General features: G+C 38.5%; 83 protein-coding genes (1 of these 83 running past the window's edge). 69 read left to right on the top strand and 14 right to left on the bottom strand.

The window, feature by feature from the left end; translation table 11 throughout:
• The 22 genes from ACFX5U_RS16205 to ACFX5U_RS16100 all read left to right on the top strand — a co-directional run.
• Positions 1-386 carry the 3' portion of a DUF4198 domain-containing protein gene (locus ACFX5U_RS16205; protein ID WP_400261447.1) on the top strand. Its footprint begins 322 nt before the window's first position, so the window shows 386 of its 708 coding nt (coding positions 323-708); its start codon lies beyond the left edge, outside the window; its stop codon occupies positions 384-386.
• A gap of 129 nt (positions 387-515) precedes the next feature.
• Complete coding sequence (locus ACFX5U_RS16200; protein WP_400261446.1) at positions 516-1,022, top strand: carboxypeptidase-like regulatory domain-containing protein; 507 nt, start codon at positions 516-518, stop codon at positions 1,020-1,022.
• A 31-nt stretch (positions 1,023-1,053) separates the two neighbouring features.
• On the top strand, positions 1,054-2,853 hold the full coding sequence (locus tag ACFX5U_RS16195; protein ID WP_400261445.1) for a TonB-dependent receptor domain-containing protein: 1,800 nt from the start codon (positions 1,054-1,056) through the stop codon (positions 2,851-2,853).
• A gap of 61 nt (positions 2,854-2,914) precedes the next feature.
• Positions 2,915-4,135, top strand: a complete 1,221-nt coding sequence (locus tag ACFX5U_RS16190) for a DUF4374 domain-containing protein (protein WP_400261444.1) — start codon at positions 2,915-2,917, stop codon at positions 4,133-4,135.
• A gap of 157 nt (positions 4,136-4,292) precedes the next feature.
• Positions 4,293-4,577, top strand: a complete 285-nt coding sequence (locus ACFX5U_RS16185; protein ID WP_400261443.1) for a hypothetical protein — start codon at positions 4,293-4,295, stop codon at positions 4,575-4,577.
• A gap of 3 nt (positions 4,578-4,580) precedes the next feature.
• Positions 4,581-4,862 carry a hypothetical protein gene (locus tag ACFX5U_RS16180; protein WP_280566002.1) on the top strand — a complete coding sequence of 94 codons (282 nt, stop codon included), beginning with the start codon at positions 4,581-4,583 and terminating at the stop codon, positions 4,860-4,862.
• Positions 4,863-4,871: 9 nt separating this feature from the next.
• Positions 4,872-6,503 carry a PepSY-associated TM helix domain-containing protein gene (locus tag ACFX5U_RS16175; RefSeq protein ID WP_400261442.1) on the top strand — a complete coding sequence of 544 codons (1,632 nt, stop codon included), beginning with the start codon at positions 4,872-4,874 and terminating at the stop codon, positions 6,501-6,503.
• A gap of 193 nt (positions 6,504-6,696) precedes the next feature.
• Complete coding sequence (locus tag ACFX5U_RS16170) at positions 6,697-7,884, top strand: metallophosphoesterase (RefSeq protein ID WP_400261441.1); 1,188 nt, start codon at positions 6,697-6,699, stop codon at positions 7,882-7,884.
• 242 nt (positions 7,885-8,126) lie between these two features.
• Entirely contained in the window at positions 8,127-10,802 is a 2,676-nt protein-coding gene (locus ACFX5U_RS16165; RefSeq protein WP_400261440.1) for a hypothetical protein, read from the top strand.
• A 193-nt stretch (positions 10,803-10,995) separates the two neighbouring features.
• Positions 10,996-11,313, top strand: coding sequence for a hypothetical protein (locus tag ACFX5U_RS16160; protein ID WP_400261439.1), 318 nt, complete (start codon positions 10,996-10,998; stop codon positions 11,311-11,313).
• Positions 11,301-11,984: an ATP-binding cassette domain-containing protein gene (locus ACFX5U_RS16155; protein ID WP_400261438.1), complete on the top strand. Its 684-nt coding sequence runs from the start codon at positions 11,301-11,303 to the stop codon at positions 11,982-11,984. The genes ACFX5U_RS16160 and ACFX5U_RS16155 overlap by 13 nt, the downstream gene beginning before the upstream one ends.
• Positions 11,985-12,262: 278 nt before the next feature.
• Positions 12,263-13,120 carry a hypothetical protein gene (locus ACFX5U_RS16150; protein WP_400261437.1) on the top strand — a complete coding sequence of 286 codons (858 nt, stop codon included), beginning with the start codon at positions 12,263-12,265 and terminating at the stop codon, positions 13,118-13,120.
• The gene (locus ACFX5U_RS16145; protein WP_400261436.1) at positions 13,026-14,822 is read left to right on the top strand and encodes a hypothetical protein; all 1,797 of its coding nucleotides are present in this window, start codon (positions 13,026-13,028) and stop codon (positions 14,820-14,822) included. The genes ACFX5U_RS16150 and ACFX5U_RS16145 overlap by 95 nt, the downstream gene beginning before the upstream one ends.
• A 64-nt stretch (positions 14,823-14,886) precedes the next feature.
• Positions 14,887-15,735: a metallophosphoesterase family protein gene (locus ACFX5U_RS16140; protein ID WP_400261435.1), complete on the top strand. Its 849-nt coding sequence runs from the start codon at positions 14,887-14,889 to the stop codon at positions 15,733-15,735.
• Positions 15,736-16,223: 488 nt separating this feature from the next.
• Positions 16,224-16,799 carry an RNA polymerase sigma factor gene (locus tag ACFX5U_RS16135; RefSeq protein WP_400261434.1) on the top strand — a complete coding sequence of 192 codons (576 nt, stop codon included), beginning with the start codon at positions 16,224-16,226 and terminating at the stop codon, positions 16,797-16,799.
• Between the two features lie 59 nt (positions 16,800-16,858).
• Entirely contained in the window at positions 16,859-18,070 is a 1,212-nt protein-coding gene (locus ACFX5U_RS16130; RefSeq protein WP_400261433.1) for a FecR family protein, read from the top strand.
• 185 nt (positions 18,071-18,255) lie between these two features.
• Positions 18,256-18,780 carry a carboxypeptidase-like regulatory domain-containing protein gene (locus ACFX5U_RS16125; RefSeq protein ID WP_400261432.1) on the top strand — a complete coding sequence of 175 codons (525 nt, stop codon included), beginning with the start codon at positions 18,256-18,258 and terminating at the stop codon, positions 18,778-18,780.
• Positions 18,770-21,529, top strand: coding sequence for a SusC/RagA family TonB-linked outer membrane protein (locus tag ACFX5U_RS16120; RefSeq protein ID WP_400261431.1), 2,760 nt, complete (start codon positions 18,770-18,772; stop codon positions 21,527-21,529). Before ACFX5U_RS16125 ends, ACFX5U_RS16120 begins: the two co-directional genes overlap by 11 nt.
• A gap of 10 nt (positions 21,530-21,539) precedes the next feature.
• Entirely contained in the window at positions 21,540-23,201 is a 1,662-nt protein-coding gene (locus ACFX5U_RS16115; protein ID WP_400261430.1) for a RagB/SusD family nutrient uptake outer membrane protein, read from the top strand.
• Positions 23,191-24,378: a metallophosphoesterase gene (locus tag ACFX5U_RS16110; RefSeq protein ID WP_400261429.1), complete on the top strand. Its 1,188-nt coding sequence runs from the start codon at positions 23,191-23,193 to the stop codon at positions 24,376-24,378. The genes ACFX5U_RS16115 and ACFX5U_RS16110 overlap by 11 nt, the downstream gene beginning before the upstream one ends.
• A 133-nt stretch (positions 24,379-24,511) precedes the next feature.
• Positions 24,512-25,681: a metallophosphoesterase gene (locus ACFX5U_RS16105; protein ID WP_400261428.1), complete on the top strand. Its 1,170-nt coding sequence runs from the start codon at positions 24,512-24,514 to the stop codon at positions 25,679-25,681.
• Positions 25,682-26,270: 589 nt separating this feature from the next.
• Positions 26,271-27,233, top strand: a complete 963-nt coding sequence (locus tag ACFX5U_RS16100) for an Rpn family recombination-promoting nuclease/putative transposase (RefSeq protein WP_400261427.1) — start codon at positions 26,271-26,273, stop codon at positions 27,231-27,233.
• Positions 27,234-27,666: 433 nt separating this feature from the next.
• On the opposite strand, the gene ACFX5U_RS16095 is transcribed toward ACFX5U_RS16100, so the two are convergent.
• A complete protein-coding gene (locus ACFX5U_RS16095) occupies positions 27,667-28,032 on the bottom strand; it encodes a hypothetical protein (protein ID WP_400261426.1) in 366 nt (121 codons plus the stop codon).
• A gap of 924 nt (positions 28,033-28,956) precedes the next feature.
• Here ACFX5U_RS16095 and ACFX5U_RS16090 point away from each other — a divergent pair.
• The 4 genes from ACFX5U_RS16090 to ACFX5U_RS16075 all read left to right on the top strand — a co-directional run bounded on the left by ACFX5U_RS16090 (position 28,957) and on the right by ACFX5U_RS16075 (position 35,598).
• Positions 28,957-29,559, top strand: a complete 603-nt coding sequence (locus tag ACFX5U_RS16090; RefSeq protein WP_400261425.1) for a hypothetical protein — start codon at positions 28,957-28,959, stop codon at positions 29,557-29,559.
• A 95-nt stretch (positions 29,560-29,654) separates the two neighbouring features.
• Positions 29,655-33,008: a SusC/RagA family TonB-linked outer membrane protein gene (locus ACFX5U_RS16085; protein ID WP_400261424.1), complete on the top strand. Its 3,354-nt coding sequence runs from the start codon at positions 29,655-29,657 to the stop codon at positions 33,006-33,008.
• Positions 33,009-33,035: 27 nt separating this feature from the next.
• Entirely contained in the window at positions 33,036-34,394 is a 1,359-nt protein-coding gene (locus tag ACFX5U_RS16080; RefSeq protein WP_400261423.1) for a RagB/SusD family nutrient uptake outer membrane protein, read from the top strand.
• Positions 34,395-34,404: 10 nt separating this feature from the next.
• Complete coding sequence (locus tag ACFX5U_RS16075) at positions 34,405-35,598, top strand: TlpA family protein disulfide reductase (protein ID WP_400261422.1); 1,194 nt, start codon at positions 34,405-34,407, stop codon at positions 35,596-35,598.
• Between the two features lie 52 nt (positions 35,599-35,650).
• Here the strand turns inward: ACFX5U_RS16075 and ACFX5U_RS16070 are convergent, their stop codons facing one another.
• From ACFX5U_RS16070 to ACFX5U_RS16060, 3 genes are all read right to left on the bottom strand, one after another.
• On the bottom strand, positions 35,651-35,872 hold the full coding sequence (locus tag ACFX5U_RS16070; RefSeq protein WP_400261421.1) for a hypothetical protein: 222 nt from the start codon (positions 35,870-35,872) through the stop codon (positions 35,651-35,653).
• A gap of 727 nt (positions 35,873-36,599) precedes the next feature.
• Entirely contained in the window at positions 36,600-37,142 is a 543-nt protein-coding gene (locus tag ACFX5U_RS16065) for a hypothetical protein (protein WP_400261420.1), read from the bottom strand.
• Between the two features lie 94 nt (positions 37,143-37,236).
• Complete coding sequence (locus ACFX5U_RS16060) at positions 37,237-37,620, bottom strand: hypothetical protein (RefSeq protein ID WP_400261419.1); 384 nt, start codon at positions 37,618-37,620, stop codon at positions 37,237-37,239.
• A gap of 294 nt (positions 37,621-37,914) precedes the next feature.
• On the opposite strand from ACFX5U_RS16060, the gene ACFX5U_RS16055 reads away from it, so the two are divergent.
• Entirely contained in the window at positions 37,915-39,021 is a 1,107-nt protein-coding gene (locus ACFX5U_RS16055; RefSeq protein WP_400261418.1) for a hypothetical protein, read from the top strand.
• A gap of 57 nt (positions 39,022-39,078) precedes the next feature.
• Here ACFX5U_RS16055 and ACFX5U_RS16050 read toward each other — a convergent pair whose 3' ends face one another.
• Positions 39,079-39,276 carry a hypothetical protein gene (locus ACFX5U_RS16050; RefSeq protein WP_400261417.1) on the bottom strand — a complete coding sequence of 66 codons (198 nt, stop codon included), beginning with the start codon at positions 39,274-39,276 and terminating at the stop codon, positions 39,079-39,081.
• Between the two features lie 545 nt (positions 39,277-39,821).
• Between ACFX5U_RS16050 and ACFX5U_RS16045 the strand changes: the two genes are divergently transcribed.
• The 5 genes from ACFX5U_RS16045 (at position 39,822) to ACFX5U_RS16025 (ending at position 44,623) form a co-directional block, all read left to right on the top strand.
• The gene (locus ACFX5U_RS16045) at positions 39,822-40,580 is read left to right on the top strand and encodes a hypothetical protein (RefSeq protein ID WP_400261416.1); all 759 of its coding nucleotides are present in this window, start codon (positions 39,822-39,824) and stop codon (positions 40,578-40,580) included.
• A 117-nt stretch (positions 40,581-40,697) separates the two neighbouring features.
• Positions 40,698-41,102, top strand: coding sequence for a DUF5675 family protein (locus ACFX5U_RS16040; RefSeq protein ID WP_400261415.1), 405 nt, complete (start codon positions 40,698-40,700; stop codon positions 41,100-41,102).
• Between the two features lie 341 nt (positions 41,103-41,443).
• On the top strand, positions 41,444-41,731 hold the full coding sequence (locus ACFX5U_RS16035) for a hypothetical protein (protein WP_400261414.1): 288 nt from the start codon (positions 41,444-41,446) through the stop codon (positions 41,729-41,731).
• On the top strand, positions 41,718-41,882 hold the full coding sequence (locus ACFX5U_RS16030) for a hypothetical protein (RefSeq protein WP_400261413.1): 165 nt from the start codon (positions 41,718-41,720) through the stop codon (positions 41,880-41,882). The genes ACFX5U_RS16035 and ACFX5U_RS16030 overlap by 14 nt, the downstream gene beginning before the upstream one ends.
• Positions 41,883-42,241: 359 nt before the next feature.
• Complete coding sequence (locus ACFX5U_RS16025) at positions 42,242-44,623, top strand: family 20 glycosylhydrolase (protein ID WP_400261412.1); 2,382 nt, start codon at positions 42,242-42,244, stop codon at positions 44,621-44,623.
• A gap of 114 nt (positions 44,624-44,737) precedes the next feature.
• On the opposite strand, the gene ACFX5U_RS16020 is transcribed toward ACFX5U_RS16025, so the two are convergent.
• Positions 44,738-45,019 carry a hypothetical protein gene (locus ACFX5U_RS16020; protein ID WP_280566010.1) on the bottom strand — a complete coding sequence of 94 codons (282 nt, stop codon included), beginning with the start codon at positions 45,017-45,019 and terminating at the stop codon, positions 44,738-44,740.
• Between the two features lie 394 nt (positions 45,020-45,413).
• Here ACFX5U_RS16020 and ACFX5U_RS16015 point away from each other — a divergent pair, with 394 nt between their 5' ends.
• A complete protein-coding gene (locus ACFX5U_RS16015) occupies positions 45,414-46,256 on the top strand; it encodes a sugar phosphate isomerase/epimerase family protein (RefSeq protein WP_400261411.1) in 843 nt (280 codons plus the stop codon).
• A 114-nt stretch (positions 46,257-46,370) separates the two neighbouring features.
• On the opposite strand, the gene ACFX5U_RS16010 is transcribed toward ACFX5U_RS16015, so the two are convergent.
• From ACFX5U_RS16010 to ACFX5U_RS15995, 4 genes are read right to left on the bottom strand one after another with little or no spacing between them, the layout of a single operon-like run.
• Positions 46,371-46,559 carry a hypothetical protein gene (locus ACFX5U_RS16010; protein ID WP_400261410.1) on the bottom strand — a complete coding sequence of 63 codons (189 nt, stop codon included), beginning with the start codon at positions 46,557-46,559 and terminating at the stop codon, positions 46,371-46,373.
• 28 nt (positions 46,560-46,587) lie between these two features.
• The gene (locus ACFX5U_RS16005) at positions 46,588-48,378 is read right to left on the bottom strand and encodes a RagB/SusD family nutrient uptake outer membrane protein (RefSeq protein WP_400261409.1); all 1,791 of its coding nucleotides are present in this window, start codon (positions 48,376-48,378) and stop codon (positions 46,588-46,590) included.
• Positions 48,379-48,394: 16 nt separating this feature from the next.
• Complete coding sequence (locus ACFX5U_RS16000) at positions 48,395-51,046, bottom strand: SusC/RagA family TonB-linked outer membrane protein (protein ID WP_400261408.1); 2,652 nt, start codon at positions 51,044-51,046, stop codon at positions 48,395-48,397.
• A complete protein-coding gene (locus tag ACFX5U_RS15995; RefSeq protein WP_400261407.1) occupies positions 51,012-51,659 on the bottom strand; it encodes a carboxypeptidase-like regulatory domain-containing protein in 648 nt (215 codons plus the stop codon). The genes ACFX5U_RS16000 and ACFX5U_RS15995 overlap by 35 nt, the downstream gene beginning before the upstream one ends.
• A gap of 1,101 nt (positions 51,660-52,760) precedes the next feature.
• Between ACFX5U_RS15995 and ACFX5U_RS15990 the strand changes: the two genes are divergently transcribed.
• The 5 genes from ACFX5U_RS15990 (at position 52,761) to ACFX5U_RS15970 (ending at position 57,821) form a co-directional block, all read left to right on the top strand.
• Positions 52,761-53,297: an RNA polymerase sigma-70 factor gene (locus ACFX5U_RS15990; protein WP_400261406.1), complete on the top strand. Its 537-nt coding sequence runs from the start codon at positions 52,761-52,763 to the stop codon at positions 53,295-53,297.
• Between the two features lie 436 nt (positions 53,298-53,733).
• On the top strand, positions 53,734-54,621 hold the full coding sequence (locus tag ACFX5U_RS15985; protein WP_400261405.1) for an aldo/keto reductase: 888 nt from the start codon (positions 53,734-53,736) through the stop codon (positions 54,619-54,621).
• A gap of 6 nt (positions 54,622-54,627) precedes the next feature.
• Positions 54,628-55,800, top strand: coding sequence for an enolase C-terminal domain-like protein (locus tag ACFX5U_RS15980; protein ID WP_400261404.1), 1,173 nt, complete (start codon positions 54,628-54,630; stop codon positions 55,798-55,800).
• 21 nt (positions 55,801-55,821) lie between these two features.
• Positions 55,822-57,381, top strand: a complete 1,560-nt coding sequence (locus tag ACFX5U_RS15975) for an SLC5 family protein (protein ID WP_400261403.1) — start codon at positions 55,822-55,824, stop codon at positions 57,379-57,381.
• Between the two features lie 8 nt (positions 57,382-57,389).
• On the top strand, positions 57,390-57,821 hold the full coding sequence (locus tag ACFX5U_RS15970; protein WP_400261402.1) for an L-rhamnose mutarotase: 432 nt from the start codon (positions 57,390-57,392) through the stop codon (positions 57,819-57,821).
• Here ACFX5U_RS15970 and ACFX5U_RS15965 read toward each other — a convergent pair.
• Complete coding sequence (locus tag ACFX5U_RS15965; RefSeq protein ID WP_400261401.1) at positions 57,818-58,693, bottom strand: AraC family transcriptional regulator; 876 nt, start codon at positions 58,691-58,693, stop codon at positions 57,818-57,820. The two genes, ACFX5U_RS15970 and ACFX5U_RS15965, sit on opposite strands and share 4 nt — an antisense overlap.
• A gap of 485 nt (positions 58,694-59,178) precedes the next feature.
• Between ACFX5U_RS15965 and ACFX5U_RS15960 the strand changes: the two genes are divergently transcribed.
• The 26 genes from ACFX5U_RS15960 (at position 59,179) to ACFX5U_RS15835 (ending at position 103,708) form a co-directional block, all read left to right on the top strand.
• On the top strand, positions 59,179-60,069 hold the full coding sequence (locus ACFX5U_RS15960) for a carboxypeptidase-like regulatory domain-containing protein (protein ID WP_400261400.1): 891 nt from the start codon (positions 59,179-59,181) through the stop codon (positions 60,067-60,069).
• Entirely contained in the window at positions 59,999-62,308 is a 2,310-nt protein-coding gene (locus tag ACFX5U_RS15955) for a SusC/RagA family TonB-linked outer membrane protein (protein ID WP_400261399.1), read from the top strand. The genes ACFX5U_RS15960 and ACFX5U_RS15955 overlap by 71 nt, the downstream gene beginning before the upstream one ends.
• A gap of 6 nt (positions 62,309-62,314) precedes the next feature.
• Positions 62,315-64,105 carry a RagB/SusD family nutrient uptake outer membrane protein gene (locus tag ACFX5U_RS15950; protein WP_400261398.1) on the top strand — a complete coding sequence of 597 codons (1,791 nt, stop codon included), beginning with the start codon at positions 62,315-62,317 and terminating at the stop codon, positions 64,103-64,105.
• Between the two features lie 291 nt (positions 64,106-64,396).
• Entirely contained in the window at positions 64,397-67,366 is a 2,970-nt protein-coding gene (locus tag ACFX5U_RS15945; protein ID WP_400261397.1) for a LamG-like jellyroll fold domain-containing protein, read from the top strand.
• A 134-nt stretch (positions 67,367-67,500) separates the two neighbouring features.
• Positions 67,501-69,390, top strand: coding sequence for a hypothetical protein (locus ACFX5U_RS15940; RefSeq protein WP_400261396.1), 1,890 nt, complete (start codon positions 67,501-67,503; stop codon positions 69,388-69,390).
• Positions 69,362-69,694, top strand: a complete 333-nt coding sequence (locus ACFX5U_RS15935) for a hypothetical protein (protein WP_400261395.1) — start codon at positions 69,362-69,364, stop codon at positions 69,692-69,694. Before ACFX5U_RS15940 ends, ACFX5U_RS15935 begins: the two co-directional genes overlap by 29 nt.
• Positions 69,694-72,009 (top strand): hypothetical protein, encoded by a 2,316-nt coding sequence (locus ACFX5U_RS15930; RefSeq protein WP_400261394.1) that lies wholly within the window; start codon positions 69,694-69,696, stop codon positions 72,007-72,009. Before ACFX5U_RS15935 ends, ACFX5U_RS15930 begins: the two co-directional genes overlap by 1 nt.
• A gap of 77 nt (positions 72,010-72,086) precedes the next feature.
• A complete protein-coding gene (locus ACFX5U_RS15925) occupies positions 72,087-73,958 on the top strand; it encodes a right-handed parallel beta-helix repeat-containing protein (protein ID WP_400261393.1) in 1,872 nt (623 codons plus the stop codon).
• A 265-nt stretch (positions 73,959-74,223) separates the two neighbouring features.
• Positions 74,224-75,513 (top strand): alpha-L-fucosidase, encoded by a 1,290-nt coding sequence (locus tag ACFX5U_RS15920; protein WP_400261392.1) that lies wholly within the window; start codon positions 74,224-74,226, stop codon positions 75,511-75,513.
• Between the two features lie 571 nt (positions 75,514-76,084).
• Positions 76,085-78,916 carry a hypothetical protein gene (locus ACFX5U_RS15915; RefSeq protein ID WP_400261391.1) on the top strand — a complete coding sequence of 944 codons (2,832 nt, stop codon included), beginning with the start codon at positions 76,085-76,087 and terminating at the stop codon, positions 78,914-78,916.
• Between the two features lie 7 nt (positions 78,917-78,923).
• On the top strand, positions 78,924-80,399 hold the full coding sequence (locus tag ACFX5U_RS15910; protein ID WP_400261390.1) for a xylulokinase: 1,476 nt from the start codon (positions 78,924-78,926) through the stop codon (positions 80,397-80,399).
• Between the two features lie 23 nt (positions 80,400-80,422).
• Positions 80,423-81,751 carry a xylose isomerase gene (gene xylA / locus ACFX5U_RS15905; RefSeq protein ID WP_280566016.1) on the top strand — a complete coding sequence of 443 codons (1,329 nt, stop codon included), beginning with the start codon at positions 80,423-80,425 and terminating at the stop codon, positions 81,749-81,751.
• Positions 81,752-81,787: 36 nt separating this feature from the next.
• The gene (locus ACFX5U_RS15900) at positions 81,788-83,470 is read left to right on the top strand and encodes a sodium/sugar symporter (RefSeq protein WP_400261389.1); all 1,683 of its coding nucleotides are present in this window, start codon (positions 81,788-81,790) and stop codon (positions 83,468-83,470) included.
• 24 nt (positions 83,471-83,494) lie between these two features.
• Positions 83,495-84,250 (top strand): polysaccharide lyase family protein, encoded by a 756-nt coding sequence (locus ACFX5U_RS15895; RefSeq protein ID WP_400261388.1) that lies wholly within the window; start codon positions 83,495-83,497, stop codon positions 84,248-84,250.
• Positions 84,251-84,272: 22 nt separating this feature from the next.
• Entirely contained in the window at positions 84,273-86,645 is a 2,373-nt protein-coding gene (locus tag ACFX5U_RS15890) for a GH92 family glycosyl hydrolase (RefSeq protein WP_400261387.1), read from the top strand.
• A gap of 230 nt (positions 86,646-86,875) precedes the next feature.
• Positions 86,876-88,060 (top strand): hypothetical protein, encoded by a 1,185-nt coding sequence (locus ACFX5U_RS15885; RefSeq protein ID WP_400261386.1) that lies wholly within the window; start codon positions 86,876-86,878, stop codon positions 88,058-88,060.
• Positions 87,978-89,285, top strand: a complete 1,308-nt coding sequence (locus tag ACFX5U_RS15880; protein WP_400261385.1) for a hypothetical protein — start codon at positions 87,978-87,980, stop codon at positions 89,283-89,285. Before ACFX5U_RS15885 ends, ACFX5U_RS15880 begins: the two co-directional genes overlap by 83 nt.
• A gap of 123 nt (positions 89,286-89,408) precedes the next feature.
• Entirely contained in the window at positions 89,409-90,014 is a 606-nt protein-coding gene (locus tag ACFX5U_RS15875; protein ID WP_400261384.1) for an RNA polymerase sigma-70 factor, read from the top strand.
• 121 nt (positions 90,015-90,135) lie between these two features.
• Complete coding sequence (locus ACFX5U_RS15870) at positions 90,136-91,122, top strand: FecR family protein (protein ID WP_400261383.1); 987 nt, start codon at positions 90,136-90,138, stop codon at positions 91,120-91,122.
• 112 nt (positions 91,123-91,234) lie between these two features.
• Complete coding sequence (locus ACFX5U_RS15865) at positions 91,235-94,612, top strand: TonB-dependent receptor (RefSeq protein ID WP_400261382.1); 3,378 nt, start codon at positions 91,235-91,237, stop codon at positions 94,610-94,612.
• Between the two features lie 17 nt (positions 94,613-94,629).
• A complete protein-coding gene (locus ACFX5U_RS15860) occupies positions 94,630-96,252 on the top strand; it encodes a RagB/SusD family nutrient uptake outer membrane protein (protein ID WP_400261381.1) in 1,623 nt (540 codons plus the stop codon).
• Positions 96,253-96,314: 62 nt separating this feature from the next.
• The gene (locus tag ACFX5U_RS15855) at positions 96,315-97,697 is read left to right on the top strand and encodes a DUF1080 domain-containing protein (RefSeq protein ID WP_400261380.1); all 1,383 of its coding nucleotides are present in this window, start codon (positions 96,315-96,317) and stop codon (positions 97,695-97,697) included.
• On the top strand, positions 97,697-99,109 hold the full coding sequence (locus tag ACFX5U_RS15850) for a Gfo/Idh/MocA family oxidoreductase (protein ID WP_038697623.1): 1,413 nt from the start codon (positions 97,697-97,699) through the stop codon (positions 99,107-99,109). Before ACFX5U_RS15855 ends, ACFX5U_RS15850 begins: the two co-directional genes overlap by 1 nt.
• Before the next feature lie 147 nt (positions 99,110-99,256).
• Positions 99,257-102,079 carry a glycoside hydrolase family 2 TIM barrel-domain containing protein gene (locus ACFX5U_RS15845; RefSeq protein ID WP_400261379.1) on the top strand — a complete coding sequence of 941 codons (2,823 nt, stop codon included), beginning with the start codon at positions 99,257-99,259 and terminating at the stop codon, positions 102,077-102,079.
• Between the two features lie 29 nt (positions 102,080-102,108).
• Positions 102,109-102,525: a family 43 glycosylhydrolase gene (locus ACFX5U_RS15840; protein ID WP_400261378.1), complete on the top strand. Its 417-nt coding sequence runs from the start codon at positions 102,109-102,111 to the stop codon at positions 102,523-102,525.
• Positions 102,488-103,708 (top strand): family 43 glycosylhydrolase, encoded by a 1,221-nt coding sequence (locus ACFX5U_RS15835; RefSeq protein ID WP_400261377.1) that lies wholly within the window; start codon positions 102,488-102,490, stop codon positions 103,706-103,708. Before ACFX5U_RS15840 ends, ACFX5U_RS15835 begins: the two co-directional genes overlap by 38 nt.
• Before the next feature lie 136 nt (positions 103,709-103,844).
• On the opposite strand, the gene ACFX5U_RS15830 is transcribed toward ACFX5U_RS15835, so the two are convergent.
• Positions 103,845-104,843, bottom strand: a complete 999-nt coding sequence (locus ACFX5U_RS15830) for a beta-ketoacyl-ACP synthase III (RefSeq protein WP_400261376.1) — start codon at positions 104,841-104,843, stop codon at positions 103,845-103,847.
• Positions 104,844-105,353: 510 nt separating this feature from the next.
• Between ACFX5U_RS15830 and ACFX5U_RS15825 the strand changes: the two genes are divergently transcribed.
• The 5 genes from ACFX5U_RS15825 (at position 105,354) to ACFX5U_RS15805 (ending at position 113,164) form a co-directional block, all read left to right on the top strand.
• A complete protein-coding gene (locus ACFX5U_RS15825) occupies positions 105,354-105,890 on the top strand; it encodes a GNAT family N-acetyltransferase (RefSeq protein WP_400261375.1) in 537 nt (178 codons plus the stop codon).
• 301 nt (positions 105,891-106,191) lie between these two features.
• Positions 106,192-107,958, top strand: a complete 1,767-nt coding sequence (locus tag ACFX5U_RS15820) for an aromatic amino acid hydroxylase (protein ID WP_400261374.1) — start codon at positions 106,192-106,194, stop codon at positions 107,956-107,958.
• A 204-nt stretch (positions 107,959-108,162) separates the two neighbouring features.
• The gene (locus ACFX5U_RS15815) at positions 108,163-110,973 is read left to right on the top strand and encodes a TonB-dependent receptor (protein WP_400261373.1); all 2,811 of its coding nucleotides are present in this window, start codon (positions 108,163-108,165) and stop codon (positions 110,971-110,973) included.
• An 88-nt stretch (positions 110,974-111,061) separates the two neighbouring features.
• A complete protein-coding gene (locus tag ACFX5U_RS15810) occupies positions 111,062-112,066 on the top strand; it encodes a metallophosphoesterase (RefSeq protein WP_400261372.1) in 1,005 nt (334 codons plus the stop codon).
• A 24-nt stretch (positions 112,067-112,090) separates the two neighbouring features.
• A complete protein-coding gene (locus ACFX5U_RS15805; protein ID WP_400261371.1) occupies positions 112,091-113,164 on the top strand; it encodes a phytase in 1,074 nt (357 codons plus the stop codon).
• 16 nt (positions 113,165-113,180) lie between these two features.
• Here ACFX5U_RS15805 and ACFX5U_RS15800 read toward each other — a convergent pair whose 3' ends face one another.
• Together ACFX5U_RS15800 and ACFX5U_RS15795 are read right to left on the bottom strand one after the other, a co-directional pair.
• Positions 113,181-114,086, bottom strand: a complete 906-nt coding sequence (locus ACFX5U_RS15800) for a flavin reductase family protein (protein WP_280566027.1) — start codon at positions 114,084-114,086, stop codon at positions 113,181-113,183.
• A 30-nt stretch (positions 114,087-114,116) separates the two neighbouring features.
• Positions 114,117-115,172 carry a fumarylacetoacetate hydrolase family protein gene (locus ACFX5U_RS15795; RefSeq protein WP_400261370.1) on the bottom strand — a complete coding sequence of 352 codons (1,056 nt, stop codon included), beginning with the start codon at positions 115,170-115,172 and terminating at the stop codon, positions 114,117-114,119.
• Between the last annotated feature and the right edge of the window lie 171 nt (positions 115,173-115,343).

The raw sequence follows: 115,343 nt of genomic DNA, 5'->3' as shown, positions 1-115,343 counted from the left end.
CTGCGAAAGAACTTGGTGGAACTACACGGTATGAATTTTTAGCGCAAAGCCACATTCAAGTAGGTAAGGGCACTGCATATTCTGCAGTTCCTTTGTCAGCTCATTTCATATTCCAAAACAAAGTATTTAAAACAAATGATCAAGTAGAAATTCAATTATTGCGTGGCAACAGTCCAGTAGCTAATGAAGAAATTTTAGTGATGTCTCCAAAGGGATGGAGCAAAAGCTATAAAACAGATCATCAAGGTAAAATTAAAGCAGAGGCAATTTGGCCAGGTACCTATGTCATCGAAAATAGTCATATGGCCGATCAATCAGGAAATTGGAATGATAAAAGCTATAGTAAGAATTGGCAGGGACTTACAGCAAGTTTTCAGGTAAAATAAAAAAGAAAAAACGCCATATAGAACGGTAATTCTAATATGGCGCCAAAGGTAGTCTAACGGTAATTAGGCTGCCTTTACTACTACGTTAAGCATGTAGTATATCTCCTAAAGTGTTACAATTAAAAGACAATGCAAAATAGCAAAATAATATTGACTATTGGTATGTCGTTATGTGTTTTTAATAGCATAGCGCAAAATAATACCAAAAGTTATAGCGGGCAGGTACTATCCGCAACGGAAGGAGTGCCCTTCGCAACTGTAAAAATCGACGGACAGATCATCCGAGCGGATAAGAGTGGAAATTTTTCATTCACAAATAGCAAATCGACGGTTGACATCCAAATTACTGCAGTTGGTAAAACTACGGTAAACAGACCACAAGTGATTTTGTCTAATCATTTGACCATTCCTATTATTATCGAAATGCAAGATGATAGTCGTAATATCAATGAGGTTGAAGTAATGGGCTTGACAAAAGTCAAAGAGATCAATCGTCAGGCGTACAATGTCACCGCTATCGATGCAACCAAATTATATAATTCAACATTAAATATTGCAGATGCACTGGATAAAGTAGCTGGTGTACGTGTACGGGAGTCAGGTGGAGTAGGTTTCCAATACCAGTCTGACACTTAATGGCTTTTCTGGTAGCCATATTCGCTTTTTTTTGGATGGCATTCCGATGGATAATTTTGGAACTTCTTTTCAAATCAATAATATTCCGATCAATTTAGCCGAGCGAGTAGAAGTATATAAGGGGGTTGTTCCAATTTGGTTAGGTTCAGATGCATTAGGAGGAGCAGTTAATATTGTGACTTCAACTAAGCCACGTACTTTTTTGGATGCATCTTACTCTTATGGTTCCTTTAATACCCACCGTACAGCCATAAATGCTGGAATCACCAATAAAAATGGTTTTATGGTATTGTTGAATGCCTATCAAAATTATTCTAACAACGATTATACGGTTACTACAATGTTCTCAGATCCCAATACCTGGGGTATTGAAGAAAATGTCAAAGTAAAGCGTTTTCATGATAAATACCATAATGAAGCACTAGTTGCTCAGGTAGGCGTATCCAATAAAAGCTATGCAGATAAACTTCTCCTAGGTATTACATTGGGTGAAAACTATAAAGAAATACAAACTGGTGCACGTATGGTTTCTGTATTTGGAGGGTGGCACCGTCGCGGTAGCACCATTATGCCAACTTTAAAATATCAGAAAAATAATCTAATAAAAGGGTTAGATGTTACGTTAAATGCGAATTTTAATTTAGGTACAGAAAAGAATATTGACACCCTCAACCGACGCTACGATTGGTATGGCAACTACAAGGAAACTGGAGTTAACGGTGAGCGCAGTCGTCAAGTTTATGTCTATAAAAACAATGAAGGTCTCGCATCTTTAGCCGTCAATTACAAACTTTCCGATCGTCAATCTCTTGCCTTAAGCAACGTCGCTACGACCTTTAATAGGAAAGGAGAGGATGAACTGAATCCTCAAAATAATAACTATGAACATGGCCAGCGCTCCATTAAAAATGTCATGGGTTTAGGATATAGTTATGATGTTAAAGATCATTGGAGTACAACCGTATTTGGAAAGATGATCACACAAAATAATAAACTTGACGTAGCTGAGGCTACATCATTAACGCGATTTGGTTATGGAATGGCATCAACTTATTTTCTGCAGTCGGATCTACAAGTAAAGGCATCTTATGAAATGACCAACAGGATGCCAACGTCTTATGAAATCTTTGGTGATTTAGAAAACCAAGAAGCTAATGGAAATCTAAAACCTGAACGTAGCCATAATATAAATCTAGGTGCTATGTATGGCTGGAAGCAAGGTGATGATCATCGTTTTTCTGTCGCTGGAAATCTCATCTATCGTTACTCTTTTGACTTTATATACAACAGGTTGAATAACAATCAATCGAAGCTAGTCGCTGATAATCGTGACGGTGTCAGTACACGTGGTTGGGATCTCGACGCCCATTATTCTTATAGAAGCTTTTTGAATTTCGGAGGTTCATTAACATATCAATATCTGCAGAATAAACAGAAATATGAGGAAGGGTATACAGGGGTGAGTCCAGTTTATAATGACCAGATGCCCAATATTCCCTATCTATTTGGCAATGCTAATGTTGCAGTCTCCTTCTTTGATTTTTCAGGCAAGAGTAACAAACTAACAGTTGGATACAATTTATTATACGTGCACGATTTCTGGTTATACTGGCCTAGTCGAGGGAGTGCCTCGGATGATAAAAAACAAGTTCCAAAACAATTCAGTCATGATGTTAATATCGTATACAGCTTAGGTTCCGGTAAATATAATATTGGTTTTGAAGGTCGTAATCTAGGCAATGCTAATCTGTATGACAATTTTAGTCTTCAAAAACCAGGACGCTCTTTTGCAGTCAACTTACGCTATTATTTTCAGCGCAACCATCAATAAAACAAACATTTCATCTCTATAATAAACCGTAAAACAAATTTTTAATATTAATAATTTTAAAATGAAAAATACAATTAAATCCGCTATTGCCATAGCCTTATTAGCCACTATGACTATATCTTGTAGCGATAAGGATACACAGGGGATAGAGTCCCCTAAAGGAAATTATGTGCTGACTGTCTCACCTGTAGCCTCGAATGGGGTGGCAGATTATTTATTGACAGCACCAGATTTGGAATCGGGTATGGTAACCACAGCTGGACAGGGGATTGAGCAAGACGGAACCTATCGCTATTATGTGACACACAATAATAAGTTTTTCTCCATGCTTTATGGTCAAGGAAATCCTGGGGCAGTGACTGCTTATAATATCGTGGACGGTAAATTAACACGACTATCCAATTTTGTAACCGAGACAGTACAGGCTTTTGCACCTGTGAATGAGGATATCCTGATGTTAAAAATTCCTCGCGATATGACCAATCCATTGGCCAATTACTATCGTTTGAATACCAATAACCTCTTGTTGGCTGGTGAAGGAACTTTAGATGTACAAAAAGTAGCTGGAAATGGTGAATCTGCATTTTTTACCTGGATTAAACAAGTTGGAAATAAAGTATATGCTCCTTACATGTCTGTTCAGGCATGTTGCAATGCTGCATTTGATACTGCTTATCCAGATAGTGCATACGTAGCTGTATATTCTTACCCAGAAATGAAATTGGATAAAGTGATAAAAGATGACCGTATGAGCTACATTGGTCGTTATTTTAGAGATGGATTAGCTTTGGATGAGCAAGGAGATGTCTATGCCTTTTCATCTGCGGTAGCCACTAAAGGAGGAACTATTACGTCGAAAAAACCTTCTGCTATCTTACGAATAAAATCAGGAGCTAGCGAGTTCGATAAAGGATATTATTTTGATATTGAAGCAGTCAGTGCAGGTAAAAATATTACAAATTGGACCTATGTAGGTCAAGGAAAATTTGTCGTTCAGATGACCACAAAAGCAGAAAAAGGCGGTTATATTGATGGTAAACATATCGGTATTGTAGACGTGTACAATAAAAGCTTTAAAGATGTGACAGGCATGCCGGATTTGGATAAGATAAAAGCCGTTACTTACAATAATTACTCAGCAAAAGATGGCAACGCTTATATAGGTGTAGCCTTAACAGATGCGGTGAGTTATATATATAAAGTCAATGCTAATTCCGCAGCAGCAACACAAGGCCTTAGGGTTGAAGGGGGTTCCATAACTGCTGTAACACGCGTTCAATAGGTACATTAAGTTTTCAAGTATTGTTTCATATCAATAGTAGATAGAACGTAAGGAAACCTCATTGAGGTTTCCTGCTTCTATCCTTTTGTTTCCTTTATTTTTTCTAATTATGATGAGTACTGTTTGCTTTATTTTATTCATAGCATTCCTATTATGGATGAATACTTCTAAACGTATTGCGTGGAGGGATAAATCCAAACTTTGGCACTATCTAGCCAATCGTAAAAAACAATCACGCGTGATCGCTATAGCGCTGTTCCTCTTGGCGATTGTCTGCTCAATCTATACCATTGGCGTAGCGAGTGGGATATTTGCTTTTGTTGTGATTTTGATGTGTATGGCTTGTCTCATAGTCTTTTTCTTTCCTTTTGCTTACTTCGGTTATCGTGCGGTATTGGGAGTCTATTTATGTTCATTTCTCATAGAAGTATTTATCCATTAATGTATGCCTGCTAATAAAAAATATTTAACAAAATCTCCTTGGGTAAGGCTTTGCCGCATTTTATTGGGAACTATAGGTGGTTACACAGTTATGATAAGTTTTCACGTATTGTTAACAGAACTGTTTCCTCCTGAAAATGTCATTGCTACGGCTTTTTTTACCGGATACTTACTTTGGGCATTTTTATTATTCTGGGCATTTTTAGACCCTAAATTAGAACGTCTGGCACTTACTTATATTGGCCTTACCTTACTATTTTCTCTTCCTTATATTATCAATCATTAGCCTTATTCCATGGATAAAAGAAAATACAATATTTACTTTCATACCCACACGATCAGTGGTATTGTGATTGCAGCATTGCTTTACGTAATCTTTTTTGCTGGTTCATTCTCCTTTTTTAAAGATGATATTGCCGCATGGCAAAAAGGTAAATCATTAAGCAATGTAGATGCTCCTGCAGATTTCAATTATATCCTCGACTCTATGCGTACAAAGTATAACCTACAGGGTCGAAATTTTGACTTCTACTTATTGAGACAGGGACATGGGACTTATGTCAATATGAGTATCTCTCAAGATACAACGATTAGTAAACCAGAAGTAAAAACTGAAAAATCAAAAGGTCGTAAGAGACGTGGTGCGAAAAATGAGGATTCAGCCTATTTCTTACACTCTTTTGTCGATAAAACCCAGAGTTCGTATGATGAAGGCTATGATATAGGTGAGTTTTTATATCGATTACATTTTTTAGCCCCACTCAATCAAATTCCGATTCAATTGGGAACGCCCTTTGGTTACCTTCTAGCTGGAATTGTATCATTCTTATTTCTTTTTGCTTTGATAACAGGGTTGTTTCTTCATTGGGATAAGATTAAAAATAATTTCTTTCTATTTAGACCTTGGAGTAAATGGAAAACAGTATGGACTGATATGCATACTATTTTGGGCGTAATCGGATTTCCATTTCAATTGATATTCGCCATTACGGGTGTTGTTCTCATCGTCAACTATGTCCTTATTTCACCTTTTAGTAAATTAATTTTTAATGGTGATCAGGATAAGCTGTATCAAGAGCTTCAGTATACCAGACCCATGGAAGCAATTTATAGCTATCAGGCATTACCTAAAAAAATGGACGTTAACGCATTTGTCAATCACTGGATGGATGAATGGCCAGAATCGGACATTTCGAGACTGTATATCCGCAATTATGGAGATAAAAGTATGGAAATCGCGCTAGAAACCAAACCAAAGCCGAGTGCAAATTTTGCAGGATCTGGTTATGTTCGCATGAAAGCTATTGACGGAACACCGTCCATACTAAAATCTCCTGAAACTGACGCAACCTATGTCGATTGGGTCAAAAGTTTAGTTTATCACTTACATTTTGGAGACTTTGGCGGCCGCACGTTACGCATTTTGTATTTTGTTCTCGGTTTATTGGGCTGTGTAGTGATCACTTCCGGTATTATGATTTGGCTGGTAGCAAGGGAGAAACCTAATATTCCACCATACAAGAGAAAGTTTAATTTCTGGGCTGCAAATCTGTTTATCTCCATGTCCTTAAGTATGCTGCCTATTACTGCATTTACCTTTATTGTGATTAAATTTTCTGATACTGTTAATCAGAGTTTTATCTATAGTCTTTATTTCTATAGTTGGGTAGTGATGATCATTTATTTATTAGTGTTACGCGATCTAACTAAAGTAAACAAGCATACGTTAATCTTCTCAACCATTTTGTGTCTAGCTGTGCCAGTTGTCAATGGGATAACAACAAACCTTTGGGTCTGGAATACCTTCCAAACAAAATCATATGATATTTTGTTCATCGATATGCTTTTTATTACGATGTCCATGGTATGTGGTTTTGCTTTTTTTAAAGTATTGAAACAAGCAAAATCTTTTAAAATATTGAAATAACGTAATTTTAGTTATTATTTCTGATCAAGCGTCATCTCCCGAAAGAGGTGACGCTTAATGTTTGATTACTTGTCTCGACGGGATAGATTTTGAAGTGATAAAACATTTCACAGCCACTCTGTATCAATTGTTTTTCTAATACTTTTTCCGTTTTGGCACGGCATTCGCCTTATTCTTCCAGAGCTTGTTGAATATGGCACAGAGACTTATTTTAATTTTATTACTATTCTTGGTAGGAGATATTTACTTCTATCAAGCAATTGTTACACTTTTTTCTAATTCCTTGATTCATGTTATTTATTGGGTTATAGATATTTTAGTCCTTATTGCAATTATAGCCACTGTAATTCTTCGGCAACGTATCAGCGATATTCAGCGTTACGCAGCTACCTTGATTACAGCCATGTTGCTTATTTTTATACCAAAATTATTTTCCATTCCGATTCTATTACTAGAAGACATCGGTCGGATATTCCGTAATTTTCCACCTCGAATTTTTTACGTCAGTGAACTTGTCGTTATACTAGCGGGTGCAGTTTTTTTGGCTATTATTTTTGGATTGACTCGGGGTCGGCATTTTTATAGAGTTAGAAAAGAGATTCTTTATTTTCCAGATTTACCCGAAGCATTTGATAATTTTACGATCACACAATTATCTGATATCCATTCTGGTAGTTTAAGTAATATCAAAGGGGTACAGAAGGGTATTGACCTGGCGAATGCTCAAAATAGTGATTTGCTGTTGTTCACAGGAGATTTAGTTAATAATTTGGCTTCAGAGATGGATTCCTGGATCGATCTTTTTACGACATTGAAAGCCCCTTATGGAAAGTATTCTGTTCTAGGAAACCATGATTATGGCGATTATGTCAAATGGTCGAGCACTTCACTCAAAGAGGCTAATCTATTGCGTGTTAAAGAAATTCATCGTGAAATGGGATTTAAATTGTTACTCAACGAAGCAGTCTTGTTGCATAGACATGGCCAAAGTATTGCCTTAGTTGGAGTGGAGAATTGGGGCAAAGGCGGTTTTCATCAATTCGGTAACCTCAATCAAGCTACAGGTGCTATACCAGCAGACTCTTTTAAGATCCTGATGTCTCATGACCCATCTCATTGGGATGCGGTTACTGTAGATCATGAGAAGCATGTGCACCTGACTCTGGCTGGGCATACACATGGCATGCAATTTGGAATTGAGCTCTTTGGTTTTAAATGGAGTCCCATCCAATATTTCTATAAGCAGTGGGCAGGACTATATCAACGCGACGGGAAATTCCTTTATGTCAATAGAGGTTTCGGTTATCATGGTCTTAAAGGTAGGGTAGGCGTATGGCCTGAGATTACGGTTCTTACCTTAAAAAGAACTAAAGATAAATGAAGTAGGTCAAGTTATTGAAGAATCAAGAGATTGTATTAAAAAATACAATCTCTTTTTTGTGATGGTGAAGATGGCTTTTATTTTTTTAACCATAAGAACGTTTTATGAAAGCAAAAAATTGAAAATTTTCAAACTGAAATATTAAATACTGCTCAATCTTTCGTAATAATCTTGCTATTATACTAACAATCTGATCCAATAATTGTAATTTGCTCAATAATCAATCAATCTAATACCTTAAAATGAAAAGGACATTAAATCTATTGTTTCTCTTTCCTATATTATTGGGTTTTACCAATAATGTCGAAAAGCCTGAACAACAAAAAGTAACAACAAAAAGCACAAATTATTCGACTGCACAACAGGTGCAGGATAGTGTCAAAACTTTATCAGGAGCGCCAGCAGATCTCATCATGACTCCCTTTACAGGTGCAGATGTTACCCCAAGCCCAGCTTGTTTAGCAGTGGCGCCTACGGGTGAAGTGTATGTTGGTGTTGATATGATCGGGTCGTTAGGAAAAGATATGGGCAAAGGTTTCATCCGCCGATTTGTCGATACAGACAATGATGGGAAAATGGATAAGCATACCGATTTTGCTCGTGTTGATAATCCTAGAGGTATATTTATCTTAGGAGACCAAGTCTTTGTTCTACATACCACATTCGATGCTTCGTCAGGAATAGCTACAGGAATGGATTTGGTGGTTTTTGAAGATAAGGATCAAGATGGTATAGCCGATGGCGCAGCCAAACCGCTTATTGTCGGATTGAGCAATACCAAATATATTCAAGAGCGCGGTACTGACCACGCGACCAATGGTATTAGAATGGGTATTGACGGCTGGATGTACATTGCCGTTGGTGACTTTGGATTTCACAATGCAACAGGTACTGATGGTAAAAAATTGACGATGTTAGGAGGAGGTATTTTACGCGTACGTCCTGATGGTAAAGAAATGGAAATCTATACGCATGGTTTACGTAATATTTACGACGTAGCTATCGATCCTTATATGAACATTTTTACGCGGGATAATACCAATGATGGCGGAGGATGGGATATTCGTTTCTCGCATCAGATTCAATCTGGAGAGTACGGTTATCCATTATTGTTTCAAAACTTTACAGAAGAAATTATTCCTGCATTAGCCATGTTAGGTGGTGGTTCGGGTACAGGTTCTTTATTTATGGACGAAGATACTTGGCCTGCAAAGTACAATAAAGTACCTATGATGGCAGATTGGGGAAGAAGTTTCCTTTATATGCATCATGTGACTCCAGATGGATCAAGTTTTACTCAAAAAGAAGAAGAGTTTATCAAATTGCCACAAATCACGGATTTGGATGTAGATGGTTCAGGTAGATTATACTTAGCAGCTTGGGATGGTGCCGGATACTCAGGGAACCCAGATAAAGGTTATGTTGCTCGTGCAGTTCCAAAAGGATGGACGTACAAAGCATTTCCTAATGTGAAGAAATCTACTGTTGCAGAGTTGACTGATCTATTGAAATCAGGAAGCGCAACAGCGCGATTTTATGCTTCACAAGAACTTCTTTCAAGACCTGCTGATGAGGTTGCATCAGCAACACTAGGTATTGCAAAAGATAAGAGTTTAGCATTAAGTGCACGTGTAGCAGCTATCTATACCTATACGCAAGTTGCAAAAGAAAAAGGAATTCCGGCTTTAGTTTCATTAGCAAAAGAAGATCAGCTCCGTGAATTTGCTTTACGTGCATTGACGGACCGCCTAGGAACATTGGATCAAGTTCCAATCGATCCATTTATCGATGGTTTAAAGGATCCATCGGTACGTGTGCAAACGGCTTCTATAGTAGCTTTAGGACGTCTTGGACGTGTCGAGGCAGCAAATGCACTATTACAAACACCAGTGCCGGCATCATTTGTAGCACCAGCAAAAGGAGTAGAAGGACCACATCATGTTCCTAATGCCGCGATTATACCTTCTCATCTTGCAGTACAAGCTTTAGTTCGTTTGAATGCAGTGAATCCAAGTGTTGGGTTCTTGGGAACAGAGAGTCCTGATTTAGCGTTGTGGGCTATGCGTTATATGCATGATGCTAGAGCAGTTGACGGATTGATTGCCGCTTATGGAAAATCTAAAGACCAAAAGTTGAAAGATAAAATTTTGGTAACGCTAGCTCGTTTGTATAAAAAAGAAGCGGCTTATGATGCATCATGGTGGTGGGGTACTCGTCCAGATTCACACGGACCATACTACAAAGGTATCGTTTGGGAATCTTCTCCAGCAATAGAGAAATTTTTAAAAGCGGAAAGCGTAAAGGCTGGAGCTTCAAAAAAACAGTTTTTTGCAGATCTGAATGATAAGTTCCGCATGGAAATCGCTGCTTTCAATATCGTAAAGAAAGAAGTTGCTGTAAAAGAAGTGGCAGAGAAAAAAGTTGATTTAAATAAAATCAAAAACCAAAAAGGACAAGTTGGTAAAACTTCTATCGAAGATATCTTGATAGCGATCTCTAAAATCAAAGGTGATCCTGTAAAAGGAAAAGCATTATTTACAAAACAAGGATGTTATGCTTGTCATAGTGTTAGCAAAAGTGAAACGATGAAAGGACCATTTATGGGACAGATTGGGGCAATCATGAATCGTGAGCAAATTGCAGAATCTATTTTGAAACCTAATGCTTCTATATCTCAAGGTTTTTCAACGGTGTTGATCAGTACCAAGGATAAAAAGAGTTTTATGGGTTTTGTAACAAAAGAAACAGCAGATCAAGTTGTATTGAGAGATATCGCTGGTTCGGTTACGACTGTTAAAAAGAATAATATCGCAACTAGAAAAGAAATGAGCAATTCTATGATGCCAGCAGGTTTGGCAAATTCATTAACAGTTGAAGAGTTCGCTTCTTTGGTCGCTTTTCTTGAAAAACAAAAGTAAGTTTAGTAATTATATGTTTATGGAAAGCTACGTCTTGCGAGACGTAGCTTTTTTTTATTTAGAGTTTTTTAACATCTTGATTGTTAATTTTTTAATATGTTTGATGTAACATTATAAACCATTGGGTATGCATTAGCTTTAGTACAATCCAATGTATACTATTCGTATTACAAAGACTACTCAAAATAAACTGATGAATCCTAGAATTTACTGGTACTATTATAAAAAACTATTTTGGAGAAATCTTATCCTTTCTGGTTTTATTGCAGCTTTTATTACTTTTCCAAACCCTTCAGACAGTATTGCATTTTTCAACACATTTTCATTTGTTTTCATCAGTGGAGGCTATGCTTTGACGGTATTAGCATTACATTTTACAGAAAAACGAACTAAGTATATGTATTATAATATGGGTTTTTCTTTTTCTCGTTTTTATCTATTTGGTTTTTTGTTCAATCTACTATTAGTGGGTATTGTTTTTTATAGTGTACAGAAGCTATGGATGAGGTAAAAGAATTGTATGTAGACTCCGTACAGTTTAGCTATTTTGGTAGTCATCCAGTATTGACCGGAGCTTATTTGAAGTGTCGGGTAGGGGATGTTATCGCTCTTTTAGGACGTAATGGTTGTGGTAAATCTACCTTTTTGAAAATTATATTCGGAAGTATAAAGGCACAGCATAGTTATATTCTGGTTAATGGTAAGAGAATCAATAGAGCCTATTGGTCAGGTCAAGTTGGTTATTTATCTCAAGATTCTTTTCTACCTACTAATGAAAAAGTTTCCGATTTGATCAGACTTCTAGTTGATGATAGAAGCATGAGAAATATGGTCTTAAATGATGTTCGGATCCAAACGCTACAGGATAAGAAAGTGTATCAGTTGTCAGGGGGAGAGCGACGATACCTAGAGGTCTATTTACTGATCTGTCAGCCAAGTGATTTTCTTCTTTTAGATGAGCCCTTCTCTGGTCTTGAACCGATCTATAAACAGCATATTACAGCATTGATTCTGAAGTTTAAAGATAAAAAAGGCTTTGTGATTTCAGACCACAATTATAGAGATGTGTTGGACATAGCAACTCAAGTCGTTTTATTACAGAATGGAACTTGTCGTCAAATCCATCATAAGAAAGAGCTCGAATTTTTCTATGTACCCATTGGCACATTTGATAAGGATTGATGTTGCGGTAATGGAGGGAGTTGGAAATAATACCTTTTGACAGTATAATGGTGAAATCCAGAGAAACCGCTGGTTGGTGTCTCGAATGACTAGGGTAAAGCACTGGTCAATCGTCCTTTACTTGTATTAATCTCTTATCACTGAAATCAAATTTCTTCATGAATCATATAGATGAGGACTTTTCATGTGATAAGTGGAAAGAAAAAGTGTCTGCTGTTATTTTAGTGAGGTGTGATACCAGCAGAATAGCCTAAATACCAAACCAGTTAAATATTAGTATGAAATTATTGAAAAGAAATATCATTTTGAGAGTTCCCCTGTTTTGTGGCGTAATGCTCTTCTGTAGCAACGGTATGGCACAACAGATCATGTTGAAAAATAATCTGATACAGCGTACGCTGACCTTTGATGGAGAGGTTTGGCGGACAACTATGTTTACGGATGTGGACCATAAAAGGAAGCTTAAAGTAACAAGTGATGAATTTCATATTCTCCCGATGACGCAAAATAATGGGTACACCATCAATGCTTTTAAAGCCGTAGATGCACCTCAGGAGTTTACCAAAGGCGACACCTCTTTCTTGGAAATCAGTTATCGTCCCAAGGATGAGTTTAAGCAAATTGCTGAAATTCCTCAAGAGTTGAAGATTAGCTACTATCTTGTAGCGGGCGAGCGCTTTACAAGGAAAAGGTTAAAGTTATCATACGCCAAAAAAGTTACCGTAGACCGTCTGGAAGTAGAACGCATGTACATCCATAAAAATGCGACGGGTGGTGGCCGAGGTGAACCTGTATTTATTGACGATGCTTGGTTTTTCGGTTTAGAGTATCCAGCTGCACATAGTAGACATACCAATGGCAATTTACCTGTTGCGGACGCGCGTCATTTTGAAAAAGTTGGAAATTATAGTTTCATCGATTTGGAAGGACGCGATATCGAACCAGATGCAAAAGATGGTGCAATGCGCTTGATGCATTTTCCAGGTTTTGCCAAACAAGATACTGATGGAAGATTTACTATTGCTAGTAAAATAGCTGCGGTTGGTTTCTATCCAAGATGGCCTTTCCATTCAACAGTCTTTTATGGAGTATCTATCGACGATGTGGAAAGCTCCACGTTCGTTTTTACACTATAATAATTGGTTTGATGCAACCGCTAAAGATTTGAGCGGTGATGGGTTGCTCAATGTGTACCGTAGTTTCAAAAAAGCAATTGAACCTTATGGTGTGAAAATGGATGCTATGGTGGCAGACGACGGTTGGCAGGATAGAAAATCCATATGGGAGCCCTCGCCTCGCTATTTTCCGAATGGCATGGCAGATGTCAAACTGTTGAAAGATAAGTTGAAAAAAGAGGGAGTAGACTTCGGATTATGGTTGTCGATTTCGGGTTACACGAATAATATTGATTGGGGGAAATCGGAAGGATATGCCGAAGCGGTACGTAATGAATATTTTTCGCAATATGGTCGTTATTATAGTTTAAGTGCTACTAAGTACAAGGATGAGGTCATGAAAAAGATTCCCGCTATTGCTAAAGAGTTGAATCTGGTCTATTATAAGCATGATTTTAATGATCTATCGGATAAGAGTATCGGTAATAATCATCCGGGTACGGATAGACATGGACATGAAGCCAATTTGGATGCACAGATTGATGTGTTGCTGGCTACGCGTGAAGCGAAGCCAGATATTATTCAAAATTTGACGAACTGGGTTTGGTTTTCACCTTATTGGCTGGTTTATTCTGACTATTTATGGTTGCTGGCTGGTGATGATGGGATGAATGCCAACTGGCCCGAATTGTCCAAATGGGCTATGAAATCGACTGACCGCGATGCGTATTTCGCACGTATGTGGGGAAGCTCTTCCGATCGTCCTTTGGTACCAATATCGCGAATCATGACACATGGTGTGGTGAAAACCGGAGATGCCTCCGAAAATGAAACACTGCAGGACTGGATGGACTATGCCTTGATGCATTATGGTCGTGGTACTTTGTTAAAAGAATGGTATATCTCGGCTCCTTCTATGACGGATGATGAATGGAAGGTATTATGTCTGGTAGATAATTGGGCTAAGAAGCATCGTCATGCCCTTAATAAGACATTTTATGTTGGTGGACGTCCAGATGAAGGAGCAGTATATGGTTATATCGGGTGGGAAGGTAATCAAGGAGTGTTGACAGTCAGAAATCCCACTGCTGAAACGCAGACCATCCGAATTCCCTTTGATGAAACAGTAGGGTTCTCGGCAGGTAAAAACAAGACCTTTCATGCACAAGTAGTTTATCCATATCGTAGTGTATATCCCAAAATGTTTAAATCTGGGAAAATAGTGGAGGTTGAGGTGCCAGGGTATTCAACAATGGCCTTGGAGTTTAAGGAAGGAACAGGACCATCAGCTAAATATGCAGCTTCAGATCTGGAGTTCAAAACCGAAAAAGGAACACAACAAGTCAGTACGAAGTTGCAGGTACCTGTAGATGTGAAAGACAGGGCAGAGCTATTGGTTATTGGCTGGCCACACGACGTTCAGGTACGTATCAATGGAGAAGTTCAGATACCTACGAAATCGGAAAAAGCAAAATTGAATGCCTTTGCAGGTTATGCAAAAGCGGGTATGGTACTTTCGGATGCAAAAGATTGGTTCATGAATAGTTTTGATCTGATGCGGTACAAAGGTCAGGATATCGAAATAACATTTGATCGTGCCGATCAGTTTGAAGGTCATATTCTTCTGGAGCGTAAGGTCGATGCAAATGATTATCATGCCGCTAATGATGTTTTATGGCCACTGTCCAATGATACACGTAGACAGACCCTAAGATTATATTAAGGAAAAAAGAGATAATCTTGAATCCGAATTTGAAACAAGTATTTGGTTGGAAATAATAAGAGATATGAAATCAATTTTTTTAATGATCGGTATGATCGTTGCTAGTTTTTTAGCACAGGCTCAGGAAAAATTTTCCTTTGCATTTTTTACAGATTTACATCTCAACACGAGTGAAGAGACCAAAAGTTTTGAAGCGCTAGGCGTAGCGCTTACAAATGCAAAATCTAAAAAGGTAGATTTTATTTTGTCGGGTGGTGATAATGTGGATGTCGACGCTTACAAAGCAGATCAACTTCCAAAGGCGAAGAGTATGTTTCAGAAATATAAGGATCAAATAGATGCTTCGAAAATGAAATATTACTATGCCATTGGCAATCATGATCGCTATTGGCATTATGAAGGTAAAAGTGGGGCTGGATTATTTGAATCATTCTTTGGTAAAAGTTATTATAGTTTTGAGCATAAAGGATGGCGTTTTATTGTTCTTAATTCAGCTCAGATCTGCAATGGTAAATATTGTGTCGATGACGAGCAAAAAGTTTGGTTAGAGCAAGTGTTAGCGAGTACACCAAAAAACCAACCTATCGTAGTTGTTGCACACGTACCTTTCTTATCGCTTTACTACCCCGTATTGGAAGGACGCTATACAGATGCTGATACCTTTGCCAATCAGAAGGCAATATTTGATCTTTTTGGAAACCATAATCTGAAATTGGTTCTGCAGGGACATCAACACCTATACGAAGAGATTAAGGTAAAGGGAGTACAGTTTATCACAGCTGGTGCACTATGTGCAAGCTGGTGGGGCGGCCCTTTCCATGGTACACAAGAAGGTTATCTTAAAGTGGATGTCAATGGCGACAAGTTCAAATGGGAATACGTTGACTACGGATGGACTGTTAATGGTAAATAAAAATTATCTCATATATTATCAAAGCCTCTTCTTTAATGGAAGAGGCTTTTTTTATGATTATTTATTGCCGATTAATTAGCAACCTTTATCGCAATTTCTGTATAACTACTAAAATCAATTATCGAATGAGCAATATTATGGACACTAAGAATATTTATTTGTTAAAGCTGAAAAGCAAAGATATTGAGTAGGACGAACCTGGAAAAGCGATGGCTATTGTTTTAGAATTTAAGAATATTGGACTATAGCTTACCCAGCTAAGGGAGCAAGCCTTTCCATAGAAGAACTTCGAACCAGATTATTTGGTGAATAGTCATCGCACTTTTCCAGCACACTACATACATGTTGAAATAAGGTTAGTTTATTCTTTGAATAATCGTGTTATTTTCAAGGTTTTGTTTATTTCGTGTATTTGAATTAACATTAAAATTATGTAGGTTTAATAACTGTATTGTTCCTTTGTAATACATTAGACCTAATTATAATAAATGATGAATTTTTTAGAACTCACAATAGGCGAGTTTTTATCTTTTAAAGAGGGAAGAGAGGTGGCTTTTCGAACAATCTTCAACCAATGTCAACCCATTATATTTCGTAAAGCATCCCAATTTTGTTCTAGCATAGAAGAAGCCGAAGAGATTACGCAAGAGGCCTTTATTCAATTGTTTTTGAAAAGAAATGATATACTAGAGATAGCTGCTATTTATCCTTTTTTACATACCGTTGCAAAACGTTTGGCCATTACTAATTTTAGAAGACGTTTGGTGAATTTGCGATTTGAACAAGAATTGGTTCATCATTGGTCCGAATCTTCTGAAAACACACAACAGGAATTGTGTATAAGGGAATTAAATAATTTATGGACCGCAGTTATAGAAGAATTACCACCACAACAGCAGTTAATTTATCGCATGAATAAGTTGGAAGATCAATCTTATGATGAAATTGCTGCTCATTCGGGGTTATCTAAAACCACTGTACGCAATCATCTTTATTTAGCTAATAAATACGTGCGTCTTCGAATGGAAAAAATCATCCTCATACTTTTTTTTATTATTTTTTAATTTCCGTTGGTACTTTTGATTGAGTTGTGCGAGTATATAGATGAAAGCACTTATACAGCATGTCAAAAAAAGAAGAATTTAAAAGGTTAATCAAGAAATATCAAAACGGTCAAGCAAGTCAGCAAGAGATTATTGCATTGACTTTATTAAAAGATGACCCTGATTTTCAGATGATAATGGAGGAACTCTGGGAAGAGGGGCTCGATTATAGACATGAACTAAATGGCGAAGATTTAGCATCTAAGATATATACACAAATTGTTTCCGATGAAAGGGTTCACTTTAACCAATCACCAGAAGAAATAAAACAGAGACCACTCATTAATCTGAAAAAGATCAGCATCGCTGCTGCTATACTTTGTTTTGGTTTTATTGGACTATGGATATATCGTACCCAAAATCAAAATAGGGAAAAACCACTTCCAGTTGTAACGTTGGCTGCTACTATTGTCCCGGGTACAGAACGAGCCAGTATTATTCTGGGAGATGGTAAAGTGATTGATTTGGACAAACTGAGAGGAGATACAGTCATTACTACCGATGAATTTTCCATCATCAAGACTAAAGATGGCCAAATTTCATATCAAATAAATCCGACCATAGCACATACCAATAAGTTAGTTTATAACACCATCGTTACCCCAAAAGGGGGGGAGTATAAAGTAATATTATCAGATGGGTCTAAAGTCTGGTTAAATGCCTCTACCACATTTAAGTATCCAATAGTATTTGCAGGTCATCAGAGAGATGTAGTGTTAACCGGTGAAGCTTATTTTGATGTCGCTGAACAATACTATAATGGTCGCAAAGTACCTTTTGTCGTACAAACAGGTCAACAGCGATTAGAAGTCTTAGGAACCCAATTTAATATCAATAGTTACGGAAAACAAGTCGTCACAACTTTGGTCAGTGGTAAGGTTCAATTGCATTTCAACAATAGTAATTTGGACTCGAAAGTTTTAATGCCTAATGAACAAGCCGTATATGATGGAGAAGCTCAACACTACACGCAATCAAAAGTAGACCCCTACAACGCAGTTGCTTGGAAGAATGGGAATTTTGCATTCAAAAATGCTTCATTGCACGAGGTGATGTCAGCGATCGGACGTTGGTATGATGTTGAAATTATATTTCAAGGTAATTTCAAAGATGTTTATTTTTCAGGTGCTATTTCCAAGTATTCTGATATCAATAAATTGTTGAAGACCATCTCTTTGACAGGAGGGTTCACTTTTGAAGTGAAAGAAAGGAAGGTGTATGTCATGAAATAATATTTACCATGTTTAAGTTCTCAGAAGCGTTCCAGCGCTCCTGAGAATTAAAAGTCCTCATTAGGACAAGTGATCGAAAAATTAATCTGTTATAAAAAATAATCAACCGTATGCAAAATTACGAAAAAAATCGGGACGTTCCGTTTACCGGAAGTAGGTTCCTATTTCCTAAAATTCCAATCGCTATGAAATTATCATTAGCTATCCCATTATTACTGGCGACAAGTCTTCAGGTCAACGCATTGACTTACGGACAACATGTAACGTTAGATAAAAGGAATGTCAAGTTATCTGTTGTTCTGAATGATATCCAAAAACAAAGTGGATATAATATCTTCTATAATGAGGGGCTATTCAGTAGCCAGAAGAGAATTGATGTCAAATACAAAAACATGCCCTTTAAGCAAGTTCTGGAAGAAATTTTGATCGAAGAACAATTGGACTTTAGCATTGTAGATAAAAATATCATACTCCGTAAAATTCCATTTAGCTCCACTATTAATGTTGTAAATGTAATACTTCAAAAAGGGAGAGTTGTTGATCAACTAGGCAAGCCTTTAGTAGGGGTTTCCGTTACTATAAAGGGGAAAAGTCAGGGTACGTTGACTAACGAACTTGGAGAGTTTTCAATTGAAGTTGCAAAAGACGATATCCTACAATTCAAATATATTGGATTCAGTAATGCGGAGCAGAAAGTGAGTGGAAACTAGCGTCCTTTCTATTGTGTTAGAGGAACAGATACAGACTTTGGAGGCGGCAGTGGTTGTAGGTTACGGAACGAGCAAGAAAATAAATTTGACTGGTTCAGTGGCAACGGTTTCGAGTAGTGACCTTGCCGAACGTCCAATTACTACAGCTTCTTCCGCTTTGCAGGGTTTAGTACCAGGGTTAACAGTAACGTCTGGTCAAGGGCGTCCAGGTGCTGGAGGCAGCATCCGTATACGTGGTGTCGGAACTTTAAATAATGCCGACCCTTATATTTTAATTGATGGTTTCGAATCGGGAACTATGGATCAGCTAGATCCTAATGATATCGCATCTATCTCCGTATTGAAAGACGCTGCTTCAGCCGCTATTTACGGTTCTAAGGCAGCAAATGGTGTGATTTTGATTACCACTAAGCGTGGAGTAGCGGGTAAGTCAAGTGTTTCTTATAATGGTTATATGGGTTGGCAAGATGCTACTGGCTTTGTCGAGCGGATGAATTCGGCAGATGCTGCGACGTATTATAACCGTGCTTTGGAAGTGAGTGGTAAAGCTCCGCGCTTTTCTAAGGAAGAAATTGCTAAGTTCAAAGATGGCAGTGATCCGTACAACTATCCTAATACCAACTGGAACGACCTCGGGTATAATGGAAGTGGCTTTATGCACCAACACAATGTCAACCTATCTGGTGGTGTTGAAAAAGTAAAGTATATGGTTTCCACAGGCTTGTTGGATCAGACAGGTGTCTTGAGACATAGTGGAAGAGATCAGTTCAATCTACGCACTAATTTGGATGCTCAGGTGAATGAACAGGTACAAGTACGTGCTAATATGGCTTATATCAACAATCGGACTACAGATCCAACGAGTTCTTATTCGAGTGGTGGATCTGGAGACATTATTCGCCAATTGAATCGAATTGCACCTTGGATACCTTATCGTTATGAAGATGGTAGCTATGGTACCATTGGTGATGGAAATCCGATTGCTTGGTTAGATCTGGATCAATCTGTGATTAGTAAAAATCAAAATTTTTCTGGAATATTGGCCTTAGATTATAAGCCTATTCAAGATTTAACCTTAACCGCACAAGGAGCTTATATTTCCAACATACAAGACCGCTCGGAGTTTGTAAAAGATATTCAGTACAATTCTTCAAAATACCATGGTCCCAATTCTTTGGATGAGAGCACAACCCTTTGGAATCGTTCTTCTTTAGACCTTCTTGCTAATTATGATAAACAGATAGGGCAACACCATATCAAAGGATTGTTAGGTTATCATATGGAAAAATACAACAGTAAGTACAACCGTGCTTATCGAGAGGGATTTCCAAATAATGATATGAATAATATTGATGCAGGAACATTAGTTACCCAAAAGGCAAATGGCTATACGCGTGAATTGGCCATGATGTCCTATTTTGGTCGTATCAATTACGATTATGCAGGTAAGTATTTATTCGAAGCGAACTTTAGAGCAGATGCTTCATCTCGTTTTAGTCCAGACAATCGTTGGGGCTATTTCCCATCTTTATCTGCAGGGTGGGTAGTGTCTGAAGAAGATTTTATGGCAGGGACTACATCGTGGCTATCTTCTTTAAAAATTAGAGGATCATGGGGACAATTGGGTAATCAAGAAGCATTAGACGATTTTTACCCGTGGTTGGTCACTTATGGTATCGGCACCAATTATCCGTTTGATGGGAATGTCTTGACTGGAATTGGGCAGCGTTCACATAAATTATCGACCATTTCATGGGAGCGCTCTGAAAACACGGGCATAGGCCTTGATTTTAGATTGTTCTCGCAGTTAGATTTTACGGTCGATTTTTATCAACGTAAAACGAAAGGTATCATTATGGATGTTCCGGTACCGGGAAGCTTTGGTTTGGGTGCTTATAAAGACAATGTAGGTTCTATGCGTAACTCTGGAATAGAATTTTCTTCTACATACCGTAAGAAATGGAATGACTGGAGTCTCACAGCATCAGGTAATATCGCATTTAATAAGAATGAGATATTAGATTTAGGTGGTGTGAATGAGATGATCAATGGCTACTCAATCAATCGCGTTGGAAATGCGATCAATTCTTTTTATGGCTACTTCGCAGATGGGCTTTTTCAAAGTCAGGGAGAAGCAGATGATTTTACAACCAAATTTGGAAATCCGTTCGGTAATAAGTTTGAACCAGGTGATATTCGTTATAAAGATATGAATAATGATGGAAAACTGAATGCAGCAGATCGCATTATCGTGGGAGCAGAACAGCCTAAGGTTACTTATGGATTAAATCTCTCGACAAGCTGGAAGCAGTTTGACCTATCCGTATTTGCGCAGGGTGTGTCGGGCGTACATCGTTATTTCAGCAATGAGGTATATGGTGATTTCTCAGGTGATACAGGACACCCTGCTACGGCTTGGTTTGACGCTTGGTCGCCAGAACATACCTCAGGGAAGTTTCCTCGAGTAGCAGAGGCTGGCCGCTCTAATAGTCTGCCAAATACAATTTCTTCATTTTGGATTTCCAAAGCAAACTATCTACGCATTAAAAATATTCAGTTGGGTTACAGTTTACCCGAAGAGTGGTTGAAAAAGGCAAACATTACCAGAGCTAAAATATTTTATTCTGGAGAAAACTTGTTAAATTTTAATAGTTTACCTGTCAATGTTGATCCCGAATCACCCTCAGGAGGAGGCTCGCATTATCCACAGGTATCAACACATTCTATAGGATTAAATCTTACTTTTTAACGGTCTTACTATGAAATCTCTATATTTAGCATTATATACATTTGTTGGAGTATCCTTGTCGTCTTGTTCTAGTTTTTTAGATACAGAACCTTATGACCAATTGTCTCCAGGTACATTTTGGAAAACAGAAGCTGACGTACATAGCGCTGTCACAGCTTGTTACAATAACTGGACTACCCCTACTGGAGGCACAGCGCTATTTTTTGACGATTGTCTCTCGGACATTGGATTTAATTTCAGTAATTCGGCTTCATATCGTTCTACAGGAAATGGTTCGATGAGTCAGAGTGCGACCGTAAGTTACTATGATTACACCACTATACGTCGTTGTAATACATTTTTAGTTCATTCTCAAAAAGTCGATTTTGTAAATTCGAAAGAAAAGGAAGATCTGTTAGCACAGGTTCGAACAATACGTGCTTGGCGTTATTTTCACATGAATATCTGGTATGGTGGTGTGCCCTTGATTACCGGTCTTCCAGAGACTGCAGAAGAAGCTAAGCAACCACGTGCTTCTGTAGATGAAATTAAGAAATTTGTCTATGATGAGTTGGATGCAGCTATTGCCGCATTAAGCCCTGTACCAGCGCAAAGAGGACGAATTGCCAAAGGTACAGCTCTTGCAATAAAAATGCGAGCAGCCTTATATTGGGGTGATTTGGATTTAGCAATGACTGCAGCACGTTCTATACAAGATCTAAACATATATTCCATTGATCCAGACTTCTTACATATGTTTACCATTAATGGACAGGGGTCACCGGAGATCATCTATGCGTTGCAACATGTTAAAAACACATATCCATTTGGCACAATGATTCGTCTTTACAATAACCAGGATGGTGGCTGGGCGTCAATGGTGCCTACGCAAGACTTTGTTGATATGTTTGAGATGAAGACAGGTTCAATGCCTTTGGAGGTAGGTTCTGGCTATGATGCAGTGCATCCATTTGCTAACCGTGACCCACGTTTAGCACTTACTGTTTTATATCCAGGGATGGATTGGATTGGTATGAATGGAAAACCGCGCATTATCAATACATTAGATAAGACTATTAATGGTACATCAAATGCTGATTATATGGATGCGGCCGATAATTCGTCACATACAGGGTTGCTTTGGGCCAAATACATTGTTCCAACCAATCAATATTCACCTTCACTGAACAATGAGTCGACGAGTCCCATTTTATTTCGTTATGCAGAGGTGCTTTTAACCATTGCGGAGATAAATATTGAGAAAAACGAAAAAATTTCCGAAGCGTTAGATATTATTGATCAGTTGAGAATTCGTGGTGGCCATATCGCGGTAAATCGTAGTCAATATACTTCCCAAAATGAGCTTCGTACACTGTTACGTAGAGAACGCGCTATTGAATTGGCAGGTGAAGGGTTACGACGTCAAGATATCATCCGTTGGAAAGATGCCGGTGGAAAAATGTTGGCTGAAAGTTTAATGAATCGTACTGTATATCGGATGTTAGGAACAGTTGATATGAAAGAAAATGATCGAGACTTACGTACCATTATTACTATTCCTACAACAGAGAATGCATCATTGCGTAAGTTGGAAGATCGTGTTTTTAAACCATATCATAAGTATTTACCATTCCCACAATCAGAATTGGATAAGAATAAAAATTTAGAACAAAATGAAGGATATGTCAATTAATAGAAAAGTTGCTTTAAGCATTCTTTTTAGTATGTTTTTGCTAGTAGGATCTGCACTTCAAGCCCAAGAGCACAGTAGAGTTAGTATCACCCATCAACCCTACCTACAAGGGCTGACCGATAGTACAGTTCATATCATTTGGACGACCAATCATCCAGCTATCTCTTGGGTGGAGATCGCACCAGATGATTCGACACATTTTTTTCACAGCGAAAGGCCTAAGACTTTTGCAAGTACATATGGTTTTAAGAATGTGGGTACTGTACATCAGGTTCAACTGACGGGGTTAAAGCCAGGGACTTCGTACCGGTATCGGGTATACAGTCAAGAAGTGCTGAAGCATGAAGGAACAAATGTGCTATACGGTCAGACGACTGCATCTGATGTGTATTCGAAAGGGGCTTATAAGTTTAAAACTTCTAATCCGACTACACGTACACGATTTGCTGTCATTAATGATATTCATGGTCGCAATGAAGTCATGAACAATCTTTTAGATCAGGCGAGCTTGTCAAAAATGGATTTTGTCGTATTCAATGGTGATATGGCCAGTAGTCTGTTGAGCGAGGAGCAGATGTACAAAGATTTTATGGATACGGCCATCAAACGTTTTGCTAGCGAAAAGCCGATGTATTACTCAAGAGGTAATCACGAGACGCGTGGACCGTTTGCAACACAGTATCCTCAATATTTCCCTACTCCTACTGGGAAGCTATATTATCAATTTAATAGAGGCGATGCTGCGTTTATTGTATTAGATTGTGGTGAAGATAAGCCAGACACTGATATCGAATACAGTGGTATCGTAGATATGGATACATATCGTGCTGAACAGGCGAAATGGTTGGAACAGGCTATAGCAGTACCTAGTTATAAAAATGCCAAATATAAAGTGATTATCTGTCATATGCCTCCACTAGGTGGTTGGTATGGTATGGAAGAGATGATGAAGAAGTTTGTTCCAATACTGAATAAATCTGGTGCTCAAGTCATGTTGACAGGGCACTTACATAAACATATCATTGAGAAAGCCAATTCAAAGGTTCTTTTCCCAGTTATTGTTAATTCAAACAATAACCTAGTCGATGTCGATTTAAATGAAGACAAAGGTACTTTCAAAATAATCGATCAACAAGGAAAGGTAGTCGAGCAAATTTCGATTAACCCTTTGAGATAGGTGCTCATTTTTTATAGTGTTGTAAAATATTGATTTATGAGTATTTGAATCAATATTTCGAATGAAAAGAAGCCAGTTTGCAAAATGTCGTGCTGGCTTTTCATTTTAAAAAATCAAATTATTAATTCAACTTATGAAAGCTCGATTATTTACCACCCTATTAACGACTGTTGCGCTGTTAACAGCTGTAACAACAATTGCACAGGATCGCTTAAAAATAGATCATGGGCCATATTTGCAAGAAGTGACTCAAAAAGGGTCTACTTTTGTATTCCAGACTTCATTACCGACCTATTCCTATATTGAGCTGAAAAAAGAAAATGGTGATAAATCCGTATTGTACTATCAAACGAAGCACGGACTTAAACAGGCGAATACCGATTTTTTTTCAATCAGAGCAAATGATTTAGCACCAGCGACAACCTATCAATACCGTATCATATCTAAAGAAATGGTATCATTTCAACCTTATAAGGTAACTTTTGGTGATAGTATAGCCTCTCCATGGTACAGCTTTAAAACCATAAATCCAAAGGCGCAAGGTGCTTCAATTTTTATCACAAGTGATACGCATAGTGATGCCAATAAGTTGGATACTATGTTAGAATTATGTGATTACAAGACCTGTGATGCGTTTTTTTATGTCGGTGATATGATGAATTATATGTCTGTAGGTGGTGAGCATCCTTATTCATCTTTTATAGATGTCAGCGTCAATAAATTTGCAAGCTCCATTCCATTTGAACTTGTACGTGGTAACCATGAGACGCGTGGGGATATGGCGCGTATATTTCCTGCTTTTTTCCCAAAAAGCAACGATAAGATTTATGGTTCCTACTTAATGGGAGATATCATGGTCATCATGTTAGATTCGGGAGAGGATAAATCTGATAAACATCCTGTTTATGCTGGGATTACCGATTATGACAATTATCGTAGCGAGCAGGCAGAATGGTTAAAAAAACTCGTGAAAACAAAAGAATATAAAAAAGCAAAGTATCGAATCGTATTAACCCATTTCCCTTTAGTGGTTGGTGAACAGTGGCGCCAGGAAGGAAATTGGACAGGTTGGTACGATGCGGTTGATAAATTTCTACCGATATTAAACAAAGCAAATGTAGACTTGGTGGTTTCGGGACATACGCACCAGTTTAAATATCATGAGAAACATGTAGCCAATAATAATTTTCCGCAGTTGGTACAGGGAGCAATGTGTGCTACACGCCTAGATATCCAAGATGGACAAGTGAATGTAAAAGTATTAGATACGAAAGGAGAGGTTTTGATGGATAAGAAGTTATAGCAATCAAAGTAAGACATTATTTCGTAAATATACAGTGCCTATTGGGGTCTGAAATGCCTCCTAAAAAGTTAGATAATATGGGGGGCATTTTTTACAAGTTCTTTTTTATCTGTGTTGTATTGTGCTTGGTCAGGATTCCTTCCTTTGGGAAACGTTAAGGCATGCAAATGGAAATTGAACAGGTCTTTCTATCGAAGAAACTCCGGAAGACTCTGCGCAGCAAAATCGATAAACTATAAATAATTTACTATCATAAAATATACAGAGCCGAATGATCATCTGACCATTCGGCTCTGTCTGTTATTGTTCAATCTGCTTTACCTTCGTCGGTAATCAACAATCATCTTATCCATCACTTTTATCTCCATCAGCTGGTTTTGGTAATCCTATTACTGGACGCTCACCATTGCCGTAAAATTGTCCACAAGACAATCCATGATACCGATAAAAATCAAATCTTAATCATCATGAATTCGAAGTAGTGAATCTATGCATTGATAATAAATTTAGTTTTAACGCTAAATTTATTGGCGTTATGAATTTTATTTTTTACTTTTATATTGATAACCAATTATATATCATTATGAGCATGAAGAGAAATGATCTTTCGAAGTACATCGATATCTTAAGTGACTTCGGTTGGAAATTTTATTTTGGTCGCGAAGAGAACAAGGGCAACCTGATTAATTTTCTGAACAGTCTTTTAGAAGGTGAACATGTTGTTATCGACTTGCAATATAGTAATGTTGAGGAAGATGGTGATGAGCCGAGTGAGCGTAAGGTCGTTTTTGATCTTCGTTGTGTTGGTGCCAGTGGGGAAGTTTTTCTTGTGGAGATGCAGTTGCAAAATCAAGATTTCTTTTTTGATCGAGCAGTTAGTTACACCTCGCGTACCATTAGTCGTTTAGCTAAAAAAGGTAAGGAAGGTAATAATTATGAGTTACCGCCCATTTATTTTGTTGCAGTCTTAGGTTTTCGTCTCGATATTTCAAATAGAGAAAAGTACTATTATAGCGCCAAGATTATGGATGAGTTTGATCAGGAAGTGCTATACCCCAAGTTGAGCTATAAGCTACTTGTACTACCCAATTTTAATAAATCCAAGAACGATTTACCTACCATCATGGATCAATGGATGTATCTGATGAAGCACTTGGATGAGATTGATGAATTGCCTAACTATTTGGATAAAAGAATATTCTCTCGTATCTTTGAAGTAGGAGAACTGGCAAAATTAACGCCTGATGAACAGATGTCATACATATCCAGCATAGATCGAAAACGTGATTATATTAATACGTTGGCATACGCGAAAAAGGAAGGTCGATTAGAGGGTGAGAAGCATGGTCGATTAGAGGGTGAGAAGCATGGTCGATTAGAGGGTGAGAAACATGGTCGTACCGAAGCGGAGGCTAAGGCTTATGCTGAGAATCTCGCTTCAGCAAGGAAAATGCTCGCTAGAGGTATCGAAAAAGACGAGATTAGTGAAATTTTAGAACTTTCTATCGAAGAACTCCGGAGGACTCTGCGCAGCAAAATCGAAAAACTATAAATAATTTACTACCATAAAATAGACAGAGCCGAATGGATGACCATTCGGCTCTGTCTGTTATAGGTCAATCTTCTTTACCTTACGTCGGTAATCAACGATTATCTTATCCCTAACTTTTATCTCCATCAGATGGCTTCGGTAACAACCCTATCATTGGACGCTCGCCGTTTTTTAACGTTATCAGGTTATTAGATAAGGAAGCTAGAACTAAAGTCTGCGCATCATCCATGATACCGATAGCTTTTACCCCTCACTTACGTCTTAAGCAACAGGTTTAGGAAATAATCCTATCATTGGACGCTCGCCATCGCCGTAAAAGTATTCGAAGAGTTGGCTGGGTAGAATGTTTGATATTTTTGCAAGGGCATATACCTGATAAGGATAAAAATCGGTTTCATCAGTATTATTTCTTACTCTGCTTATCCTACTTCCGTTAGAAACCAATGGCAGCTGCTATTTCTCCGTCAGTTAAACTTATGCCTGATACAAAAGTTGAAAATTTACTAGCGTTCTCGTCCTGTGGTTTCATTCCTTCATACTCATAGTCATAAAACAAGTCCTCACAAGCAATATCTATATCTTTTTCGAGCTCAGTTAAAGTAATATAGAACATTTTCCCGAAGAATTTATCACCCCCATTTTCAGCAATCAAAGCTTGTACTTTATCTTTGGTATCCTCTTTTGTCCTTTTACTTAATGTGCTCTTTTTTATGATATTATATAGGTACTCTCTAAATGATTTAAATTTAAAGTCTTTATAATCAGATGATTCTGATATTTCGTGAATATTATTTTTCATGTTTAATCTTAATTCGTTATATTTGAATATCAATCAGTTAAATCTGGTTGTAGTCTCGGAATCGAAACGGCAAATTTCAAAAGACACGAGACAGTAGGGTTTGCGAACCCCCATACTTTTTGTACTTTTACAATTAGAAGGGGCAAGCTCCCTATTGGAAACTGTGTCTTGGGTTCTTTGCCGTACCCGGTTCTAGGTGGAAAATAGTGGAGCTTGCCTTTTTATATCAAGCCGTCACGACTTTCCGCACGAGACTTATTTTCATTAACCAAATATTTTAACCAAATAAATGATGAAAAGAAAAGAGTCCAAAAATCCACCCATGTTTCAGCTGATCCAGGATCGTGCTGTGCACAGCGCTATCAATGCGTTGTTTAAAAACAAGATCCGACAACCGGAATAACTTGTTATACATTAAAAACCAAAAGGGGCATATCCACCCGATAGGGTAGGTAAAAGCACACAATAATGGTAAATAGCCATTATAATAGCTTAGCTTCTAGTGGTTTCTCCGATTCGTATTAGCGTTATTATGCCATAAACAATTAAACATTTGTTCCTTTAAATCTCACAGTTTAAAAGTAATGAATATTTTTTGCAAAACAATAATTACGCTTCATAAATGTATAGATATTCTATATTTTATCGAATCGGATTTTATTCGAATACCTTAAAAATGCAATACTGAAGACCAATTATAACCAGCACGAAGACGTATAGTTGCATTTTTTCACCTTATTTTTTAACTGTTGAGCGGTTGAACAGGCTGTGTAGTACCTAGGCTATACCATCCAATTCGCCTTCAACGAAACTTTTAAAATAATGCAAATATCTTGCAATAGGGAGAGCTATGTGCTATCCCCAAGGGAAGAAATGTCTTCAGTTTTGCGTAAAAACCGTGTTTCAATTATTAAAAAACCAATTATGATAACACTTTTACCAGAGCGATCACTTAGGAAACAAGTACGAGTTCCTTATGAAGGGAGGCATGCACATGCGCTGAAAAGTCTTGTCAAAGGAAGACCGAAGGAACGCTATTATTCGTTTCTGAATCCGTCCAAAGAACAAGTAAGTTCTTACAGTGCTGTCGTGCGCGATGACCGACAGGATGTACTCCGTATATCGCTGGCTCATATGGCTATCTATGAATGCTATTTGTTTGCGCTAGGATTGCCTACCAATTTTCCGACAGAGCAAATCATTGTTTATGGATACGAACGAGCCAAATATATTCCCTGTAAAATCTGTCCCAGCAGTGAAAAGCATCTATTCGATTATGAGCTCAGCGTTCCTGCCAATACCGAAAGGGAAGAATATCGACAACGAATCCTTAATGATCTGAACGAGCACTTTCAGTTAGATGTACGCGTAGAGAAGCTTTCCATCGTAAAAGACAGTCGGCAGATCATGACCAAACGCGGCGAATCCGTCGAGCTCATCTGGCAAGAACAGCCAACGATGATCATGAAAACAAACCAAGTTAGGGTAGCAGCATCAGTAGAAAATAGACTGGCTGCAAGTATTTAAGAAAAAAGTATTCTAATCTTTCCGCCCCTGTAAAACAGGAGTAAAACATAGCCTGAAAAAGGGTAAGGGAAGTGTTATGCCTAAAAAATCAAATTATGAAAAGAAAAATAAACCATATAAACAAGCTCTGGGGACATCTCCGGAAGCTATGTAAACATAGGAAAGATGGCTTGCTGCTGTTGAGCAAAATGCTGTTGTTGACCCTGATATTAAACTCTTTTATGGTTAGTTTATATGCTCAGGCGCCCCGCAAGGATAGCGGGGTGAATGGGCAAAAACAGGAACTCGCAGGGCGTGTAGTATCCTCTACTGATGGTAAATCTTTGGAGGGTGTATCAATCCGATTAGAAGATGAAAATCTACAGATTAGAACCTCCGAAGATGGGAATTTCCGACTACTGGTCAAGAATCGAAAAGGGAAAATTAAATTCAGTTACGTTGGTTATAAGACAGCTGAAATCAATTATACCGCAGGGGTATCGTTAACTGTGAAATTGATACCCGTAGAGAATGTATTGGAGGAGGTGGATGTAGTATCCACTGGTTATCAGAAGATACCAAAAGAACGCGCGACTGGTAGCTTCGAACTGATTGATAACCGTCAGCTGAATAAAAGAATTGGTGCCAATATTATGGATCGTTTAGAAAATGTTAGTGTGAGTCTACGTTTTGATAAGGATGAATTATTTTTAGATAGAACAACATATTCCGGTATGCGACCGTATAATTTTGATATCCGCGGGCGCTCTGCAATTTCTGGTTCAGCAACACGTACTATTATACTGGATAATGTTGTTTTTGATGGTGATCTACGGGATATCAATCCTAATGATATCGAAAATGTCACGATTTTGAAAGATGCGGTCGCAGCATCGATTTGGGGTGCCTATGGTGGTGGAGGGGTGATTGTCTTAACAACAAAAAAAGGGAACTATAATGCACCGTTCAGTCTTTCTTTCACCGCAAATCAGACGCTTGCGAAAAAACCAGATATCTATAAGCTACCTTTTCTGAATAGTAATAGTTTTATCGATTATGAGACCAAATTATTTAGTAATGGATATTTTGATTATCGTCTTTCGGATACTTATAGCTATAGTACACTCAGTCCTGTAGTAGAGTTACTTGGTAGACTGCGAAATGGAGAAATAACCCAACAGGAAGTAGATAAACAAATTAACAAATATAGAACCTATGATGTAAGAGATGACTATTATAAATATGTGTATAGGCAGACCTATCAGCAGCAGTATGCGCTAGGTCTTTCGGGAGGGAATAAGATGATCGCTTATCGATTATCCTTGGGGTTGGATGATAGTAAAAATTCGGTCATTACTTCTTCTAATAATAGAATGACCGTCAAGTCTGCTGTAAAGGTGATCCCTATAAGGAACATGGAACTAAATACAGATATTACTTTCTCCAGTGTCAAAGCAAGGGATTTCTCGGCAAATCAGCCTATTGCTTACCGATCAGCAAATGCAAATGGGCTAGAATGGCCTTACTTGCGTTTGGTAGATGATAAAGGCAATCCGATCAATGTAGATATCGTACCGATACGTAGTACATTTCGAGATACAGCAGGAAATGGAAAGCTTTTGGACTGGAGCTATAATCCGTTAAAAGAGATAAAAGATAATAGTCAGACTGCAGAACCAAAAGATTTGATGGTTAACTTAAATTTAAGCTATAAGATATGGCCTAATCTTAAATTTAATGCAGCGTACAGTTATCAAAATATCACAAATACATTGCAGGACTGGTCAGGTATCAATTCTTTTTGGGCTAGACATTTAGTGAATTTTTATACCCAATGGGATGAAAACAGTATTCTGAAAAGACCAATTCCTGTAGGTGACAATCTTCAAATTGCCAATTTTAATACTAAGAGTCAAACTTTTAGATTACAAGCAGATCATTTCTGGGAGTCTCATGCTAAAACACATAGGATCGACGCCATATTAGGCGCAGAGGTGCGTCAAAAACATTATGAATCAAATTCATCCATGCTATATGGCTATAATAAAGATAACCTGAATTTTCAATTGGTGGATTATTCAGTGAATTATCCTTTAATGAATCTCGGTTTTGGCGGTAGTGAAATTCCTAATGGAATAAATTTAGAAGGTCTTACCAATCGCTTTTTATCCTATTTTGGTAATGCGAATTATAGCTACAAAAATAAATACTTGGCTTCGGGTAGCTTTAGGCAAGATGCTTCCAATCTCTTCGGTGCAGGCGTGAATAATAAGTGGCAGCCCTTGTGGTCTGTTGGGGCAGGTTGGGTTGTCAATAAAGAAAGGTTTTTCAAAAGTGATCTATTTGATTTATTGAAAGTTCGGGCAAGTTATGGCTTTGTAGGACGTGCAAATCCATCATTTAGCGGATTACCACTTATCTCTTACAATGGAACAGACAATATTACTGGCTTATCCAATGCATCAATTACTTCTCCTGCAAACCCCTCTTTAGCATGGGAAAAAATTGAGACAATAAATATGGCGATAGATTTTAGTTTATTGAACAGACGTATAGCAGGTTCTTTTGATTACTACCACAAGACTTCAAAAGATCTAATTGCACAGATTCAGGTAGATCCTACTACAGGATTTGAAGGTGTGCGTAAGAATGGAGGCATGTTAAAAGCTAAGGGGTTTGAATTGACACTAAACACACGTAATATCATTAGCAATGGATTTCATTGGAATATTCGATTACTGATTAGTCGTAATCGCACGTCAGTAAGCTCATACCCTTACAAAATGCCATATGCAAGTAGCGTTGCCTCCCAATCAGGATCTCCAAACTCTTATCTGATTGAGGGCTATGATGAAGGTGCGGTTATTGTTTTTCCATTTGCAGGGCTTGATCCTGAAAATGGTGACCCAATGGGCTATCTGGATGGTAATAAATCTACTGATTATTCGAAAATATTGTATGGACCTATGGATCAATTGAAATTCATAGGGCCGGGTAGGCCTATTTATTACGCTTCGCTGGAAAATGAATTTGCGATCAATAATCTGACGATTTCATTCAATATTCAAGCCCGTTTAAAATTCTTTTTTCTTCAACAGAGTTTTTCAGACGATATGATGGCGATGTACCGATTAGGATATAGTGATTATGATCGAAGATGGCAAAATCCAGGCGACGAACTGTTTACTAATATTCCATCATCTGCGTATCCTATTAATCCGCTTAGAGATGAATTTTACAATAAGTCAGAGGCTCGAGTGGTAAAAGGGGACAACATCCGGTTACAGGACATTTCTATTTCTTATCACTTTGACAAAATTAAATTCGTTAAAAATTTATCTGTCAATGCTTTTGTTAAGAATATGAATATGATGATTTGGAAGGCCAATAAATTAGGTGTCGATCCCGAATACCGAGACGCTGTACCATTGCCGCTTTCGATTTCTTTAGGTGTAAAAGTTGATCTATAAACAGCAAACAATTAAAAAACTGAAACAATGAAAAATTTTAAAATAATATACCTGATTATATTAGTAGGCCTTGTCTCTGTTTCCTGCACAAAGTTTTTGGATATTAAACCAGATGAAAAAATGGTCGTACCTAATTCTTTAGATGATTGCGATGCCTTATTAGATGATCGGAATACGATGAATTCCAGATATCCAGTTGCGGGAGAAGTGGCTTCGGATAACTATTATTTGATGGACGCTAACTATACGGCTATAACCAATATTGTGGAGCGAGACACTTACATCTGGGCGCCAAATACAAATTTTAGTACTAATCAATGGTCTAGTTCATATAAAGTAGCTTTGGTTGCTAACCAAGTATTAGCTTTATTAGTAAAAACTAATAGAAGTGTAGATGCAGAACGTTATGACCGGTTGAAGGGGGAAGCTTTGTTTTTCAGAGCTTATGCTTGGTCACAATTGGCACCAGTTTTCACTCTTCCTTATAGTCCTATTTCTGCTAGTAAAACACTGGGTTTGGCGCTTAGAGAAAATCCTACTATTGACTATCCTTCAGTTCGTTCAGATCTGGAAACGACTTACAAACAAATCATTACCGATTTAAATGCCGCCGTTCTTTTACTTCCAGAAAACTCTATTTACAAAACACGACCTACAAAATTAGCGATATGGGCTACTTTGAGTCGTATTGGTCTTATCATTTCCGATTTTCAGTTAGCTGAATCTTCTGCAAAAAAGGTGATCAATTATGGTGTTGAACTATTGGATTATAACGGAGTCAATAAAAATCTGAGCAACCCTTTTGGTCGATTTAATAAAGAAGTTTTGTTTCATGCTTCCACTTTAACGAGTACTTGCTTGAGTCCAAGTATTTCAAAAGTAGATAGTACACTGTACCGTTCTTATTTGCCGAATGATTTGCGACGATCTATTTATTTTAAGAATAATAATAATGGAACTTACGAATTTAAGGGACGCTATGATGGAGATATAAATGCTTCTTGTTTTGCAGGTATCGCGCTTGATGAGATTTATTTCAACTATGCAGAGGCATTGGCACAAAATAATAAGTTAAACCAAGCCCTTGCAGTGTTCAATAAATTGATGCTGAGTAGATGGGTGAAAGATACATATCTGCCATTTACTTCTAATAACCAAGCTGATATATTGGCAAAAATTAGGGATGAACGTCGTAAGTCTTTAATTATGCGTAACCTGCGATGGTCTGACATTCGCCGCTGGAATAGCGGTGACCAAAAAATTAAGTTAAAAAGAATCCTTAGTGGATCAGTATACGAATTAAATGCAGGAGACTTAAGATTTGCATTTTTAATTCCGACAACTGTAATGGAGTATGCTCCAGAAATCATTCAGAATAAACGCTAAAATAATCAATATGAAAAAATATATCATTGTATTGCTGATCATATTTACTTTCAGCAAATCTAGTTTTGCTCAGGTAGCCCCGGTGTTGGGGACGAAAATCGATTTAAATAGACAGCTTAAACTAATGGGAAGAGCGCCTATAAATTTAGATCAATTCAAAGACAAACTTTTAATCATCGATTTTTTTACAACATTTTGCACTTCCTGTATTGAAGCTATACCCGAACATAATCTTGTGCAACAGGAGTATAAAGATGAGATACAGATTGTTCCAGTTACAATTGAGAAAGAAGATCGAGTTGCATCATTTTTTAGAAAAAACGACTATGTTAAAGCAAATGAACTTCCTATAGGAATAGAAGATAAAGATCTGGGATCAATATTTCCTTATCAGACAGTTTCTCATGTGGTATGGATTTATAAAGGAAAATTAATAGCCATCACGATGGGAGATATGGTGACAAAAAATAATATTGAGCATGTACTACAAGGAAATTCAGTGGCAAATTGGCCAATGAAAAATGATTTTTTTAAAAGCATTGATGATACTCTTGTAACTCACGAAAATGTATTTGAGAGTAAGTTAGGGTCATTTGTTAATGGCGGGACTACAAGTTATAGGCTCGATACAATTGGAGATAAAATACGATTGAAGATTGTGAATGCACCTATCATAGCTTCATTTAATTACTTATTTAATGAAATTAGTAAGCTCCCATTAATGAAAAAAGAACGTATTGTAGTCGAAGCTCCCAATGTAGAGCGATATATAAAACCAGATACTATGCCGATGTCTGTTTGGCTTCAAAAGTATAGCTTTTGCTATGAATCGACTTGGCCACTAACAATGGATAAGTCGGAATTGTATAACGCGATTATTATCGATCTGTCTAATCGCCTCGGGGTAATTGCGAGACTAGATGATCATGATGCAACGGTTTGGGTGGTTAGGAAAAGTAGAAATAGGATGTTAAATAGTGTTTCAAATAACGGGAAGAAAACGGAATTGGTAGTTTGGATGATGATGTTAGAGATTTTTAATGTGGATTTTCCACCGATTTTAATTGAAGAAGATCAACATACTCTAATTATTCCTGGTGCTGTTAAGGATTTTAATAGTTTGAGAAAGGTGTTGGAAAGTAGTGGGTTTGATTTAAGTGTAGAAAAAAAATCAATCCTTTCTTTAATTCTTAAGGGTAAGTAGCAGAAAGGCCGAAGTTTTAGCTTCGGCCTTTTAAAGTTTTAACGATTTGTCGTTAAGCCTTCAGTTTTACGTTAGTCGTACTGGTACGAGTATTCAAAGCAGTTACCATTTCGGACAAGACCGAAAGATTTAATTCTGGATATCCAGAACCATCGTCCGTTGCATTGATCGTACAGATTTGATTATTACCACTACAAGGAGGAATTGTTGCAGGAATAGAATAACTAAGTGGATCTGCTGGTAAACTTTGATTATTTAATTTAAATAGTGCCATTTTGCATAATTTTAATTAATATTAGGTTTATGAATTGATCACAATACTTGATCAAGGTATTGGCCCCTGCAGCTTCCAAATGGAGGCTGCTTTTTTTGGCTTTAGGACTCCTTATTGGACCAAAAACATTCTGGAAGTACCCGAGGGGAATGTTGCGTATCGACGCCCTTGTGCATCGCGCACCGGGCCGGCGCAACAACAGGACAAAGACTTGCAGTTGACCGCAATCTGTCGAGCAGTTTCGTAGCACGTAGCCATAGACCTGTAGCTCATCATGGAGCTAGCAAAGCAATCTTTTTTTTGCTGCTTTTCAGATTGTCCTGTACTGGTTGTTTGTTGTCGCTTCATGATTATCTATCTAGTTTATAATTTTGGATGCTAGGGGTGAACTTTTTTCGTTACGGCTATTATAATTATAATCGTTTCTCGCTCTCTATATTTAAAGTTCACCACCTTTGCATCTCTTATGTTAATCAATCTTCTAACCACCAATGGGAGAGGAGACATCCGTCATTATTGTATCAATCAACTGAAGTAAAGTTAGGGGCGGAAAGGGCAGTTTAGAACCATGAATTCGGAGAAAATGAACTACAGTAGTGGAGAAAATAAACAACAAAGTCGTAGGTTTTGAACTACGACTTTGTTGCTTTAAATTGCTGATGATGAGTGAATAACTTACAGTCTTTGAATAAGCCTACATTTGGATGGCTAGTGAACAGGGAGAGTATTATATCATGATACTGCTGTAATAATTTGATGTCATGCCTAAAAAGCAACTTTTATCTGCAGTACTACAATTTCTGTACACTTCTGGGTATAGCTCTAATAGTTTTATTTTCTTTTCACGTGCCGATAGTCCAATGAATCGACCACGCAAGGTTCTTCGTTTCAATACTTCTCCTCCAAAATGCTTCATATGATCTTTAAATTTGGGAGATTCATTTGTTAATTTTAATAAGTTATCGTTGCTGATGAACGCCATGACGGAGTCATTGTCAAGTTCGAAATAACATTTATCGACTTCTTCATTATGAATGATGAACTGCTTTTTGCAGATAAAGTCTATCACTTGGTCGCTATTGTCCTCGCGTTTGATAATGATACCTTCCAGTACGATATGTAAATCTAGTAGTTGTGCATGTATTATCCGGCCTTTTTTGTATGATTTGATTTCACCGACTTCGAGCCAGCTCTTCCATAAGTCTGGCGATACTGGAGCAATGTCCTGTAGTATTTCAAATAATAGATTTTCATGTTTTGATCTTTCCATAATTATTTCTTTTGGTTAGTAAGTTTTATTGGCTTTAATATGTTCCATCAAACTTGTCGGGCGACAGGATTGATGGAACAATACGTTTTACAGATTAGTGTTTGTATTTGTATAGGATCTGGATCATCAAAGGATGGGCAAATATCTGGCTGCTTTCAGTGATGTTATGGTCTAAGCCAAATACGATGATTTCTTTTTGATCGGGTGTATCATCTGCTGCTTTGGTTTCCTTGGTAAAACCTACCGCTAATCCCTGTTCCCAGCAATTGGCGATAGCATCAGCAAGTGTTGTTTTGAAGGTGCTTGACATGGATTGGATCTGTAACTGCTGATTGAGGTGCAGATCAAAAGTGTTGTTCATCCATGTTGTGAAATCAGTGCGTAAAAGTTGGGTCTCCAATAGTAAGTCTGAAGCTAATAATGCCAGTACATAATCTTGGACAAAGGCAACGCCTGCTTCATCAAAAGGTTGTTTCATATCTGATTTTTTATTTGTATTTAATTATTTTAAAAATCTGAAAAATTTAATGATTTAGGTACTCAGAATGGATGCTTAGGTATTAAGATGGGTGCTTTTGAACGTTAATGACGTGTTTTACCATTAAGATAGGGGGATTTGCATCTTAATTACTGTTACAAAATAGGGGTATTTGTGTTGCTTGAATGTTAAAAATGTGATCTTCGTCACACTAACAGTTTTGTTACATGGTTTGATTATATCTTTAAGTTAATAATTATAAATTCGCAGTTATTTTAAATTGAAATTAACCTAATGAACGTAGAAATTGCCGTTACCAAAAGAAATAGAATTTTCCTTTATTTTTTAATCCTACTAGTTTTTCCTATTGTTTATAATAAACTGGGTTATAAACTCACTTGGAATAATCTTGAAATGTTGAGTTTCGGTTTTCTAATGTTGTGCTTGATCATGTCTGTGTATTTGTTTGGCTGTGTGGTGATGATATGTGCGATGCGTCGTGTATTTGCTGGTGCGTTGGATGCACCTGTTTCAAAATGGAAAGGTATACTCGGAAAATTCGGTTATTTTGTGAGTGCAATCGTTCCTTCTATTTTCGTTTTACTTGCTTTTTTATCGATATGGATCTGGCATAGGGAGGAATTTTGGGATATGTTGTGGATGAATAGCATATGGAGAGTCAGCTTTATATGTTTGGTACTTGTTGGATTATCCCTTTTAATTGCAAAAAACAGGGCATGGGCACTTTTCTTTTTGGAAAAGGAAATTGTCGAGGTGATAAAAGAAGTGATTGTGGAACAGGAAGTGATCAAGGAAGTAATTGTAAAGGAGGAAGTAATTAAAGAGGTGATTGTGGAACGGGAGGTGATCAAAGAAGTAATTAAAGAGGTCGAGAAGGTAGTAGAAGTGCCAGTTGCTACACATGATGCATCGGGATTACCGAATAAAATAGCGCTGAATGAGATGTATTCCTATCTGGTTCATGTAGCGGGTGTGGGACCGAAAATTCTGAACAAGCTGATCCGATTTTTTGATATTGTTGCCATTAGGACTGGAAGTGGAGTGCGTCATGTTATTTTTTCAGATGGAACAGTGGTACGTTGTGATCAGATTTTATCCGTGTTTGAGGCGTTAAATTTGGATGGCTGGATGGTGAAAATATCCGACAGCTATATGGTCAATATGCTTTTGGTTGATTTTCCTGACTTTAAGGATGGAAAACAACTGAAATTACATATGGAGACTATGGAAGGTTTGTTAAGAAATATGAAGTTAGCGGACATCCAGCTGATGCTGGTTAGGGGGGCGGGTATTAAGGATAAGTATATTCTAGAATTTTTGAAAACTAAAAACAGTTTAACACATGTAGGTTGGGACACTTGGGTTCCCTTTAAGAAGTAGTCGATTTATAGGTAGAAACAGTCCTCTCCAGCTGTTTCTGATGGTATCCGAAATGACCTATGGAAGCAGTTTCCTTATTTCTGCTTCAGGCAAACCTGTGTAGTCTGCAAATATGCTGATGCTGACATACTGGTTTGATTTCAGTCCGTAGCAATCGCGGATGGTCTGAAAGATTTTATAGGTATGCTTTTCCGTACGCCCGAGTATAGCGGCTGCTTCCTTGGGGTAAATACATAAACGATATTTATTTTTCATTTTACATTGCTTTTAGAAGGATGATCTGCTTATCATCAGATCATCCTGATGGTTATTGATTGTCCGTACCGTAGACAAATATTCCCTATCCAACCCCTCTGCTAAGCAGGTATTAAGTAGTAATAAAGAAGACATAAAGCGTATTTTGCTATGTACCTCATGGACATGGGCCAAGTGCGTGGTAAGTGCGTAGAAAGTGTATGAAACATACTGTTTTTATACTCTATCTATGCTTTATATACGCTTTATGTAGGCTTATGCCACGCTTTATCACCGCATAGCATCCTCTTTTACGACATACTCTTTTTAACTTATTCGTTGCAAATTAGGGTTGGATTCCTCTCCAGAAAAATGTTGTAATTGGTTATTCATTACTAAAATAAGTTTTTTATATAGAAAAAACTTTTATTCCTAATCATCTACAGTTCTAGCCCTTGGAGGAAGAGAAACAGTATCATTATTCCGCATTTTTTATCTTTTCGGTGCTTTTGAATCCAATGGTTTTTGGTTGATGTACATCTTAGCACTGTCAAAACAATTAAATCATGGCAAGAGTAGAAAGTTTAATCAAATTAAATGGAACGATCGGGGATCTTTCTTTTTACAAATCAAAAAGTGTGGGCTACCAAGCTCGAATGAAAACCGGTGTATCGGGTGACCGCATTGCAAAAGATCCAGCATTTGCACGTACCCGTGAGAATGGGAGTGAATTTGGCAGGGCACAACAGGAGGGCAAAAAACTGCGTGATCTATTGCGCGATGTTCTGTTTGAAAATGCGGACAACAGATTCAGTGCTCGCTTGGCGAGTAGATTGTTGAAGATCATTCAGATGGATGCGGTCAATGTACGTGGTGCAAGGGTATTGGTACCTGAGAATATGGTCATGCTGGAGGGGTTGGAATGCAACCAACGGTCCAGCTTGAAAAACATAACCTTAAAATCTCTAACGGTGGAGTTTGATCGTGCTATTGGCGATGGCTTTTTGACCTGTTCGCAGTTGATCCCGAACCTTCAGATTGCGAAGTTGAGTGGAGCCACGCACGTGCAATACTCCTTGGTCTTGCAAGAGTTTTCGGGCGATGAGTCGGATCAGCGACCTGCCATCCAGCGATCGGCATATATCAAACTTGGAGAAATAGCTCCAATGGATCTGGAGGTAATGGCTTCGCTCTTTCCAGACCCTGGTAAAAGTGTGTTGGTTCTCGTGGGAACAGGATACTATCAAATGGTCAATGATGCCTATTATCCACTGGCCAATGGACAATACAATGCATTGACCATTAAACAGGTGGTCATACCTTAACCCACATCTTCTTGATGTTTTCAGGAGGCAGTCTGTTACGTGGTAATTGCCTGTCTCCTGATATTTAATACAATGCATCGTTAAAATTATTTATTTCTAAAGGATGATTTCCAATAAATGTCAAACAAACAGATTCTGCATCTCCAACGGATTTATGGAGAGCAGGGAACAAATGGTACGATTACTTTTCAGGGGGAGGTGATCTGCCATACCATAGAATTGCCTTGGCTGAATAACTTGCCAAGGCTCAGCTGCATTCCTGTTGGCGCCTACAAACTGGAAAAACGGAAGTATACCAAACATGGCGAGCAGATCGGTATTCCGGCGGTGTTGGGCCGAGAAGCAATCTTGATCCATGCAGCTAACGATGCACAACAACAGTTGCGCGGCTGTATAGCTCCTGTATCCAGATTAACAGGGGAGGGTCGTGGTGAGGATAGCCGAATAGCACTGGAAAAACTGAAAGCTTTGGTCTATAGCCTGTGGGATATGGGGATGGAGGTTTTTATTCATATTAAGTAATGGAGGTTGTCGCTCGAGCCGCGACAGGCTTGTCACTCATGCCGTGACGGGCAATTACTTTTTTTCGTTAATTATTTGATTTAATTTGGAACTCAAGAGTCTCTTCGAGGTTTTACTTGATAAAAAAAGTAATCAAAAAAGTCAAGGCTGCATTCCTCGATGCTATTTCACCTTGAAGAGGCTAAATGAATTTAAACTCGTTTCACTCGAACAGAAATTCATTTTATACGCCTCTTTGTCGGTTCAAATACGCAATCGGAATGCTAGGCCTTTTGGATAAGCCTTTGGTACTAACTAACTAACTAACTAACTAACTAACTAACCTTATAACATGAAACAAAATGAAAAAGATACTAATAAAAATAAGTCGGGTGCTGCAAGTGGTCTTGTTGGCACCGGTAAAATTACCTGGAAAGGCCTTGAATATCTTAAAATATATTGCGTTGGGATTGGGGGTGGTGGAGACGGTATTGGATAAAGAAGAGGGACCAGATGATAGCGCAAGTCCGATAGTACCTTATGGAGAGAAAGGTTACGACCAATTGAAAGATGCGCAAGCTAACCAAACGCCTACAAAGCAAGATTTAGGTAATAACAAAGATAGGGAGGCGTCGGATGAAAATGAATGATATCCGTATGGGTACTTTGGGTGGTACGCTGTGCTCCATATGGGCTTCGTTTTCTTTAGGGGATGTCCTGCATACCATTTTAATGGCTGGTTTAGGTACATTGGTTAGTTACCTTACGAGTCGATTGCTGGGAAGGCTCCGGAGGAAATAGATTTAAATGGATCCTTTAAAAAGATAAGCCTCTCACGTCATGTGAGGGGCTTATTTGCTAAGAATAATATTTATGAAAATAAAAGTGATAAAGGCTAGGGATACCGGGTGCTAAGTCGTCTTAAAAATCATATCCTTTTTGGATTTTAAATAGACTGGCATTTTGTTGAATATACTATAAAATCAATTTTTTTGAAGATTGATCAAGTCGTTGTTAGTTTTTAGAGCAGGATAAGTTCTTTTGGATAGATGTTGGCCATCAGGAGGTCGATTTTTCTTCGTTTTTAAACTGAAATTCGACTCCTTTTAAATAAATTTTCGCACTTTAGCAGCATCAAATCTAAAGAATACAAGATAATTATGAAATTGAAAAAAATCTATGCAATATTGGCATTTCAGCTTTTTGCTGGTAGTCTTTTTGCACAGGCACAGCTCGATAGCATTGCTGTTACAAAATTAAGTCCTCTTTTCTCTCAACCAACTCTCAAGAATAATAAGCTGGTCGTTCCAAAGATAAAAGGATATGAAGTATCCTTAATCGGATCGGATAATAAAGTGGTGATTGACTTAAATGGTCAAATTTCACAACCTCTGATTGATAAAAAAGTAAATGTACTTTATAAGATCGTACGCAAATCGGATCATGCTTTTGGTGAGATTCCGATGAAAGATATCGTCATCAAAGGTGTTTATGGAGATCAAGGAGTAGGAGAGCAGCCTTTTGTCATTCCGTCACTTCGTGAATGGTATGGGATGGATGGGATATTTAAATTACGTTCAGAATCTGCAATTGTTTTACAACAGCAGGATGAGGAGTCGGCTAAAGCCGCACAACTTTTAAAAGAAGATATCAAAAAGTTGATTGGACTGGATTTGCCTGTGCGAACGGGAGAACCAAAAGCAGGTGATATCTTTATTGGTTCTAAAGGAGATAAAGCCTTGGGAAATGAAGGGTATTCCCTAAAAATTGATGATGTCTTCAGCATTCAAGCTCCAAATTACAACGGTAAGGTTTTCGGAACAAGAACACTATTGCAGCTGCTCTCTCAAAACAATAAACAACTGACAATACCAAAAGGCTTCTCTCGTGATTACCCTACCTACGAGGTGCGGGGATTTATGTTGGATGTTGGGCGTAAATTTTTTACGATTGATTTTTTAAATGATTACGTCGAGCTGATGTCTTATTATAAGATGTCTAATTTTCATATTCATCTTAGTGATAATGCTTTTCCAAAGTACTTTAATTATAACTGGGATAATACGTATTCGGGATTCAGGTTAGAAAATGAACGCTATCCAAATCTAGCTTCTAAAGATGGGCATTATACCAAGGCTGAATTTATAGCATTGCAAAAAAAAGCACTTCGTTATGGAGTGACTATTATTCCTGAAATCGATGTGCCCGCTCATTCATTGGCTATCAGCCAGGCAGTACCCGGTGTAGGTAGTGAAAAGTATGGACAGGATCATCTTGACCTAGACAATCCGTTGACATACGAAGTGGTAAAGAATATATTTGACGAGTATACAAAAGGTCCTAATCCGGTGTTTATTGGTGAAGAAGTGCACGTCGGAACGGATGAATATGATAAAAGTGAATCTGAGAAATTTAGAAAATTTACAGATTTTGTCATCAAAGTGGTACAGGGCAATGGTAAGAAGGTACGCGCTTGGGGAGCATTGACGCATGCTCAAGGTACGACACCTGTTACAGTGAAGGATGTGCGTCTGAATATGTGGTACAATGGTTATGCCGATCCTATCGCGATGAAGAAGTTGGGTTACCAACAGATCAGTACACCTGATGGATGGCTGTATATCGTGCCGGCAGCGGGGTATTACTACGATTACTTGAATACAGACAACTTATATAATAATTGGGAACCGAGAAAGATTGGTGATATCACCTTTGAAAAAGGTGATCCTATCGTTGACGGAGGTATGTTTGCGGTATGGAATGATATCGCAGGAAATGGAATATCGGAAAAAGATGTGCATAACCGTGTGTTCCCAGCTGTGCAGGTGCTTTCCGAGAAAATGTGGGGAGCAGAAGATCTACATTCAAGCTTATTTACTTTTAATGAAAAAAAGAAATCGGTCATAGAAGCCCCAGGTCTGAATATGAGAGGTCATTATATCGCTGATGATCCTTTGCTACTTTACCTGAACTTTGATTCGCAAACACGCAATCAGATAGACAACGAATGGAAAGATGCGCAAGCTTCGGGAACGCAGTTTGAAAAAGGTATAAAGGGCAATGGACTTAAGTTTACTGGAGATGCAAGTCAATTGGTGTTGCCTATAGCAGAAATTGGGGAGCAGTATACGGTGTCTTTTTGGATCAGACCGGCAGCGCAATTAAAAGGTGATCTTTTTAAGTCTAAGAATGCTAAAATATTCAGTGATGATAAGGGGCTTGGATTTACACGTGATGGATATCAGTATTACTTTGATTATTCTTTACCTGTAAACGAGTGGAGTCAAGTAAGCATCACTGGTGACAACATAAGTACACAATTGTATGTTAATGGCAAATTGGTCAAAGACATGAAACCATATGATGTAGTGATGCCTTATAAGGATAAGAATAGTGGGAAGGAAATCAAGTATAAGAAAGTACAGACCTTAGTTTTTCCTCTGTCCGAAATCAGTTTAAAGAATGCGATATTGGATGAGTTGAAAGTGTATAATCAAAAAATGACCGCACAGGAGCTTATGAGTGAATTTAGAATGCGATAGTTATGAATTGATGAAACTTATTATAAACAGGTAAAGCTGTCCAGAATGGACAGCTTTACCTGTTTATAACCCTTAATTTAATAATTTAAATCGTAAGGTTGTTTATCTGTGAGCTTAATTAGCTACGGCTATAATGCTTTCAAATACCTTATCCATAAAGAGTACGGTATCCATATTTTTTTCGTATTTTCTGTGCTCAAAAAGCAATTCATAATTACCGTCGTACTTCATACCGACAAGTTCAAACTTACGTAATTCTAACCACACAGGTGCCGAATCGGCAGTTGGTACCGAGCAGGTAATTGTTTTGAATTTGCCATGTTTGGTAATACTGTATTGTACGTTCACGGGAGTAGAGGTCTTCTTGGGATAGTTGACCATAATGCTTTGTTTCAAATTATTTCTTTTTTAAATGAATGATATATGATTCTTTCTCTCTACGATAGGAAAGAATCGCTATATACAGATGATCTGTATGCAGCCCTGAAATGTTATCGGAGATATCGGCATCAATGAACGACGTACGTAGAGAAATCTCGTTGTTTTAAACCTACATTTCTGTAAGATACTGAAAATAAATTGAATAACCAAATTTCAGTAGCGTTTGTTTTGCAAAGTGAAGAGGTAACAGGGTATTAAAGGGAGAGGAAAGTGATTCGTTGGATTGCAGGCTATTGATAATTAAATTTTATTTACCAGATCTTAATTGCTAAATTAAGACCTTAATAATAGGTCGGCACTATGTTTTGACCAATATGAACCAAACCAAGTTAATAATACCAATATTATTATGAATACAAGAAGAGTTTTTCTCCAAAAGGGTTTTTTGGGAATATCTGGAATAGCCCTAGCCAGTACATTTCAATTAAAGGCACAAGCAGCTACGTTAGTGAAGAAAAAAAAGGAAGATGGATTTCATCTAGGAGTAGCTGGTTATAGTTTTGTGAACTTTAAGTTAGATGAGTCTTTGAGCATGATGAAACGCATGGATATAAAATATTTATGTATCAAAGATTTTCACTTACCATTCACCAGTACAGCTACAGAAATAACTAATTTTCATGAAAAATTAAAGCAATCCGGTGTTACAGGTTATGCGGTAGGACCTATCTATACGAAATCGACAAAAGCAATCGATGATGCCTTTGATTATGCAAAGCGAGTTGGAGTGAACCTGATTATTGGTATACCCAATAAAGAGGATCTACAATATCTTTCCAATAAGACCAAGGAAACGGGTATCAAGTTTGGTATTCATAACCATGGACCTGAAGATAAATTGTATCCTAATGCCACCGTTATTTTTAATTTGATCAAAGATTTGGATGAAAATATAGGGATGTGTTTTGATATGGGGCATGACACGCGAGATGCTCAAGATGCAATTATGGATCTGAAAAAATACCATAAACGTATTTTTGATATCCACTTGAAAAATGTTACCTCAGCAACTGCAGATGGTACCACTTGTGAACTGGGACGTGGCGTAATCGATATTCCTTTGTTTATTCAAGCATTACGTAAAGTAAATTATACGGGTAAATGTAGCCTAGAGCACGAAAAAGATATGGAAGATCCACTAGCTGGCATGGCTGAATCGGCAGGATATTTTAGAGGGGTGACAGCTAGCTAAATTTATAAATCTACTTAGTTATTACGCTCTGTAAGCAAAAGAAATTCGAATTAAAATAAGGATGGCTCCAATTTGGAGCCATCTCTCCTTATAAATAAGAAGAATAAATTTCAACTATTTTATAGCATTTCCATCGGCAACAGTCGGCCAGTATGGATTTTGATAGATCGGTGAATCTTCAAAATCACCACCTGCATTAGATGAATTTGTGAAATTTGTGATACTAATCGATGAAAGATAGTGGGCTAAATGCCACGTATACCCTTCATAAGCTAATGTTTTCGAGATTTGATATGGTCTCAAATAACTGCTTAATTCTGGAGAAGAAACATTAGTTTCCGGTATTAGTAATTCCGTAGACTAATTTGTAAGTCAAATCTGTTTGACCAGCTTTCTCGTATTCATTTTTGTAGAAGTTACCCCAGATTTTGAATCCTTCAATATGAAATTTATTTGTGATAAGCTGATCCATGGATCTCCATCTACGTAAGTCTCTTTCACGAAATCCTTCTCCTAAAAACTCAGCTGATCGTTCTCTTCTGATGTTGAATAGTGTCTTGTCTATTAATTTATTGGCAGAGTATGCTGACCAATTGCCTTTTGCTTCAATAGACATATCAGTTGCTTGGATCGTTTTGTTAATGTCTACATCAACTCCAGCTCTTTTCCGTAATGCTTTCCAGTATTGCTCCATTTTACCGCCTACTGAACCATGACGTTCGTAGTATGCTTCTAAATAGTTTAAATAAGCTTCAGCTGAACGGAAGATGATATATCCTGTGCTACCACCCCAGTTGTCAGCCAACGATTTGTCTGGATTGACACCTTTACGACTTGTGTAACCGGTATTATATCTGAATTGAGAAGATCCACTCGTGATATTAGGCAAGAAAGGTTCTTTGATAGCACCATGACTTCCTTGATCAAGATTGATCCACATATTGATTTGATTCGGCTCTTTAAGGAAAAGATAGGCTCTTTGGTCTCTGTCTTTTCGAACATCAGCTATGGATTCATCACCATGATAGCCACTTCCTGCTGCATAAATGGGTAGACCATTTTTCATCAGGTATGAATCTACCATGCCTTTGGTGATACCAATACCTAAGTTCGAAGTAGAAGAGTTAACAGGAATATTATTGGTAATACCTAGCCCTCTGTTATATGCTTTCCAAAGTAAGACTTCATCATAACCAGACATATCGGTGTTGCCAAACATCTCTACGTAAGCGTTGGACTCACTTGCATTTTGAGGAAGGACACCACTGTTAGGTGTTAAGCTTGAAGCACTAGCTACTTGATCGGCCGATTCGATGGCTTGATCTAAGAACCAATTAATTTCATTATCTATATTACCACTTTGAAATTGATAGTTTTTATTATAATCTTTTGTTGCTCCAGGCCAATCTGGTCCATTGGGAACAAAAGGGGTGTTTTTAAAATATTTAAGCCAAGTACCTTCGAAAAGAGCTACACGTGATTTGAAAAGTTGAGCAGCTTTTTGGCTTAAACGGTTGTTTTTACCATCAGGTGAACTGTTTTTCATCAAAGTGATGGCAGAATCTAAATCGGAAATGATAAAGCGTGCTACTTCGGTACGTGGTAGGCGCTTACTGGCTTCGATAAGGGCAGCTCGATCATCTGGTAGTATCGTTTTTAAGATAGGAAAATCGCCCAATGAGGTAAGTTTCCCAAAGTATTGCAACGCCCTGAAAAAGTACATCTCGCCGATATAATGTTTTACCATCTCGGGATTACCTGTGATCTTGTTTTCTTTATATCGAGGCAACACGGTTTTCAGGAAATAATTGATGTTGTATATTTCCGAAAATTCCCAAGCACCACCTGTAAGCGGTACGCGGTATTCGCCTGTTACATAGGATGCGGGAACGGACTGAGAAGCTTGCACATCGGTAGCATTGTCACCAGCAAATGGGTTGATCTCTCCATTAACGGGGAATGAGTTATATCTGTTAACGGTATAGGCCGCAAGTTGTGATTCATCCCAGAGGTAATTTTCGGGAGTGATACTAGACTCTGGTGCCATATCGAGCTTATCGTTACATGAATTGAAAACGACTGCAGCCAAGATGACAGCGAGTGTATTTTGAATGACTTTCATTGTTTCTTTATTTGTATTATAAATTGACATTTAATCCGACTGATAAGGTTCTTGATAATGGATAACCTAAGCTTCCTGTTCCTGCACCCAGTGATTCTGGGTCAAACATTTTGGGTACTTTTGTTCCTGTCCATAAATTCTCTCCAGAGAAGAAGAAACGAGCACCTTTGATACCCAGGCTACTTGCTGTGGTATGAGGAAGCGTATAACCAATCTGTAGATTTTTAAGTCTGATGTAAGCCCCATTTTGTAAATACTTACTTTGTGTTTGTATATTTTTGTCTGAATTGTCAACAGGTCTAGGGTAAAAAGCATCTAAGTTTTGTCCCATCACATGATTAGCATCAGCTCTAAAGTAGTCCATGTGCTCTTCATAAGCAACTGCTCTCCAGATGTATCCGGTATATCCGAAGTAATTATAACTTCCTTCCCAGAAATCACGTTTGGCAACACCTTGTAAGAAGACACTGGCGTCTATATTTTTCCATTTCATACCCAAGTTGATTCCAAAGCGATAGCGTGGGTTATTGTTCCCTATTACTTTTAAGTCTCCGTGGTCACTTAAACTATTGGCACCACGACCTATTTTCCCATCGCCATCTAAATCTTTGTACATGATGTCTCCAGCTTCCCAAAGTGACCCAAGTGCAGTCTGGCCACCATTAGGCAGACTTGCTAAATGAGCATCCATCTCGCCTTGTGTTTTAGCAATACCGATGGTTTCGTAGCCCCAAATTTGACCTACTTTTTGGCCAGTGTAATAGGTGCCTAAGTCAAAGGTTGGATTCGGGTAATTGGTAATGACCGTATTATTGTCCGATACATTGAAACCAACATGATAACTCAGCTCATCTGAAATAACATCTTTCCAAGTTGCCGTCAATTCCCAGCCTTTTGTTTTAAGATCGGTATTATTGGTTTTTGGAACTGCTGTTCCTAAAATTAATGGAAGGGTTGGTGCTGGACCGACCATGTTTTCCGTATTACGTTGAAACAAGTCAAAGCTAACGGCTAATCTATTTTTCATCGCTTCAACATCGACCCCTAAACCACTGGAAGTAATGGTTTCCCAGGTAAGTAGGGTACTGATCAATCCCGGCGCATTAGCTGTGTTTTGTTGAGCATTGTTAATCAACCAGCCACTATTAGAAGTCCCGACTGGCATAGTGACATAAGTTGGATAGATGGAATTGGTATTTTGATTTCCTAATTTACCATAATCACCTCTGATTTTGAACGTGCTCACATGGGAGGATAAATCACCCCAGAAGCCCTCTTTGGCAATATTCCATCCCGCAGAAAAGGAAGGGAATGTTTTCCAACGTTGATCGGCCCGGAATCTAGAAGTTCCATCGTGACGAAGAACAGCTTCTACAATATACTTCTCTTTGTAATTGTAATTGAATCGACCGAAAAAGCCTATTACACCCCAATTATTGCGATTCCCCCCGACAGATGGGGGAGAGATTACGCCCGATCCGTTAGTGCCATTCGTAATATCGATTACGTCCATATAAGGAACCATAATCCCGTTACGCGATGCTGAGAAAAAATTGTTTTTATTATTTTCGTATTGTGTACCTACCATCACTTTGAAATGATGATCATCAAGCACATCAAAAGAATAGGTCGAAGTTAAACTCTGGTTGAAATAATCATTAGAATAACTATTTTCAGAAACACTTGAGTTATTCTGATTTGGAATAATTTCTCCTGCTACATTGTGGTTGTATACCTTTTGATTATTAGAGTGATTTCTATCTCGATTAATCGAATAATTGAAGTCTGCTCTGATTTCCCAGTTTTTGATAGGCGTTATGACGGCTTCAAGTTTTTGTGAAAGTAGATCCTGCTTTGATCTGCTTCGACCACCATTGCGAATATCAATAATGGGTGATGGACCGTTAAAAAGAAATCCATTATCATCATAAACAGGCAGCATAGGCCATGTCTGATATCCAAACTTACCAATAGAACCTAAATTTGATGGACGATCATAATTACTCTGCGCATAACGCATGTTATACGTTAAGTTGAGGTAATCGGTCAATTGTGCCGTGACTTTCGCATTTGTGCTGTAACGACTGTAAGTGTCTTTACTGACTTTCATCAAACCATCTGAATTCAGATAGTTGCCCGATACATAGGCTTGTATTTTTTCACTACCTCCACTTATACTAACGGTATGTTCTTGAGCGAAAATGTTTTTATTATAGATCTCACCCCACCAATCGGTATTGCCATTGGCGTAATCGTATCCATCGGCCCAGTTAGCTGGATTACTAGGGTCGGGAATATTAACGGTCGTAATTTTTCCATCCATATAATCTTTGATGCGCTGTAGTCGCTCTTCAGTAAACTTTCCTACTGTTTTATTATTTTGAGCAGCATCATTGAAATAAGTTGCAAAACGGTATGAATCAACAGATTTCGGTCTGTTGAGTGCAGAACTTATACGGAAGGAGTTATTGTAATTGATTTTTGCTATACCAGCCTTACCATTTTTAGTCGTCACTAAGATAACTCCGAAGGGTGCACGTGAACCATATATGGCTGAAGATGCGGCGTCTTTAAGTACGGAAATGCTTTCAATATCTTGCGGATTGATCATGTTAAGATTACCTTCTACACCATCAATCAAAATTAAAGGACCTCCACTGGAAACCATCACCAATGGTTGCCATACCTCTGATATTAATCGAAGGAGCAATATCCATAGTACCCTCACCTTTTGAGATATTCAATCCTGGGACTGTTCCTTGTAAAGCCATCGTGGCATTTTGAACAGGGCGTCCCTCAAATACTTCAGATCCGACCACAGAGATAGCTCCCGTTAATGTTTTCTTCTTTTGCTTTCCAAATCCGACAACGACGACTTCATCTAGGATTTCTGATTTCTCCATGGATACCTGAAATTGACGATTTCCTTCCACAGATAGTTCGACAGTTTTGTATCCTACATAGGTAAGTTCAAGGATTGCGTCGGCATTGGTTTTGACTGTAAACCGACCATTAGGATCTGTTATCCCGATCGTTGTCATGGTTCCTTTAACACGAATATTAACCCCTGTTAGCGGGGTGTCTTTGTCGGTTACGGTTCCTTTTATTTCGACTTGTTGTTGTGTTTGGAACACACTATTCGCCGAAATATTGTTTTTCTTCACGCTGTTCGAGAGCGCCATGGTAGGCGACAGGAGCAGTGACATGGTACTTGCAATTCCAAAAATCAAATTGAGTTTTGAATTTTGGAAGCAGTAAGATTTGACATGTGTTTTAATCATAAGTTGGTTTTGTTTTTTAGTTTGGCTTTTTTGTGCTCATGCTGATTGCTGAGCATGAATTTGGCGAGGTAGATCTTCTCAGGTTGGGAAAATGGTTCTTAGGCTTGTTCTCATATTGATAAATAGGTTGTTATGTAATGCTTAGGTTGATATGAGGAAAATAGATTTGGAATCGATACGATTTCGTATTGTTCGCTTTATTTACCTTCTTGGTTATAATGATGACGATTGAGGTTGGGGATTCCCTAGTTGTCTTTATTCTTAAGAAGAAGTATAATAATTTAATAATCTTACTAGGGATTCTATTTTTTGGATCTACTTAACAGTATAGTGATTGATGTTAGTAACATGTAAATCTTATAAGGGGTTTTAAGATTTATGGCATTCAAAAACAATGTTTAGTTTAACTGGTTAAGGGGCAAACACGTGTAGGAAGTGTAGCCCCTTTTTTATTTGTTATTGTGTTGATCTTTATTTACTATCACTCATCCAGAGTTAAAAAAGTCCCCCCTTTGGCAAAGTCTGCGTGACGAAATGGTAACCTTACAATTTTTCATTTAAAATAAATACCGCTATCATATTTTTCAAAAGAGGTATAATAATTTTAACATTATGTTTAATTTAAATTTGATAATTTACTAGGGCGATTATTTAATCGGTCGTCTTAGATCTAACGATTGAAATCTAAATGGAACAACTTTTATTAAGGTATATCAAAGGAATTGCTACATCTGAGGAAAGATGTGAGGTGATTGCATGGATAGAAGAACATGAACAGAAACCGGTTAGAGTATGATGCTCTGTTGACAGCCTATATCATGTCCATTTGGAATGATCTAGAGTTGTAAGAAATAATAAGGTAATTCCTTTCGTCTTTATATCGTTCAATATTTTCTACAAGAGGTCAGCATAGTTTTTAAAATGTTTTTAGACAAATCTCGTCTGCAAATAAAACATAAGTATTGGTCAAATTTTGAGTAGTTGCATAGCACTTATATTTCAATCTTTACAATACTCAAAAGGAGTATACTAATAAGTTGAAGAATCAACCCTGTATTCAACCTTTATGAAATCTAAATCAAATAATCTTATAGTTGTGTAATGGAAGGGGTAACGCAAAATTTTAATCAATTATACAAAGAATACCATAATAGGTCTTTTCTATTTGCTCGATCACTTGTACACGTGAATGAAATAGCTGAGGATATTACTTCAGAAGCATTGATTGTATTGTGGGAACGGATAAAAATTGAGACCGTGTTATCGCCTAAAAGTTTTCTATTCAGAGTGATTAAAAATAAGGCTTTGGATTATCTCAAACATCAAAAGGTACGTCGTCGTATCGTTGAATCCTTAGATGATTGGGAAGGGAAAGAACTACAACTACGTATAGATTCTTTGGAAAAAATGGATGAAGATATTATCTTCTCTAAAGAAATAAAAGAAATCGTTCTCCGATCATTGGATTCATTACCTGAAAGGACGAGAGAGGTTTTTGTATTGAGCCGTGAACACCAACAAAGTGGTAAAGAAATTGCCGAACAGTTGGGTATTACGGTAAAAGGTGTTGAATACCATATGACAAAAACCTTGAAGACCTTATCTTTTAGTTTAAAGGACTATTTGGTTGTTTCATAGTCTTTATCGCCTACTAACTTTTTGATATAATAATAAGGTTGCCACTGCTTTGGATACATAACATCTAATGCTGTGGACTCCCTATCGAGCGTTCTATACGATCACTGAAATTAGATCAGGATATTGGGACAGTTCTTAAAACCATTTAAACCAATCAGCTTTATCCTGAATTAGCTTTCTTTATTTTTTTAGCAAAAAAACAGTGACAAAAAAACATCTAATTATGGTAAAATACCGCTAGTTTGCAGAGAAATTTAATTAGACTTTTACAAATAAGCACCCTGTACGGCTGCTGTGACTTGTATAATAAAGTATGTGCTGAAAACATGATTGTCAAATGGATGATATTTTCCTGTTTATGGGTAATTTTAGTTGAATATACTTTTAAAGTAGTGCAGGATACAACGGTGATTTTTTTGACATGTAAAACGAAAGAATGTATAATCTGGGAATAGATAAAATAATATTAGGGACTGCAGGTTTGGGTGGTGTTTGGGGGAAAGTGATTGCCGAGGAGTCAGTCTCTACAATGGTAGACGCACTTTCTCGTGGTGTTTGTGCATTGGATACTGCTCCTGCATATGGTGATGCCGAACAGTTTGTAGGGCAAGCATTGGCAAGATGGACAGGGAAGCGACCTGCAATTAGCACCAAAGTTGGTCGGTTAAAAAGCTATAGAACTGATCAAGCGACCTATGACTACACAAGAGACGGCATGAGAAAAAGTGTAGATAGTAGTTTGGATACTCTTGGAGTCCAACAAATCGATGTGCTTTTCTTACATGAACCAGCTGCAATACCTCCTGCAGAAATTGAATTTGTGGTTTCGCAAATGTTATTCTTTAAAGAACAAGGGTATGCAAAGAAAATAGGGATAGGTGGTAATTTGCCACAACAATTCGCTCCTTATCTAAAAGATAATGTCTTCGATGTTATTATGGAATACAATAGACTCAATGCTTGTAGTGTTGAAGCCCTTCGTGCCACAATTCCGAATTGTGACCAGAGTAACAAAGAGTACTATGCAGCCAGTCCATTAAATATGGGATTGCTTGGTTGTAATTTTAATGAGTTCTCAAACTTTCCTCCAAGTTGGTTAGATATGAAAAGTATCGAACAGGCGAAGCGGATAAATGAAATCGCTGAACGATACCAGATACCATTGGATGTACTGGCATTGCGGTTTTTATACAGTATACCTGCATCTTTTAAAGTAGTGTTGGGGGCAGCAGATAATGATCAACTCATGAGCTCACTACAGGCATTTGATGCAGGTATCTTGCCCGCTCATATTTATAACGAAATCCTTCAAACACTTAATTGATCATACATGAATGAAATAGATGATGAAATTTTTAATGTTCAGAAAATAAGCATTAGAGTTTTAGAACCAGTAGCAAATGTAACCCCTTTTCAGGATGCTACAATGGGGCCTTTTCCCTCTTTTGGTCTTTCCATTATCCGAATAGAAGATGAGGATGGATATGTGGGTGAAGCGCCTGTGTACAATAGCTATAATAATATTTTGGAAACTTGTCTATTTCCAATACTATTTCATTGTAAAGGAGTACCCTATAAAGAATTTTTCCCTAAACTATATTGGTCTATTCGAAATGAAGGATTTAAAGGTGCAGCTTCGGCTTTGTTGGGACAGGTAGATATGGCGTTATACGATCTTGCGGCAAGGCGGAAAAATATCCCAGTATATCGCTATATAGGCGGTACGCGTAATGCGGTGAAGATGTATGCAAGTGGAGGGGGGACAAATTATACTTTAAAGCAGTTGGAAGATGAGATAGGTGTGTTTATGGATGCCGGAGCAGACTGTTATAAGATGAAGATCGGGAAGGATTTTGGGACAAATATGCAGGAAGATATTGAAAGGGTAAAATATGTCAAGCGTTTGGTCGGTAATAACATGAAGGTAGCTGTCGATGTAAATCAAATATGGTCATGTCATGATGTATTTAAATTTATTGATGCTATAGGAGAGGAAGAGCTGAGTTGGATAGAAGAACCTATACATTCAGCAGCTTACGATCAGATTGAAGAACTGTGTAAGCATACTTCATTAACAATTGCTTATGGAGAATCGGAGCGGACTTCAAAAATTTTCCCAATGTTGGCCAATTGTGGAATAAAACATTTACAACCTGTACCCACGCAGTTTGGAGGAATGAAAGAATGGAAGGATGTAAAAGACTTGTGCGAAGCCCGAGATTTGCAGCTTTCTTCTGGTGGCTATTCCTTATATTCGACTTTCTTAATGACTACTGCCCAAAGTAGCGGGATGATTGAATACCTATATTCGCTGATGCATGGATTGGAGAAGTATTTTTTGATTCGCCCTTCGTTGAGCAAAGGTCAGTTTCACCTACCAGAAACCGCGGGATTACCAGTACAGATAGATTGGGAGTATTGTTATAAAGAAAATAAGGTAATTAGAGAACATGTTTGGGAAAAACATCAGGTTCCGAATTACAATCCATTAGTAAGCATGTAGTATATTAAAACCAACCCTATTGTGAGTTTATCATTCAATTATATTGATTATTTAGTTCTAGCATTATATGCTTTAGTTTTATTATATGTCGGATTCCGCTTTAATAAAAAGGAAAAGAATCAGCAGGATATATTTTTAGGTGGACGCACGCTCAAATGGTGGCAGATTGGTTTTTCTATTTTTGGAGCAAATGCTGGACCAATGATGTTGATTGGTTTTGCGAGCATTGGGTTTACACATGGTATCGTAGCGAGCAATTTTGAATTGTTGGCATGGGTATTTCTGATGTTGTTGGCTATGGTCTTTCTCCCTTATTATCTAAAGACTAAGATTAGCACAATTCCTCAATTCCTGTTGATTCGATTCGGTAAACGATCTTATAATTTTTTGATTGTATACAGTTTGATTTCCATATTAGTGGTTTGGTTGGGAAGTGCTCTTTATGCTGGTGGTTTACTCATATCCGGTATTTTCGGCTGCTCGCTATTTACGGCTATAGCAGTGATTGCGGTTATAGCAACAAGCTTTACGGCTATCGGAGGATTGAAAGCTGTCGTGCGTACAGGTGTATTTCAATCGGTTATTATCATTGTATCCTCTATCATACTTACGGTACTTGGTTTTCAGAAAATCGGCAGTGTTGATGCGTTAGTGAGTCAAACTCCAGAATCTTATTGGAAACTTTTTCTTCCTGCTTCCAATGCAGAATATTCCTGGGTAGGTATTTTACTGGGCTACCCTGTGGTAGCCATATATTATTGGTGTGCCGACCAGACGATCGTTCAAAAGGTATTGGCGGCTAAAGATTTGAAACAAGGTCAATATGGCGCTATATTTATTGGAACACTAAAGATCATAATGCCTATCATATTCATTCTTCCGGGCATCATGTGTTATGTACTCTTTAAAGATACAGCTCCAGATAATGCTTATATCACAATGATTAAAGAGTTGATGCCTCACGGTCTTCTTGGTCTGAGTATTGCAGCATTAATTGCTTCACTCGTGGACACCGTATCTTCCAGTCTCAACTCATTCAGTACGGTATTTACTTTGGATGTCGTACAGCAATTCAAGGTACTTAATAGAGATCAGCAAGTACGAATGGGGAAATGGATAACCGTGGCGGCAGCTATTGTTGGTGTAGGGATTGCGCTCTTATTTTCATATTCGGGAAAAGGATTCTTTGATCTCACCCAAGGCTTGGTATCCATTCTATCACCACCTTTAGCCGTGGTGTTTTTATGGGGAGTTTTTTGGAAACGTATTAACAGCACAGCTGCCGAAATTGTGCTCTATGGAGGTGGTTTTGTCTGCTTGGTGTTGGGGGCATGTCATGTGCTTAATTACCCCTATCAAGGGTATTGGCCTCATTTCTTAATGCTTTCTTTTTATATATTTGTAGTCTTAAGTGTCGTTATTGTTGCGGTAACCTTACTCACCAAATCCAAGGTTGATCCTGAGGTTCCGACATTGTTCGATGTGAAGAACAATGAGGTGGAGGCTAGCTCAAATTCGATTTGGCTCACTTGGGCTGCCCTTGCGGCTGTGATGGTTATTATTTATATTTATTTTAATTGATCGTTAGTATGAAATTTAAAACTGTTCTTCTTCTATTAGTGTGTTACACAGCTTTATTTATCAGCTGTAATCAGGCTGATAATAACGCAGCAGCTCAAACCTTTGAGGAAAAGGTATTTGTCGTGAATACGGTAGACAGTGATGAAAAGCTAAAGGAGTATCTAACTTATCATAGACAGATTTGGCCAGAAGTGGAAGCAGGATTTAAGAAAGCAGGTTATAAACGCATCTCTCTTTATCATTTTAAAGATTTAGTTGTCATGGCTATATCCGTGCCTGTCGGGGCAGATCTGGATGAGATGGGGAAAATAGCGGAATCCTATAGTCCAAAATGTGCCTCTTGGAATAAACTGATGAATACGTACCAAAAAGGAGTGGCCGGTACAGAAGAAGGTCAAAAGTGGGTAGAAGCTAGCCCTTTCTATGAGTTTAGCAATTAAATTGCTTCGGTAGTGGCCTTGTATTTCTTTGCAAAATCGCGTGGAGAACTACCCTTGACATCTTTAAAATGCTTGTTAAAATTGGATATATTGTTATAACCGCTTTTGTAACACGTCTCTGTGATGTTGTGATTGCCTTCCATCAATAATTTAGCAGCATGACCAATCCGTATTTCTTTGATAAATTCGACCATTGTTCTATTGGTTTGCATTTTGAAAAAGCGACAAAAAGCAGAAGTAGACATGGGAATGACCGATGCAACATCCTGAAGAGAAATATCTTCTTTAAAATGTTTAAAAATATAATCAAAAACACGATTGATCCTATTTGCTTCCGTGGACGTTTCTACAACGTTGAATGATGGTGAGGATAAGGTTTTATACGAGTTTGATAAAGCCAGTTTGTCCAATAGCTGCAACATCAATACTGCACGTGTAAATCCGGTGGCACCTAACATCTGATAGAGAATTTCTTTTGCCTCTACTACAATAGTACCCGAAAATAAAACTCCTTTTGATGCATTGTCAAAAAGCTGATTGAGGTGAATGGTTTCTGGTTTAGTAAGTAGGTCTTTTCCCAAAAAATCGGGGTAAAAATGAACGATGGTAGCATCTGCTGGCCGCTTGTTGTTGATGGTGTTATAGTATTGCCAGCAATGCGGCAAGTAACTCCCAAGGAGGACAAGCTCATCCCCTTTGAAGTCTTCGATATGATCACCAATAAAACGCTTTCCTACACAGTTTTCCAATAGTGCAATCTCAAAATTCACATGTGATTTTAATGAGGTGTATTTCTTGATTTCCAATTCTTCAGAACGAATAGTAAAGGATTGGTCAGGCGGAAAGGTAAAGTTCTCGTAGATATGTTGCATAATTCAAGTAAAAGATAGCAATTCAATAATGTACTATAAATCGGTTTTTTCTGGACTTAAAGATATATAAAAATTTTTAATAACCGAATCCTGACTATTTAGAAATCATGGTAAGGTGCAAAATAACATTATAAATTGGCAAATTATTGGTGGTAATCATTTTTTATAAACCTGAGCTTTATACCATAAATGAAGGTGTGAAGATCAGGTCACATACCGAATAACCAAATTATGAATTATTCCGGATTTGAAGTTTAACCCTGAGTTGGGGCTTCGGAAATCGTCAACAGATAATAAAAAAAAACATGCGGCCTATGGTATAAAGAATACACATATGAAAAAAACAATGAAGGAATGCGACTCCTTCATTGTTTATTATTTTCTTAATCAACTAATCAAGAATAAACAAAGTTATGAAAAATGTTAAATTAATACACTTTCTAAATTTTGGCAGGAATACAAGAAATATAACATTATTATGTGCTTTGGCTACAATCAATAACACGATCTATGCCGAATCAAGTAATGTGCCTATAAGTACTGGCCAAATCACATTGAAGAATTTAAAAATAGAACAACAACAAATTACTGTTTCTGGAAGAGTAACCGATAACAATGGTAATCCAATGGCGGGAGTATCGGTAGCTGAAAAGGGAAAACCAAGTGAGCAGATCACAGATCAAGATGGAAAGTATCAAATTAAAGTAGCTTCCGCCGGAACTTTGGTATTCACTTTTGTGGGCTATGAAACCGTAGAAATGCGTATTCAAGGAAAGGATGTGATTAATGTGAATATGCGCAGTAATATACAGGATCTGGATGAAGTAGTGGTGATTGGCTATACTTCTCAGAAAAAATCTTTATTAACTGGCGCTGTGTCTACGATGAAAGTGGACGAAACATTAAAGACACTGCCCACGACCTCCGCAGGAAATATGTTGATTGGTAAACTGGCAGGCGTGAACGTGAATACAGTCGATGCTGTGCCAGGAGCACAGCCGAATGTCAGTATCCGAACAGGGTCTTCTTTAAACGATCAAAATGTGACTTATGTAATTGACGGAGTGGTGCGAGGTGGTGGCGATTTTAATAATTTGAGTCCCAATGAGATTGAGGATATAACTGTTTTGAAAGATGCTGCCTCCGCCGCCATTTATGGTTCTCGATCCGCTGGAGGAGTCATTATCGTCACAACAAAAAAAGGAACTAGAGGAAAGCCTACCTTCAATTTTTCATCCGCTTATAGTGTTGATACACGAACCAAAAATGTCGCATTAACAAGTGCTGTTCAGGCTGGAGAATTATATGGACGTATCAATGGTTTCTGCAGATCCTGCGGGTTGGGCATGGTCGCAAGAAGAAATAGATCATTATAAAACCATTAATAATGGCTGGGGATATGATCAGCTGGAAACCGTGTGGAAGAATCCGACCACCCAGACCAACAACCTCAGTGTAGATGGGGGTAATGATCGTGTGCGTTATTTTGGTGCAGCATCTTATGTGAAGCAAAAAGGATTTTTAGAGCCCATGACCTATGATAAATATAACATTCGGATGAATGTGACGGCAGATATTACCAAAGATTTGGAAATATTTACCGGATTTGCAATGTATAATAATATGACAGGTCGGATTGCAGATAACGCAGATCCTGCAGATACTTATGGTAAGTTGCGTATTTGGCAGCCGGATCAACCTGTTTTTACAGACAACGGTCAGTTTGTCGATTATGGATGGATCGGTAACGTTGGCGCTCGCGTAACTGGTGCTAGTGGGTATAATAAAGAGAATCATTTAAAACCTCAAATTATTGTTAGTGGAACATATAAGGCTCCATTTCTAAAAGGCCTGAGTGTAAAAGCCATGTATAGCCGAAGTTGGGTCAATAATATGCAAAAAATCTTCTACACCAATTATGATATGATGGTGATGCAAAGAAGTGGGATCAATAATCGTATCGTTTCGACAGATGACAATGATATTATTAATGTGAAAAGATCGACCTGGGTAGGAAAGGATTATATTGAGCGTAAATCAACTTGGAGCGATGATAAGCAGTTCAACATGCAGTTGAATTATGAAAACGTCTTCAATGATAAACACCGGGTGTCGGCCGCATTAGTTACGGAATGGTATGAGGGAGGTGGTGCAGGTGTAACAGGTGGAAGGGAGACCTTTCCGGTCTATAAAACAGACCAATTTTGGGCAGCAAGTGGGGCTCGAGCAGATACTTGGGGTGATGGGGATACCGATTGGATTAGTGGACGTATGTCCTATATTGGGCAATTCAATTACACCTACGCCGATAAATATCTGTTTAATTTCTCTTTCCGCGAAGATGGATCCATGAATTTTTCTCCAGAACAACGTTGGGGGTTCTTTCCTGCCGGTTCGGCCGGTTGGGTCATTTCCGAAGAAAATTTCTTTAATAAATCCATCGTTCAGGTTTTAAAACTTCGGGGATCATTGGGTTTGACCGGAAATGATGCCGTCGGTGGTTGGCAATGGCAGGAGTCTTATCAGTCTGGAAAAAATGCTTATTTCGGAACGAGCCCATTACGTTCTGTAGGGATTACTTACGGAAATGTCGTAAACCCTAATTTGACCTGGGAAAAAGCCTTGAGTTATAATATCGGAGTGGATATGAACTTGCTCAAAAATTGGAATGTATCTGCAGATTATTGGTTCCGTAATTCATATGATATCTTGGGAGATCGACAAAGCGCATTGCCGTCGACTTATAGTTTGACTATGCCTGCTGAAAACTATGGAAAGATTGAAGCTCAAGGATTTGATTTGCAGTTGGGATACCGCAATGGTAATGAAAAGTTACAGTATTTTGCCAACTTGACCATGTCTTATGGATGGAATAAAGTGATTACACAAGACTATGCTAACAATGCACAGTGGATCGATATTCCTGTCGGTAAGTCGAGAAGCGTCATTAAAGGCTGGGAATATGATCGCATTTTACGCACGCAAGCTGATTTGGACGCCTTTAATGCGGCTAACCCAAATTATAAACATAATGGTTTATCACCCGAATTAGGGATGATGGTGTACAAAGATTTGAGTGGACCTAATGGTGAAGCTGATGGAATCATCGATAATTGGGATCGTATCGAGTTGCGTTCTAAAAATTTTCCAGTGGTGTATGGATTGAATTTAGGGGTTAGCTGGAAAGGTTTTCATCTGGAAACGATGTTGTCAGGACGTTTAGGCGAAAAGAAATGGATGTCGGATCTTGCAGGTGGAGCCGAGTGGAATCGGATGTGGGATCAATGGTATTCAGATAGCTGGACGCCGGAAAACCCTGATGCAACCTTACCAAAGCGGATTGGAATGAACAACTCGAAGACTTACGAAACAAATAGTTCCTTTTGGTTAAAGGATGCGAGCTTTATGCGCATGAAATATTTGACATTGAGTTATGACCTGCCAAAGGGTGGTGCGTTCTACAATAAAATCTTTAGTAATGTGCGTGTGTTTGCAACGGGAACCAATTTGTTTGTCCTAAGTAAGTTTAATAAATATTATGATCCTGAGATAGGTGGTGGAAATTCATTCCCTATTCTGAAATCCTATAATTTTGGTATTGACGTTAAATTCTAAGATGATATGAAACCTAAAAAAATTATATACAGTGCAATTGTTGCATTCCTATTGAATGGTTGTAGTCTTGATTATCAGAACACGGCTACAATTACTCCTGATAATGTATGGTCGGATAAGGTCATGATCAACGCCTTTATGAGCGATATCTATGGACGGATGTCACCAGGATGGCCTATAGGAGCTAATGGTACCGATGAAGGGATGAATGGTCCAACGGATATGGTTAACTATTCCAGAGGAGTGATTTCAATTGAAGAACATGGACAGAAATGGAATTATGAGAATATCGATCGCATCAATTTTCTTTTGAAACAATTGGAGACAGTGACCGTATTGTCCGATTCAGAAAAACAAGTGTTGCGTGCACAAGCCCTCTTTTGGCGATCATGGGATTATTGGGGGAAAGTTTGGACAACAGGAGGAGTGCCCTTGATTTTAGATGTTCAAGATGTTAGCAATTTACCTTCTTTATTTGTCAATCGTAACACGACTTCTGAATGTGTTGCCCAAATATTAAAAGATCTCGATGAAGCTATTGCTGTGCTGCCTGATACATGGACAGGTGCGGACTTCGGGAAAATAGATAAGGGAACAGCCATGGCATTTAAAGGGCGTTTGCTGCTCCAATATGCGAGTCCGCTTTTTAATCCGAATAATGACCAGTCGCGATGGGACCACGCCTATACGGCTAATAAAGATGCCGTAGATTTTTTGAAGTCTGTAGGAAAAGGCTTATTTACAGGTAAATTTGAAGATATCTGGTATAATGAACGAAATAATGAAGTGGTTATGGTCAATCAGTTTTATTATCCAGATCATAGATTGGATCAGAAGAATATTCGTCCAGAACCATTGACAAAAGATATGGCAGATCAAAATCAAGCGATATTTCCATTATTGATGGCTTTTCCCAAGAAAGACGGTTCAAAGTTGGAATTGGATATCAATCGTTTGAAAAATGACCCAGCTTATAATGAGCAGTTCTTGACTGATTTTTACATTGGTCGCGATTCGCGTTTCTATGCTTCTATCTTCACTCCAGGCACCACTTATCCTGCAAGTGATGTGCTGAAAGATGGTGCTAAATATTGGAATACTTGGAAAAAAGTTGCCGATCCAGCCTCAGAGTCGGGTTTTAAGTATACCACGATGATATTTGAACAAATGGGAAAAGGAATTGGTGCCGGTAGCTCAGGTTATTTTCAACTCAAAGGTGTCGATAAGGCATTGACGATTCCAACAGTATATGATGCAGGAACAGATTGGATAGAAATCCGATTTACAGAAGTTCTGATGAATTATGGTGAATGTGCGAATGAGGTAGGAAAAAGTGCGGAAGCATTACAGGTATTATACGATGTTAGGAAACGAGCCGGAATTGAATCTGGAATGGGTAACTATGGGATTTTGGCTAGTACAAAATCAGCTATTCGTCAGGCTTATATGGATGAACGTTTTATTGAGTTTGCTTATGAAGGAAAGCGTTGGACAGATATACGACGATGGAAACGCTATGATATGCTCAATGCTTTGAAATACCGAGCAGGTTTGAACGCCGTGATCAAAGATGAAAATAACTTAACGAAATTTGATTGGAAAAAGGATATGTATGACGCTGATACACGTAAACTATTCCGATTGGAATATGTGGAGAATCTAGATGGTAACAAACAATATCAGTTCAATCTGGATCTGAATCATTGGTTCTATCCCGTACATCAAGAGGTGTTGGATCGTAACTCTAAAATAGAACAAAACAAAGAATGGGGTGGTACATTTGACCCTTTGCTTTAATATTAGATCCTAATTTAAATGTAGAATGGCCACTTATTTCTTAATAAGTGGCCATTTCTTTTAGTGCTAATGCCTATGATGAGTGCCGGTAATAATCGCTGAATTATCGGATAGTGCAAAATAACATTGTAAAATAGCAAATTATTGGTGGTTACCGAAGGAGTTTATGTTGAAGTTTACAGTTGAATCTTCTATAGGTAGATTTTAAGAACGAGCCCTATTATCGCTCCATATTTTAAACCTTTTTCAAAAACATCCATAAAGTAATTTATGAGGTCATTATCACTGAATATGAAAAGAATACAAATACTTTTGTTTTTTATTACGCTTCAATTTCCTTTATTGGCGAAAGTGAAGCCTGTAGTACATTTTAATTTCGGCAAGTCAGGAAATGTGACATTTGCAGTTGCTCCAGAATCCATAAAGTCAGATAAAGGGAGTTTCACGTTAAGTCGCATCGGAAGGCCGCTATTTTATGCCGATGCACCTGCTGAAAAAGCACGACAGGGTGATGGAGCGCTTTTGTTTGATGGAAAGGGCGATGGCTATCTCATGTCATCACCTATTGGAAAAGTGGAAGAGAACTTTGTGTTTGAAGTCTGGGTAAAGGCTAAGGAGGTAATCCCACAATCTGGGGAGACGAATCTTGTCGCTTTAAATGGAACATCAAAAGAAGGATATGGCTTTGCGCAACGGGGAAAGAGTTGGGTATTTATATCTGGAGGTAAAGGAACCTCAACAATAGGAAATGCAGTAAAAGGACAGTGGATTCATTTGGCGGCAACATTACGTAATGGTATTGGAGAGCTTTGGATGAATGGAAAAAAAACAGGTACTTTCAATGCAACAAAAACGATTGCATCCAATTTTTCAATTGGTATATCGAATGACCAGAAACAAGCTTTTCAGGGAGAAGTGTATGAAGTGAGGTGGAGTACATTTGATAAGCAGGAGTTTGATGAAGAATCTGATTTTTTAATCAATTATAACAAGAAAAAAGAACGAGATAAAAACAAAGATATTTCTAGACTGGCCCTAATTGAAAATATTCAAAAACCAGGACTCGGGAAGGTTCAAGTGACCACATTTGAGAATAAAACACAAGATGCAGATTGGTTGATTGTACCTGTGGAGGCATCTTGTCAGTTACAGGTTAAAGAAAGCACAGGTCATAAAATCGCTGAATTTCAGTTGAACAATGGATTGGTGTCGCGCTCATTTTATGTTTCAGATAATCTGGCTTGTGTGGGCTATAAAAATTTATCCAATCAGGCCGAATACATCAGAGCGGTTAAGCCAGAAGCGCGTGTGATGATCGATAGTGTTTGGTATGACGTGGGAGGACTAAAAGGGCAACCTGAGCAGTCCTATTTATTGGAAAGTTGGTTGCCCGAAATGGAAGCCGATGACCAAGCTTTTGAATTGGTATCGGTAGAGACAACTGCACCTTTGGAACGCTATCCTTGGCAGCAAAAATTCAATGCCGTATCAACAGATTGGCCAGCTAAAGGATTAAGACTTGTCCTAACATTTAGACCTACTGAACGAATGGATTTGGTTAAAAATGTGGAGGTAAAGGTCAATTATGAAATCTATCAAGGACTTCCAGTGATGACCAAGTGGGTGGAAGTTCTGAATACAAATGATAAATTGGTTCGACTTAATCAAATTGAAACAGAAGTTCTTGCAGTAAACCAAGATCAGGTCAATCGCATCCATGTAGAAAGTGACTTTTCATTTGCACTGGTTAATGCTAATCTAAAAGGTAGTGCATTGATGCATTATCAAGGTGATAAAATCGAACCTTACCAAGCGGGTGAATCAACTACGAAATGGACTGTCGATAAGGAATATCATACATGGGCGACTCATAATCAAGCAGAAGATAATTTTTTAAATTTCCCACATCGTAATCTTTTATTAAGCTACTTACCAATGGGCCCGGATGTGGATGTTTCGCGAACATCTCCATTCAAATCCTATATTACGTTTGAACTTTTGCAGGACGATGATGACCGTGAACGCAAAAGTTTAGCGCACCGTCGCATGTATAAAAAATTGGCTCCGCAAACGACAGAGTCATTGATTACTGGTGGTATTACTTCGCACGATGAGAAGACATTGAAAAATTTCATTGACCAGATGGGAGAGCTAGGGTTGGAACGGTTGGATATCCAGGCTTGGCCAGGAATCAGCCATGACAATCTAGAAGATAAATATGTGGCTTTATGGAAAAATATTGCTTCCTATGCCAAAGAAAAAGGTATTGTCATGGGTGGATATGAGCTTCAAGTAGCTTCAAGAGGAAGGGGAGCAGAAGTCGATTGTATTCATCCTGTAACAGGTAAGCCTGGAAGTGTCTTTGGACAAAGCGTGTGTATGGCAAGCTCGTGGAAGGATACCTATTTTAAGAATATGTGGGAATTTTATGATAAGACTGGGTTGATGACCTATAATATGGATGGGCCGTACCATGGCGATCCTTGTGCATCCACGGAGCATCCTCATCATCATGGATTATATGATTCACAATGGGAACAATGGAAAAGTCAAGTGCAAGTGATACATGAATTGCAACGTAGAAATATGTATGTGCCTATTCCGGATTGGTATTTTTTAAATGGACAATCAGCAACGGGAATGGGGTATCGGGAAGCAAGTGCTAATTTGACACCTGATCAGCAAATGTTGTTGGGTAGACAGTATATATATGATGGTACTTGGCATAAACTTCCTACAATGGGTTGGATAAGTTTACAGTTAGTAGGCTTTTATTCTAATGACCCTAAAATCGGATTAGAGCCATTGGCTCAAAATTTGGATCGTTATGAAGGTCAATTGAAGCAATTCTTAGCGAGTGGCAGCCAATTAACGATCCGTGGAAATCGTCTTTATGATACACCTGAAACGAAAGCAATGGTGGCGAAGAACATCAATTGGTTTAAAAAACACCGTGAAATATTGACTTCTGAAATCATTCATGTGAATCGTCCGAACGGTCGTGATCTAGACTGTATGTTGCATGTGAATCCTTTTATAAAAGAGAAAGGGATGGTCGTCTTTTTTAATCCAACAAATAGAAAAATTACAAAAGCGATGAAATTACCGCTTTATTATACTGGAATAAAAGGAAAAGCTAAATTTACGGGAGAGGATGGACAAGTTGTTATAAAACCTTTGGATGATAAGTCCGCGATTGAATTGACTGTCGAAATCCAACCTGGAGGTACTGTCTGGTACGCAATTGAAGATGTCATCTAAATTTGTAAAGGAACTGTGGATTCATAATTGAAAATAATAGGTAATTGAAACTTTTGGAAGTTTCTTGGACGAATAAATGAATTAATATTATAATGAAAATTAGGGAAATAGTAGCGATAATCAGTGTTTGTACAATGTCAATAACGACATATGGACAAGATTGGTTACCAGAAATAAGAGATGGTCAAGTGAAGATGCGACTGCTGGATTGTCAATACGATAAGGCAACCTTAAAAAAGAGTCAAATTATTGATTCCAATTCTGAAAACTGGGAGGTCAAAGAGCATGTCGAAAGCAAAAGGGAAGGTCAAGAGCTTGTTTATCACTTCACCTTTAAAGCTAAACGTGCCATGACTGATGTGGGTGTGGCGGTTGCTTTTGATGAATATAACTGGACTAGCGATAATTTTGTGATGATTCCAGCAGTAGTCTATAACGGGAATAGACAGCGGATCGTAAATCGGGAATATGCGACAGGATTGGATAAGTCAGACTATTTTAGAAAAGATTTGGCTTTAACTTCAAATCCAATTCCGCAATTATCTCCCGAGTTTGGTGCTAAATCACGTTTGGAAGTCAATATAAGTAATACTTCAACACCTTTGATTGCTTATCTGGATCGGAATAAACAAAAAGGTACTTTTTTATTTACAGATCAAGGTATTGAATGGAAAGGTGAAGTAAAAGACCATGCTTTGATTATTGAGGAATCTGCCGATCGGCAGGTTGCTAGTTTCGTCATCAGTGCACCGGGTGTACGGGAGAAAAAGCCTGAATTTATTGGTTTTAGTAAGAGTTCAGATCGAGGAGTAACAGTTTCTGTAGGCGATGAAATAACGATTCGTGTATCTCGTATTGACTTTAAGAGTAAGGATGTTGCAACATTGTACGAGCATTTTATGCGGGAGCGGAAAGTACATGTCTTGGAATCAAAACCTCGTAATCTAATGCCCATGAGTGCTGTGTTGCACAAAATGGAGCAGAATATCGATGAACGTTACCATGTTGGTGATGGAGTTGCTTTTTATTGTCCTGAAAATGCAGATTGGATGTCATATGGCTGGGTGGGAGGTCTAATGAACACTTATCCGATGTTAGCTCTTGGTGATGCAGAGCACTTGGCGAAAGTAAAGAACACCTTTGATTTTGCATTACCGCAAGGTAAAGGTAAAAGCGGTTATTATTATGATGTTTTAGGGGCAGATAGTCAGGTTATCTATCGTGATGGCGCTAAGCTGAATCCTGGGATTGGCTTGACGCGTAAGAATGCAGATGTCTTGTATTGGATGGTTAAACAATTTATGTTGCTTGAAAAACAAGGGAAGGCTGAAACGATATCTGATGAATGGAAGACAAATATTCGTCAATTGGCTGATGCGTTTGTTAAAACATGGCAGGAAGAGAAAACTTGGGGTAATTATTTTGATATAGAATCGGGTAAAGTGGCCGCTTATAATACCACGGGTGGGGCAATGGCAGTTGGTGGTTTAAGCTTAGCTTCGCAATATTTTGATGCTCCAGAATACCTAGAAGTCGCACGATATGCGGCTGCTGATTACTATGAGAATTTTGGATTAGTAGGGTTCACTTCGGGTGCATGTGGAGATATTCTTCAAAATGCGGATTCGGAAACAGCTATTGCATTGACAACTTCATTGATGACATTATACGAAGTAACTGGGGAAGAAAAGTATCTACAACAAACAAAACAGTTGGCTAATTATACAGCTTCATGGACGGTTTCATTTCCATATCAGTTACCCGAAAATACACCTTTAGCAAAGCTTGGAGCTAATCTTACAGGTGCCGTTTGGGCAAGTACGCAAAACAAACACGGTGCTCCAGGATTTTGTACACAATCTGGAGATGTGCTCTTTAAGCTTTTTCGGAAGACAGAGGATTCTTTATACGCAGATCTGATACGTGATGTCATCCATGCTCATGCCGAAGGTGTTCAGCCAAATGGCAAGATCACCGAACGTTTGACGTACTGTGATGCAGATAGTCGCGGTTTCTCGTGGTGATGGTGGTAAAACGGGCTGGAATGAAACAAACGGTGCTCTTATGGCATTGGAGATTCCGGGAGTCTACATACGTAAGGATCTAGGTACTGTATATACTTTTGACCATGTTGAGGTTCAAGATATTCGTAAAACAAAATCTGGCATGACCATGGTTATTCACAATCCAACGGCATTTGATGCGACAGTAACGCTCTTAGCAGAAGATAAGCAACAGGCTTCTCAACCTTTGGGAGAGAATGCATTTTTAGATTGGAAGCAAAAAGTGACAGTTAAAGCGGGGAAATCTGCAACGGTAAAAATTTAATGAAATCAATTTATAAGAAAATAATGATGTACGATAAGAAGAGTTTTTTTAAGTGTTGTGGAGTGCTGCTCATGCTCATGGCAACAGGGGTAAAGTTGCAAGCGCAAACGGTGTTGCAAACAGACTATTTTAAAATTGCTATTGATGGACGGGGCTATATAACAAGTATGCTCAACATCACCAAACTACCTCATCGAGAATTTAGTCCAGCCGATAAGCCATCTCCTTTGATGACGATCTATAATGCAAAAAAGAGAATATATTCTTATCCTGAAAAAGCGTCTTATTCAAAAAGCGAAAAGATTATTACGCTTACCTATTCAAATGGCTCATCTGCTCGAATCCGCATCGATCCACATGCCAAATACCTCAAGATGAAGTTACTTTCATTGACCAACTCACAGGATATTGAGGCGATACAGTGGGGATCATACCATACCAATATTACAAATTTGATGGGTGAAATCATAGGCGTCAGTCGGGATACTACTGCTGCGGTCAATTATGCAATAGGTATGCTGGCCTTAAATGATAACACCATAGGCGGAACTGCAGATGTACAAGGTGATGCTGCACCATTTCAATATATCATACATTCGCCAGATACAAAGCGATTTCCTTTGCCAACTCATTTGCACGAAGGGGAAGTTTTTACCCTTGGAGGGGATGGTGTTAATGATGTTGCATTTTATGGTCATAAAGAACCCTACTATCGAATTCTGTATGGAAATGCTGCCGAAGTGGATAAAAATGGAAGAATTTCGATTACTTATCAATCCAGAGATAGACGCAGTGAACGCGAAGTCTATTTCTCCTTGATTCCGAATATGGCTATTAATAAGCCCAATCATTTACAGGTACAACCTTTACCTGGTGTAGATTATATCGGGTCATCCATTGCATTCTGGGGAAGTCCAGATAGCACAGCATTGCTTGATGTGGTCCAAAATATCGTAAAGGAAGAAGGCTTACCGTACCCAACAGTAAATGGTAAATGGATAAAAGACCCTGCGGCTTATGTACCTGATATTTTGACTGAAGGTGGTCAATATGATCATATGATCGAATACACAAGACGGTTGGGTTTCAAAGCAATCAGCCTGTATGATCAAGGATTTGTTAGACCGGATCGTGGTAATCAAGGATATTTAGATGGCCGTAACTTCGAAAAAAAGCCCCTGAAATTAGCGAGCGGAAACCTCTCTCATAAGGAATATGCTGATTTGGCTAAAAAACACAATATTGTGATTGGGAGAACGCCTATTACAAATGCGCTAGCACCAGGTACATTGGACGCTAGTCCCGTTCCAAGTGATAGTTTGTGGTATCAGCAGAAACGTTTATTGGCAAAAGAAATCAGTGCGACAGATACCATGATTTATGTCAATGATCCAACTCATCTGGAGGAGATAGGAAGTTGGGAAGGGCATTCGAAAAGTTTGAATATGATCAAAATAGGTAAGGAGCTCATTCATTATCTGGGTGTATCTGATCAAGCTCCATTTCGATTGCTCAATGTGAAGAGAGGTTATTGGGATACTAAAGCTTCTGCACATAAAGCATTGGATACTTTATATAAACTTCAAGTGACCATCAATTATGGGTATGATGGATTGATACCGAATATGCAACTACAGGATAAGATAGCCGAGTATTATGCCGATTTAGCCTATATTAATGGGTTAGGCTATTATGATTTTGATGGACAAGAGTTTTTGTTCAATAACGGTCATGGCTATTATTCGACGAAACGTTTTTTTCGTAAAATGTTTGAAAGAGCAAAAGAACACGGGATAGCAGATATCCGGTTTACGGGTGCAACACTTTCTGAAGGTTCTTGGCATTATCAAAGTATTTGGAATGTAGGAGGAGGTAAAAACTTATACGATGCCGAGGCGCGAGAGTGGGGGAGTACAACGAGTCAAGGTAAAGATCTAAGGGATGTGTCTTATGCTAATTATTTTCCTGTGGGAATGGGAGGGAATTTCCCAATTACCGAAAAATCTACTGTTGAAGAGTATGAGCATATTCAAGCGATGTCTGTTGGTAAAGGTTCTACATATAGTCTCAAGCTAAATCAGAAAAGTGTAGAAAGCTGTCCGCAAAAAGATCAGATATTCAGTACAATACGTACTTGGGAAAATGCGCGTGCAGCTAATGCATTTCCAAAATGGGTTAAAGAGCACCTGGTCGATCCAACACAGAGTTTTAGGTTAGAAGAATTGGATGCCAACAATTGGAACTTATATCGTATCCGTACCGATGGCTCAGGTAAACAATTATTAGCGAAATTAACTAGAGCTAAAGGATATTAGGCTATTTGAATTTTTAAATATCAGATCTATTGAAAAATACATGCTTTTTGGTGCTGGTGTTATTCGGGTTGAATAGCATGGCACAAACAGTTAAAAAAGGGAAAGAGTATCATGTCGCACAGCATGGAGATGACGCAAACAATGGTAGTCGTGTTAAACCTTTTAAAACGATCATGGCGGCTGCTCAAAAAGCAATGCCAAGCGATATTATTACAATACATCAAGGTGTTTATCGCGAACAAATAACTCCGCCACGTGGTGGGAAATCTGATCGTGAACGTATTGTATATCGAGCTGCATCGGGAGAAAAAGTTGTTATTAAAGGTTCTGAAATTATTCAGGATTGGAAACGAGTGGGCGATGATACCTGGGAAGCAAAAGTATCTAATAAAATTTTCGGTAAGTTCAATCCCTTCCAGGATGAAATAAAGGGTGATTGGTTTTGGCCAACACCCAAAGAGCGAAAATACCATACGGGTGCTATTTACCTAAATGGGCATTGGCTGATGGAAGCTGCTGAAAAGAACGAAGTATTAGCGGTTACTCAGGATGGAAATCCATTGTGGTGGGCTGAAGTGGACGCATTAACGACTACCATTTGGGCTCAATTTAAAGGTGTCGATCCAAACAAAGAAATGGTTGAAATGAATGTGCGCCAGACACTTTTTTATCCAGATAAACCTTTTGTGAATTATATTACTGTAAGTGGATTGGTCATGGAACATGCAGCGACCAATTGGGCTCCACCAACTGCGGAACAGATCGGACTGATCGGAACGCATTGGAGCAAAGGTTGGATTATCGAAAATAACGATATACGCTATTCAAAATGTGTGGGTGTTACTTTGGGTAAGTACGGTGATGAATACGATAATAATATGACTGAATCTGCTGAAGGGTATGTGGGCACAATAAAGAGGGCATTAAATTATGGGTGGAATAAGGATACCATCGGTGTACATTTGGTACGAAATAATACGATAGCACATTGCGAACAAGCTGGAATTGTGGGGAGTATGGGCTGTTCGTACAGCAGGGTAGAACATAATGTGATTCATGATATTCATATCAAGCGTTTGTTTACAGGCGCCGAAATGGCAGGAATCAAGTTTCATGGTGCTATTGATACCAGAATTGCTGGAAATAGAATCTATAGAGCAGAAAAAGCAATATGGTTGGATTGGATGGCTCAAGGAGCTCAGGTTGTGAATAATCTATTATATGAAAATGATCTTGATATTTTTTTAGAGGTAACACATGGACCTATGCTTTTAGCAAATAATATTATGCTTTCGAAGAAAAGTCTATTGATGAATGCACAAGGAGCGGCTTTTGTCCATAATTTATTTGCTGGGGATGCCGATGTAATCAATTATGATAGCCGGCTTACACCTTATCATAATGCACATGTTACAGGAATTGAAGCATTGAAAGATAACCCAGGAGGAGACGTACAATTTGTCAATAATTTATTTGTAAAAGGTGCAAATATCAGCCAATATAGTCGTGCTTTTTTACCCGTTTTATTGGAAGGGAATGTTTATACAAACGGAGCTGTTGGTGTATCACCTGCCCTAAAATCAGAGAAGCTAGGAGAAATGACAGCTGCGGGTAAAGATCAGATGAAAAATTATCGATTGGCAGATGCTATTGAAAAAAACGCAGTTGTAGATACAGCTTTTATCGTAGGAGCACAGTTAAGGAGTCAATCTAATGCGATTTTTCTAGATATGAACTATGATACCAGATGGCTTAGTATAAACCGTGAACTAGTGACATCAAAAACTTTAAATAATGCAGTCATTCCTAATCTGCCATTTGAAAATCCCGATGGATCAGTACTTCGGATTGATGAGGACTATGATGGGAAAAAACGCAACTTGAAAAATCCAGCTCCAGGACCTTTTGAAATTAATAAAAAAGGAAAGACATCATATAAAGTCTGGTAGTTCATCTTAAAATACCCTATAACATGGCCTATTCATTTCGTTCTTGAGATGGATAGGCCTTGTTTTTTTGATTCAATTATTGGAATAAAGTGTGGCTATTGTAAAATGCCACTAGGGATAATCCTAAGACTGTCGTCTTACAAGCATTGATATGTCTGTTTGTGATATTTTTTATTCCATCATTGAAAAGCTATTCCTGCAAAAATGATCATTTAATTTATATCTTCATATCACAAACCAAATGAATAAAACACCAAAATAACAGATGATGAAAAGAGTTTTTCTTGGGTTGCTATTTGCTGCAATGGCAATTCCTACCATGGCTCAGAAGGGCTATGTCCCGACTACAGAAAATTTGAAAAACCGTGAAATATTCCAGGATAATAAGTTTGGAGTTTTCATACACTGGGGTACCTATAGTATGTTAGCAGATGGCGAGTGGGCTATGTTGCAAAAAAATATCCATTTCGATGAATACAGTAAACTAGCTCGGGGTTTTGATCCTTCTCAGTTTAATGCCGAAAAATGGGTTTCAGATTTGAAAGCAGGGGGTGCAAAGTATATTTGTATTACCTCGCGCCATCATGATGGATTCTCCATGTTTGATACTAAATACTCGGACTACAACATTGTAAAAGGCACTCCTTTCAAACGAGATGTTTTAAAAGAATTGGCAGATGCCTGTCACAAACATGGGATGAAATTGCATTTTTATTACTCATTACTTGACTGGGGAAGAACTGACTATAATGCAGATGGTAAACTTGCTTCTAAGTCTTATGGTAACGATTATAAAACGTACCATCAATTTATGCTCAATCAGCTGAAAGAGCTCTTGACTAATTATGGCGATATTGGAGCCATTTGGTTTGATGGTGCATGGGATAAAGGAAAGACTTTCGATTGGAAATTTGATGAAATTTATACTTTGATTCATTCCATTCAACCAGGATGTTTGGTCATTAATAATCACCACTGGGCAGCCTTGGATGGTGAAGATGCCCAAGCGTTTGAACGTGACCTGCCTGGTCAAAACTCAGCAGGCTATTCGCACGGTGTAGAGATTTCGCAGTTACCATTGGAGACTTGCGAGACCATGAATACATCATGGGGGTATAAAATAACGGATAATAACTATAAATCAGATAAAACGTTGATTCAGTATTTAATAAAGGCTGCGGGTAATAATGCAAACTTGTTAATGAACGTTGGACCAAGGCCAGATGGTACCTTACCTGATATGGCTGTTGCAAGATTTGGTGCAATGGGAAATTGGTTGAAGCAATACGGCGAAACGATATATGGTACAAGAGGTGGTCTTGTGGGGCAGCACAAATGGGGTGTGACAACACAAAAAGAAAATAAAATGTTTGTACACATCTTAGATTTACAAGATAAAGCACTTTTTCTTCCTTTAACGGACAAAAAAGTGAAATCGGCCAAGGTGTTTATTGATAAAAAACAAATTGAATTTGTGCAACGGAGGGAAGGAGTTTTACTTTTATTAGATAAAATACCAGACGAAACGGATTATGTAGTAGAATTGAATTTTTAGCTCGCTATGTAATCGCTGATTGAAATGACTATGCCAACGATTTGCCCATCACACTTTCTTGTATTCAAGAAAGTGTGATGGGCATTTTTTTTGGGATAATCCTACATGTGATTAGAAAAAGGTTAATATCACGTCAGTATGGGTTAACTTACAGGAGGTTCTTATTATATGTTTTGCTGAGATTTATAGGTCTGAATGCATAGAGGAATATAAAAAATCAACATGACGTAACAAGGGTTAGACTCATCTAAATCGTCTAACCTTATGATAACTGTCGAACTGAACCTAATACTATTAGGATGTACCATCTTAAAAATTTCATCTTTTATGCTTTTTAAACTTTCATATAGCGAGGGGGTATTTGATTTCTTTTGCTAAAGATTTGAAGAGTAAATTTTGTGTTATGAAATATTGGATTGAAAAAAACACAGCTAATGAAGGTTTGTAACGGTTTGTAAATTAATAGGATAGTCCGAAGCGATAAAAAGAATGATAGTTGAAATCAATAACGGGGAAATAAGAATGGGAATATTGAGTAATAGGGGGCACGAGAAGAGTGGAAAATAGCATAATGAGAAAGAAGATTATATTTTTTGCAGGTGTTTTGTTCTGTAACACACTTGTGTTTGGACAAATAAAAACGAATCAATTTGAGAGAGAAAAGATTCTTGTTGATAAGGACTGGTTAGTTGGTACCGATCAGGCTAAGGCAGGATTGTTCAAGACTAAAGAAGGTTATTTGGTCTTTTCCAATGGTTTGGTAAGCCGTACGTTTACTACGGAACATAATGTGGCAACCATTGGGTTGGATGAGATGCGTACCAATACGTCATTTCTACGTTCTGTTCGCCCTGAAGCAAGTGTTACGATCGATGGTTTTCAACTTGATGTAGGTGGATTGGATGGACAGCAGGTGCATAACTATTTGTTGAAAGAATGGATTCCTAATATGAAGGCTAATCCTACCGCATTTAAAATGGTCGATTATCGCTTGGAAGAAACGAAAGAACGTTTTTCATGGATGAAAAGACAGTCTTGGATGCCAAAGGATATGCCTTGGCCACCTCCAGGTAAAGAGTTGATTTTTACTTATAAACTGGATGAACAAGCAATACAAGCAATTGCAGGTCGTAGTCAACAGGATGTCAATAGACAAGTATTGGTCAACGATGATTTTAAGAAACTTACGGCAGATTGGACGCTGAAACAGTCTAAGGCTCATGCGCGCAATTCATTTATTAATGAAGGTAAGGTAGGAGAAATTATGGCTTTGTCAAATAGTGCTGTTTTCGCAGAACGGAATTGGCCGAAGGATGCAAAGGTCGTTATTGTAAAAATTAACAAAGGTACTGATAAATCAAATGATTGGGGACCTGGAGTAGGTCTTGTACTTAAAGACCGTGTCGTGAAGTTGAACGTCAGGTCTTCTGAAGGAAAAGTGGGTTTCTACGACGGGAAGAAACTGCAGAGCGGTTTAGCTATAGGTGATGCAAGTGAGGTGTGGTTACGATTGGAGCGTAAAGATAAGACCATCGAAGCTACGGCATCGTTAGATGGACTGGATTGGAAAAAAGTAGGAACTTCTACCCTATTTGGTAACGAGCTACCAGCGCTTGTTCGTGTAGGTAAAATGGATAGTAAAGGCGGGGAAACCGATGCGGTTACATTGGGTGAAGAAGGTCGATCTAGAATAGAAGGCTTTCAGCTATATGGAGATTTCCCTTCGCAGTTTGCCGGTGATCTGGTTACTAAATTGGCTTACTTAAAAAATGTCGAAGTAGATGTGCATTATGAATTATATGATAATCAACCTGTATTCAGCAAATGGATAACCGTCCATAATAAATCGGGTAAAAACATCGTGGTCAATGCTTTTAAAAGTGAGCAATTGGCAGTCTTTGAACCCGAAAGTTCAGTCGACCAACGCGAGCGATGGTTGCTGCCTAATATTACCGTTGAAACAGATTACAATTTTGGAGGAATGAGTGAAGAGTATATTTACTCTTCCAGTGTTGCTTGGAAAAAAGACTCCTTGTATACCACTCAAGTACATTACGATAGAGAAACTTTATGTTTACTTGAAGTAGCTCCGAAAATAGGCCCTCAACAGGAAGTATCCTCCGGACAAAGTTTTAATAGTTTTCGTGTTTGGGAACTGATTAATGATAGTTGGGACAGGGAAAGAAAAAGTTTAGGTTACCGTCGGATGATGCGTTCTATTGCTCCATGGGCAACTGAAAATCCGATTTTGATGCATGTACGCAGCTCGGATAACGAATCGGTAAAAAAGGCAATCGATCAGTCTGCTGAAGTAGGATTTGAGATGGTGATCATGACCTTCTGGAGTGGGTTTGAAGCAGAAGATGATTCACCTGAAAATATTGCTCGGATGAAAGAGCTTGCCGATTATGCGCATAGTAAAAATATCGAATTGGGAGGTTACTCTTTACTAGCTAGCCGACATATCGATGCTAAGAATGATGTGGTACTGCCAGAAGGTAAGCGCCCTCGTTTTGGCAGTTCACCTTGTGTGGAAAGTGAATGGGGACAAGCATATTTTAAAAAATTATACAATTTATACGATAAGACGGGCTTAGGTATTTTTGAACATGATGGTTCTTATCCCGGAGATTTATGTTATGCAACGGATCATCCAGGACATAAAGATGAGCATGATTCGCAATGGAATCAATTTAAGCGTGTTACTGATTTTTATAAATGGTGTAGATCGAAAGGAATTTATCTGAATATACCCGATATGTATTTCCTTAATGGTGGAAATAAAGTTGGAATGGGATATCGTGAAGCCAATTGGTCACTCCCAAGAGCGCAGCAAGAAATTATTGAGCGTCAGAATATTTTTGATGGCACCTGGTTGAAATCACCTTCAATGGGCTGGATGTTTGTGCCTTTGGTAGAATATCAAGGTGGCGGTAAGGAAGCCACAATAGAACCGCTAAAAGATCACTTACCACATTATGAACAGCGCATGGCCAATTTATTTGGCGCAGGAGTGCAAGCATGCTACCGTGGCCCTCAGCTTTATGATACACCAGAAACGAAGGAAGTTGTGAAGAAATGGGTTAACTTCTACAAGAAGCATCGTGAAGTATTGGATAGTGATATCATTCACTTAAGACGTCCTGATGGACGCGATTATGATGCTATTTTGCACGTAAATCCTACTGGATTGGAAAAAGGTTTATTGATGGTGTATAATCCATTAGATGAGCCGATTAAAAGAAAAATAAAAGTAGATTTGTATTATACAGGATTGACAGATGCTGTGCGTGTATCAGAGCTGGATGGTACGGAAAAGTCCATGACTATGAACAGAAATTATGAAGTTGAATTTGAAGTTAGTATTCCCGCAAGGAGCCAAACTTGGTATGTAATTAAATAAAATCAATATGTTATTATTGGGAATAGACCTAGGTACATCTTCTATTAAGGTGTCTGTAATCGACGCGACAACGAATAAAAAACTAATCTCCTGCCAATTTCCCGAAACGGAAGCAGAAATTATATCCCTTCATGCTGGATGGGCAGAGCAAGATCCGGAGATCTGGTGGAAAAATACCCAATTAGCCATAAAAAAGGCCAATGCATCAGGTCTGTATAATCCTTTCGATATAAAGGCTATCGGTATTGCTTATCAGATGCATGGGCTTGTGGTAGTCGATGAAAATCAAAATGCTTTGCGAAATGCGATTATCTGGTGTGATAGTCGTGCAGTAACTATCGGACAGCAAGCTTTTTCAGCACTGGAAGATAAGGGGTTTTTGGGTAGTCATCTGAATTCGCCAGGTAATTTTACGGCTTCAAAACTGGCGTGGGTTAAACAACATGAACCGGAGGTTTATGAAAAGATCCATAAGTTCATGTTGCCTGGAGATTACATAAGTATGCGTTTAACAGGTGAAATAAATACCAATGTGAGTTCAATTTCAGAGGGTATACTCTGGGATTTTGAACAGCAACATATTTCGGATACCTTATTGAATTTTTATAATATTGATCGTGCACTGGTACCCGAGGTGCAACCGGTATTCTCGGACTATGGGTCGTTACGGTCGACAATAGCTGCAGAACTTGGTTTATCCGAGCAAGCTATTGTCTGTTATAAATCAGGAGATCAACCGAATAATGCACTGTCCTTAAATGTTTTTGACCCAGGAGAAGTTGCTGCTACAGCAGGTACATCTGGGGTAATATATGCCGTTACCGATCAGCGGGTACATGATCCGCAATCTAGAGTCAATACTTTTGCACATGTTAATTATGCGTCGGATGTGGAACGCCTAGGTGTGCTTTTGTGTATAAATGGAACAGGCATACAAAACAGCTGGATCAGTCAGATGACTGGTAATAAGAATGATTATGAAAGCATGAATGCGCTAGCCTCAACTATTCCTATTGGAGCGGATGGGATTAGTATGTTGCCGTTTGGCAATGGTGCAGAGCGGATGCTGAAGAATAAAACAGTAGGCGCTCATATTCAAAATTTGGATTTTCTGAGACATGGTGTAGCCCACCTTTGGCGTGCATCACAAGAAGGGATTGCATTTGCTTTCAGGTATGGCCTGGACCTATTAAGAGCTAATGGTATCGCGCCACAAATTATCAAAGCTGGACATGCGAATATGTTTTTGAGTCCTGTTTTTCAAGAAGCATTTGCAGGTGTAACTGCTACCCCAGTGGAACTTTATGAAAACGATGGAAGTGTAGGAGCGGCTCTCGGGGCAGGCTTAGGAATCGGTGTATTTGCCGATAGGACTGAAGCCTTTAAAGGATTACGAAAATACAAGACTATCATGCCTCAACATATCGTTCAATATGAAGAAGCATATGAAAAGTGGAAAAAAATATTAGAAGATAAACTTTAACATAAACCTTAAATTAAGATAGCATGAAAATTTTAACAGGAGATCACGTTTACTTTAAAGAAGTAGAACAAGTAAAATTCGAAGGTGTAAATTCGGACAATCCTTTGGCTTTTCGCTGGTATGACCCGACGCGAGTGGTAGCTGGAAGAACCATGGCAGAGCATTTTAAATTTGCCTGTGCATATTGGCATTCTTTTAACGGAGATGGAGCTGACCCTTTTGGAGGTCGTACTCATTTCTTCCCTTGGGATAAAAAGGCAACAATTATGGAACGGGCTAAGGATAAAATGGATGCTGCTTTTGAGTTCATGACAAAAATGCAACTTCCTTATTATTGTTTTCACGACGTCGATTTAGTGGATTATACGGATGATATCCATCAAAACGAAAAACATTTGGGAGAGATTGTTGCTTATGCAAAAGAAAAGCAAGAAAAAAGTGGTGTGAAATTGCTTTGGGGAACAGCGAATCTATTCAGTCACCACCGCTATATGAATGGTGCATCGACCAATCCAGATTTTCATGTCCTAGCACATGGAGGTGCTCAGGTGAAAGCTGCGTTGGATGCTACAATTGCATTGGGAGGTGAAAATTATGTGTTCTGGGGTGGTCGCGAAGGGTACATGTCTTTGTTGAACACCAACATGAAAAGAGAACGGGAACATTTAGCACAATTTTTACATATGTCCAAGGACTACGCGCGAAAGAATGGTTTTAAAGGAACATTCTTCATCGAGCCAAAGCCATGCGAACCAACAAAGCACCAATATGATTACGATGCTGCGACAGTGATTGGCTTTCTTCGCGAATTTGATCTGATGGATGATTTTAAACTGAATCTAGAAGTCAACCATGCAACGCTTGCTGGTCATACTTTCCAACATGAGCTGCAGGTTGCTGTTGATGCTGGTTTATTGGGTTCTATTGATGCCAATCGTGGTGATCATCAAAATGGCTGGGACACCGATCAGTTTCCAACAGATCTTTCTGAGTTGACAGAATCACTTATGATCATACTAGAAGGTGGTGGATTGCAAGGTGGTGGTGTAAATTTTGATGCTAAAATCAGACGTAATTCAACAGACCCATTAGACCTATTCTATGCGCATATTGGTGGAATGGATAATTTTGCACGCGCATTGATATCTGCTGATAATTTACTGCAAAACTCTCCGTATAGAGAACTACGAAGAGAACGCTATAGCAGTTTTGATAAAGGAGCAGGTGCTGAATTTGAGCTAGGTAAATTGACACTAGAGGACCTTCGTACATATGCTATAAATGAAGGAGAACCAAAATTAATAAGTGGACAACAGGAATTTATGGAAAATTTGGTCAACCGTTATATCTAAAAATAATATTCAGTTATTATAAACCTAATTATTTGTATGAATAATATTTTAGCAACCAAAGATTACCTGGTCTTTTTCATCTACTTTATCATTGTATCAGGATATGGTATCTGGGTCTATCGACAGAAGAAAAGTAAGATAAATGGTGCAGATTCTAAAGACTATTTCTTAGCAGAAGGCTCACTCACTTGGTGGGCCATAGGTGCATCACTGATTGCTTCAAATATTTCTGCAGAACAGTTCATTGGCATGAGTGGCTCGGGCTTTAAAATGGGTCTTGCCATTGCAACTTACGAATGGATGGCAGCCGTAACATTGATTATCGTTGCGGTATTTTTTATTCCTGTCTATCTTAAAAATAAGATATTCACGATGCCTCAATTTTTACATCAGCGCTACAATGGAACTGTAGCGATGATTATGGCTGTTTTCTGGTTGATGCTTTATGTCGTAGTCAATCTGACTTCCATTCTTTATCTAGGTGCACTCGCTGTGAGTAGTATATCGGGTTTTGGCCTGGAGCTGTGCATGTATGCCATTGCCTGTTTTGCAGTTATCATCACCCTTGGCGGGATGCGGGTAATTGGGTTTACAGATGTAATACAAGTTTTTTTCTTAATCCTCGGTGGATTAGCCACTACGTATTTGGCGCTGAAATTGGTCGCAGAAAGCTATGGTAGTGAAGGGGTTTTTCAAGGGTACAAGATCATGACGGAAAAGGCGACCAGTCATTTTCATATGATCCTACAGCAGGATAATGAAAATTATTTGGATCTACCAGGACTTACCGTATTGGTCGGTGGGATGTGGATCGTTAACCTCAATTATTGGGGGTGTAATCAATACATCACACAACGGGCGCTAGGTGCAGATCTTAAGACCGCTAGAAATGGAATTCTGTTTGCCGCTTTCTTGAAGCTTTTGATGCCTATTATTGTAGTTTTACCTGGTATTGCTGCTTACGTACTTTGGAAAGATGGGATGTTTCAAACAGAAATGTTGCAGCATGGTGAAGTGAATCCTGACCGGGCTTATCCGGTGTTATTAAACCTTCTTCCCTCAGGTCTTAAGGGCTTATCTTTTGCAGCATTAACTGCGGCAGTAGTGGCTTCTTTAGCCGGAAAATCCAATAGTATTGCAACAATATTTTCGCTCGATATCTATCAAAAGATATTTAATAAAAAAGCAAGTGAAAAACAATTGGTTAATGTTGGTAAGATTACAATCATCGTCTCGATGGCACTTGCCGTTATCATTGCACCACACTTAGGTATTGATAGCAAAGGTGGATTTCAATACATTCAAGAATACACCGGGTTTGTCTCACCTGGTATTTTTGCCATGTTTATTTTAGGATTCTTTTGGAAAAAAACAACCTCTAATGCAGCCTTATTTGCAACAATTGGAGGATTTATTTTATCCGTTTTATTTAAATTTTTACCGAATTACGCCGATCTATCATTTCTAAATGCGAGTGGTTTTTCTGTTTTGAATCCAGCAAGTGGGCTGTATGAAATTCCGTTTCTAGATCGCATGGGTTTTGTGTTTGTCATCTGTATCATCGGAATGCTGATTATTAGTTTAATCGACCAACGCAATGGTGTGGTTTCAAAAGGATTGGAAGTGGATCGTACTATGTTCAAACCGCATACCGGATTTATAGTCGGTGCATTGTTGATTATTTTGCTAACGATCGCATTATATATGATTTACTGGTAACCTAAAATGAGATTGTTTTTTACAATGTTAACGTTGATCTGTTTAACAGATTCTACGTATTCGCAAGACAAGTTATTGTTTGAAGTAGGAGTGAAGGATGGTAAGTCTTCCGAGTTTTCATTGTCTCCAAACCAGTATGATAGCTTTCTTGCTCGTTTTTCGGGAGAGCCTATGTATCACGTAGGTTATTCTTCACCAAGTGTACACTGGCCCTATATTTTACCTGGACCATTAGATCATTGGGCAGGTGGTGGGTATTGGGCTGGTTTTCATCCCAGACACTTCCCAGCGCTCTATTTTTCGGTAGATAAGTTGCCTCAAGATGGAACATGTGAGTTTTTGATTGATTTTGTTGGTGCAAATCGTGGCAAGCCAACGAAGATTCGTGTTGAGATCAATGGTCAGCGCTTTGAGCAGGAGATTCAAGGTGAGGATAGCAGTGCGCTCTTAGAAGGAAAAGACCAAAATGGACACCACCGAGAGGTTCGCCTGAGCTTTCCTGTTTCCTGGTTGAAAATCGGTGTCAATAAAATCCAAATGGGGACTATTGCTGGCAGTTGGTCTATTTTTGATGCTATCCAATTGCGAACACCAATAGGTGTTATCTTGAAGCAGGCATCATCTACTTTAATTCGATCTGTAGAGGCTGCTCCATTTGAATATTCAAGAGCTCAGGGAGCCCGAGTGCAACCTATTCTAGTAGATATGTCTCAGTTTGATAAGTCTAGGGAGTTGAGTTTTGAGTTAGATGGTAAACGGATAGACACGCGAAACCGTTGAGGTTGGACCTTCTATTCAAGAGGTGTATGTTCCAGCTTTATCGCAGAAAAATGGCGTTAAAAAATCTATTTTCACGATTAAGGATGGTCAAAATATTGTTTATAGCAGTCCAGTATTACGTTCGCAACAAAAGCTGCACAAGCTTACAGATTATGTTGACTTACTGATGGGGACGGGTAATTCAAGATGGATGTTTAAACCATCACCAGCGCTTCCATTGAGTATGGTGCAGATTGCTCCCGACAATCAAGATGAGATTTGGAAAGCAGGTTATGAATATACCATTGAGAATATCATGGGTTTCAGTCATTTTTGTGATTGGACGATGACAGGGTTATTGATGCAACCCACTTGTGGAGAGCTACAGGTTAACCCAGGGCGGGAAGCTTTTCCAGATGAAGGGTATCGTTCCCGTATTGACAAGAAAACCGAGGAAGCAAAAGTTGGACATTATTCGGTCTTTATGACCGATACCAAGATTAAAGCTGAATTGACAGCGACCCGTAGGGCTGCTTTGCAGAAGTATACTTTTCCAAAGCGAAAAGATGCACGTATCATGATCGATATGTTCACTCCTAGTGAGTACCCACATAATTTGACAGATGCCAAAATTACTAAGGTAAGTGATCATGAAATCGAAGGCTATGCAACTTATTACAATGCCTTTACAGGCTATTCGTTGCAACAGGAGTATACGGTCCATTTTGTACTTCAATTTAGTAAACCTTTTGAATCTATGGGAGGTTGGGTGAATGAAGGTGTTGAGGCTGTAAAAGGCTATATACCGGAATGGAATCGTAATCATGAGTTTACAAGCCCTAACGATATACGCTTCGATATCAATGAAATTCATGGTAAAGGGGATTTAGGTGTATTTGTGAATTATAATACTGTAGAAGGAGAAGAAGTATTGGTGAGGTCCGGAGTCTCCCTGGTCGATATTGAAGGTGCAAGAAATAATCTGAATACAGAATTGTCCACTCCTTTTGGATGGGATTTTGACCAAGTCGTTGCCAATTCAAAATCAATCTGGGAAGAGTACCTAGGACGAATTGACGTAGAAACGGACGATTATCTTCAAAAGAAGAAATTCTACACGAATTATTATAGAGCTTTATCTGCTAAAGCAATCTGGAGTGATGTCGATGGTCGATATCGAGATGAAGATGAGCAGGTCAGACAGTTGCAGAATAAGAAAGATGCAATTGTTGCCGGTGAATATTGGAATACTTTCTGGAACAATCAACAACTTTTCAACCTTATTGCTCCAGAGATTTCCTCTACCTGGGCGCGTTCTGCAATTCAACTTTATCAGAATACCGGATGGTTTAATACTGACCCTGCCGGTATTGAGCATACAGGAGTCATGGTCGCCATGCACGTCGCTTCTCAGATTCAAGGTGCTTGGCAAAGTGGCATTCGCGATTTTGATCTTGCTGTTGCTTATGAAGGATTAAAGAAGATGTTGACGACTTCTCCGCAACGCTATCCCGGAGGAGGGACAGTAGGAGTAGAACACCTTGATGTCTATAAAAAGTATGGGTACGTACCTTCAGGAAAAGGCTATGTATCCAATACGTTAGAGTATGCTTATGATGACTGGTGTCTTTCGCAGATGGCCAAAGGGCTAGGTAAAAAAGAAGATTACGATTATTTCTTGAAACGATCCCAAAGTTGGAAGCATATTTTTGATCCTGTAACTGGATTTATGCGCCCTAAAGATGAGCAAGGAAACTGGATTGAACCTTTTGACCCTTATCATACACCTGGGTTTGTAGAAGGGAACTCCTTTAATTATAGTTGGTTTGTGCCACATGATCCCAAAGGGCTAGTAGAAGGAGTGGGGAAAGAGCGATTTGTAAGCAGATTGGACGAGGCTATGGAGAAATCAGCCAAGGCTAACTTCAATGCTGCCGGTGATAATTTCAGTGCTTTCCCTCTAAATCACGGTAATCAAACTTCGATGGAAGTCGCCTATCTATTTAATTGGGCAGGTGCTCCGTGGTTAACACAGAAGTGGTCAAGAGCTATTCAAGAACAATATTATGGAACCACACCTTATAATGCTTACCCAGGAGATGAGGATCTTGGTCAGATGAGCAGCTGGTTTGTCATGAGCGTATTGGGATTGTTTCAGCTGGATGGAGGAGCTTCAGCCACTCCAATGTACGAATTGGCCTCACCCCGTTACCCTAAAGTTACCTTAAACTTGGGTGGTAAATATGGAAGAGGACAAAAGTTCGTCATTGAAGCTAAAAATGCTTCGAAAGAAAATAAGTACATCCAAAAAGTTGAACTTAATGGGGTGAGAATTGAAGGATTGTTGATACCTCAAAGTGCTGTTTTAAAGGGCGGGACATTGGTTATCGAAATGGGGAATACCCCAGCTAAATAATAGCGGAAATTATTAGCCCCAAAAACTATTTTAATGCCATCGGATTCCGATGGCATTTTTTTTTAATATTTCTACTAGGGTACTGTTCTTTTGGATCGACTTACTAACAGGAGGCTAAATTTCTAAAGTTGACATTTCTTGGTTGATAGTATCAAAATATTGAAGTTCAATACGGAAAGAGAATTATGCTTTTGATGGCTTCATCTCCTTAAAAAATAAATGATATGCTAATGAAATGTAAGTTGGGTTTATTAAGTATGCTGTGTTTGCTGTTGTTGTCCAATATAGGGCAGGCAGTAGAATTAAAAACAAAGCAGACAGAGATTGTATTGAATGATAAAGGTTTTTATACTTCAATCAAAGTTATAGGTAAAGAAATATTAGGTAAGGGTAATTATCCACTCTTATCAGCAGTGAAAGGAGACCAAATAATTCTTCCCAAAATGTTGAAAATTAAAGGCGAGCAGTTTTTCTTGTCCATGGAGGATGGACAAGAAATAGAGCTTCGCGTAAAACAGATGGAGCAAGCCATCACCTACGAGGTGGTCAAAGTGAGCGATGTATATCAGCTACTGGTTTTTGGTCCATTAAAAATCAATGCTCATGAAGTAGTAGGAGAGATTGTAGGTGTAGCTCAACAGGATAATCTTGCATTTGGTATGCAAGCACTAAATAGTAAGACTAATGGAGGGATTCCGCAGGAAGCCGCAAGTCAGTATAGCACAACATTTAATTATACAGGTGCGAATATCGAACTCTCAGTAGCCAGTGTTCCATTTTTCAACTTGGCAGCAGTCAATACCCAAGATGGGACAGTCTTTCAATTATCAGCTCGCAACCGTAAAAATATAACGTACCGTAAAGTTCAGCAATTGGAACAGTCACTTACACTTCCAGTAACAGGGCCAGATGCAGCTATTGTCGGCGCTAAAATTGCTTTGTTTGGCAACGATAGAAGTACTATTTTAAACCGTATTGGAGAGGTTGAAATAGAGCAGGGATTGCCACACCCAATGCTTGATGGAGAATGGGATAAAATGTCAAGATCGGCAATGGATTCTTATCTAATTTCAAATTTTTCGGAAGAAGACTTTGATTTTGTTTTAGGTAAAGTCCAGTTGGCAGGTTTTCGAAATGTGTATCATACCGACCCTTTTGAGACTTGGGGTCACTTTAAGTGGAAATCTTCATTCGTTAAAAATGGAGACCAAGGTGTAAAGGCTCTGGTCGATAAAGCGAAGACGAAAGGAATTCGTGTTGGAGTACATACCCTCACCAATTTCTTGACGACCAATGATCCATATGTAACGCCAATACCAAGTAAGAAACTTATTGAAACAGGGACAGCTGAAATTGATCCAACCCTTAGACGCAACACAAAAGGATATAGAGATACAAGTATCAGATTTGTTTGAAATGCCTCTTTCTCTTAATGCATTGCAAATTGATGATGAGCTGATTACTTTTGGGAAGGTAGAGAAATTAGGAGATAAGATGAAACTGATCGGGTGTACAAGAGGTGCTTTTGGCACAACAGCAACAGTACACGCACAAGATAAACCCTTGTACAAGTTATGGGATTATCCCTATAAAACCTTGTTTCCAGACCTCGTTTTACAAGATGAATTTGCCACTCGTTTGGCTGATATCTTTAATCAAACTGGACTTAAACAGATTTCTTTCGATGGCCTTGAAGGTAGCATGTATACGGGGCATGATTACTATGCAACAGCACGGTTTATTACGGCCTATTATCAAGGATTGAAAGATAAAAATGACCTGATCAATGATGCGAGTAGATTGGATCATTTTCTATGGCATATCCATACACGTATGAATTGGGGAGAACCGTGGGGTGAAGAAATGCGTAAAGGGCAGGTTGAAAATAGGATCAAAAATCAAGAGTTTTTCAAGCGTAACCTATTTCCACGTATGCTAGGATGGTTTTTGGTACGGTTAGCTGATAGAAAGTTTGAAACAACGACATTGGAAGATCTTGAATGGGCACTCTCAGAGTCTGCGGGTTTTGATTCTGGCTATGCTATGAGCATCAACATGCAGACCTTACGTAAGCATGGGCAGATCGATCAATTACTAGAAGCTATGAAAAACTGGGATAGCTTGCGAAAAGCAAAAGCCTTTACCGACGAACAGATGAAGCGTCTACGAGACCCAGAAACAGAATGGAGTTTGGAAAAGGTAGATAATAAGCAATTCTTACTTTATCCACTATACATTTCCGATCGTTACCGTTGTGATCTTTCAGAGATGCAACCTGGTCAACCCGGGGGTGCAGATTGGTCATGGTATACACCAAATGAAGGAACTTATGCACTGCGCCTGAAAGTAGAAGGTGGGGGAGCAATCGCCAACCCTTCGTTTACAACTTCAAAGGGAGTGATCAAGATTATGGGCACCATCGAGACAGATCAGTATCTCTTATTGGATCATGACGGAAATGCATTGTTAACAGATAAGTATTTTAATACCATCAAGAAGCTAGAAGTGCAGGGCAAAGCCATTTTACCAAAAGGTACTTCAAGCGTCGCTTTTGCGTGTGATGTAGATGGAGATACATCGACCGAAGTATTGGTTCGATATCGTGTAAGAGGTGCAGGAGAAGAAATTAAGATCAAATAATATGATACTTGAGCACATCTTGATGATAAAAAAGATGTGCTCAAGTATACGTTTAATTCCCTCAATAGGGAAATTACGGTAATCATATTTAATAATTATATTTGCGATTCCTATAATATTGTGATGGAAAAGGAATTGGTTCATATTGTTAAACTGAAAGAAGGAGATCTTTTAGCATTTGAGGTAATTTACAATTACTGGAATGCTAAGGTGTATTACTTTGTTAAAAATATGGTCAGAAACGATTTCTCACTAGTAGAAGATATCGTCCAGTCTGTATTTGTTAAGCTATGGGAAATGAAAGAGCATCTAGATCCCGAAGGCAATTTAGGTGGACTTTTGTTTAAGATTGCAAAAAATATGGTCTTGAATCAATTAAAGAAACAGATTCATCATGATCGTTATACAGCAAATGAACTCTCCATTAAACAAGATTATTTATACAATAACTCCATTGAACAGGAATTGGACGTTCGTTTCCTTGAGTCCATTTTAGAAGAATATATTCTAGAATTACCTGAAAAACGTAAACAAGTATTTCTTCTAAGTCGAAAATACTATATGACCAATAAACAAATTGCCGAACACTTGGGAATTTCCGTCAATACTGTAGAATCGCAAATGACAAAAGCACTCGCAACGTTAAGATTCAAACTAGATAAAGTAAATCACCTTTACTTTTTACCTATTTCCCATTTGATTTTACTTGAGCTATTAAAGAAGATGTAAATTAAACCGCTGAACATTAGTGTTTTGCTGTTTTGTTTGTTTTTTATTCTTTTTAGAGTAGTGGTTTGCTCAACGTTAAATGTATACCTATATAGAAACCCAGTAACAGGGATACGAATACATGGATAATTCAAGACAGAAAAGTAACTATAAAAAATTCCTCAATAACCAATTGGCAAGTTCAGAGATGAGCGAATTGAACGATTGGATACATTCAACTGAATTTGATCAATACGCACAGGATATTTGGGATGAGTCATCTGAGATAGATTTTGAGTTGAGTAAACAAACCCAACGAGACATTTATTTTAAAATAGGTGAAGAAATAAAAATTGAAAAAGACCGAACTATACATCCTATTAATTTTTATCGTCATAATTTTTCACTGTTGATGAAAATTGCTGCAGTAGTGATTTTTATACTCTTATCGACCTTTGTTGCCAAGCATATTTTAACAGATATCCCTCGTCAAGTTGAAACAGTTGTCTTGACACCAAAAGGAGGTAGAAGCAAAACGATATTACCCGATGGAACCGAAGTTTGGATGAATTCGGATTCAAAGATTTCTTACCAACCGAATTTTGATGGCGATGAACGTATAATAGCATTGGAAGGAGAAGCATTTTTTAAAGTTGTAAAAGATGCAACAAAACCGTTTATCGTAAAGACAGTTGGTTATGATGTGAAAGTGCATGGAACTGCTTTTAAAGTATCCCACTATTCGAATAGTGATTCGAGAGTTGATTTGGTGGAGGGTAAAGTGGAAGTAATCGGTAAAGGTAAATACAGGACGTTCCTCAAACCTCATGAATCCATTATATATGACGCAAAGAATAGCACATTTCGTTTAGGACATAATCAGATTTCGGAAGAGTTTGATAAAGAAAGTGCGAATTTAGTTTTTCAAGATGAGTCTTTAAAAGCTATTTTAATCAGACTAGAAAGGCATTATGGAGTTAAATTTCAGGTAAAAGAAGAGGCAATTTTATCTCGAAAATTTACAGGTACATTTTCACTGAACGAGAGTCTGGATCATATTTTAGACGTCATGTCTTCCAATAATATTTTTTGGTACAAAAGAAATGGGAATCTTCTGACCATCTATTAATCAATTAAAAAAACAAACAATTTATAAATCAGATTTAACTGCTCGCATGACATATGCTGCAAACAGTAAAATCTACCATGCTTCGTGTAAGCATCAATGAAACCTAAAAAGTATGAATGTAAAAAATGTTTTACCCAATGCGGATAGAAATCACTCCATGGGTAAAATCAACGTGAAAAGAAAAGTAGCATTTCTTTGTCTTTTTGCTGCTGTTGTGCCACAGTCATGGGCGAGCACCATGCAGAAAAGTACCATTTCCCTAAACATGAAAAATCGTCCAATCAGCGATCTGTTCAACACCATCCAAAAAGAAACACAATATTCCTTTTGGTATGAGTCGAAAGACATCAACCTAAATAAAATGGTCTCGTTGAATGTAAAGTCGGAAACTGTTGAAGAGGTACTTAAAAAAGCTTTGGTGGACCAACAGGTTGAATGGTCCTTAAAAGGGAATCACATTGTAATTTCTAAGAAAGGGCAACGGAGTAATTTTCCACATAGTAACGAGGAAAGAACACAGCTTTCAGAAAATCAGCAACAGCAGCGTAAAATTGTCGGTACTGTTGTCAATATGGACGGAAAACCTGTTGTTGGTGCGCATTTAGCGATCAAGGGTAAGCACGTTGATGTCGCGACAGATACGGATGGTAAATTTGTTCTTACAGGAAGCATTGGAGAAACAATCGTTGTAACGCATGTGGGCTACGGCACTTATGAAAGTGAAATCGTCAATGATGCTCCACTAAAAATTGTCTTACAAAATTCATTAAATGAATTGGATGAGGTGGTTATTGTGGGATATGGAGCTCAGAAAAAGGTCAACTTAACTGGAGCTGTTGCTACTGTATCTAAGAAAGAATTGGAAAACAGACCGATTACTTCCCTTTCTTCTGGTCTGCAAGGTCTTGTTCCGGGATTGACTGTAACCCAAGGTAGTGGACAGCCAGGTAAAGATGGTGGTACCATTAGAGTACGTGGTGTCGGGACATTGAACAATAGTAACCCAATGGTATTGGTCGATGGTGTTGAGTCTTCGATGGACAATGTGGATTACAACGATGTTGAATCCATATCGGTCTTGAAAGATGCAGCATCTGCTTCGATTTATGGATCTAAGGCTGCGAATGGCGTCATCTTAATCACCACAAAAAGAGGAACAGGGAGTAAACCAACAATTAATTATAATAATTACCTCGGTAAGCAATCGCCAACAGGTGTAGCTGACAGGTTGGATTCATGGGATTACGCCGAATTGTATAATGAAGGTTTAATATTGGATAATAAAAAACCACGTTTTACAGAAGAAGATATCCAGAAATTTAAGGATGGATCAGATCCCTATAAATATCCCAATACCAATTGGAATGATTTACTTTTAACGGGTTCAGGTTTTCAACAGCAACATAATCTAAATGTTTCGGGCGCTGCAGAGAAAACCCGTTATATGGGAAGTCTAGGGTATCAAGAACAAGAGGGGATTATCAAATTGACTTCAAAAAAACAGTTCAACGTACGTACAAATCTGGACATGACCCCGATTAAGAATCTGGATATGGGGTTGTCTATGTACTTGTCAAACAAGAGTCTGCAAGAGCCTACGAATCCTTATGTTGGAGGAATGGGACAGTATTTCATGATGGCCAATCAGATGGCTCCGTGGGTTCCTTACAAAGATGCAAACGGTGATTATGGTACGGTGAGTAATGGTAATCCTATAGCTTGGATGGAGCAAGGAGCAACTACTGATGAAGTACAACGTCAGTTTAATGCAATCGGAAGTTTACAGTATACGTTTATGGAAGGATTGTCTTTAAAAGCACTCGGATCCTATCGACCACAGATGAATGATTCACATGAATTTAGAAAAGATATCTGGTATAATGCTTCTAAATATCATGGCCCGAATAAGATGTATGAGAAGACAACGACTTCGACCATGTATACTGGTGATATGACCTTGAATTTTGACCGAACTTTTGGTAATCACCATATCGCTGCACTAGCAGGATACCATGTTGAACAATACGATTATAAATATGGCGAAATGTACCGTCAAAATTTTCCAAATAATGATTTAACGGATATCAATGCCGGTGATACCAATGGTCAGAGCAATAAGGGAGATACGAAGCACTTAAATATGCTTTCTTATTTTGGTCGTATCAACTATGATTACAAAGGTATTTACTTGTTTGAAGCCAACGTAAGAAGAGATGCATCTAGCCGTTTTTCACAAGGATTCCGTTGGGGTACTTTCCCATCTTTTTCTGCTGGGTGGAGATTATCTGAAGAAAGTTTCATGGAATTTGTGAAACCTACTTTCAGCAATATCAAAATTAGAGGATCTTGGGGCAAATTGGGAAATCAGAGCGCATTGGAATATTATCCATCTATCCCAACGATTGGTTTGGGTAAAGATTATGCTTATCCTTTCAATGGCGTTATTTTTCCAGGTGCAGCAGCTAAAAAAGCAAATAAGCGTAGTATTTCTTGGGAAAAAACGCGTACATGGGATATTGGTTTAGATCTTGGAATTGGTAATAATGTGTCCGTTACACTTGATTATTACAATAGAGAGACAACCGATATTTTGATGGAAGTACTAGCACCTGCAACTTATGGGTTAGGTGGTTATGTGGATAACGTGGGTAGTATGCTCAATAAGGGCTTTGAAGCTTCTGCCAGTTACCGCAAACGTGTTGGAGCCGTAGATTTAGGTGTATCTGCTAATTTCGCCTACAATCAGAACCGAATCCTTGATTTGGGAGGAGAGCCCTATCTGTTAGATAAGGATAACTATCGAAAAATTCATCATGTAGGGCATGCTATCAATTCTTTCTATGGTTATCAGACCGACGGTCTATTTAAAAGCCAGGCGGATATAGCTGGATGGGCTAAGTATAATATGTCAAATGAGCGTGTTTTACCTGGGGATCTGCGTTATGTAGATCAAAATGGTGATAAATTGATTACAGCTGATGATCGCTTAGTACTTGGGTCGACCGACCCGAAATATACCTATGGATTCAATTTGAGTGCTTCTTATAAAGGACTTGATATTCAAACCTTCTTCCAGGGAACAGCTGGTGTATTTGGATATATTGATGCTTCTGGTATCGGTGAGTTTACTGGAGATGTGGGCAGTCCATTGACTTTTTGGAAAGATCGTTGGACTCCTGAGAATCCAAATAGCAATATCCCACGAATTCAGAATAATAATGGTATCAGTAGTCCGAATCGGATTATATCTGATTATTGGATGCAACCAGCGTCATATTTACGCCTGAAGAATCTTCAAATCGGTTATACCTTGCCTACTTTATGGACAGAGAAAATTGGGGCATCAAAAGTAAGGGTGTTTTATAGTGGACAAAATCTATTGACATTTACTAAATTCTTAAAAGGATTTGATCCAGAATCCCCAGCGGGTTCAGGTACGCATTATCCACAGGTAAAAATCAATTCGTTTGGACTTAATATGTCATTCTAATCAAAAAGACGCTATACATGAAAAAGAAATATTTATTTGTTGCTATACTAATGGCGGGACTGCAGTCTTGCTCAGATTTTTTAGATAAATATCCAGGAGACGTATTGACTCCAGATACCTTTTGGAAGACCGAAGCTGATGCAAAGTTGGCATTGGTCGGTTGTTATCGTAACTGGGAAAGTGAAAGTGTTCTATACCGTGACTGCGGTTCGGATAATGCTTATAGCTTTCATAAACACGAAGGTTGGCAAGTAGTCGGAAATGGGGGAATGAGTTCTGCTGATCCAGGTTCTGGCTTTTATGATTATGAGACCATCAATCGATGCAATGAGTTTTTGGAACATATTGATGCAATCTCATTTGCAGATGATAAGCTTAAACAAAGATATAAAGCAGAAGTTCGATTTATCAGAGCTTATCAATTTATGTTACTGACCTTGAACTATGGCGATGTACCGCTCTCTTTGAAAACTTATGGTACTATTGAAGAAGCTCGATTGAGTCGTACTCCAAAAGCAGAAGTTGAAAAATTCATCCTGCAGGAATTGAAGGATGTGGCGGCTATACTACCGGAGAAAAATAATTCAGCGGATATTGGACGTATTACAAAAGGGGCAGCTTTAGCCATGCGTATGCGATTCAATCTTAATCTTGGTCAGTTTGAAGATGCTTTGGCTGATGCTACAACGATTAAAGATTTGAACGTATATCAATTGTTTCCAACCTATGATGGTATTTTTCACCTTGCTAATGTTAATAACAGTGAAGTGATTTTAGATGTCCAATTTAAGGCTAATGATAAGGAAAACTGGTTAATTGCAGCGTTATTTCCAAATGGTGATGGTGGTTGGTCTTCTATCGTACCTATTAATGCTTTGGTCAATGCCTATGAAATGAAAGATGGTAGTACCATACAAGAAGCTAAATTAAGTGGAAAGTATGATCAGCAACATCCTTTTTTAGATCGTGATCCTCGTTTGAAAATGTCGATTTTATATCCTGGTCAAGATTGGAACGGTCGTATCTATGATCCATTAGCTAAAAACATCAAACAAGATGATGGTAAAGAAGTGAGTAATCCTGATTATTTTAATGGGGCGAGTAATGCTTCGAAATCGGGATATGCCCTAAAGAAATACACGGCTCCAAATTCGCAGTTTGTCGATCCTTGGAATACAAGTATGAATATCATTGTAACGCGTTATGCCGAGGTACTCTTGACGATTGCTGAAGCAAAGATCGAATTGGGACAGCTTGATGAAGAAGTGTATTCTTGTTTAGATCGGGTACGCGAACGTGCAGGTATGCCGAAGGTAGATCGTGCAAAATATGCGACAAAGGAAAGATTGCGAGAACTTGTACGTAGAGAAAGACGTGTAGAATTTGCTTTTGAAGGATTACGTAGAGCGGATATCATCCGTTGGGATATTGCGAAAGACGTGCTAAATGGCAAAGCTGAAGGAAGCTGGTTAGGTACAGTTAACAAAAATGAACTTAACGAGGATAAAAGAATCCAAGCTACTGGAGAAACAATATTTATTGAAGATAGAAAATTTCAATCTTTCAACCGTTACTTGCCGATTGGTCAAGATCAATTGGACTTAAACAAAAATCTGACACAAACTCCTGGATACAATTAATGTAACCGTATCGTTTGCATTTGAGGATCCTCAAATGCAAACTTTTTTAAACTTAAAAAGAAATGAAAAGAAACTTTTTAATGGCAATAGGCTGCAGTATGCTCTTATTTGCATCGCCAATTTTTGCCCAAAAGAAATCACAGAATACGTTTACCCCATTATTTGATGGGAAAACCTTTGAAGGCTGGCGCGTATTGGGAGGAAATGCGAAGTACAGTATAGAAGATGGTGTCATCGTAGGAGAAATGACCAAAGGTACACCCAATTCCTTTTTAGCAACAGATAAAGAGTACGGTGATTTTATCTTGGAACTTGAGTTCAAAATTGAAGGAACAGAAACCAATTCAGGTGTTCAGATCCGAAGTCATATCGATCCACAAGGGAATAAGGGGCGTGGCCGTGTATTCGGAAAACAGGTAGAAATCGATCCAAGTGAAAGGGCTTGGTGCGGTGGACTATATGAAGAAGGTACAGATAGAAGTTGGATCTATCCGTTGGGTTTATATGAACCTGCTCAAAAAGCTTTTAAAGCGGATCAATTTAATAAACTTAGGATAGAGGCTATTGGTGATGAGGTGCGTGTATGGATGAATGATCAGCCAACGGCTGCTGTTATCGACACCATTGATAGAAAAGGGATCATTGCACTGCAAGTGCATAGCATACCAGAGCGCTTAAATGGTAAAAAAGTTTATTTTAAAAACATAAATATCAAGACAGAAGCACTCTCTTTTACCAAACTTCCGAAGGATATGTTCATTGTCAATCTCAAGAAAAATAATCTTTCACCTGATGAGAAAAAATCTGGTGTGAAGTTGTTGTTCAATGGCGTGAACAACAAGGGCTGGCGCAGTATCGATGCTGCACATTTTCCTAAAAAAGGGTGGCAAGTGAAAGATGGTGAAATCATGGTTTTAAAATCGGATGGTGGCGAAGCAACCAACGGCAGAGACATCATCACCGAAAAACAGTACCGCGCATTTGATCTTTCTTTTGAATTTCAATTGACCCCTGGAGCGAATAGTGGTGTGAAATATTTTGTCACTCTAAAAGAGCAAACGAAAGGATCGGCTATTGGCTTAGAATATCAAATTTTAGATAATGAAAAACATCCGGATGCTAAAATGGGTAAAGACGGCAATCGTACTATGGCTTCCTTGTATGATTTGATTACATCGAGTCGCGATGGAAGAGCACCAAGAGAAATTGGCGAATGGAATAGAGGGCGTATCGTTGTTACGCCAGATAATCAAGTCACGCATTATTTGAACGGAATTAAAATGCTTACCTATAAACGTGGTTCAGCAGATTTCAAGAAAATTGTTTCAGGTAGTAAATATAAAGATTGGCCTAATTTCGGCGAAGCTGAAAAAGGGCATATTCTACTACAGGATCATGGTGATGCAGTTCGTTTTAGAAGTATTAAAATCAAGGAGCTGAAATAATGACACAGATATCAAGAAGAAATTTTCTGCGTAATACAGCATTAGCAGGCGGTGGTCTGCTGATGGCTGATAGCGTATTGGCAAATGCGAAACTGGCCAAGCCAAATGAACGTGTAAATCTGGCGTGTATAGGTATTGGTAACCGTGGCGCAGATATTATCAAAGATCTGTATCAGACAGGACTATGTAATGTGGTTGCATTATGTGATGTAGATCTAGAAGCGCCGCACACTGTCGAGATCTTAAAGATGTTTCCTAATGTTCCCCGGTTTAAGGATTTTAGGCAAATGTTCGATAAAATGAGCAATCAGATTGAGGCAGTATCAATTGGGACACCTGATTTTTCCCATTTCGCACCGACAATGATGGCTATCGATCTGGGGATACATGTGTATGTTGAAAAGCCAATGGCGAGTACCTTTTGGGAAGTGGAGCTCATGACCCAAAAAGCAAAGAAATTCAATAAAGTAGTTACCCAAATGGGTAACCAAGGGCACTCAGAAGCAAATTATTTCCAATTTAAAACATGGAAAGAAGCGGGGATCATTAAAGATGTGACCCGTATCGATGCGCATATGAACTTTGCTAGACGTTGGCATACTTGGGATGCTAATATTACAGGATTTCCATATCCAGAACGCATTCCAGCCACCTTAGATTGGGATATATGGCAGATGCAAACCTTAGGGCATGATTACAACAAAGATTTTGTGAACGGACAATGGCGTTGTTGGTTCGATTTCGGAATGGGAGCATTAGGTGATTGGGGTGCACATATTTTGGATACCTCACATGAGTTTTTACAATTGGGGCTACCGACACGGTTGGAAGCCGTCAAATTGGTGGAACATAATTCATACTTTTTTCCAAAATCATCTACTTTAAGATTTAAATTCCCAAAAAGAGGAAACATGCCCGCTGTTGACATCAACTGGCATGATGGACTGAATAATTTCCCAGAGATTCCAGCAGGTTATGGAGTATCGGGTTTAGATCCTAATATCCCACCCCCAACGACAGGTAAAATGGAATCTGTACAGCTGAATCCCGGTAAGATAATCTACAGTAAAGATTTGACATTCAAAGGAGCCTCACATGGGAGTACGTTACAGATCATACCCGAAGAAAGAGCTAAGGAGATGGCGAAATCATTACCTGAAATTCCAAAGTCGCCATCTAATCATTTCGCTAATTTCTTAAAAGCTTGTAAAGGCGAAGAAAAAGCACGTTCAAGGTTTGAAGTAGCAGGTGAATTGAGTCAAGTATTTTGTTTAGGTGTTATCGCGCAACGACTGAACACAAGTTTTGATTTTGATCCTATTAAGAAAGAAATCATCAAGGATCGTTTTGCAAATGCCCTGCTTTATGGACCTCCTCCAGCAAAAGGATGGGAACAGTTCTACAAAGTTTAGAAAGGTCGCGTGAATAAGTCATAAGTAAATAAATATATAGATTTAATGGTCAGGTTTTTAGTAAAAAGTTTAACAGTAATACTAGTTGTATTAAGTTGCTCTTTTCAGGTTGAAGGAAAAACGCCCTTAAGTAGAAAAGTGTTCAATATGAATACAGATTGGGCTTTTTACCGTGGTGATATCAGAGGAGGAGAAAAAGTGAATAGCGATGATTCGAAATGGATGCCCGCAGTACTTCCTCATATCATGCAGCTGGAGAAAAAGCATAATGGGGGCGACGCTATATACGATGGTGTGGGCTGGTATCGTCGTTATTTCAAGTTGTCAGATCGAGATCGAAATAAACGCGTAGCTATACATTTTGAAGGTGTAATGAATAAGTGTGAGGTATTTGTCAATGGTAAATCTGTTGGTAAGAACTTTGGAGGTTATGTGGGCTTCACGTTGGACATTACCGATCAGGTCATGTTTGGCGATGAAAATAATGTCATTGCCGTACGTGTTTCTGCAGAGTATGACCCCTTGACTCCACCAGGGAAACCGCAAGATAGATTGGACTTTTATTATTATAGTGGTATCTATCGCGATGCACAATTAATCGTTTCGAGTCCACTTTATATTACAGACGAGTTGGCTCCAGATGCATCGAAAAATTCAGGTGTTTTTGTTACATACCCTAAAGTGGATAAAGCACAGGCGATTGTACAAGTGCATACCGAATTGAAAAACGGAGAAGCAGCGGCAGCAGCGGGTTACCTATTGACCCTTATCAAGAATGAAAAAGGGAAAATTGTTGGTCAGCATCGGGCGGATTTTATTCTTGAAAGTGGACGGAAAAAGCTATTAACAGGAAATGTTAAAGTCAATAATCCGAATCTATGGCACCCTTATCGGCCTTATCGGTATACGCTGGAAAGCCGAGTCTATTCAACTGACGGAACTGAGCTCGATCGCCGAACCGAACATATTGGAATCAGGCATATTGCCTATACAAAAGATGGTGGTTTCTTTATTAATGGAGAACACATCTATATGGTAGGAGCCAATCGTCACCAAGCCTATCCTTATGTTGGAGATGCAGTTTCTAACTCCATGCAAGAAAGAGAGGTAATCGATATGAAAAGAGGTGGTTACAATGCGGTAAGAGCAGCTCACTATCCACATGATCCAGCTTTCTTAGAGGCTTGTGATAAGCATGGCCTATTAGTTGTAGAGTGTGTACCAGGCTGGCAGTATTTTAATCCAGCACCAGTATTTACAGATCGTTTAGAAATGATTACCCGGGGTATGATTCGCCGCGATCGCAATAGACCATCAGTTGTTTTATGGGAAACAGCATTAAATGAAACGACTTATCCCTTAGCAGTTGTAAAACGTATTTTTGAAGCCGCTCATGAGGAGTATCCAGGAGATCAAATGTATACAGCAGGAGATTATTTTAGTCACGAAGAGACAGAACCCTATTACGATGTGTTCTATAAACAAGTGTCAAAGTATCCTAAGGATGGGAGTGTCATGAGTAATTATTTAGAAGATCAACTAGCCATCAAGCCATTGTTTACAAGAGAATGGGGCGATGGTGTTGGCGAGAAACCTCGCGTAAGTTTGGTAGAAGATGAATATGAACAAGTGAGACAGGGTCGTGGACGATTGGATCAATTGAATGGAAATGGTTATTTTGATTGGTGCATGCTAGATGCTAACCCAAGAATGGGTGGACATTTTATGTGGAGTTATAACGACTATACACGTGGTGCTGAAGAAGAAACGATGTATTCAGGAGTTGTCGATGTCAACCGTTACCCCAAATTTGCTTATTATATGATGCAAAGTATGCGGGCAAATAATATTCATCAAAAAGGTCTTTTTAAAGGTCCAATGGTATTTGTAGCATCCTTTAATACATCAGAAAAATATAAAAGTGCAACTTCAGAAATTACGGTATACTCGAATTGTGACGAAGTAACGTTGTATAGAAATGGAAAGAAAATTGGAACGCAAAAACGAACAGATAGGACGAAAGTATATCCCTTTATTGTCTCAAAAGGAGGAAGTCCAAGTTTTGTTTTTGATGCAGGAACTTTTGAGAAAGGTGAATTGAAAGCAATTGGATATGTAAACGGGAAAGCAGTAGCTGAACATGTCGTGAAAACAGCAAAAGAAGCCTATCAAATCCAAGTTGAAATACCAGACCATCAGATTACTCCAATTGCTGATGGATCAGATATGATACCTGTTTATTTTAAAATTTGTGATGTCAATGGTACTGTAGTACATGATGCACAAACAGAGATTCATATTGAAGTCGAAGGTGAAGGCGTACTCGTTGGCGACAAATCCCTGCGTATCGGTGTCAATCCTCAGGTCGTAGAAGGAGGAATAGGTTTTGCATTTATACGAACCAGTAAAAAAAGTGGAACGATTCAGATTTCAGCTTCTAGCGGAGGATTAAAATCAGGCGTAATAAAGACCAAATCTATCAAGAAGTCCCAGGTCGATTTAGGGGATGGTAAGCACCAGACTTTCACTGGGCTAGAAGAAGATAATGTGATGACCAAACCTACAAAATGGGATAAGCAACTTCTAGGTAAAACAAAAGTGAAATTTGCTTCAGTTCGCACAACATCTGAACATAAGGATTTTCCTGTGGCTCACGTAACAGATGGGGATGATTATTCATGGTGGATTGCCAATACTGGCGTTTTTCCGCAAGTGGTGACTTTAGTATTGGAACATCCTACACAAGTATTGGGAAGCAGAATTAGATTTCAAAAAGATAGTTCAAAATATAAACATCGAGTAGAAGCTTCTATGGATGGTAATAATTGGGAAGTCCTTTATGAAAAAGAATGCACTGGGTGGGATTTTAAGCCCGTAAAGCAGAATAAACTGATGAAATTCTTTAGGGTTACGATATTAGAATCGTCAGAAGGACATGCAGGTCTAGCTGAGGTTACCTTATTTCATTAAGAAGAAGAAATAAAATAAAATAAATAGAAATGATTAAATTTTTGAAAAGTAGGATGAAAGCAGTCATGAGTTTCATGCTGTTATTATCAAGCTTTGCACCTGTTATGGGGCAGCAAGTATGGTCTCCTGATAATGGAAATGGAACATTTACCAATCCTTTGATGTGGGGAGATTGGCCTGATCCGGATGTCATTCGCGTTGGCGACGATTTTTATTTGATATCGACAAGTATGCATTATGTGCCGGGAAGTCCAATTGCCAAATCTAAAGATTTAGTGAATTGGGAGATTGTTGGTTACCCTGTAGATCGCTATGATGAGGATCCTCGATTTGATATGAATGGTGGAAACCCTATATCTAAATGGGTCATGGGCCAATACCATCAAACATCACAACGGGAAGTTTTATGTGGGTTTTTGTACCCCAAAGAACTGGGGTTGGGATAAAGGAAATTTCTCTATTTGTATCGCAGATAAGGCAGAAGGTCCTTGGGAACGTACTATTTTTCCCGAGTTTCTGTACGATCCAGGATTGTTCTTTGACGATGATGGTAAAGTTTATGTGGCTCATGGCCAAGGAGAGTTATATCTGACTGAATTAAATGCGGATGCGAAATCAGTAAAAGGAAAAGACGTTAAAATTTGGGACAAACGTTTTAAAAATGCAAATGAATTTGGTGGCGGTTTTGGTATGGAAGGCGCTCACATGTACAAAATCAATGGTAAATATTACATTACCTGTCCAGCAGGAGGTACAGAAGGATGGCAGATCTGTTTACGATCTGATAATATTTACGGTCCCTACGAACATAAACTAATCATGCATGACAGCAGTTCATACCCTCCAAATGGTTTGCATCAAGGCGGTATGGTACAGTTGAAAAATGGAGATTGGTGGTTCATTATCATGCAAGATCGTGGCGCTATAGGTCGTGTTCCTATACTTTTACCCGTTGAATGGAAAGATGGTTGGCCGATGTTAGGTACAGGTAATAAAGATGTGATTACCTATGCGAAACCTAATGTTGGTAAAACTTATCCAATCAAAACTCCAGCTACAACTGATGAGTTTACGAAACAAAAATTAGGTTTGCAATGGCAATGGAATCATAATCCAGATAATGAAAAATGGTCTTTGACGGAACGTAAAGGGTATATGCGATTAAAAGCATCTAATGCCGATTCTTTAAAAGTGGCGCGCAATACATTGACCCAACGCGTTCAAGGACCTAATTCTGAAGGTAGCGTAGAAATTGATTTAACGGGATTAAAAGATGGTAATATCGCTGGATTCGGAGTTTTTCAATCTCCTTATGCTTTTGTTGCAGTAGAGCAAATAAACGGCCAGCGTCGTATAATCATGAATAATAACAATAAAATAATCGAGCAAATCGATGATTTTAAAGGTGATAAAATCTGGATAAGAGCACGTGTAACAGATCGAGATTTTATTGCAAAATTCTATTACAGTACGGATGGAACCAATTTCTATGTCATCGGGAATGACCTGAATATGGACTTAGGGCTATATTGGACAGCTAATCGTTTTGCATTGTTCAACTACAGTACAACAGTTACAGGAGTAGATGGATATGCAGATTTCAATTGGTTTAGATTTACCAATAAATAAGGTGTTGCTTAAATTTGAGCAAGCGCTTAGTGGATTTATTCCCCTATCAAATTAACTTTAAAAGCCCCCTGATCATTGATCAGGGGGCTTTTTTATATACGGACAATCTGTTACAATTATCCAATTTATAGTTTTATTATATCATCCAGCGGAATAGGCTTGCTCCCCAAGAAAAACCAGCTCCAAAAGCTGTTAACATAACAATATCACCAGTTTTCATCAGTTTTACATTTTCCCAGATACATAAAGGAATGGTTGCAGCAATCGTATTGCCTAAGTATTCAATATTGCTTAAAGTACGACCTTCCGGAATATTCAATGATCTGCCCACAGCATCTATGATGCGTTGGTTTGCTTGATGCGGTACTACCCAGTTGATATCCGCTACGGTTAGATTATTACGTTTCATCACCTGTGTACAAGCATCACTCATAGATTGTACAGCTTGTTTAAAGACCGTTTTACCATCTTGACGTAGGTATCTTTTCTGTGTGTCGGTATCCGATAACTTGATAGGGAATTGGGTACCACCAGCTTCAATATTTAAAAAAGCGCGTCCATCACCATTACTTCGCATGTAAGCATCCATAATACCACCTTCAACAGAAGGTTCCAATAGTACGACACCAGCACCATCTCCAAATAGAATGTTGGTCGAGCGGTCATGGATATCGACATAGGTGCTGATGTTATCTGCACCAACAATCAATACGCTTTTATAGCGACCAGTTTCCACGAGTGATGCTCCCATATCCAAAGCATATAAGAAACCTGAACAAGCAGCATTGATGTCAAAAGCCCAAACATTGTTAAGTCCAAGTTTTTCGGCAATGATATTCGCTGTTGCAGGCATAGGCATATCAGGAGTTGATGTAGCTACCAAAATAGCATCAACCTCATGTAAGTTCTTATTATACTGCTTCGCGAGATCTTCAATTGCACGAACTGCCATATCTGATGTCGCTAAATCATCTTCTAAAATGCGACGTTCTTTAATTCCAGTTCTTTTGATGATCCATTCATCATTCGTATCACATACTTTTTCTAAGTCAGAATTTGTTCGTTTATTTTGAGGGATATAACCTCCAATTGCGGTAATTGCAGCGTATAGTTTATTCGGAAGAGTTGTATTCATATACTATGGTTATCACATTTAAGTATGATTCGCCTTTTGAAATTTAGTGTAATTTACTTTTAACGATTCTTTTATTTCATGCTCCTTTAATTACTAAAAAATATGAGCAATAAAAGAGATGTAAAAATAGTATAATTTTAGCGACAGTTCCAATTAAATTTTGATTGTGACAAAATGATTACGTTATAATGTCTTTTTTTGAACCAAATTGCAAAACGGTCTAGCGATGATACCGTATAAAATTTGTTGTTTAAAATATAATTTTGAAAAAAGTATGCTAAGCAAAATATATGAAATTATCGTAATGCAATGAAAAAGGCTTAAAAAACAGTACTTTATTCCAGATTTATGCGTTGATTTCTTCTGATTCTGCATGAATACGGGAGGTTTTTAAAAGTTTTTTCTTTTCGTTGCCCTTATTGTTCACTAGGATTTCTTAAATTGTATTGACGTAGACCTTTTATTTTATTTACGATGACGAGATATCGGCATGCTTAAAACATATAAACGATGGTGAAATTTTCTATTCAAGAACCTCTCGAAAACAACAAGCTTAGACTAGTTCCACTTCAGGATACCGATTTTGAAGTATTATATGCCGTAGCAAAAGACCCAAAAGTATGGGAGCAACATCCCAATAAAAATAGATTTGAGCGGCCTGTCTTTCAAACCTTCTTTGAAGGTGCATTGCAGAGTAAAGGCGCCTATCTGGTTCAAGATAAAGCAACCGGAGCGGTATTTGGAAGTACCCGGTTTTACAATTATAATGCAGACGATAATAGTATTTTCATTGGCTATACATTTTATGGCACAAAGACATGGGGCATGGGCATTAATCCACAGGTGAAAAAGATGATGCTTGATTATATATTTGATTTTGTAGCTATCGTCTATTTTCATGTGGGCAATGCAAATGAAAGATCTAAAATAGCAATGGAAAAATTAGGAGCAAAAAATATGGGACTTGAAGAAATAGCCTATCATGGAGAACCCAATCGCATAAACGTACGGTACGCAATTAGAAAAGAAGATTATCGGCAGGCGTAATCCAAGTAGTACGCTGCATAAATTTGAAAATTAGTGTCTTCAATATAAGTCTGTTGTCCCCTTTTGGTCATACTTTATTACTTTACTTTATAATTTAGTTTTTACGATAATTATTTTAATTTACGTGGTTTCATTACACGAATTTCAACGAAATTTATATCTGCTTATCAATTAAGTAAGAATTACGGATTTTGGATGTGATTCTAACGCTTTTAAATTTCATTACTTAACGTAAGTAATTCATATACTATGGTTTATGTTTGTGAAAATAAACTAAATTTGTGTATAGATCAATTGGTAAATGGAAACATATGATAACCCAGTATTAGAGCGTTTACCCCTTCATTTGAAGCGCTTTATAGTACCCCAATATTATGAACGTTATACGGCTATCGATCAGGCCGTATGGCGCTATGTCATGCGGCAGAATTATGCCTATCTCCGTGATATCGCTTATTACCCTTATATCCCTGGTTTGCGTAAGGCAGGTTTGAGTATTGAGCAGATACCAGATCTTCGCGCCATGAACGATAGCCTCAAACAGATCGGTTGGGGGGCAGCAACAGTAGACGGTTTTATTCCACCCGCAGCTTTTATGGAGTTTCAGGCTTATCGTGTACTCGTCGTAGCAGCAGATATACGTCAGATCGAGCATATCGAATATACCCCAGCACCAGATATCATACATGAATCTTCTGGTCATGCTCCCATTATCGGAGAGCCCGAATATGCGGAATATCTACAGTATTTTGGAGAAATTGGTACTAAAGCCATGTTTTCGGAAAAAGACTTTGAACTCTATGAAGCCATTCGTAATCTCTCCATCCTAAAGGAAAGTAATCGGACAACTGCCGAACAACTCGCCGCCGCTGAAAAACAATTGACCGTTATTCAAGATAATATGGGCGAACCTTCGGAAATGGCATTGCTGAGTAGGTTGCATTGGTGGACCGTAGAATATGGATTGATCGGTACGATAGCTAATCCGAAGATCTATGGAGCTGGTTTATTATCCTCGATAGGTGAAAGTGCGTCTTGTATGCGTCTAGAAGTTCCCAAGATACCTTACTCATTATCGGCTTTAGCATATTCATACGATATAACCAAGCCGCAGCCACAATTGTTTGTGACTCCAGATTTCAAACACTTGCGCCATGTATTGGACCAGTTTGCAGATACGATGTCATTCAGGATAGGAGGAACAATAGGCTTAGAAAAAGCCATTGCTTGCAAAAATCCGTGTACCCTTGTATACAGTTCCGGATTGCAGGTAACAGGAGTTTTTCAAGCCGGTATCACCAGCACTGAAATCGAATATATCAAAACAGTAGGACCCACGGCTTTGGCTTATGCAGACAAACAATTGGAAGGCCATGGTAAAACTTACCATGCGGCAGGGTTCGGTTCTCCTGTGGGACGTTTGTCGGACGCAGAGAAGGCAATGGAAGATTTTGATGAGGCAGATCTCGAACGTTATGGTATCGAAATAGACGAGCGCGCCTTTTTAACATTTACTTCTGGGATTGAGGTGAGAGGAGTGGTCAGGTCAATTGTACGACAGAACCAAAAAATTCAGTTGATAACCCTTTCACCCTGCCAAGTTGTCGATAACAGAACCTGTCAGATTTTATTTGATCCAGAATGGGGAATCTACGATATGGCTGTGGGGGAAAAGATTGTTTCTGTGTTTTGTGGTGCTGCAGATAAAGAAGCCTATGAACAGGGAACGGCTGTGTCCGCAACCAGAACCGTTATACAAGAACTAGATCCACAATCTAGAGCGAAGGATCACCTTTACAGCATGATTCGTAAAAAAAGAATAGGCCAAGAGCGAGACGTGACCCTAGCAGAAATTTATCAAAGTATCAAACGCGATTTTCCGACAGATTGGCTTGCCTATGTCGAAACCTTAGAAATGGCTATTCACGACGAGGACCTTTCTTTAGCCGATGAAATTGAAAAACAACTTCATGATATTGTCAACGCTCATCAACATTTAACTAAACTGATATTGGATGGTATACATTTAGCGAGAAATGATCAGATTGCATTATTGCTGGGGGAGTAAAGGCTTAACTTAATCTTCATTTATATCGTTCTTCTTGTGTAGAAAATGTTTTTAATGATACTTTAAAGTGATTTTGTGATGTCATTTGTTAAGTAATATTAAACTTGAAGGTGTTTTTAAAAACATTAATGATTATGTAACATTGGGTTATCACTAGCATCATTTCAGATTTATAGTTTTACGATTATATAATTAACGTAAACTATGAAATTTTTCTACACAATGATGTTGTTGATTGTGACAATGGGTACTTATGCCCAGTCAACACTGTTGACAGGTAAGTTACTGGATGATGCTGATGACCTTTCTTTACCTGGTGCCACGATTAAGCTATTAGAAGGTAATCGCTATACGGTATCGGATCAAAACGGTCATTTCGAATTCTTAAATTTACCTGCGGGTAATTACACCTTATCGGTTGTATATATCGGTTACCAGAAGATTCAAAAAACCATTTCGGTCAAAAATGATCAAAAGAATTATTTAATCTTAAAACTATCCTCCTCTTCAATGGCATTGGATGAAGCTGTAGTACTTGGTGATATGGCTCGGGGACAAGCCAAAGCATTGAATCAACAAAAAAATAACCAAAATATCAGTAATATTATTTCTTCAGATCAAGTCGGTCGTTTTCCTGATGCCAATATCGGCGATGCGTTGAAACGTGTACCAGGTATCACGATGCAAAATGATCAAGGAGAAGCACGTAATATTATTATCAGGGGATTGGCACCCCACTTAAACTCAGTGAAGATAAATGGTGATCGTATTCCTTCTGCAGAAGGTGATAACCGTAATGTGCAAATGGACTTGATTCCTTCCGATATGGTATCTACCATTGAAGTCAATAAAACATTGACACCTGATATGGATGCAGATGCAATCGGTGGCTCGGTTAACTTGGTTACCCGTGCTTCGCCAAATGGTCAACGTATCTCGGCTACTGTAGCGGGTGGATACGGGCCTATTCGTGAAAAAGGAAACTATACAGCTGGACTTGTCTATGGTAACCGATTTGCCAATAATAAATTAGGAGTCGTTTTGAGTGGTTCCTATAACAATAATCGCTTCGGTTCGGATAACGTGGAAGGCGTATGGAAAGAAGGGGAGAAGGGACAAGTATTTATGAGTGATATGGAAGTTCGTAAATACGATGTGCAACGTATCCGTAGAAGTACAGCATTGGCATTTGATTATAAATTCAATGAAAAGCATATGTTGTACGCAAATGCGATGTACAACTGGCGCGATGATCGCGAAAACCGCTACCGCCTCAGATATCGCAAAATGAATCCTATATATGACGATCAGGAGAACATAACAGGAGTAACGGGAAATTTAGATCGCGAGACCAAAGGTGGTATTGACGATAATAAAAATAAAAACAGTCGTTTAGAAACCCAAAAGGTACAGAACTATTCCATCGGTGGCGAACATTTGGTCAGTCCTAAGATTGCACTGGATTGGTCGACAAATTATGCTGTAGCAAGTGAAGACAGGCCTCACGAACGTTATATCGCTTACGAAGTAGAAGACGTAGCGATGACACAAGACCTGAGCAATACCCGTTTTCCATTAGTCACCTCTGTTGGTGATAAAGCAGAGGATTTTAAACTGGGAAAAATTTCTGAAAATGATAATTACACCGAAGAAAGTGAGTTTGGTGCAAAGATCAATGTACGTTTTCCTTTCTCGGTCATTAAAGATCAAAAAGGACGCATCCGAACAGGACTTCGTATGCGTTTGAAAGATAAATCTCGTGACAATATCTTTTATGAGTACGAACCCGTAAATGCAATGGGCAACCTGAATACAGTTCCAAACAGTTTCTATAGTGGCGCGGGTTTCCAACCTGGTAGTCAGTATATCCCAGGAACTTTCGTGGATCGTAACTACCTTGGGAATTTAGACCTTAAAAACTCGTCCCTTTTTGATGAAAAAGAAGCACCAGAGGAATATTTGACAGAAAACTATCAAGCAAAGGAGAAAATATTTGCAGGTTATGTACGTTGGGATCAGGATATCAATGAGAAATTATCCATGATTATTGGGGCAAGGGTAGAGCATACCAAAATTGATTATACGGGCAATTTTGTTCTGGATGAAGAAGATTTGGAAGGAAGTGTTCATAATAAAAATAATTATACCAATGTGCTTCCAAATTTATCATTCAAGTATAATGTAGACGATTCTTTTGTCTTACGTACTGCATTCACGACAGCATTGGCGAGACCCAATTATTATGCATTGACTCCATATGTCAGTGCTATATCTGAAGATATGGAAGTATCTGCCGGAAATCCCGGTCTGAAAGCGACCTATTCTTACAACTTTGATTTGATGGCAGAGAAATATTACAAATCCATTGGATTGATTTCTGCAGGTGTTTTCTATAAGAACTTAAATGACTTCATCTATACTTACGTAGACAAACAATATACAACAGACAAGTTCGATGCAAGCTTTCCAGATCAAAAGAATCCAATCCCTACAGGCGAGAATTGGGAGTTTGTACAACAGCGTAATGGTGACAATGTGGATGTTTATGGTTTTGAAGTGGCTTTCCAACGTCAGTTGGATTTCTTACCAGGAGCTTTCCTAAAAGGTTTCGGTGTATACGTGAACTATACCCACACCAATTCCAAAGCTAAGGGTATCACCAATGAAGAAGGGGAAGAGCGCTCAGGTGTTAAACTGCCCGGTACAGCACCGCATATGTTCAACGGTTCATTATCATGGGAAAATAACAGGTTCTCATCCAGAGTATCATTGAACTATACCGCTGGTTATATCGATGAATTAGGAGGAAGTGATTTTGAAGATATATTCTATGGCAAACAATTATTCGTAGACGCTAATGCTTCATATAAAATTACTAAGAAGCTACGCATCTTTGCCGAAGCCAATAATTTGACAAATCAACCTTTACGCTACTATCAAGGTATCGCATCACGTACGAGCCAGATGGAATACTATCAAGCTCGTTATAACTTAGGGCTTAAGTTTGATCTATAAGTTCACGATATAATGCCACAATTAATCCTGCATGGACAAAAACCGTCATGCAGGATTGCTTCATATAGCTCAAAAACAAATGATTGACATGAAAAAATACACATTACTCACCTTATTTGCCGTATTGCTATTGCAGCAATCCTTTGCACAATCAACTATTCAGCAAGAAGAACGCTTATCAGGTTACAAAGGAGACTTCACACCAGAAGTCACGTTACCCAAAGATGGTTTTACATTTTTAGCCTTGGGCGATTTCGGTCGAGTAGGTGAATACTATCAAAAGGATGTCGCAGCAGAATTAGGTCGTGCAGCCATTACCCTCGATGCCGAGTTTGTGGTATCTGTAGGCGATAACTTTTATCCTTCAGGCGTAGCCAGTACACAAGATCAACATTGGAAGTCTTCATTTGAAGAGATCTATACGCACCCTAACCTCTATAAAGATTGGTATGCGATTTTAGGAAATCACGATTATAGGGGCAGTACCAAAGCGCAAATCGATTATACACAAGTGAGCCGAAGATGGAATATGCCAAGCCCATACTATAAGAAGAAATTTGAGTTGGAGGACGGTAGTACATTATTGATGCTTTTTATGGATACCAATCCCTTTATCGATGGTTATCATGGCAATAGTGAAAAATATCCCGATTTGGCAAAGCAAGATACTGCAGCTCAGAAAAAATGGTTGATCGAATCGTTATCGGATACCGATCCAAACATTAAATGGAAAATTGTCGTAGGTCACCATCCCCTCTACAGTGGTGGTAAACGTAAGGAAAGCAAGGATACAAAAGCCTTTGAAGCGAAATTTGCAGGTATTTTTGATCAATATGGTGTGCAAGCCTACATCTGTGGACATGAGCATGATTTACAGGTTATCCGTCCAAAGAATCGTTTTACAACACAGTTTTTAACTGGAGCAGGAAGTGAAGTGAGACCAACAGGACAACGCGACGGAACACTTTTTGCAGCTGCTGAACCTGGTTTTATGGCCTTTACGATAGCAGGTGATACCCTATTAGTCCAAACCATACAAGCAAAAACTGGTGCTACAAAATTATTGAACAGCATCAGTATTAAATCAAAATAACACTCAATAATAACCCGAAAGATAATGAGATCAATACAATTTTTTTACGGATTAGCTGTTTTAGCAGTAGCGACATCATGTAATGACAAGTTAACACCGGTAGCATCTAATGCACTCCAACCAGCAGTAGTGACCGAACAAACCGAATACGATACCGATGATCCTGCCATTTGGATCAATCCGCAAGACCCAAGCAAAAGTTTGATCGTAGGTACGGATAAGGAAATCAACGGAGGCTTATATGTTTATGACCTTAAAGGAAAGATTGTGAATAAAGTAACCGGTTTACAACGTCCGAACAATGTAGACATTGCCTACGGTTTAGTAATCAATGGCGAAAAGGTTGATGTTGCGATTACCACAGAACGTAAATCACATCAATTGCGCATGTATAGCCTTCCTGATCTAAAACCATTAGATGGCGGTGGAATTGACGTGTTTGTTGGAGAAAAGGGAGAAGCTGAACGTGACGGAATGGGAGTTGCTATCTATACCAAGAAGATCGATTCTACAACCAATGAAATCTATGCAATCGTCGGTCGGAAATCGGGTCCTTCAGGAAGTTATTTATGGCAGTACAAATTGAGCGGTAAGGCAGATGGTACCATTCAGGCCGATGTTGTACGTAAATTTGGTACCTACAGTGGCGCTAAAGAAATTGAAGCAATCGCTGTTGATAACGAATTGGGCTATGTCTATTATTCGGATGAAACCGTGGGTGTTCGTAAATATTATGCTGACCCCACTTTGAACAATAATGAAGAATTGGCTCTGTTTGCACAAGGAGAAGCGAAACGCGACCATGAAGGAATCGCTATCTATAAAACAGGAGAAAAGACCGGTTACATTTTGGTTTCCAACCAACAGAACAATTCTTTTTTGGTTTACCCAAGAGAAGGTGAGGTTGGAAACCCTAATGCCTATAAATTATTAGCTGACATACCTGTTTCAGCAGTAGAATGTGATGGCGCAGATGCAACACATGTCAATCTAGGACCTGAATATCCGAATGGGATATTGGTGGCCATGAGCAACGGACAAGTATTCCATATCTACGATTGGAATAGTGTTCAGCAACGTATTCAAGAAGGTAAGTAACCTTCTTTTTACAGCATCATATTTCCAATAAAAGCACCTGCCATGCTACGATCAGCTCACCTTGATCCAATAGTGTGGCAGCGTGCGTTTGGAGTTGTTTACGTCTTAGTGCTGGGTCTTCTTTTGTTTCTTCCCATATGGCTAGAATTTTGGGGTTTTCCATTAAGATAGCTTCATCCGTCAAAATCGGCATTTGCTCGACATTGGCCAGTCTGCCCAATTGATTACCCGTCAGGATATCCGAGAATCGGATATGTTCCGGTAATGCATCTACACCAATCCCCAAATTGCGTAAGGGTTTGGGCACCTCAAAGAGCGATTCTTTCGTAACCCGAGAGTACCAATTACCTCCTAAACGGGCAACAAGATCTAAGGCATCCTGGTCTATTTGATGTTGGTCATTCAATAGATCTTCGTGAATATGCATGCGGACTATCTCGGCAATGATTAAGTTGCCACTACCAGGCCCATCTCCGAGAGTGATGATATCATGTACTTTACATTCCAATTGTACCGGAGACTCTGCCACACGAGGAGGTCTAATCAATTCGGAAGCAATCGGCGTAAACCCCGATTTATCAAACTCATTGATACCTTTTCCATATTCGGTACTCGCGAGCGACTGTTGTTGCACCATGGCATAGTTGACGATATTGATGACCACTTCTGGTATTTCATGGATATTATCCAACGTATGTTTTGTAGATCCATCCCGCATACGAAGCAAAGGAGAAAAGACACAGATAGGTGGTTGTTGCGACATCAGGTTAAAGTAGCTAAAGGGGCTTAAGTTGACATCACCTGCCTCGTCTATGGTACTTGCAAAACAGATAGGGCGAGGGGCAATGGCATATTTGATCAGATTGTCAAAAATAGCTTGCTGCGTGCTGGGGTCGATAACCGTTGTTTTTCTTTGTGCCATAAGTAGTTGTGTGCTGATTTATTGATGATATTAATCTTTTGCTGCAACAATTTGATTGTGCAATTGACCTAAGGCGGTCACCTCCATTTGTATATGGTCACCTTCCTGTAACCATTGTTCCGGGTAAGTGATATCGTTTAATTTTCCTGTCCCGTTGAGTTCCAGAAAACAGCCCGTACCCACCGTTCCAGACCCAATGACATCTCCAGGGTACACCTCTACACCATAAGAAACACGTGCTATGATTTCGGCAAATGTCCAATCCATATCGCGGAGATTGCCGCTAGAAACCAATGTTCCGTTTACGCTACAGCTCATGGCCAGATCATAGGTCGCTCCGACGTGTCCTGCAGGCGGATCAACACGATATTGTTCCAGTTCATCTGTTGTCACTAAACAGGGACCGATTACCGTGGCAAAGTCTTTCCCTTTGGCCGGTCCTAAATTCAGTTTCATCTCTTCCATCTGTAGGGTACGCGCACTGATGTCGTTCATGATCATATAGCCAGCGATGTAAGCATCCGCTTCGGATGCAGGTATGTTTTTACCCTGCTTATGTAGAACAATAGCGACCTCCAATTCAAAGTCGAGTTTATCGAAATGCTTGGGCATACAAGCTACAGGGCCAGGGCCACAGATAGCACGGTGATTGGAAAAATAGAATACCGGAAATTCATCAAATTCAGGAATCATCGGTAGTCCACGATTTCGACGTGAAGTAGCTACGTGTTGACGAAAAGCATAGGCATCACGTAAAGAACTTGGGTGGGGTACAGGAGCGAGTAAGCGGCTGTCTTCCACTGTCAAAGGCAACTGTTTGTTGCTAGAAGAACAAAGTTCCTGATAGGCATGATGCATATCGGACTTGATCGTAGCTGCTGCATGCAAGTACTGATCCATACTGTCTGGAAAATGTACATCAACCTCCTGACAGGGATAGATATGTTGGTCTATCAAAAAAGCAAGACGCTCATTTTCATTCAGCATACAGGTTACAAGTCTCATAAAATTGCGAATATATTTTTCTAAATCGGTACCCGAGCCATTAACCACTATTTTTGGTTTGAAAAAGCCCGTTGATGCCATGATGCACGACGTAATTAAGTTAAATATAGGGAGTTCGCTGTTAATTTCAGGTATTTATTTGAAATATATAAAATTAAAATATTATATTTGATATAAGCAAAAATTCTCAAAAAACAGAGGAGATAGCGATACATCTACCAAGGTTTGATTGTATAAAAAAATCCAATTATG

Source organism: Sphingobacterium sp. SG20118 (assembly GCF_044740685.1).
GTDB lineage: Bacteria > Bacteroidota > Bacteroidia > Sphingobacteriales > Sphingobacteriaceae > Sphingobacterium.
The sequence above is the reverse complement of the archived record's forward strand: the minus strand, read 5'-3'. Positions and strand labels throughout refer to the sequence as shown.

What these genes read in the sequence shown, in the direction of transcription:
- ACFX5U_RS16060 (WP_400261419.1), bottom strand. Translation starts at nt 37,620, where the DNA reads ATGAAACAACCTTTTGATGAAGCAGGCGTTGCCTTTGTCCAAGATTAT.
- ACFX5U_RS16025 (WP_400261412.1), top strand. Translation starts at nt 42,242, where the DNA reads ATGAAATTGAAAAAAATCTATGCAATATTGGCATTTCAGCTTTTTGCT.
- ACFX5U_RS16115 (WP_400261430.1), top strand. Translation starts at nt 21,540, where the DNA reads ATGAAATCTCTATATTTAGCATTATATACATTTGTTGGAGTATCCTTG.
- ACFX5U_RS15830 (WP_400261376.1), bottom strand. Translation starts at nt 104,843, where the DNA reads ATGAATACAACTCTTCCGAATAAACTATACGCTGCAATTACCGCAATT.
- ACFX5U_RS16175 (WP_400261442.1), top strand. Translation starts at nt 4,872, where the DNA reads ATGGATAAAAGAAAATACAATATTTACTTTCATACCCACACGATCAGT.
- ACFX5U_RS15900 (WP_400261389.1), top strand. Translation starts at nt 81,788, where the DNA reads ATGAATAATATTTTAGCAACCAAAGATTACCTGGTCTTTTTCATCTAC.
- ACFX5U_RS16185 (WP_400261443.1), top strand. Translation starts at nt 4,293, where the DNA reads ATGAATACTTCTAAACGTATTGCGTGGAGGGATAAATCCAAACTTTGG.
- ACFX5U_RS16000 (WP_400261408.1), bottom strand. Translation starts at nt 51,046, where the DNA reads ATGGTTTCCAGTGGAGGTCCTTTAATTTTGATTGATGGTGTAGAAGGT.
- ACFX5U_RS16170 (WP_400261441.1), top strand. Translation starts at nt 6,697, where the DNA reads ATGGCACAGAGACTTATTTTAATTTTATTACTATTCTTGGTAGGAGAT.
- ACFX5U_RS16070 (WP_400261421.1), bottom strand. Translation starts at nt 35,872, where the DNA reads ATGGCACTATTTAAATTAAATAATCAAAGTTTACCAGCAGATCCACTT.
- ACFX5U_RS15970 (WP_400261402.1), top strand. Translation starts at nt 57,390, where the DNA reads ATGAAATTTAAAACTGTTCTTCTTCTATTAGTGTGTTACACAGCTTTA.
- ACFX5U_RS15965 (WP_400261401.1), bottom strand. Translation starts at nt 58,693, where the DNA reads ATGCAACATATCTACGAGAACTTTACCTTTCCGCCTGACCAATCCTTT.
- ACFX5U_RS16160 (WP_400261439.1), top strand. Translation starts at nt 10,996, where the DNA reads ATGAATCCTAGAATTTACTGGTACTATTATAAAAAACTATTTTGGAGA.
- xylA (WP_280566016.1), top strand. Translation starts at nt 80,423, where the DNA reads ATGAAAATTTTAACAGGAGATCACGTTTACTTTAAAGAAGTAGAACAA.
- ACFX5U_RS15990 (WP_400261406.1), top strand. Translation starts at nt 52,761, where the DNA reads ATGGAAGGGGTAACGCAAAATTTTAATCAATTATACAAAGAATACCAT.
- ACFX5U_RS15865 (WP_400261382.1), top strand. Translation starts at nt 91,235, where the DNA reads ATGAATGTAAAAAATGTTTTACCCAATGCGGATAGAAATCACTCCATG.
- ACFX5U_RS16030 (WP_400261413.1), top strand. Translation starts at nt 41,718, where the DNA reads ATGAAAATGAATGATATCCGTATGGGTACTTTGGGTGGTACGCTGTGC.
- ACFX5U_RS16100 (WP_400261427.1), top strand. Translation starts at nt 26,271, where the DNA reads ATGAAGAGAAATGATCTTTCGAAGTACATCGATATCTTAAGTGACTTC.
- ACFX5U_RS16110 (WP_400261429.1), top strand. Translation starts at nt 23,191, where the DNA reads ATGTCAATTAATAGAAAAGTTGCTTTAAGCATTCTTTTTAGTATGTTT.
- ACFX5U_RS16015 (WP_400261411.1), top strand. Translation starts at nt 45,414, where the DNA reads ATGAATACAAGAAGAGTTTTTCTCCAAAAGGGTTTTTTGGGAATATCT.
- ACFX5U_RS16065 (WP_400261420.1), bottom strand. Translation starts at nt 37,142, where the DNA reads ATGGAAAGATCAAAACATGAAAATCTATTATTTGAAATACTACAGGAC.
- ACFX5U_RS15935 (WP_400261395.1), top strand. Translation starts at nt 69,362, where the DNA reads ATGCAGATAGTCGCGGTTTCTCGTGGTGATGGTGGTAAAACGGGCTGG.
- ACFX5U_RS15850 (WP_038697623.1), top strand. Translation starts at nt 97,697, where the DNA reads ATGACACAGATATCAAGAAGAAATTTTCTGCGTAATACAGCATTAGCA.
- ACFX5U_RS16105 (WP_400261428.1), top strand. Translation starts at nt 24,512, where the DNA reads ATGAAAGCTCGATTATTTACCACCCTATTAACGACTGTTGCGCTGTTA.
- ACFX5U_RS15985 (WP_400261405.1), top strand. Translation starts at nt 53,734, where the DNA reads ATGTATAATCTGGGAATAGATAAAATAATATTAGGGACTGCAGGTTTG.
- ACFX5U_RS15825 (WP_400261375.1), top strand. Translation starts at nt 105,354, where the DNA reads ATGGTGAAATTTTCTATTCAAGAACCTCTCGAAAACAACAAGCTTAGA.
- ACFX5U_RS16040 (WP_400261415.1), top strand. Translation starts at nt 40,698, where the DNA reads ATGTCAAACAAACAGATTCTGCATCTCCAACGGATTTATGGAGAGCAG.
- ACFX5U_RS15810 (WP_400261372.1), top strand. Translation starts at nt 111,062, where the DNA reads ATGAAAAAATACACATTACTCACCTTATTTGCCGTATTGCTATTGCAG.
- ACFX5U_RS16095 (WP_400261426.1), bottom strand. Translation starts at nt 28,032, where the DNA reads ATGAAAAATAATATTCACGAAATATCAGAATCATCTGATTATAAAGAC.
- ACFX5U_RS15860 (WP_400261381.1), top strand. Translation starts at nt 94,630, where the DNA reads ATGAAAAAGAAATATTTATTTGTTGCTATACTAATGGCGGGACTGCAG.
- ACFX5U_RS15980 (WP_400261404.1), top strand. Translation starts at nt 54,628, where the DNA reads ATGAATGAAATAGATGATGAAATTTTTAATGTTCAGAAAATAAGCATT.
- ACFX5U_RS16155 (WP_400261438.1), top strand. Translation starts at nt 11,301, where the DNA reads ATGGATGAGGTAAAAGAATTGTATGTAGACTCCGTACAGTTTAGCTAT.
- ACFX5U_RS15815 (WP_400261373.1), top strand. Translation starts at nt 108,163, where the DNA reads ATGAAATTTTTCTACACAATGATGTTGTTGATTGTGACAATGGGTACT.
- ACFX5U_RS16180 (WP_280566002.1), top strand. Translation starts at nt 4,581, where the DNA reads ATGCCTGCTAATAAAAAATATTTAACAAAATCTCCTTGGGTAAGGCTT.
- ACFX5U_RS16140 (WP_400261435.1), top strand. Translation starts at nt 14,887, where the DNA reads ATGAAATCAATTTTTTTAATGATCGGTATGATCGTTGCTAGTTTTTTA.
- ACFX5U_RS15870 (WP_400261383.1), top strand. Translation starts at nt 90,136, where the DNA reads ATGGATAATTCAAGACAGAAAAGTAACTATAAAAAATTCCTCAATAAC.
- ACFX5U_RS15875 (WP_400261384.1), top strand. Translation starts at nt 89,409, where the DNA reads ATGGAAAAGGAATTGGTTCATATTGTTAAACTGAAAGAAGGAGATCTT.
- ACFX5U_RS16090 (WP_400261425.1), top strand. Translation starts at nt 28,957, where the DNA reads ATGATAACACTTTTACCAGAGCGATCACTTAGGAAACAAGTACGAGTT.
- ACFX5U_RS15925 (WP_400261393.1), top strand. Translation starts at nt 72,087, where the DNA reads ATGGCACAAACAGTTAAAAAAGGGAAAGAGTATCATGTCGCACAGCAT.
- ACFX5U_RS15950 (WP_400261398.1), top strand. Translation starts at nt 62,315, where the DNA reads ATGAAACCTAAAAAAATTATATACAGTGCAATTGTTGCATTCCTATTG.
- ACFX5U_RS16075 (WP_400261422.1), top strand. Translation starts at nt 34,405, where the DNA reads ATGAAAAAATATATCATTGTATTGCTGATCATATTTACTTTCAGCAAA.
- ACFX5U_RS15915 (WP_400261391.1), top strand. Translation starts at nt 76,085, where the DNA reads ATGAGAAAGAAGATTATATTTTTTGCAGGTGTTTTGTTCTGTAACACA.
- ACFX5U_RS15995 (WP_400261407.1), bottom strand. Translation starts at nt 51,659, where the DNA reads ATGATTAAAACACATGTCAAATCTTACTGCTTCCAAAATTCAAAACTC.
- ACFX5U_RS16165 (WP_400261440.1), top strand. Translation starts at nt 8,127, where the DNA reads ATGAAAAGGACATTAAATCTATTGTTTCTCTTTCCTATATTATTGGGT.
- ACFX5U_RS15795 (WP_400261370.1), bottom strand. Translation starts at nt 115,172, where the DNA reads ATGGCATCAACGGGCTTTTTCAAACCAAAAATAGTGGTTAATGGCTCG.
- ACFX5U_RS16005 (WP_400261409.1), bottom strand. Translation starts at nt 48,378, where the DNA reads ATGAAAGTCATTCAAAATACACTCGCTGTCATCTTGGCTGCAGTCGTT.
- ACFX5U_RS15910 (WP_400261390.1), top strand. Translation starts at nt 78,924, where the DNA reads ATGTTATTATTGGGAATAGACCTAGGTACATCTTCTATTAAGGTGTCT.
- ACFX5U_RS16190 (WP_400261444.1), top strand. Translation starts at nt 2,915, where the DNA reads ATGAAAAATACAATTAAATCCGCTATTGCCATAGCCTTATTAGCCACT.
- ACFX5U_RS15955 (WP_400261399.1), top strand. Translation starts at nt 59,999, where the DNA reads ATGGACGTATCAATGGTTTCTGCAGATCCTGCGGGTTGGGCATGGTCG.
- ACFX5U_RS15940 (WP_400261396.1), top strand. Translation starts at nt 67,501, where the DNA reads ATGTCAATAACGACATATGGACAAGATTGGTTACCAGAAATAAGAGAT.
- ACFX5U_RS15800 (WP_280566027.1), bottom strand. Translation starts at nt 114,086, where the DNA reads ATGGCACAAAGAAAAACAACGGTTATCGACCCCAGCACGCAGCAAGCT.
- ACFX5U_RS16055 (WP_400261418.1), top strand. Translation starts at nt 37,915, where the DNA reads ATGAACGTAGAAATTGCCGTTACCAAAAGAAATAGAATTTTCCTTTAT.
- ACFX5U_RS15930 (WP_400261394.1), top strand. Translation starts at nt 69,694, where the DNA reads ATGAAATCAATTTATAAGAAAATAATGATGTACGATAAGAAGAGTTTT.
- ACFX5U_RS15805 (WP_400261371.1), top strand. Translation starts at nt 112,091, where the DNA reads ATGAGATCAATACAATTTTTTTACGGATTAGCTGTTTTAGCAGTAGCG.
- ACFX5U_RS16135 (WP_400261434.1), top strand. Translation starts at nt 16,224, where the DNA reads ATGATGAATTTTTTAGAACTCACAATAGGCGAGTTTTTATCTTTTAAA.
- ACFX5U_RS15820 (WP_400261374.1), top strand. Translation starts at nt 106,192, where the DNA reads ATGGAAACATATGATAACCCAGTATTAGAGCGTTTACCCCTTCATTTG.
- ACFX5U_RS15840 (WP_400261378.1), top strand. Translation starts at nt 102,109, where the DNA reads ATGATTAAATTTTTGAAAAGTAGGATGAAAGCAGTCATGAGTTTCATG.
- ACFX5U_RS15895 (WP_400261388.1), top strand. Translation starts at nt 83,495, where the DNA reads ATGTTAACGTTGATCTGTTTAACAGATTCTACGTATTCGCAAGACAAG.
- ACFX5U_RS16045 (WP_400261416.1), top strand. Translation starts at nt 39,822, where the DNA reads ATGGCAAGAGTAGAAAGTTTAATCAAATTAAATGGAACGATCGGGGAT.
- ACFX5U_RS16200 (WP_400261446.1), top strand. Translation starts at nt 516, where the DNA reads ATGCAAAATAGCAAAATAATATTGACTATTGGTATGTCGTTATGTGTT.
- ACFX5U_RS16080 (WP_400261423.1), top strand. Translation starts at nt 33,036, where the DNA reads ATGAAAAATTTTAAAATAATATACCTGATTATATTAGTAGGCCTTGTC.
- ACFX5U_RS16125 (WP_400261432.1), top strand. Translation starts at nt 18,256, where the DNA reads ATGAAATTATCATTAGCTATCCCATTATTACTGGCGACAAGTCTTCAG.
- ACFX5U_RS16150 (WP_400261437.1), top strand. Translation starts at nt 12,263, where the DNA reads ATGAAATTATTGAAAAGAAATATCATTTTGAGAGTTCCCCTGTTTTGT.
- ACFX5U_RS15855 (WP_400261380.1), top strand. Translation starts at nt 96,315, where the DNA reads ATGAAAAGAAACTTTTTAATGGCAATAGGCTGCAGTATGCTCTTATTT.
- ACFX5U_RS15845 (WP_400261379.1), top strand. Translation starts at nt 99,257, where the DNA reads ATGAATACAGATTGGGCTTTTTACCGTGGTGATATCAGAGGAGGAGAA.
- ACFX5U_RS16085 (WP_400261424.1), top strand. Translation starts at nt 29,655, where the DNA reads ATGAAAAGAAAAATAAACCATATAAACAAGCTCTGGGGACATCTCCGG.
- ACFX5U_RS15885 (WP_400261386.1), top strand. Translation starts at nt 86,876, where the DNA reads ATGAAATGTAAGTTGGGTTTATTAAGTATGCTGTGTTTGCTGTTGTTG.
- ACFX5U_RS16130 (WP_400261433.1), top strand. Translation starts at nt 16,859, where the DNA reads ATGTCAAAAAAAGAAGAATTTAAAAGGTTAATCAAGAAATATCAAAAC.
- ACFX5U_RS15945 (WP_400261397.1), top strand. Translation starts at nt 64,397, where the DNA reads ATGAAAAGAATACAAATACTTTTGTTTTTTATTACGCTTCAATTTCCT.
- ACFX5U_RS16050 (WP_400261417.1), bottom strand. Translation starts at nt 39,276, where the DNA reads ATGAAAAATAAATATCGTTTATGTATTTACCCCAAGGAAGCAGCCGCT.
- ACFX5U_RS15920 (WP_400261392.1), top strand. Translation starts at nt 74,224, where the DNA reads ATGATGAAAAGAGTTTTTCTTGGGTTGCTATTTGCTGCAATGGCAATT.
- ACFX5U_RS16035 (WP_400261414.1), top strand. Translation starts at nt 41,444, where the DNA reads ATGAAAAAGATACTAATAAAAATAAGTCGGGTGCTGCAAGTGGTCTTG.